This is a genomic window from Nocardia sp. 2TAF39, from assembly GCF_052114905.1.
GTDB lineage: Bacteria > Actinomycetota > Actinomycetes > Mycobacteriales > Mycobacteriaceae > Nocardia.
The window spans coordinates 1-108076 of record NZ_JBFRFQ010000021.1 but is presented as its reverse complement, the minus strand read 5'-3'; the positions used below and the strand labels follow the sequence as shown (position 1 = coordinate 108076).

General features: G+C 66.8%; 101 protein-coding genes, 1 tRNA gene, 1 other RNA gene and 1 pseudogene. 42 read left to right on the top strand and 62 right to left on the bottom strand.

From position 1 onward, the window contains the following. Nucleotides 1-532: 532 nt before the first annotated feature. Nucleotides 533-1180 carry a hypothetical protein gene (locus tag AB4Z47_RS15975; protein WP_441951551.1) on the top strand — a complete coding sequence of 216 codons (648 nt, stop codon included), beginning with the start codon at nucleotides 533-535 and terminating at the stop codon, nucleotides 1178-1180. Nucleotides 1181-1352: 172 nt separating this feature from the next. On the opposite strand, the gene AB4Z47_RS15970 is transcribed toward AB4Z47_RS15975, so the two are convergent. From AB4Z47_RS15970 to AB4Z47_RS15940, 7 genes are all read right to left on the bottom strand, one after another. Beyond that, entirely contained in the window at nucleotides 1353-2297 is a 945-nt protein-coding gene (locus AB4Z47_RS15970) for a recombinase family protein (RefSeq protein ID WP_441951550.1), read from the bottom strand. Between the two features lie 247 nt (nucleotides 2298-2544). Beyond that, nucleotides 2545-3312 (bottom strand): hypothetical protein, encoded by a 768-nt coding sequence (locus tag AB4Z47_RS15965; protein WP_441951548.1) that lies wholly within the window; start codon nucleotides 3310-3312, stop codon nucleotides 2545-2547. After that, nucleotides 3309-3806, bottom strand: a complete 498-nt coding sequence (locus AB4Z47_RS15960; RefSeq protein WP_441951547.1) for a TniQ family protein — start codon at nucleotides 3804-3806, stop codon at nucleotides 3309-3311. The genes AB4Z47_RS15965 and AB4Z47_RS15960 overlap by 4 nt, the downstream gene beginning before the upstream one ends. Next, a complete protein-coding gene (locus tag AB4Z47_RS15955) occupies nucleotides 3803-4357 on the bottom strand; it encodes a TniB family NTP-binding protein (RefSeq protein WP_441951546.1) in 555 nt (184 codons plus the stop codon). The genes AB4Z47_RS15960 and AB4Z47_RS15955 overlap by 4 nt, the downstream gene beginning before the upstream one ends. Continuing rightward, the gene (locus AB4Z47_RS15950; RefSeq protein WP_441951545.1) at nucleotides 4257-4712 is read right to left on the bottom strand and encodes a TniB family NTP-binding protein; all 456 of its coding nucleotides are present in this window, start codon (nucleotides 4710-4712) and stop codon (nucleotides 4257-4259) included. The genes AB4Z47_RS15955 and AB4Z47_RS15950 overlap by 101 nt, the downstream gene beginning before the upstream one ends. Beyond that, nucleotides 4709-6259 carry a Mu transposase C-terminal domain-containing protein gene (locus tag AB4Z47_RS15945; RefSeq protein ID WP_441951543.1) on the bottom strand — a complete coding sequence of 517 codons (1551 nt, stop codon included), beginning with the start codon at nucleotides 6257-6259 and terminating at the stop codon, nucleotides 4709-4711. Before AB4Z47_RS15945 ends, AB4Z47_RS15950 begins: the two co-directional genes overlap by 4 nt. A gap of 319 nt (nucleotides 6260-6578) precedes the next feature. After that, on the bottom strand, nucleotides 6579-7547 hold the full coding sequence (locus AB4Z47_RS15940; RefSeq protein ID WP_441951541.1) for a pentapeptide repeat-containing protein: 969 nt from the start codon (nucleotides 7545-7547) through the stop codon (nucleotides 6579-6581). An 826-nt stretch (nucleotides 7548-8373) separates the two neighbouring features. Between AB4Z47_RS15940 and AB4Z47_RS15935 the strand changes: the two genes are divergently transcribed. Both AB4Z47_RS15935 and AB4Z47_RS15930 read left to right on the top strand, forming a co-directional pair. Then, nucleotides 8374-8697: a hypothetical protein gene (locus AB4Z47_RS15935; protein WP_441951540.1), complete on the top strand. Its 324-nt coding sequence runs from the start codon at nucleotides 8374-8376 to the stop codon at nucleotides 8695-8697. Between the two features lie 486 nt (nucleotides 8698-9183). Beyond that, nucleotides 9184-9633: a DUF4231 domain-containing protein gene (locus AB4Z47_RS15930; RefSeq protein WP_441951539.1), complete on the top strand. Its 450-nt coding sequence runs from the start codon at nucleotides 9184-9186 to the stop codon at nucleotides 9631-9633. 47 nt (nucleotides 9634-9680) lie between these two features. On the opposite strand, the gene AB4Z47_RS15925 is transcribed toward AB4Z47_RS15930, so the two are convergent. The 3 genes from AB4Z47_RS15925 to AB4Z47_RS15915 form a co-directional block, all read right to left on the bottom strand. Next, nucleotides 9681-10091: a hypothetical protein gene (locus tag AB4Z47_RS15925; RefSeq protein ID WP_441951537.1), complete on the bottom strand. Its 411-nt coding sequence runs from the start codon at nucleotides 10089-10091 to the stop codon at nucleotides 9681-9683. A 22-nt stretch (nucleotides 10092-10113) separates the two neighbouring features. Next, nucleotides 10114-10236, bottom strand: a complete 123-nt coding sequence (locus AB4Z47_RS15920) for a hypothetical protein (protein ID WP_441951535.1) — start codon at nucleotides 10234-10236, stop codon at nucleotides 10114-10116. A 254-nt stretch (nucleotides 10237-10490) separates the two neighbouring features. Continuing rightward, nucleotides 10491-11045, bottom strand: a complete 555-nt coding sequence (locus AB4Z47_RS15915) for a TIR domain-containing protein (RefSeq protein ID WP_441951534.1) — start codon at nucleotides 11043-11045, stop codon at nucleotides 10491-10493. 403 nt (nucleotides 11046-11448) lie between these two features. Between AB4Z47_RS15915 and AB4Z47_RS15910 the strand changes: the two genes are divergently transcribed. After that, a complete protein-coding gene (locus tag AB4Z47_RS15910) occupies nucleotides 11449-11787 on the top strand; it encodes a DUF6247 family protein (RefSeq protein ID WP_441951532.1) in 339 nt (112 codons plus the stop codon). 568 nt (nucleotides 11788-12355) lie between these two features. Further along, entirely contained in the window at nucleotides 12356-13162 is an 807-nt protein-coding gene (locus AB4Z47_RS15905) for a VOC family protein (protein ID WP_441951531.1), read from the top strand. Nucleotides 13163-13580: 418 nt separating this feature from the next. Here AB4Z47_RS15905 and AB4Z47_RS15900 read toward each other — a convergent pair whose 3' ends face one another. Then, on the bottom strand, nucleotides 13581-14387 hold the full coding sequence (locus AB4Z47_RS15900) for a nuclear transport factor 2 family protein (protein WP_441951529.1): 807 nt from the start codon (nucleotides 14385-14387) through the stop codon (nucleotides 13581-13583). A gap of 149 nt (nucleotides 14388-14536) precedes the next feature. Here AB4Z47_RS15900 and AB4Z47_RS15895 point away from each other — a divergent pair, with 149 nt between their 5' ends. Next, complete coding sequence (locus AB4Z47_RS15895) at nucleotides 14537-15886, top strand: TIGR01777 family oxidoreductase (protein WP_441951528.1); 1350 nt, start codon at nucleotides 14537-14539, stop codon at nucleotides 15884-15886. Nucleotides 15887-16087: 201 nt separating this feature from the next. Here AB4Z47_RS15895 and AB4Z47_RS15890 read toward each other — a convergent pair whose 3' ends face one another. The 3 genes and pseudogenes from AB4Z47_RS15890 to AB4Z47_RS15880 form a co-directional block, all read right to left on the bottom strand. Beyond that, complete coding sequence (locus tag AB4Z47_RS15890; protein ID WP_441951562.1) at nucleotides 16088-16933, bottom strand: MerR family transcriptional regulator; 846 nt, start codon at nucleotides 16931-16933, stop codon at nucleotides 16088-16090. Nucleotides 16934-17672: 739 nt separating this feature from the next. Next, complete coding sequence (gene galE / locus AB4Z47_RS15885) at nucleotides 17673-18650, bottom strand: UDP-glucose 4-epimerase GalE (RefSeq protein WP_441951527.1); 978 nt, start codon at nucleotides 18648-18650, stop codon at nucleotides 17673-17675. Between the two features lie 69 nt (nucleotides 18651-18719). After that, nucleotides 18720-19556: pseudogene (locus tag AB4Z47_RS15880) on the bottom strand (dolichyl-phosphate beta-glucosyltransferase); the annotation flags it as partial. 256 nt (nucleotides 19557-19812) lie between these two features. Here AB4Z47_RS15880 and AB4Z47_RS15875 point away from each other — a divergent pair. After that, a complete protein-coding gene (locus tag AB4Z47_RS15875) occupies nucleotides 19813-20631 on the top strand; it encodes a PIG-L deacetylase family protein (protein WP_441951525.1) in 819 nt (272 codons plus the stop codon). An 86-nt stretch (nucleotides 20632-20717) separates the two neighbouring features. Here AB4Z47_RS15875 and AB4Z47_RS15870 read toward each other — a convergent pair whose 3' ends face one another. The 3 genes from AB4Z47_RS15870 to AB4Z47_RS15860 form a co-directional block, all read right to left on the bottom strand. Next, the gene (locus AB4Z47_RS15870; RefSeq protein ID WP_441951524.1) at nucleotides 20718-22301 is read right to left on the bottom strand and encodes a sensor histidine kinase; all 1584 of its coding nucleotides are present in this window, start codon (nucleotides 22299-22301) and stop codon (nucleotides 20718-20720) included. Then, nucleotides 22298-23014, bottom strand: coding sequence for a response regulator transcription factor (locus tag AB4Z47_RS15865; protein ID WP_441951523.1), 717 nt, complete (start codon nucleotides 23012-23014; stop codon nucleotides 22298-22300). The genes AB4Z47_RS15870 and AB4Z47_RS15865 overlap by 4 nt, the downstream gene beginning before the upstream one ends. A gap of 129 nt (nucleotides 23015-23143) precedes the next feature. Next, complete coding sequence (locus AB4Z47_RS15860) at nucleotides 23144-25381, bottom strand: ArnT family glycosyltransferase (protein WP_441951522.1); 2238 nt, start codon at nucleotides 25379-25381, stop codon at nucleotides 23144-23146. A 396-nt stretch (nucleotides 25382-25777) separates the two neighbouring features. Here AB4Z47_RS15860 and AB4Z47_RS15855 point away from each other — a divergent pair, with 396 nt between their 5' ends. Beyond that, nucleotides 25778-26230 (top strand): cupin domain-containing protein, encoded by a 453-nt coding sequence (locus AB4Z47_RS15855; RefSeq protein ID WP_441951521.1) that lies wholly within the window; start codon nucleotides 25778-25780, stop codon nucleotides 26228-26230. A 73-nt stretch (nucleotides 26231-26303) separates the two neighbouring features. After that, a complete protein-coding gene (locus tag AB4Z47_RS15850) occupies nucleotides 26304-27485 on the top strand; it encodes an aminotransferase-like domain-containing protein (RefSeq protein WP_441951519.1) in 1182 nt (393 codons plus the stop codon). A gap of 76 nt (nucleotides 27486-27561) precedes the next feature. Here the strand turns inward: AB4Z47_RS15850 and AB4Z47_RS15845 are convergent, their stop codons facing one another. Both AB4Z47_RS15845 and AB4Z47_RS15840 read right to left on the bottom strand, forming a co-directional pair. Next, the gene (locus AB4Z47_RS15845; protein ID WP_441951517.1) at nucleotides 27562-28230 is read right to left on the bottom strand and encodes a class I SAM-dependent methyltransferase; all 669 of its coding nucleotides are present in this window, start codon (nucleotides 28228-28230) and stop codon (nucleotides 27562-27564) included. Nucleotides 28231-28378: 148 nt separating this feature from the next. Continuing rightward, nucleotides 28379-28606, bottom strand: a complete 228-nt coding sequence (locus AB4Z47_RS15840) for a hypothetical protein (protein ID WP_441951516.1) — start codon at nucleotides 28604-28606, stop codon at nucleotides 28379-28381. 437 nt (nucleotides 28607-29043) lie between these two features. Between AB4Z47_RS15840 and AB4Z47_RS15835 the strand changes: the two genes are divergently transcribed. Then, nucleotides 29044-29874, top strand: coding sequence for a mycofactocin-coupled SDR family oxidoreductase (locus tag AB4Z47_RS15835; protein WP_441951515.1), 831 nt, complete (start codon nucleotides 29044-29046; stop codon nucleotides 29872-29874). A gap of 32 nt (nucleotides 29875-29906) precedes the next feature. Here AB4Z47_RS15835 and AB4Z47_RS15830 read toward each other — a convergent pair whose 3' ends face one another. Continuing rightward, nucleotides 29907-30929: a DoxX family protein gene (locus AB4Z47_RS15830; protein WP_441951513.1), complete on the bottom strand. Its 1023-nt coding sequence runs from the start codon at nucleotides 30927-30929 to the stop codon at nucleotides 29907-29909. 368 nt (nucleotides 30930-31297) lie between these two features. Continuing rightward, the gene (locus tag AB4Z47_RS15825; protein ID WP_441951512.1) at nucleotides 31298-32947 is read right to left on the bottom strand and encodes a class I adenylate-forming enzyme family protein; all 1650 of its coding nucleotides are present in this window, start codon (nucleotides 32945-32947) and stop codon (nucleotides 31298-31300) included. Between the two features lie 288 nt (nucleotides 32948-33235). Here AB4Z47_RS15825 and AB4Z47_RS15820 point away from each other — a divergent pair, with 288 nt between their 5' ends. Beyond that, complete coding sequence (locus AB4Z47_RS15820) at nucleotides 33236-33856, top strand: TetR/AcrR family transcriptional regulator (protein ID WP_441951510.1); 621 nt, start codon at nucleotides 33236-33238, stop codon at nucleotides 33854-33856. Between the two features lie 217 nt (nucleotides 33857-34073). Further along, nucleotides 34074-34847, top strand: coding sequence for a DUF6319 family protein (locus tag AB4Z47_RS15815; protein ID WP_441951509.1), 774 nt, complete (start codon nucleotides 34074-34076; stop codon nucleotides 34845-34847). Between the two features lie 2 nt (nucleotides 34848-34849). Here AB4Z47_RS15815 and AB4Z47_RS15810 read toward each other — a convergent pair whose 3' ends face one another. The 3 genes from AB4Z47_RS15810 to AB4Z47_RS15800 form a co-directional block, all read right to left on the bottom strand. Beyond that, on the bottom strand, nucleotides 34850-36292 hold the full coding sequence (locus AB4Z47_RS15810; protein ID WP_441951508.1) for a diguanylate cyclase domain-containing protein: 1443 nt from the start codon (nucleotides 36290-36292) through the stop codon (nucleotides 34850-34852). An 86-nt stretch (nucleotides 36293-36378) separates the two neighbouring features. Then, the gene (locus AB4Z47_RS15805; RefSeq protein ID WP_441951506.1) at nucleotides 36379-36948 is read right to left on the bottom strand and encodes a hypothetical protein; all 570 of its coding nucleotides are present in this window, start codon (nucleotides 36946-36948) and stop codon (nucleotides 36379-36381) included. Then, entirely contained in the window at nucleotides 36945-37439 is a 495-nt protein-coding gene (locus AB4Z47_RS15800) for a pyruvoyl-dependent arginine decarboxylase (RefSeq protein WP_441951504.1), read from the bottom strand. Before AB4Z47_RS15800 ends, AB4Z47_RS15805 begins: the two co-directional genes overlap by 4 nt. Before the next feature lie 252 nt (nucleotides 37440-37691). Here AB4Z47_RS15800 and galK point away from each other — a divergent pair, with 252 nt between their 5' ends. The 3 genes from galK (at nucleotide 37692) to AB4Z47_RS15785 (ending at nucleotide 41030) form a co-directional block, all read left to right on the top strand. Further along, complete coding sequence (galK, locus tag AB4Z47_RS15795) at nucleotides 37692-38810, top strand: galactokinase (RefSeq protein ID WP_441951502.1); 1119 nt, start codon at nucleotides 37692-37694, stop codon at nucleotides 38808-38810. 252 nt (nucleotides 38811-39062) lie between these two features. Next, nucleotides 39063-40760: a sodium:solute symporter family protein gene (locus AB4Z47_RS15790; protein ID WP_441951561.1), complete on the top strand. Its 1698-nt coding sequence runs from the start codon at nucleotides 39063-39065 to the stop codon at nucleotides 40758-40760. A 12-nt stretch (nucleotides 40761-40772) separates the two neighbouring features. Beyond that, nucleotides 40773-41030, top strand: a complete 258-nt coding sequence (locus AB4Z47_RS15785) for a hypothetical protein (RefSeq protein ID WP_441951500.1) — start codon at nucleotides 40773-40775, stop codon at nucleotides 41028-41030. A gap of 52 nt (nucleotides 41031-41082) precedes the next feature. Here AB4Z47_RS15785 and AB4Z47_RS15780 read toward each other — a convergent pair whose 3' ends face one another. The 15 genes from AB4Z47_RS15780 to AB4Z47_RS15710 all read right to left on the bottom strand — a co-directional run bounded on the left by AB4Z47_RS15780 (nucleotide 41083) and on the right by AB4Z47_RS15710 (nucleotide 57963). Continuing rightward, the gene (locus tag AB4Z47_RS15780; protein ID WP_441951499.1) at nucleotides 41083-41544 is read right to left on the bottom strand and encodes an SRPBCC family protein; all 462 of its coding nucleotides are present in this window, start codon (nucleotides 41542-41544) and stop codon (nucleotides 41083-41085) included. Between the two features lie 209 nt (nucleotides 41545-41753). Next, complete coding sequence (locus AB4Z47_RS15775) at nucleotides 41754-41984, bottom strand: hypothetical protein (RefSeq protein ID WP_441951498.1); 231 nt, start codon at nucleotides 41982-41984, stop codon at nucleotides 41754-41756. A gap of 398 nt (nucleotides 41985-42382) precedes the next feature. Beyond that, nucleotides 42383-43000 (bottom strand): IPT/TIG domain-containing protein, encoded by a 618-nt coding sequence (locus AB4Z47_RS15770; RefSeq protein WP_441951496.1) that lies wholly within the window; start codon nucleotides 42998-43000, stop codon nucleotides 42383-42385. Between the two features lie 413 nt (nucleotides 43001-43413). Next, the gene (locus tag AB4Z47_RS15765) at nucleotides 43414-44871 is read right to left on the bottom strand and encodes a PepSY-associated TM helix domain-containing protein (RefSeq protein ID WP_441951495.1); all 1458 of its coding nucleotides are present in this window, start codon (nucleotides 44869-44871) and stop codon (nucleotides 43414-43416) included. A 398-nt stretch (nucleotides 44872-45269) separates the two neighbouring features. Beyond that, nucleotides 45270-45833: a hypothetical protein gene (locus tag AB4Z47_RS15760; protein ID WP_441951494.1), complete on the bottom strand. Its 564-nt coding sequence runs from the start codon at nucleotides 45831-45833 to the stop codon at nucleotides 45270-45272. 153 nt (nucleotides 45834-45986) lie between these two features. Continuing rightward, nucleotides 45987-47645: an acyl-CoA synthetase gene (locus AB4Z47_RS15755; protein WP_441951492.1), complete on the bottom strand. Its 1659-nt coding sequence runs from the start codon at nucleotides 47643-47645 to the stop codon at nucleotides 45987-45989. 176 nt (nucleotides 47646-47821) lie between these two features. Continuing rightward, nucleotides 47822-49447, bottom strand: coding sequence for an acyl-CoA synthetase (locus AB4Z47_RS15750; protein ID WP_441951490.1), 1626 nt, complete (start codon nucleotides 49445-49447; stop codon nucleotides 47822-47824). A gap of 519 nt (nucleotides 49448-49966) precedes the next feature. Beyond that, nucleotides 49967-51196 carry an acyl-CoA dehydrogenase family protein gene (locus tag AB4Z47_RS15745; RefSeq protein WP_441951488.1) on the bottom strand — a complete coding sequence of 410 codons (1230 nt, stop codon included), beginning with the start codon at nucleotides 51194-51196 and terminating at the stop codon, nucleotides 49967-49969. A 32-nt stretch (nucleotides 51197-51228) separates the two neighbouring features. Further along, a complete protein-coding gene (locus AB4Z47_RS15740; protein WP_441951559.1) occupies nucleotides 51229-52623 on the bottom strand; it encodes an acyl-CoA dehydrogenase family protein in 1395 nt (464 codons plus the stop codon). 277 nt (nucleotides 52624-52900) lie between these two features. Then, nucleotides 52901-53806: a permease-like cell division protein FtsX gene (gene ftsX, locus AB4Z47_RS15735; protein ID WP_441951487.1), complete on the bottom strand. Its 906-nt coding sequence runs from the start codon at nucleotides 53804-53806 to the stop codon at nucleotides 52901-52903. Then, a complete protein-coding gene (gene ftsE, locus AB4Z47_RS15730) occupies nucleotides 53806-54495 on the bottom strand; it encodes a cell division ATP-binding protein FtsE (RefSeq protein ID WP_441951486.1) in 690 nt (229 codons plus the stop codon). The genes ftsX and ftsE overlap by 1 nt, the downstream gene beginning before the upstream one ends. A gap of 84 nt (nucleotides 54496-54579) precedes the next feature. Next, entirely contained in the window at nucleotides 54580-54702 is a 123-nt protein-coding gene (locus AB4Z47_RS15725; protein ID WP_441951484.1) for a hypothetical protein, read from the bottom strand. A 16-nt stretch (nucleotides 54703-54718) separates the two neighbouring features. Continuing rightward, nucleotides 54719-55579 carry a mechanosensitive ion channel family protein gene (locus AB4Z47_RS15720; RefSeq protein WP_441951483.1) on the bottom strand — a complete coding sequence of 287 codons (861 nt, stop codon included), beginning with the start codon at nucleotides 55577-55579 and terminating at the stop codon, nucleotides 54719-54721. Next, nucleotides 55580-56695, bottom strand: coding sequence for a peptide chain release factor 2 (prfB, locus tag AB4Z47_RS15715; RefSeq protein WP_441951558.1), 1116 nt, complete (start codon nucleotides 56693-56695; stop codon nucleotides 55580-55582). It lies immediately after the preceding gene. Nucleotides 56696-57102: 407 nt separating this feature from the next. Then, nucleotides 57103-57963 (bottom strand): helix-turn-helix transcriptional regulator, encoded by an 861-nt coding sequence (locus AB4Z47_RS15710; RefSeq protein WP_441951482.1) that lies wholly within the window; start codon nucleotides 57961-57963, stop codon nucleotides 57103-57105. A gap of 143 nt (nucleotides 57964-58106) precedes the next feature. On the opposite strand from AB4Z47_RS15710, the gene AB4Z47_RS15705 reads away from it, so the two are divergent. Both AB4Z47_RS15705 and hisN read left to right on the top strand, forming a co-directional pair. After that, nucleotides 58107-58703, top strand: coding sequence for an NADPH-dependent FMN reductase (locus AB4Z47_RS15705; protein WP_441951480.1), 597 nt, complete (start codon nucleotides 58107-58109; stop codon nucleotides 58701-58703). Nucleotides 58704-59247: 544 nt separating this feature from the next. Then, the gene (hisN, locus tag AB4Z47_RS15700; protein WP_441951478.1) at nucleotides 59248-60033 is read left to right on the top strand and encodes a histidinol-phosphatase; all 786 of its coding nucleotides are present in this window, start codon (nucleotides 59248-59250) and stop codon (nucleotides 60031-60033) included. Between the two features lie 188 nt (nucleotides 60034-60221). On the opposite strand, the gene AB4Z47_RS15695 is transcribed toward hisN, so the two are convergent. Next, nucleotides 60222-61193: an SMP-30/gluconolactonase/LRE family protein gene (locus tag AB4Z47_RS15695; protein WP_441951476.1), complete on the bottom strand. Its 972-nt coding sequence runs from the start codon at nucleotides 61191-61193 to the stop codon at nucleotides 60222-60224. 186 nt (nucleotides 61194-61379) lie between these two features. Between AB4Z47_RS15695 and recQ the strand changes: the two genes are divergently transcribed. The 4 genes from recQ to AB4Z47_RS15675 all read left to right on the top strand — a co-directional run bounded on the left by recQ (nucleotide 61380) and on the right by AB4Z47_RS15675 (nucleotide 64385). After that, nucleotides 61380-63263 (top strand): DNA helicase RecQ, encoded by a 1884-nt coding sequence (gene recQ, locus AB4Z47_RS15690; RefSeq protein ID WP_441951556.1) that lies wholly within the window; start codon nucleotides 61380-61382, stop codon nucleotides 63261-63263. Between the two features lie 177 nt (nucleotides 63264-63440). Further along, nucleotides 63441-63689, top strand: coding sequence for a hypothetical protein (locus tag AB4Z47_RS15685; RefSeq protein ID WP_441951475.1), 249 nt, complete (start codon nucleotides 63441-63443; stop codon nucleotides 63687-63689). A gap of 55 nt (nucleotides 63690-63744) precedes the next feature. Continuing rightward, on the top strand, nucleotides 63745-64218 hold the full coding sequence (gene smpB / locus AB4Z47_RS15680; protein ID WP_327109688.1) for an SsrA-binding protein SmpB: 474 nt from the start codon (nucleotides 63745-63747) through the stop codon (nucleotides 64216-64218). Further along, the gene (locus tag AB4Z47_RS15675; RefSeq protein ID WP_441951473.1) at nucleotides 64215-64385 is read left to right on the top strand and encodes a hypothetical protein; all 171 of its coding nucleotides are present in this window, start codon (nucleotides 64215-64217) and stop codon (nucleotides 64383-64385) included. Before smpB ends, AB4Z47_RS15675 begins: the two co-directional genes overlap by 4 nt. 169 nt (nucleotides 64386-64554) lie before the next feature. Here AB4Z47_RS15675 and AB4Z47_RS15670 read toward each other — a convergent pair whose 3' ends face one another. Then, on the bottom strand, nucleotides 64555-65853 hold the full coding sequence (locus AB4Z47_RS15670) for an ABC transporter substrate-binding protein (protein ID WP_441951471.1): 1299 nt from the start codon (nucleotides 65851-65853) through the stop codon (nucleotides 64555-64557). A gap of 11 nt (nucleotides 65854-65864) precedes the next feature. Beyond that, nucleotides 65865-67178 (bottom strand): ABC transporter substrate-binding protein, encoded by a 1314-nt coding sequence (locus AB4Z47_RS15665; RefSeq protein ID WP_441951469.1) that lies wholly within the window; start codon nucleotides 67176-67178, stop codon nucleotides 65865-65867. Between the two features lie 329 nt (nucleotides 67179-67507). On the opposite strand from AB4Z47_RS15665, the gene ssrA reads away from it, so the two are divergent. The 3 genes from ssrA (at nucleotide 67508) to AB4Z47_RS15650 (ending at nucleotide 70542) form a co-directional block, all read left to right on the top strand. Further along, nucleotides 67508-67878: a transfer-messenger RNA gene (ssrA, locus tag AB4Z47_RS15660) on the top strand. A gap of 431 nt (nucleotides 67879-68309) precedes the next feature. After that, nucleotides 68310-69005 (top strand): SGNH/GDSL hydrolase family protein, encoded by a 696-nt coding sequence (locus AB4Z47_RS15655; RefSeq protein ID WP_441951467.1) that lies wholly within the window; start codon nucleotides 68310-68312, stop codon nucleotides 69003-69005. Nucleotides 69006-69051: 46 nt separating this feature from the next. After that, nucleotides 69052-70542, top strand: coding sequence for an MFS transporter (locus tag AB4Z47_RS15650; RefSeq protein WP_441951465.1), 1491 nt, complete (start codon nucleotides 69052-69054; stop codon nucleotides 70540-70542). 398 nt (nucleotides 70543-70940) lie between these two features. Here the strand turns inward: AB4Z47_RS15650 and AB4Z47_RS15645 are convergent, their stop codons facing one another. After that, the gene (locus AB4Z47_RS15645) at nucleotides 70941-72101 is read right to left on the bottom strand and encodes a phage tail tip lysozyme (protein WP_441951463.1); all 1161 of its coding nucleotides are present in this window, start codon (nucleotides 72099-72101) and stop codon (nucleotides 70941-70943) included. A 240-nt stretch (nucleotides 72102-72341) separates the two neighbouring features. On the opposite strand from AB4Z47_RS15645, the gene AB4Z47_RS15640 reads away from it, so the two are divergent. Then, nucleotides 72342-73589, top strand: a complete 1248-nt coding sequence (locus tag AB4Z47_RS15640; protein WP_441951462.1) for a cytochrome P450 — start codon at nucleotides 72342-72344, stop codon at nucleotides 73587-73589. 202 nt (nucleotides 73590-73791) lie between these two features. Here the strand turns inward: AB4Z47_RS15640 and AB4Z47_RS15635 are convergent, their stop codons facing one another. Beyond that, nucleotides 73792-74541, bottom strand: a complete 750-nt coding sequence (locus AB4Z47_RS15635; RefSeq protein ID WP_441951461.1) for an SDR family oxidoreductase — start codon at nucleotides 74539-74541, stop codon at nucleotides 73792-73794. Nucleotides 74542-74642: 101 nt separating this feature from the next. On the opposite strand from AB4Z47_RS15635, the gene AB4Z47_RS15630 reads away from it, so the two are divergent. Together AB4Z47_RS15630 and AB4Z47_RS15625 are read left to right on the top strand one after the other, a co-directional pair. After that, nucleotides 74643-74900 (top strand): helix-turn-helix domain-containing protein, encoded by a 258-nt coding sequence (locus tag AB4Z47_RS15630; protein ID WP_441951459.1) that lies wholly within the window; start codon nucleotides 74643-74645, stop codon nucleotides 74898-74900. A 3-nt stretch (nucleotides 74901-74903) separates the two neighbouring features. Then, on the top strand, nucleotides 74904-75524 hold the full coding sequence (locus AB4Z47_RS15625) for an MmyB family transcriptional regulator (protein ID WP_441951555.1): 621 nt from the start codon (nucleotides 74904-74906) through the stop codon (nucleotides 75522-75524). Between the two features lie 59 nt (nucleotides 75525-75583). Here the strand turns inward: AB4Z47_RS15625 and AB4Z47_RS15620 are convergent, their stop codons facing one another. Both AB4Z47_RS15620 and AB4Z47_RS15615 read right to left on the bottom strand, forming a co-directional pair. Next, entirely contained in the window at nucleotides 75584-76303 is a 720-nt protein-coding gene (locus AB4Z47_RS15620; protein ID WP_441951458.1) for a hypothetical protein, read from the bottom strand. Further along, nucleotides 76294-77661 (bottom strand): BTAD domain-containing putative transcriptional regulator, encoded by a 1368-nt coding sequence (locus AB4Z47_RS15615; RefSeq protein WP_441951457.1) that lies wholly within the window; start codon nucleotides 77659-77661, stop codon nucleotides 76294-76296. The genes AB4Z47_RS15620 and AB4Z47_RS15615 overlap by 10 nt, the downstream gene beginning before the upstream one ends. 216 nt (nucleotides 77662-77877) lie before the next feature. Here AB4Z47_RS15615 and AB4Z47_RS15610 point away from each other — a divergent pair, with 216 nt between their 5' ends. Continuing rightward, nucleotides 77878-78267, top strand: coding sequence for a hypothetical protein (locus AB4Z47_RS15610; RefSeq protein ID WP_441951456.1), 390 nt, complete (start codon nucleotides 77878-77880; stop codon nucleotides 78265-78267). A 178-nt stretch (nucleotides 78268-78445) separates the two neighbouring features. Next, nucleotides 78446-79330: a universal stress protein gene (locus AB4Z47_RS15605; RefSeq protein ID WP_441951454.1), complete on the top strand. Its 885-nt coding sequence runs from the start codon at nucleotides 78446-78448 to the stop codon at nucleotides 79328-79330. Between the two features lie 44 nt (nucleotides 79331-79374). On the opposite strand, the gene AB4Z47_RS15600 is transcribed toward AB4Z47_RS15605, so the two are convergent. Beyond that, nucleotides 79375-79830, bottom strand: a complete 456-nt coding sequence (locus AB4Z47_RS15600; protein ID WP_441951453.1) for a hypothetical protein — start codon at nucleotides 79828-79830, stop codon at nucleotides 79375-79377. Between the two features lie 154 nt (nucleotides 79831-79984). Here AB4Z47_RS15600 and AB4Z47_RS15595 point away from each other — a divergent pair, with 154 nt between their 5' ends. Both AB4Z47_RS15595 and AB4Z47_RS15590 read left to right on the top strand, forming a co-directional pair. Continuing rightward, complete coding sequence (locus tag AB4Z47_RS15595; protein ID WP_441951451.1) at nucleotides 79985-80938, top strand: GlxA family transcriptional regulator; 954 nt, start codon at nucleotides 79985-79987, stop codon at nucleotides 80936-80938. A 111-nt stretch (nucleotides 80939-81049) separates the two neighbouring features. Beyond that, nucleotides 81050-81766, top strand: a complete 717-nt coding sequence (locus AB4Z47_RS15590) for a class I SAM-dependent methyltransferase (protein ID WP_441951449.1) — start codon at nucleotides 81050-81052, stop codon at nucleotides 81764-81766. Between the two features lie 194 nt (nucleotides 81767-81960). On the opposite strand, the gene AB4Z47_RS15585 is transcribed toward AB4Z47_RS15590, so the two are convergent. Continuing rightward, complete coding sequence (locus AB4Z47_RS15585) at nucleotides 81961-82398, bottom strand: MarR family winged helix-turn-helix transcriptional regulator (RefSeq protein ID WP_441951448.1); 438 nt, start codon at nucleotides 82396-82398, stop codon at nucleotides 81961-81963. An 82-nt stretch (nucleotides 82399-82480) separates the two neighbouring features. Between AB4Z47_RS15585 and AB4Z47_RS15580 the strand changes: the two genes are divergently transcribed. Then, on the top strand, nucleotides 82481-83644 hold the full coding sequence (locus AB4Z47_RS15580) for an MFS transporter (RefSeq protein ID WP_441951447.1): 1164 nt from the start codon (nucleotides 82481-82483) through the stop codon (nucleotides 83642-83644). A 172-nt stretch (nucleotides 83645-83816) separates the two neighbouring features. Here the strand turns inward: AB4Z47_RS15580 and AB4Z47_RS15575 are convergent, their stop codons facing one another. The 4 genes from AB4Z47_RS15575 to AB4Z47_RS15560 all read right to left on the bottom strand — a co-directional run bounded on the left by AB4Z47_RS15575 (nucleotide 83817) and on the right by AB4Z47_RS15560 (nucleotide 87811). Continuing rightward, on the bottom strand, nucleotides 83817-84365 hold the full coding sequence (locus tag AB4Z47_RS15575) for a thioredoxin family protein (RefSeq protein ID WP_441951446.1): 549 nt from the start codon (nucleotides 84363-84365) through the stop codon (nucleotides 83817-83819). Between the two features lie 119 nt (nucleotides 84366-84484). Beyond that, nucleotides 84485-85423 (bottom strand): threonine/serine dehydratase, encoded by a 939-nt coding sequence (locus AB4Z47_RS15570; RefSeq protein WP_441951444.1) that lies wholly within the window; start codon nucleotides 85421-85423, stop codon nucleotides 84485-84487. A 33-nt stretch (nucleotides 85424-85456) separates the two neighbouring features. Then, complete coding sequence (locus AB4Z47_RS15565) at nucleotides 85457-86851, bottom strand: bifunctional lysylphosphatidylglycerol flippase/synthetase MprF (protein WP_441951442.1); 1395 nt, start codon at nucleotides 86849-86851, stop codon at nucleotides 85457-85459. Nucleotides 86852-87043: 192 nt separating this feature from the next. Then, a complete protein-coding gene (locus AB4Z47_RS15560) occupies nucleotides 87044-87811 on the bottom strand; it encodes a dienelactone hydrolase family protein (protein ID WP_441951440.1) in 768 nt (255 codons plus the stop codon). A 440-nt stretch (nucleotides 87812-88251) separates the two neighbouring features. Here AB4Z47_RS15560 and AB4Z47_RS15555 point away from each other — a divergent pair, with 440 nt between their 5' ends. Further along, nucleotides 88252-88644 carry a hypothetical protein gene (locus AB4Z47_RS15555; RefSeq protein ID WP_441951438.1) on the top strand — a complete coding sequence of 131 codons (393 nt, stop codon included), beginning with the start codon at nucleotides 88252-88254 and terminating at the stop codon, nucleotides 88642-88644. 228 nt (nucleotides 88645-88872) lie between these two features. Beyond that, entirely contained in the window at nucleotides 88873-89589 is a 717-nt protein-coding gene (locus AB4Z47_RS15550; RefSeq protein ID WP_441951436.1) for a helix-turn-helix domain-containing protein, read from the top strand. Between the two features lie 111 nt (nucleotides 89590-89700). On the opposite strand, the gene AB4Z47_RS15545 is transcribed toward AB4Z47_RS15550, so the two are convergent. The 5 genes from AB4Z47_RS15545 to AB4Z47_RS15525 form a co-directional block, all read right to left on the bottom strand. Continuing rightward, the gene (locus tag AB4Z47_RS15545) at nucleotides 89701-90105 is read right to left on the bottom strand and encodes a VOC family protein (protein ID WP_441951435.1); all 405 of its coding nucleotides are present in this window, start codon (nucleotides 90103-90105) and stop codon (nucleotides 89701-89703) included. Nucleotides 90106-90160: 55 nt separating this feature from the next. Further along, nucleotides 90161-90574, bottom strand: coding sequence for an arsenate reductase ArsC (locus tag AB4Z47_RS15540; protein WP_441951434.1), 414 nt, complete (start codon nucleotides 90572-90574; stop codon nucleotides 90161-90163). 435 nt (nucleotides 90575-91009) lie between these two features. Further along, on the bottom strand, nucleotides 91010-91921 hold the full coding sequence (locus AB4Z47_RS15535; RefSeq protein WP_441951433.1) for an oxygenase MpaB family protein: 912 nt from the start codon (nucleotides 91919-91921) through the stop codon (nucleotides 91010-91012). Between the two features lie 276 nt (nucleotides 91922-92197). Further along, nucleotides 92198-93496, bottom strand: a complete 1299-nt coding sequence (locus AB4Z47_RS15530; RefSeq protein ID WP_441951432.1) for a D-arabinono-1,4-lactone oxidase — start codon at nucleotides 93494-93496, stop codon at nucleotides 92198-92200. A gap of 52 nt (nucleotides 93497-93548) precedes the next feature. After that, nucleotides 93549-94226 (bottom strand): TetR/AcrR family transcriptional regulator, encoded by a 678-nt coding sequence (locus AB4Z47_RS15525; protein ID WP_441951430.1) that lies wholly within the window; start codon nucleotides 94224-94226, stop codon nucleotides 93549-93551. Nucleotides 94227-94346: 120 nt separating this feature from the next. Between AB4Z47_RS15525 and AB4Z47_RS15520 the strand changes: the two genes are divergently transcribed. The 6 genes from AB4Z47_RS15520 (at nucleotide 94347) to AB4Z47_RS15495 (ending at nucleotide 101144) form a co-directional block, all read left to right on the top strand. Next, the gene (locus AB4Z47_RS15520) at nucleotides 94347-95846 is read left to right on the top strand and encodes an MFS transporter (RefSeq protein ID WP_441951428.1); all 1500 of its coding nucleotides are present in this window, start codon (nucleotides 94347-94349) and stop codon (nucleotides 95844-95846) included. 777 nt (nucleotides 95847-96623) lie between these two features. Further along, nucleotides 96624-96986, top strand: coding sequence for a DUF190 domain-containing protein (locus AB4Z47_RS15515; RefSeq protein ID WP_441951426.1), 363 nt, complete (start codon nucleotides 96624-96626; stop codon nucleotides 96984-96986). Next, a complete protein-coding gene (locus AB4Z47_RS15510) occupies nucleotides 96983-97321 on the top strand; it encodes a fluoride efflux transporter CrcB (protein WP_441951425.1) in 339 nt (112 codons plus the stop codon). The genes AB4Z47_RS15515 and AB4Z47_RS15510 overlap by 4 nt, the downstream gene beginning before the upstream one ends. 47 nt (nucleotides 97322-97368) lie before the next feature. Next, entirely contained in the window at nucleotides 97369-99012 is a 1644-nt protein-coding gene (gene pgm, locus AB4Z47_RS15505; RefSeq protein ID WP_441951423.1) for a phosphoglucomutase (alpha-D-glucose-1,6-bisphosphate-dependent), read from the top strand. Further along, nucleotides 99002-100348, top strand: coding sequence for an MFS transporter (locus AB4Z47_RS15500; RefSeq protein ID WP_441951422.1), 1347 nt, complete (start codon nucleotides 99002-99004; stop codon nucleotides 100346-100348). The genes pgm and AB4Z47_RS15500 overlap by 11 nt, the downstream gene beginning before the upstream one ends. A 58-nt stretch (nucleotides 100349-100406) precedes the next feature. After that, the gene (locus tag AB4Z47_RS15495; protein WP_441951420.1) at nucleotides 100407-101144 is read left to right on the top strand and encodes a DsbA family protein; all 738 of its coding nucleotides are present in this window, start codon (nucleotides 100407-100409) and stop codon (nucleotides 101142-101144) included. A gap of 660 nt (nucleotides 101145-101804) precedes the next feature. On the opposite strand, the gene AB4Z47_RS15490 is transcribed toward AB4Z47_RS15495, so the two are convergent. The 4 genes from AB4Z47_RS15490 to AB4Z47_RS15475 all read right to left on the bottom strand — a co-directional run bounded on the left by AB4Z47_RS15490 (nucleotide 101805) and on the right by AB4Z47_RS15475 (nucleotide 104936). Then, on the bottom strand, nucleotides 101805-102791 hold the full coding sequence (locus tag AB4Z47_RS15490; protein ID WP_441951419.1) for a hypothetical protein: 987 nt from the start codon (nucleotides 102789-102791) through the stop codon (nucleotides 101805-101807). 65 nt (nucleotides 102792-102856) lie between these two features. Further along, nucleotides 102857-103261, bottom strand: coding sequence for an integrase core domain-containing protein (locus AB4Z47_RS15485; protein ID WP_441951553.1), 405 nt, complete (start codon nucleotides 103259-103261; stop codon nucleotides 102857-102859). Nucleotides 103262-103949: 688 nt separating this feature from the next. Continuing rightward, a complete protein-coding gene (locus AB4Z47_RS15480; protein ID WP_441951417.1) occupies nucleotides 103950-104387 on the bottom strand; it encodes a VOC family protein in 438 nt (145 codons plus the stop codon). Between the two features lie 51 nt (nucleotides 104388-104438). Beyond that, nucleotides 104439-104936 (bottom strand): pyridoxamine 5'-phosphate oxidase family protein, encoded by a 498-nt coding sequence (locus AB4Z47_RS15475; RefSeq protein WP_441951415.1) that lies wholly within the window; start codon nucleotides 104934-104936, stop codon nucleotides 104439-104441. A gap of 563 nt (nucleotides 104937-105499) precedes the next feature. On the opposite strand from AB4Z47_RS15475, the gene AB4Z47_RS15470 reads away from it, so the two are divergent. Both AB4Z47_RS15470 and AB4Z47_RS15465 read left to right on the top strand, forming a co-directional pair. Further along, on the top strand, nucleotides 105500-105769 hold the full coding sequence (locus AB4Z47_RS15470; RefSeq protein WP_441951413.1) for a hypothetical protein: 270 nt from the start codon (nucleotides 105500-105502) through the stop codon (nucleotides 105767-105769). A 519-nt stretch (nucleotides 105770-106288) separates the two neighbouring features. Continuing rightward, nucleotides 106289-106361: transfer RNA gene (locus AB4Z47_RS15465), tRNA-Ala, on the top strand. A gap of 87 nt (nucleotides 106362-106448) precedes the next feature. On the opposite strand, the gene AB4Z47_RS15460 is transcribed toward AB4Z47_RS15465, so the two are convergent. Next, nucleotides 106449-107642 (bottom strand): tyrosine-type recombinase/integrase, encoded by a 1194-nt coding sequence (locus AB4Z47_RS15460; RefSeq protein ID WP_441951411.1) that lies wholly within the window; start codon nucleotides 107640-107642, stop codon nucleotides 106449-106451. Nucleotides 107643-108076 lie beyond the last annotated feature (434 nt).

Here is a 108076-nt window from a genome sequence, read left to right as displayed (position 1 = left end):
CTACTGGCACACGTAATCACCCACACCTTCGACCGCGCCACCATCTGGCGATGGTCACAGTGGCGCCGCCGCCACCAATACCGGGCAAAACAAGCCCACTACCAGCGAAGACACTCCATATATAACGAAGTGCGGCTGGAGTACTAAGCATATTACCGCACATAGTGTCCTACTATGTGCGGTAATCTCGTGCTCGTCCTGGCGCGATGCGCCCTTCGCGCGAGGACGAGTCGGGAAACTATCTGCGGTAGTGGTGGGAGGCCGGTGCGATGGGTCAGGTTCGGAAATGTCAATGTCCGTAGTCGGCTGCACGGATGTCCGAACTCTGTGCACTCATGCCAGCCGGCCGTCTGGAGGCTGGTGCAGTCCCAGTCGGTGCCGCGCGTAGGCAGGGATGGCGGCGGCCAGCCAGGCGGATAGGTCTGGGTCCACCTGTTCGGCCATCCATCGCTGTTGACGACGCGGTGCCAGCTTTTCACCGGCGGCGACACGCCGACACCCACGATCTCAGGCTGGAGTCTAGGCTCCCGGCATGAGCACGGCCCACACCGAGAAAAGCCGACCGGGGAACCGACGATTGCTGTCACGGCTTCGCAGGTATCTTCTGCTCGTCTGCACCATCGTGGCCTGCCTTGGGATACTCGTCCCGGCGAGCAAGCCGGCCAACGCCGAGCTGATGTCGTTGTCCCCGTTGCAGATCCTCGGGGGGACATTCGTGGCGGTTGTGGTGTGGACCGTGGTCATCGTCTACCCGATCCTGGCAGTCCGATCCCGGCGGCTTCGGGTACCTGAGCTCGGCCCCCTGGCTGCTTCCGCACTGATAGTCGCGCTCACGGCCATTCTATGGAGCGCAGACCTGCCAATGGCTGCGCGCTGGCACCTCTCGGCGCACGCCTTCGACGATGCGGCACAGCAGGTGAGTGCCGGGATCGATCCACGGACGTTCGAAGGTGACCGCCTCGGCCTTTATCGCATTCGCGGTGTGGAACGCCTCAACGACGGCATCTACTTCAGGACTGGCCCTATGGCGGCCCATTGCTCGGAGGGAAGTGGCTTTGCCAATCTTTCTGGCCACCGGCCCGCGACAGGCGCATCCCATCACCTCAGCGGCGACTGGTATTGGTTCTGTTTCACCAGCGCTGTTGTATATCCCGACCACCCCATCGGCGGAGCGTCCTAGCCGGTGACGAAACCGCTAGCCTGAAGCGACGAAGGCCAACAGGCCTGAGACGGTCGGCAGTTGCGCACGAAGGTGATTCGATGCGCTGACCTGCCTCCCCAGACCAACACGCCAATCTGACCCGAGCAGGTCCGCATCACCACCTGGTTCCAGGTGTAGAGATAATTCGGCGTCATTCTGGGGTACACCCCAACACCCGCTCGTGATCATCATGTAGTCGCGTTGTGCAGTCGATCCCGATAGATCCGGTATGCCTTGCGGTCGGCGGCCGACGTGCTATCACCGACTGTTTCGGCCGCGGCCAGCAGCGCCTGGTGGACGTGCGGCGGCGCGGGACGTGCAGGCTGTAGCCTTGGCCGCGTCGTACTTCCAGGCCGTGTTGCAGGGCGTGACGCTCGGATTCACCGAGGTCGGCGGTGTGGCCGGTGAGATGGCGGGCGATCTTGCCCGGCATCTCAATTCGGATCGGGCGCGGTTCGTCGACGCCAGCGGGTGCGGGTTGTTCGGGGCGGCCGGGCAGAAGGTCGGCGACGGCGGTGCGGATCGCGACCCGGCTCACCCGGTGCCGGCGGGCCAGAGCAGCGATGCTCGACCCTTCATGGTATTCCTGGCGCACCTGGTCCACTGCCCCGATCGTGGCGACCTGCGGGCGGCGTCCGGATCTGGCGCCTTGTGCCCAGGCGGCGGCAAGGCCCTCGCGGGTGAGTTCGTTCTGCAGGTCGCGCTGGAATTGGCCGACCGAGATCAGCACGTTGACCAGCCTGGTGGTAGTCGCGTCGGTCGCGGCCAGGTCGGTGATGCCCGACAACGCTCCGGACAGCACCCGCAGTTTCACCGAGTGCTGTTGGCACCAGCCGCGGACGGCCAGGATGTCGGCGAGGTCGCGGCACAACCGGTACAGCTCGGACACGGTGAGCCGATCACCGGGCCGCGCGTATCCGGCCAGCTCGCGAAAGCCCTCGCGTTCGAGTGCGGGGATCTTGGACGAGGTCGCCGGGTCGGCGAACATCCGCACGCCGTCGGCACCGTCGACCAAGCCGGCCTCCGCGAGCAGGTGGGTCTGGCGGTCGGTGCTCTGCTCGTCGGTGGATACCCGGGTGTAGACGAGTTCGGCCATCGCAGAGTCCCTTCCGTTGCCCGGTGTGGCGTCCGTTCGCAGTTCTATCTGTCGTAAAACCCTGTCGTCAATCGGAATTGGATCGCATTGGATCGGGTGGGACGTTTTCGCACGATCCGAGTGTGCGGAAGCGCGCCCCTGGGGTATGTCGTCAAAGGGTCATTTGACGACATCAACGGATCCCGTTTCGGCGGTCGGGTCCGCGCTCGCGAGCCTGGACCGACAGGCCATGTCGGTCGCCGATCCACTAGGGGAGGTCGAGGCGCATGCCCATCTTGCGGATCACTGCGAAGACGTCGTCGTCGCACATCGGGCACAGCCGTGTGGCGTACTCGGTCGTCGTGGGCAGGAAGTCGGTGGGGATGCCGAGGGCGACGAGAAAGTCGCATTCGCGCTCGAAGTGCTCCAGCGTCCGGACCGACAGGGTCGCCAGCGCGAGCAGCTGCTGCGCGGTCGCCGGATCTACGCGGGCGCGGTCGATCGCTGCGGTCACCTCGGTGATCGCGGTCCTCCAGGCGGTCACCAGCGGTGTCGGTCTGTCTCCCTCGTACACCGGGGTGTGCGGCGGGGTCACCAGCGCCGAGGCGAACTCGCCGTCGGCGGTGATCCGCCGCGCCGCGACGAGGTCGAGCGCGACCGCCGCCGCGTGGCGCATCGCTTCCTGCATCGGCGGTTCCATCAGTTCGTAGGGTTTCCAGGCGCTCAGCCCGCCGCGCGGCCCGCGGCCGGGGGTCTGCCAGATCAGTTCGAGGCGCGTCGTGGTGCACTGGCGGCGGTCGAGCAGGCTGACCTCGTCGAGCAGGCTCCGTAGCAGGCGCAGCCACACGGCCACGTGGACCGGGCGGCCAGGCAGGCGAACCTGGCCGGTGGCCAGACCCGCATAAGTGAGGCGGTCTAGCCTGGCCAGTGGTTCGGGAACCGGGATCGCTTGGGGGCGTTCGGGTTCGGGGAGAAGCATCTTCCAGGTATCGCGGTCGTCGATGAGCCGGCATCCGTGCTCGGCGCACCTGGTCACCAGCGGCAGTTTCCATGCCAGCGCGCGGGGCCGGGCCGGGTCGGTGAAGCAGACCGGGCAGTGCCGCTGCCGGTAGGTGGGGCCCGGCATCCAGGTCCGCGCCAGTGTCTAGACGCGGTCACGTGGTTGCGGCCGGCCTCGCCGGGGCGCAGCAGCACAGAGTTCTGCCGCACGTAGGTATCGAACACTTCCTGCGCTTCGAAATCGCGCACGCTGGATTTGTCGAGCAACCACGGCGTCCACCCGCCCAACGTCATTGTCTTCAGGTGTCCGGGATCGACCCCGGCCCGCTCGACCAGCGCTTTCGCCAACGGTTCGGGAACCTCCCACCAGTCTCGCTCGATGAGATGGCTTGGGTGGTCGGGAACGAGAGCGGCGAGAAGCTGTTTGACCGGCATCCGGTAGAGCCCGGCCAGTCGCCCCAGCCAGGACGACAGCGATTCCAAGGGCTCCGGCTGCGGATGCAGCGGCCATCGTGTGGATGGCGCGGTCACGCCAGTTCGCGTTCGAACATCCGACGGCGTTCGGTCGGCCCGACATAGGACGCCATCGCCAGCGCGCGCTGGTTGATCGCTTCCTGCCCGGACTCGATGGCCGCGATCGCGGCATCGGTCAGCAGCGTGGTCAGCTCGCCGATGGTGCCCTCGCTGCGAGTCAGCAGATAGGTGGCCATTTCCGCGGTCCCGATGGGCGAGGGCCGGCGCAGCGGGAACGCGGCGGCGAAGCTGGCCAGCAACGCACACCCCTGAGCGTCGGGCTGCCACCGCGGAAGCAGGAACGGGGCGAACCGGTTCTCCAGTTGCGGGTCCGATCGGATCGCCAGATAGGCGTCGTTGGTTCCGACCCCGACCAGCGGTATCCGCAGCTCGTTGCCGAGGAACCGCAACAGATTCAGAAACTCCCGCCGGACAGCGCCGTTGCGGCCGCCGAGGATGTTGTGCAGTTCATCGATCACCAGCACACGGACACCAGTAGCCCGCAACAGACTCAGTACCAACTGCTCGAGATCGGCCAGCCCGTGGCGCGCGGACCCGCATCGGCGCACCCAGGGCGGCCAGTAGCGCGGTGTAGAACCGGGTCACCGACGGCTCGGACGGCATCTGCACCGTCAGCACCGGGATCTGTTCACGATCTGGATGCGACAGCGGCGGATGACTCCGGCAGAACTTCTCGATGATCATCGACTTGCCGTTGTTCGTCGGGCCGACGATCAGCAGGTTCGGCATCCGCTGCTTGCTGGGCGTGTCCAGCAGCGTTTCCAGCCTGGTCAAGGCGTCGGTGGCACGGGTGTAGCCGATCCACCGGTCCCCACGCACGTACCGCAACCGGTCCGGGCCCGGCAGCATCGCGATCTCCCGCGCCGACGGATGCAGATGCGACAGATCCGGATCACCGCTCACCACTGCTCGATCACCTCGAACGGGGCCACCGGCCCGGCCACCGAACCCTCGGGCGGCGGCGGCACAACCGGATCCGCGCCCCGCCGCGGTGGGGTGTTGTCCCGGCGACGCTGCCCGTCGCGACGGGCCTTGCGGCTGGCCGCGGTCGCGGTGTCGGTGATGTGGCGCATCTGCTCAACCATCGAGAACAGCGCGTCCTCGTCGACCTCGGTCCGGCCCTGCTCCCGAAGCCGCGCCACCGCGGCGGTCTGCTCCCACACGCTGATCGCCGGACGTGACCACGTCCGGTACGGCACCTCGAGGTATTCACCGGTGTCCGGATGCAAAGCCCAGATACGGGAGATATCGCGCGGGTCGCGGCGCAACACGAGCTTGCCGAGAGGTTCACGGCGCGCGATCAGCGGTTTCAGTGCGTCGCAATAGTATTGGACGTGGTCGAGCCGAAATCCGCTGCGGGTCAGCGACCGCCGGATAACCGGCAGGAAGTCGACCAGGAACGCGGTCTCGTTGGTCACCGTCGGTGGGGTTCCCTGCTCGGCGGCCTTGTCCGCCCATACCCCCGCCGGCGTGCGCCCACCCAGGCCGTCGTGCGGTTCACCGTGATAGCAGGCCACCGCCAGCGCCATCCACCGCTGCAGTTCAGTCAGCGTGAGAGCAGCTTTCGCGTCGCTGTCGTAGTCGCCGCGCTCACGCGGGTTGGAGAACGTGGTGCCCGGCAGCTCATGGGTCAGCCGCATCATGGTGCCCACCAGGCGTTCGATGATGCCGCCATAGTGCGGAGCGCCCGGCGGCCGATAGCCGACGACGATGCCGTGCTGCTCGCAGCCGCGACGCAATGCCTCGCTCTTGAACTCACCGGCGTTATCGACATACAACTGGACCGGTTTACCGCTCATCTGCCACACCGCATCCACGCCCAGGCGTTCGAGCCAGGCCCGCTTGTCGATCGCCATCTGCGCCAGGCACAAACCCACCGACGTCGCCGACGGCGCCTCCAAGGTGATCACCAGTCCCGGAACACATTTCGATGCCTCATCGATCGCCGCGGTCACATACGGCCGGCCGATCGGCATCCGGTGGAGCTCATCGACCACGATCACATCCGCCGGGGTGTGATCGATCTGCACCCGTTCCAGCAGCCCCTGCACCGGTGGCGTGGAACCACCCGCCGCCCGCCGAGTGCGGGCTGCGTCGGCTCCTTCCCGCACCGTGACCGCCTTCACCCGGTCCAACCGGCCGATCCGCCGCACTACCGCCGACCGTGACGGCGGGCGCAGGCCCTTGGCCCGGCACTCGTGGGCGATCTCGCGGCAGATCACCGCCACCGAACGACGCTGCCGCGTCAGATACCTCGTCCGCAGCACCTTCCGCACGACCGCTTCCACCTCATCGGCCAGCCGCTCACCACCACGACCGCCACTCGACCTACCCGGCAGCAGATCCGAGGCCAGACCATCCCCAGCCCGCCACCGCTTCACCAACGCATACACCTGCCGGCGCTTCAACCCCAGCTCCGAGCAGGCTTCGGAGGCGGCCTCCGCACTCACCCGATCGTGGCGCGCGAGGCGACCGATCACCTCCGCCCGACGCACCGCCAATGGGCCTCGCCTGCGGTGACCACACCACGGTCCGCCACCGTATCCTCGGCCATAACCACAACCCCCAGTGCACTCGAGTTCGAACGAAAAGCACGGTAGTGCAAGCGAGTTCGCGACACGTCGATGTTCGAAGTCCGCTGCATACAGAGCCGAACCCCCATGACAACAGTGCAGAGGAGTTCGAACATTGACAGTTCCCGTGTCGGAGCCGGTTTCGGCTCGAGTGTTCAAGAAGCGAACGATTCTCGACACTCTCCCGGTTGCGGTACTACGAGGCTGCCACGACCGAGGGCGGCCAGTTCTGCGGTTCGATATTGGCGGGCTTTTGGCTGATGTCCTGGTCCCAGTCGAACCTCGGCGCTGGAGGCCCCCACTGCTTTGGGTCTACGAACACGGTGGTGCCGGAGAAGGTCGCAACCTCGAACGAGGCGCTGCCTGAGAAGGTCACGCCGCTGAACGAGGCGCTGCTGGCGAAGGTCACGTGTATGAACAAGGTGGTGCCGGAGAAGGTCGCGCTGTCGAACGAGGCGGTGTTGGAGAAGGTCGCGTCTGTGAAGAAGACGCCGTTGGAGAAAGTCGCGCTGTCGAACGAGGCGCTGCTGGCGAAGGTTGCGTGGCTGAACACGGCGATGCCGGAGAAGATCGCGCCGTCGAACTTACCTGTAGAGAAGGTCGCGTGGAGAAACGAAACGTCGCTGGAGAAGGTCGCGCGGTAGAACAAGGCGGTGCCGGAGAAGATCACGAACACAAACGAGGCGCTGTCGGAGAAGGTCGCGTCTGCGAACGAGGCGGTGTTGGAGAAGGTCGCGCTGTCGAACGAGGCGGTGCCGGAGAAGATCGCGTCTGCGAACGAGGTGACGGCGCCGCTGAACGTGGCCTCGCCGAACCGGACAGAACCCAGGAACTTCGCACGGCTGAAATCAACGTTCTCGAGGTATGCCGTGCGGAAGTCGAAGTCGCTTGTTGACCAGCTGTATTCGGCCGTTGGTCGGAGGTGGTCAGCGATGACACGGACGATGGTCGCTCGGACTTCTCGGTCATTGTGCCGGTATTCGAGATGGCGCTCCTGGTCGTCGGCGCGCGTGCCATCAGCTGTCGCGCGGTGGTGCTTGAGGACCAGTTTGCTCTGGTGGTTGGCACCAAGGTCGGGGCTGTAGGGCAATCGGAGGTATCCGCAGAGGACATCGATGCATTGCTGGCGGCGTAGTCCGTCGGATTCGTCGGCGACGCCGGCCATGGCGTATACCCCGGCGATGCGGACCGCGACGTCGGTCGCGCCGAGTTGTGCGGCTGCGGCACCGAAGCGTTCGACGAACCGGGACTGTTCAAGGTCGCGTTGTCGCCGGTAGGCGATCACCAGGGCGACGACACCGCCAACTCCGGCGACGACAGTCAACGCGACTCGGGTGACGTCGATCTCGGCGGCGGCCTTGGCCGTGTCGACGGGGGTGATCCAGCGTAGGAATCCGTAGGCGACGAACGCGACCCCCAGCCCAGCAAGCAGTGCGAGCGCGACCGCAGGGAACAGCCGTATTCGGCCCGCCCGGCGGCTCAGCGCCGATCGTGAGTCTTTGCTCAATCGCGCGCGCAGCGCAGTCGTTGTCGTACGTGTCTGTGCGCCAAGGGCGCTCACCCTCCCGAACATCGCTCGATTCTGCTCGACACCACGCCCCGCCACCGAGTACTCGGCACAAGCCGATGTCGATTCGCCGCGTTCGAGTGTCGGAGAATCGATCGGTTGATGGACACAGCTGCGACGACCTGGTCGTCCTTCGGGCGATGCTATTGAGATCCGGTTGGGCAACCCATCCAACTGGGCGTTTCCCGCCAGCGCCGAAGGTTCGAGACAACGATCGTTTAAGAGACCCTTCGTGGCGGCTGGTCACCGCGGCGGCAGCCTCTCCGCCTTGCGGCGGGCTGGTCACCGCGATGGCACTGAGGACTGGACCGCGTCAGGAATCGGCGCCAAAACCAGTGCAACACCATGCATTTCGCTGTGAGCGGAGGAATTGTGGGGCAGACTGCTCTGGAAGGAATCGCCAGCACACCGATAGGAGATGCGAATGACTCAGCAGAGCAGCGAGATCACTGAAGTCGAGCGTGCAGCACAGGATGAAGCGAAAGCGATCCTCACGCACATTCTGTCGGCCGTGTCCTCACTGTCGGTGCCGGAGGGGGCAGAGGGTCCGGAGGGGGCAGAGGGTGAGGACATCGGTCCGTTTATCAACAACCCCGCAGTGAAAGGTCACCCGGAGGTCCAAGCGGCCCTGAGGGACCTGATCCGCAAGCACATGTTGGGCGCACTCGTCGGTCCCTGCTGGGGCCATGCCAACGAGTGGGATGGTGGCCTGCTGAACGCTCTGCGACAATTGGGCTACAAGGTCTGACCAGCGGGACCCACACTGGTCCTGGATCGCTCGGCACTACCGCAGCGTCCATGACTACTCAAGGGGTCCGTGTAGCATTCGCCGAATTTCGGGCGGATATGACGTAGTTACAGGTACGAGGTCACCACACACAGCACAGCCCCGGGCGCGCACCCGGGGCTGTGCTGTGTCGGTAGTAGTTTCCCGATCGTGCGGGGATTAGGGGCCCCTTCCCGGGACTGTTCAGTATCTCGGGCGGGCGTGGTCGCTACCGGCCCATGCCGGGCTGCCGGCCGTGGAGCGGAGGCGTCTCAAATCCTTGGTTTCAAGATGGGGACTCGTCGACTACCCGGTGGGGTGTGAACCCTCAGACCGATACGTGGAGAGCCCGGCTGGGTCATGACGAACGCCGAACTCGCCCAATCGGCGAGTTGGATTCAGTGGCGGTACCTCGACGACGAGCAGGCCTGAGAGGTCTACCCCGCTCGGCGTGCTATTCCTGGCACCGTGGACGAACTGCAGCGGGACCTGTCAATCGACGATCTGGTGTGGAAGCGGCTGGAGGACCAGCTGAACTACTACCGATTCCGGAGCAGTCAGGCGAAATCGGCCTATCTCCGAGTGAAGTTGGCACAGATCGTTGTCGGCGCAGCCATCCCGGTCCTCGCCGCCTCGGGCGTAACCGGCTGGGTGACGCCGGCGACAGCGGCGATCCCTGTGGTTGCGGAAGGTATCCAGCAGTTGTTTCAGTGGCACAGCACCTGGCACCGCTGCCGCTCTACAGCCGAGGCACTAAAGGTCGAGAGCTTTCTATACGAAGCCCAGGTCGGTCCCTACACCAGCAGCGACCGACGAGCCCTACTTGCCGAGCGGCTCGCAGCAATCACGGATAGAGAGACGTCCGAGTGGGCCTCGTCCAGCAAGGGCGAGATCGACAAGCAGAAAAAGCCTCGATAGGTCTGTGGTGCTCCCCGAAAACGGATGCAACGCAGGCCCGCCAGTCACTACACCGCGTACTCACCACCGCAGATCAGACAGCAGAACGGGCCGTCGTCAACGTTGGGAACCTTGACCGGTTCGTAGTCGTGACAGGGCGGCACGATAGTCTGCATGTCGTTCGGTTCTGTCAGCGCGGGCGGTGCGCCAGCTGAGTCGGTGACGGTCAGTCCGGGGATTTCGGCCTCGATCTGTCCAAGAGCCTCAGGCATCGCGGAGGCTTGCAGATATTCCACCTGTTCCGTAGTCCACCACTGGTCTGCTGGAGCTGGGGTGCCGCACAAGGGGCAGAAGTAGGACTGAACTGCCGGCTCGGTTGCGGCTGCATCGTCGATCGGGCCGTAGTGCCACTTGAATTGCCTGCTGCAAGCGGGACATTCACGGCGAAGAAACCCTTCCCGGTCGGTCGGGATCTGCACGGAGAACTCCATATCTGTCCTCTCAAAGGCTGATGAAAATCTCCTGCTCGAAGGGCTTGCCATCTGCGGTCTTACCCGCCGCATTGATGGTCAGCGTCGACGTGTTCTCGCCGAACACCTGGCCACCGAGGTAGTCCAGCACCACGGCTGACTTGCCCTCCGGAAGCTTCCGCAGCGGGAGATTCCCGTTGTTGCGCAGGAAACCCCGACCCGCGTCGGGGAGATCTACTACATCGAGATCGAGAACATCACCGGGGCCAAGGTTGACAATCTCGATCGCTCCGATCTTCTTGCCGCCGCGGACCCGGTGGCGGCCATCGAGTTTAGGGTGTTTCGGCTCGTCGGACTTTGGCAGTTTCTTGCCCAGCGGTCGGCCCCGCCCAGGGCCCGTAGGAGGAGTCAGATCGCCTGCTGAATACCAGTCCGCCCCGTCCAGGTTGACCGCACAGCCCCATCTCGCAGCCGAGTTGCGAGAGTCTGTCGCTTCTCCGGAGTGTTGTCGAGCCGCACCAGGTGTCGGCCGCTGATGTCGCTGAACTTCTTCACCCGACCGAACTCGACGATCACAGTTCGAGCTGGGCTGACCGCCATCGCCATCCCGGCCTCGTAGAAGACATTCTGCCGCGGCTGCCCCTGCGCCTGACTCTCACCATCCGGATCATCTGGATCGCAGAGGTCGCCATCCAGATAAACCACATCATCCGGAGTCTGCAGGACTACGACGGCCTGTGCCGCTTTGAAACCCTCGGTCAACACTTCCCCGACATACGGGGACGCTTGGCCGGTCATTCGGACTGCCGTCTCCCATTCGATCGGCTCCAGTCCGAGCGCGCGCAGAAAGGTGAACACCTCGGCACGGGCGGCCCGGTTACGGCCATAGATGACAAATACTTTGCGAGGGTCAGCGCTATCGCCAGCGCCAGCTTCTACCAGTTCATTCACGCGGTCGCTCATTTGCTCCCTGTCTCGGCCCGTAGCTGTTCAAGCCTCAGCGCTGTGAAGCGAACCGAGCACAATCACACAGAACGAGAGCTGAACCTCATACCGCTATGGCCTACCATCAGGAAGTCTCTCGCCAAAGACACTCCCGAGGTCCTGCTGGAGTTCGCTTCGGCAGGGCCTCGGCGGTTCCTAGTCGGATAACCAACAGCATTTTAATCGGGATGCCGGATGCGCTCGGACATCTCGCGCGGCATGACTGCCGGTGTCGGCGCCGGGGTTCCGCCGTGATCGCCGTGTAGAGCGGTGGTGTACTTCTGTCCCTCGCGAGCAGCGGAGCGGGCCCGTTTGGCGGCAGTGGACTGGTTCTTGGGTCGACGACCCCGATGCGGTCGTTCGGCGGGGCTATGGTGTTGGCATGGCATCACCCGAGTCGTCCCGGTCGTCGGCGCTTCCCGCGTTATTGGCGCCATCCACGCCGCGCGCGATTCGTGACGGCCTGGTCGGTTCTGAACGCGTGGAGTTCGAGCGCCAGTACGCCGAGGCGATGGCGGTCGCGGCCCAGTCTCTGGATCTGACGGGTGTGCTGGCGGTGTTGGACACTTTCCGTAAGGTCGCCGAGATCACCCAACGCCACGGCGGCGAGGCTCACACCCGGATGCTCGCCCAGGTCGCCGACCTTCAGCAGGGCCGGACTGTCACCACGATCGGCGCGGGCGCGCATCGAGCGGAGATCAACGCCAAACTCGGCTTGTAGGCCGATGTATTCCTACGAGATCGTTCCCGAGGCCCGGGAACAGGTCTAGGAATCATCGATCGCGCCGCAACGATTCGCGCCGCCGTCGCGGTCGGCTGCCCCGGCGGATTGAAGGATTGCGCCGGATTTCCGTGATCACGCGCGTGCAGCCGCAGCAGATCATGCAGCGCCGGCGGCGCGGGATGCAGCACCGTACGAGATGCGTCGCGACCGGCGGAGTCGGCGTGATCTCGTTGCCGCCGGGCATATGTAGGCGGGGAGGCAGGTCGGCCGGGCCCAGTGAACCCGGTTACCGCCGCGGTGCGCGGTGGTGCCCATGACCGAGACGCGGCGTGTCTCGCTGTGATTGCTGTGGGCGTTGGAGCGGCCATCCGCGCGATCGTCGGCCTGTGCACCGCCGCATCGGCGCCGACCTGCCTGCGGGCCGTCGAACTGGTGGTTCGTCCAGATGTCTCGGTCGAGAACGCCTCGATCGATTCGGCCACCCGGCGGGGATGCGGGTGGTTGACTAGCCGTGTGCCGGCTGTCCCGGCCGCACCTCAGCAATCCATTGTCAGGAGGCACCGGAATGCCCACTCATGACGGAAGCTGGCCGCAGGGAACGCCGTGTTGGGTCGACTGCCAGGTCGACGACACCACACGTGCTCGCGAATTCTATGGCGAACTCTTCGGCTGGGAGATCGAAGACAGCCCGCCCGAGTCGGGCGGATATCTGATGGCCATGCGCGGCGGCCGTCCGGCCGCGGGCATCGGGCCCAAACCCGAGGGCATGCCGATGCCCTCGGTCTGGACCACCTACATCGCCGCCGACAGTGCCGACGCGGTTGCCGAAAAGGTCACCGCCGCGAGCGGTTCCCTGATGATGCCGGCGTTCGACGTGCTCGACGTCGGCCGGATGTTCGTCGCCGCGGACCCCGCCGGTGCGGTCTTCGGAGTGTGGGAAGCCAAAGCCCACAGTGGGTCGGGCGTCTACAACGAGCCCGGCGCCTACTGCTGGAACGAGCTGCATACCGGCGACTACAAGCAGGCCCAGGAGTTCTACGCCGAGGTCTTCGGCTGGCACTACACCGAGATCGGCGACGGGCAGAATTTCGTCTACTCGACCTTCAGTCTGGCCGCGGATGGCGATCCCGTCGGCGGCATCAACGATTCGACCAAGACGCCAGGCGACAACCCGGCCTACTGGCTGGCGTGGTTCCAGGTCGACAACACGGATGGCGCGCTGGCCAAGGCGGGCGAGCTGGGCGCCACCGTCATGATGGGGCCCGACGACAGCCCGTTCGGTCGCATGGGTGTCGTGCAGGGCCCGCAAGGCGAGGTGTTCGGCGTCATCGATCCGACGACCACCGTCGGCGAACCGCCGACCGGCTCCTAACTGACCGCGGCGGGGTGGTGAGTGCCGCCACCCCGCCGTTGGAAGCGCGGCCGGCGCCGACTGTCGATCCGAACGCGGCGGCCCGGGGACCGAACCGTACTGGTGCGCGTAGACGACCGCATGGATGCGGTCACGAACGCCGAGTTCGCCAGGATCCGCGAGACATGGCACCGACAATCCGCTGAAGCTCAACCACCACGAGCCAGCCGGTCTGGTCCGTCACGTGCGACGGGCCGGCGCCCGGCGCGGGCGGCTCGGATACGTGTTCGGTCCGCCCGGATGGACCGAACAACCTGGGCCTGCGCCCGATCCGGTCGAGAAGCACGCCCCGGATCCGTGCAGCTGACATCCTGATGGCTCGGGGATCCGGCGTGAGTGCCTCAGCGCATCGGTGCATTCGACTACCGGACCGGCACCTTCACGCCGCGTCGAGGTAGAAGCGGAGGGTGGTGATGTGGGCTACCCCGGTGGCGAACTCGGCGACCGCGACCGCGTGCTTGTCGCCGAGCCGGACGCTCGCCGTGACGGTGCGGCCGGCGGCGATCACCTTGCTCCAGCGCATGTTCCGCACCTGGCTGGTGAATTCCTCCAGCGAAACCGGTGTGCCCGCGGGCAATTCGACCTCGGCCCGGTGGCCGAGCAGGTCACGCACCCGGAGCAGGTTCGTGCTCGCGGCGGCGGCGAAGACCCTTGTCGTCATGCGCTTCCCGGTGCGGCCGACGCCGCGGAGCGCCCACATCATCCCGATCAACCCGCCGAACCCCTGGTTGGCGATCAGCTGCGGTCCGAGTTTCAGCGCGGCGCCGAGTCCGGGCGCTCCGGTGCGCAGCAGCTGCCGGATCATCGCGGCCAGCTCCCAATACGCGGCGAGGTCGGCGATCTTCCAGACTCCGTCTTCCTCGACGAGGCGGTAGCGCAGATGCATCGGAACGTACACGGTCGCGCCGGTCGACATGGTGGTCACTACGGTGAGGTCGCGCAGCACCGTCGGTGGGTGCACCAGGTCGTGTTCGACCCGGAACGCGATGGTGTTCGGACCGATGAAGGTGTCGTAGAAGCGTTCGATGGCACTGCGGCCGATATGTGGGCCAGCGCCGACCGGGTCGTTGACCTCGGCGTCTGCGGCGAACAGGTCGACCCATGCGGATTTGTCGTGCGCGGCGACCGCGCGCGGCGAAGCCTCGACGGCAGTCAGCAGCGCTGCGGCCGAGGGGTCCAGCGGCATGGCAGTACCTCCGTTGTCGCGGGTCGTGACTCGCCACATGGTAGAACATGTTCTATTTCGATGTCGCATTCCGGCGGCTTTCGGCACGGTGGCGCCACTAAGTGATGCATGAACGCTGCAATGGCCGCATCCCGGACTACAGTCGATCCATGGGCATCGAGTATTCGAGCGTCATCGATCTTCCTCGGTCCGAGGTGTTCGCCTGGCACGCCCGCCCCGGGGCGCTCACCAGGCTCGCCCCGCCCTGGCAGCCGGTATTGCCACGGGCCGAAGCGGACTCGCTGTCCGACGGACAGGCCGTGCTCGGGCTGCCGGGCGGGCTGCGTTGGGTGGCCCGGCACGATCCCCACGAGTACGACCCGCCGCACCGGTTCGTCGACGCGGTCACCGTGGACGGCCTCGGCTCGCTGCCCGCCGGCCTGGTGCCCTGGCGTCATACCCACGATTTCGAGGTCGTCGACGAGACGCACACGCGGGTCGTGGATCGGGTCGACGCGCCGGCGCCCGCCGCGGTGCTGCGGCCCATGCTCGCCTACCGTCATCGTCAGCTCGCCGACGACTTGGCGGCGCACGCGCGGGCGGTGCGGTCCGGCTTCGAGGCCGAGACCATCGCAGTGACCGGGGCGTCCGGCCTGGTCGGCTCGGCGCTGACGGCGTTCCTGACCACCGGAGGGCACAGCGTACTCAGGCTGGTCCGTCACCCGCCGCGCGCCGCGGACGAAAGGCAGTGGGACACCGAGAATCCCGCGCCGGATTTGCTGGACGGCGTGGACGCGGTCGTGCACCTGGCGGGCGCGTCGATCGCGGGCCGGTTCACCGAGAAGCACAAACGCATTGTCGCCGACAGCCGGATCGGGCCGACTCGCAGGCTCGCCGAGGTCGCGGCGCGGGCAGCAGTGTCGGTCTTCGCCAGCGCGTCCGCGATCGGCTACTACGGCTACGACCGCGGCGACGAGACGCTGACGGAGAACGCTGCCCGCGGCGACGGTTTCCTTGCAGACCTGGTCGACGACTGGGAAGCCGCATCGCGCCCCGCCGCCGAGTCCGGCGTCCGGGTGGTGCGGGTGCGCACCGGGATCGTGCAGTCCCCGCGCGGTGGCAGCCTGCACCTGCTGCGCCCGCTGTTCGCGGCTGGACTGGGCGGACGCATCGGCGATGGTCGTCAATGGCTGTCCTGGATCGGGCTCGACGACCTGATCGACGTCTACCACCGTGCGCTGTGGGACGGGAGCATGTCCGGCCCGGTCAATGCGGTTGCCCCGCATCCTGTCCGCAATGCGGAGTACACGAAGGTCCTGGCGGGGGTGCTGCACCGGCCCGCGCTGCTCCCGGTGCCGGGATTCGGCCCGGCCCTGCTTCTCGGTCGCGAAGGCAACCGGGAACTGGCTTCCGCCAGTCAGCGCGCGGTTCCCGCACGGCTGGAGCAGGCCGGTCACGAATTCCGCGCGCCCGGGTTGGAGCCGGCGCTGCGGCACCTGCTCGGCAAGTCCGCGGGCTGAGCCGAGTTGGTCTGCGCCGCGGCTGCTGCCGTCCCGCTGCTGCCGTCCAGCGTCGAAGTTGCGATTCATCAGATGCATCAACTGAGCATCGTTATGCGTCGGATCGCTACCTGACCGGCAACCGGAGGGCATAGCCAGGGCACGCGAGAATCGCACGGATGTCGCCCAGCGAGAAATCGCCGACCGAGATCGCGGCAGCGGTCATGCGAGCCGGTCGGCGGCGTCGACCACGCTCTGGATTCGCTCAACGCCTTCGGGCAGGAAGACCTCCTCCCATCCCGGCCCGCCGACGAGGACCCGGGCGCCCGCGTCGACGCAGGCACGCACCGCGGAGGTCAATGCCGTGGATTCCTGCTGCGACCACAACAGCACCGCGGCGGGACGGTCGAACCGGGCCAGGGTGTCGGCGAGCGCGCCCGCGGGCACGTCGGCGCCGAGCATGCGCGCGCCGATGCCGCGTTCGGCCAGGGCCGCGCGCAGGATCTCCAGCGGAAGCGAATGCGTCTCACCGCTGGTGCAGGCCAATACCACCGGCGTGGAGCTCGGCAACTCCGGCGGCGGATTCGTGCGATGCAGCACCGAGATGACGCACCAGGACAGCAGATGCTCGACATCAATGCACCCCTCGCCGTCGAGCTGGCGGCCGACCAGGTCGGCAAGGGCCGGGCGGCACAGCAGATTCCAGGTATCCGCCACGCCGAACGCACGAACGTGGGCCTCGAGCTGATTCGACACCGACCGGGTGTCCAGTGCGAAGGCCGCGGCCAGTAGCGGCGCGTGCTCTCCGAGCCTCGGCGCCGGTCCACGCACCGCTGTCGCGGCGCCTGCGGGAGTCGCGCCCGCACGGATCAGGGTGAGCATGCGCTCTAGCAGGGCGATGTCGGCCTCGGTATACAGACGATGTTTGCCCGGCCGGTGTTGTGGTGGTCCGATGTCGTAGCGACGGTTCCAGCTGCGCAGGGTGGCCGTGGGGATGCCGAGCCGTTCGGCTACGGCCCGCACCGTGTATCCGGCCGCGTCGGAGACGGAAGCGGAACCGGAGGGCATCGCATCGTTGCGCCCACTCCGTTCGATCGGATCTTGCCTGGTCATCGATCCTCCCCGCGGCCCCACTATGTGCATCAATTATGCATCGTTACGATCCCGGTATCACGAGGAATTCGGCTCGTGCTCGATGATCACCTCGGCGGCGAGCGTCTCGAAAAGCCAAGACGACGTTCTCCAGTTCGCTGCCCACCGCGCGCAGTACAGCCACGGCCCTGGGGTCATGGGTATCGACGTACCACCTGGCGAACAGTCGACGGAATGCGTCGTCGGCGGATGGATCTCGGCACGGCGCCCGGATTGTTTCGTCGGATCACGGTGCTTCACAAGCTATTCGCCGCGAACCGCCCGAACTCTTTTGCTATGCCGATGATCTCAGCCAATTGATGGCACGGCACCCACCTTGAACTATGTACCGAATCGGGACATGGCGCGCGCTTCCGAATCCTGTTCGTCCGAGCTTGAATCGATGTGTCGAGGATTTGCCATGCCCGAGGAAAGGGGCCTGTCATGGGCACCGTCGAAATCGCGATCACCATCGGCCGCATACTGGATACCCTGCAGAAAGCGCTGATCTTGATCATTCTGTAGGGGCTGACCGGACGGGATCCGTCGGGCGTGCGGATGAGAACCGTCCGCGAACGCGAGGCCGCGTCACCGGCGCGGTCCGAGTAGACGCTTGGTTGATCATCGCCCGCCGGGCGGCTCCTCTTCCTGTACCGCACGGGAATTCGGCGGCCGGTCAGTCGCCGTATACCGCGCGATGGAAATCCCAGGCGTCGCCGATGATGTCGGCCAGATCCGGGCGCTGCGGCTTCCAGCCGAGCCGATCGCCTGCCTTCTCGCTCGCCGCGACGCAGACGGCCGGGTCACCCGGCCTGCGGTCGGCGTACGAGACCGGGAAGTCGCGTCCGGTGACTTCGCGCACAGTGTCGAGCACCTGCCGGTTGGAGTAGCCGCTGCCGTTGCCGAGGTTGTACACCTCGTACTCGCCGGGCCGGATGGCCTGGAGCGCGAGCAGGTGGGCTGTGGCCAGATCGGCGACGTGGATGTAGTCGCGGATGCAGCTGCCATCCGGAGTGGGATGGTCGGTGCCGAACAGTGTGAACGAATCCCGTTGTCCGGCAGCTGCTTGCAGCAGAATCGGAATCAGGTGGGATTCCGGCTCGTGGCGCTCACCCAGTCGCACGCCATGCGACACGACGGCGCCCGAAGCGTTGAAGTAGCGCAGCGATGCGGCGCCGAGTTCGCTCGCGCCGCACTCGCCCGCGATCATCATGTCCACCGTTGCCTTGGTGGCGGCATACGGGTTCTTCGGCCGCACCTCGGCGTGCTCGTCGAAGGGGCTGCTGCCGTCACCGGTGTACATCGATCCGGTGCTGGAGAAGATCAGTCGCGGCGTCCGGGCGGCTCGCACGGCTCGCAACAGGGCGAGCGAGCCCTCGATGTTGTGGTGCCAATACTTCTCCGGATCCGCGACCGACTCGGCGACCTCGATCTTGGCAGCGAAGTGCAGCACACCGTCGAATCCGGCCGCCGGGGTGAGAACCTCGGCGACCCGGTGGATCGAGAGGTGGTGGAAGACCGCCCGCTCCGGCAGATTCGACGCGAAGCCGGTGGACAGGTCGTCGAGAATCGCCACATCGTGGCCTGCGTCGATGAGTTGGTGTGCGACGACGCTGCCGATGTAGTCGGCGCCGCCGGTGACGAGAAGCTTCACGTGTGACTTTCCTCCTGCGCTGTGGCTGTATCGCGGAAGACCCAGGGGAGGCCGACGCGGTGGGCATCAGCCCGCCGCCCGGCCGGCCACGGCGGATCCCAACGGCACGCGGCCGATCGCGCGGCGCAGGTCGGCCAGCGGTAGCGCGCCGGTCGCCATGGTGCGGCGAAGCCGCCAGATGCCGAGCAGGTCCTTGCGTGCGGTGTCCACGATGTCGACCCGACTGTCGGGATCGTCGATCCAGTCGACGGGAACCTCGTGGATACGAAGGCCCGTGCGTTCGGCGAGGACGAGCAGTTCGGTGTCGAAGAACCATTCGCCGTCGCGGACCAACGGAAGCAGCCGGCGCGCGATATCGGTGCGGATCGCCTTGAATCCACACTGGGCGTCCGAGAACCGCGCTTGCAGCGCGGTTTTCAGCAGACGGTTGTAGCAGCGGGAGATGAACTCCCGCTTGGGCCCGCGCACCACACGCGCGCGACGGCTCAGCCGGGTGCCGATTGCCAGGTCGGAGTGCCCGGTCATCAGCGGGGCCGCCAGCGGAAGCAGCGCGTTCAGATCGGTGGACAGGTCGACGTCCATATACGCGACCACTTGCGCGTCGGAGGCCAGCCACGCGGTGCGCAGCGCGCGTCCGCGTCCCTTGGCGTCCAAGTGCACCACCCGCACGGTGTCGAATTCCGCCGCGAGTAGCTCGGCGACCTGCATGGTGCAGTCGGTACTCGCGTTGTCGGCGATGGTGATGCGAGCCGAGAACGGGAAGCCGTCGGACAGATGCGCGTGCAGCCTGCGCACGCACACGCCCAGATCGCGCTCCTCGTTGTAGACGGGGATCACGATGTCCAGGACCGGCGTGACCGCCGTGGTGTAGTCCGCCACGAGCGGGGCGGTCGCTGTCTGTGTCATGCCAACGACATTCGCTGCTGAACCTCGCCCACACCTTCCGCGTGGCTGGGAACTTCCTGCCAGCACGGATTCTGGTTCTTCAACCAGTGGATTCCCTTGCCCTGAATCCCTCCCCGAACCGCGATCRGGTCGATTATCGCGCAGGTAATCGACCTGATCGGCGTTTTCGGGGTCACCGTGACCGGTGGCTACCTGCTGGTCGGGGCGGCGAGGCCGGCGGGGAACCTGCGGTGCGGGTCCCTGGCAGACTGGGGCGATGGCGACCGTTGTGGCATTCCACGCGCACCCGGACGACGAGACGCTGCTGACCGGAGGAACGCTGGCCAAACTATCGGCCGCCGGGCATCGGACGGTGATCGTGGTGGCCGCCGACGGTCACATGGCCGATCTGAACGGACAAAATGCGTTGCGACTGTCGGAATTGGAGGACAGCGCTGCCGCTCTGGGTGTTTCGCGGGTGGAGCATCTCGGCTACGCGGACAGCGGCCATGGAGCCGTGCTCTACGCCGATCCGCCAGATCGAATGCGGTTCGTGCGCGCCGGGATCGAGGAAGCGGCGCAGCGTCTGGCGGCAATCCTGCGCGACGAGAACGCCGAACTCCTGTTGAGTTACGACCGCAACGGCGGTTACGGACATCGCGACCACGTCCGCGTGCACGAGGTCGGCGCCCGTGCGGCCGAACTGGCCGGCGTGCCGCGCGTCCTCGACGCCACCATGCCCCGCGAAAACCTCACGCGCCTCCTGCATGTGCTCGAGCGGTTGCGGGTTCCGCTGGGCAACGACCTGTCGGCATTCGACTCGCTGTACAGTCCGCGCGCGGAGATCACCCACCGTGTCGACGTCAGCGGATTCGCGGGCCCGCGCAAAGCCGCTCTGGCCGCGCATCGTTCGATCATCGAGGGTTCCAGCCGCTTCGCCACCATCGCAGCCGTGCTGCTGCGCCTGCCCACGCCGATCCTGGGACGCGTGATGCGCTGGGAATGGTTCGTCGAGGAAGGCGCCGCCCCGACTTCCGCCGACCCACTCGACGACATCTTCCAGCCCGCGCACCGCCCTCATAGGAAAACGTCCTGATCAGAGGCGCACGGCTACGGCGTTCGCAAGGAGGGGTCGCCACCATGTGCCGTTGATCTCGACGCGAGCTGGAGTTGTCTTTCGGACTAAGTCACCCCACCTGCCGTGCCGTGACTGCCTTGTGAACGTTGCCGGCCGGCGGGCTGAGCGCGATCGCCGATCGCCGCCTCGGGTTCGCGGGGCAGGACGACCGTGAAGGTCGCGCCGCGGCCCGGTTCGGTGTCCACCGACACCCGGCCACCGTGGGCGGCGACCAGCGCCTGCACGATCGACAAGCCGAGTCCGCTGCCGCCGCTGGCACGGGTACGCGACGTGTCGGTGCGGTAGAAGCGTTCGAAGACTCGTGCGGCTGCTTCGGGGGACAGGCCTGGACCGGAGTCGATCACGTCGATGCGGACGCGGTCGGGAAGCGGACTGAGCCGCACAATGATCGGTGCCTCCGGCGGAGTGTGGGTGAGTGCGTTGCCGAGCAGGTTGGCCACTACCTGGCGGAGGCGGGCCTCGTCGCCGATCACGTCCATGGTTCCTTCGCCCTCGCCGATCATCAGCGTGATCGGACGATCCGGTGCCGTGGGCGTCGTCTTCTGGCGGGCCGCGATGGCCTGCGCACTGTGCACGGCGTCTCCGGCGAGGGCGAGCAGATCGACGGGTTCGCGCGCCAGCGGGCGCTTCTCGTCCAGTCGCGCCAGCAGCAGCAGATCCTCGACGAGCAGGCCCATCCGCTCGGCCTCCGCCTCGATTCGGCCGACCACCATCCGCGCGTCGGTGCTGGCGCCCTGCCGATACAGCTCGGCGAAACCGCGAATCGTGGTGAGCGGTGTGCGTAATTCGTGACTGGCGTCGGCGACGAAGCGGCGCATCCGTGCCTCCGAGCGTCTGGCGGCCTCCTCGGAGGCCTCGGTCGCTGCCACACCATGCTGGATCTGCGCGAGCATCTCATTCAACGACCTGGCCAGATGATCGACCTCGGTGTCGACTCCGCGCACCGGAACGCGCCGGTGCAGGTCGCCACCCGCGATCGCCGCCGCGGTCTCCTCCACCTCGCGTAACGGCCGCAGGCTGCGCCGGATGACGAGGTATCCGATGGCACCCAGCGCGACCAGAGCCGTTGCGCCGGTACCGATCTCGATATAGATCAACCGCGAAACCGTCTCCTGGTTGTCGGTCAGCGGCAGGCCGATGGTGGTCGAACCGTACTTGTTGGTGGTGGTGAGCACCCGCCAGCGCACCGACGAGTCGCCCGTGGACCCGACTGTCACCGGGGTGTCGGCCCGCTGGTCGCCGAGATCCGGTGTGCCGGCGGAACCGTTGCTGCCGGGCACTTCGAGGTACACCTGTCCGTCGGTGCCCTTGCGTAGTTCGAAGAACCGGCGCGGCTGTTCGCCCGGCGAGCGGGGCTGCACCGGCGCGGCGGGCAGGTCGGCCGGAACCCATTGCACGCGACCGTCTTGGGTGGTCACCTGCTTCATCGGGCGTGGTTCCGCCCACGACCGGGCCGAGTCGTAGAGCTGCTCGTCGGTGCGTTGGGTCAGCGACCGGCTCAGTGCCGAGGTCACCGCGCCGCCCGACGCGAACAACGCCGCGGCCGTCAGCAGCAACAGGACGATGACCAGCCCCACCCGCAGCGGGACCGCCGACACCCGCCGCGACAGCCTCGCTCGCGCGTTCACGCCCGGCTCGATTGTGGTTCGCGCAGCACGTATCCCACGCCACGCAGCGTGTGCAGCAGCTTCGGCTCGCTGGTGTCGATCTTGCGCCGCAGATACGAGACATACGACTCGACCACGCCCGCATCGCCGCCGAAGTCGTAGCGCCACACGTGGTCCAGGATCTTCGGCTTGCTCAGCACTTTGCCCGCGTTGACCATGAAGTATCGCAGCAGGGTGAACTCGGTGGGCGACAACGCCACCGGCACACCCGCCTTCCACACTTCGTGACTGTCCTCGTCGAGCACCAGATCGCTCACCGCGATCCGATGGGTGCCCTCGTCCGCGGAGCGTTTTCCGCTGCGGCGCAGGATCACGCGCAGTCGTGCGATGACCTCCTCCAGGCTGAACGGTTTGGTCACGTAGTCGTCGGCGCCGAGCGTCAGTCCGGTGAGCTTGTCGTCGACGTCGTCGCGCGCGGTCAGGAACAGCACGGGCGCGGCCACACCGTCGGCGCGCAATCGTCGCAGCAGCCCGAACCCATCCATCCCTGGCATCATCACGTCGACGATGAGGGCGTCCGGACGGAACCCGCGCACCTTGTCCAGGCCCTCGGCGCCGCTGATCGCGGTCGCCACGTCGAAGCCCTGGAAACGCAGGCTCGCCGCGAGCAACTCGACGATCATCGGTTCGTCGTCGATGACGAGGACGCGGGCTTCGGTTTCGGTACTGGTCATGAGTCCATGATCGCGCTGAAGGCAGCGCGCAACCTCTGAGGAAGCTGGGTGTTTTCTGTGAGCCCGGCGCTCCGAAAAGGGAATGGCCGCGTCGCCTGATCGCGACGCGGCCATCTCGGTTCGACCGGCTCAGCTGCCGGTCGGCGCGGTCAGGTCGTATACCGTGGCGTTGCCCACTGTCGTGGCCGTGTAATGGGCCTTCACCCACTCGGTAACCTGGTCGGCCGCCGACTTCGCGCCGTTGTTGCCTGGCCGCGGGCCGCCCTGTCCCTGTGCGATGAAGTAGTGCACTTCGCCGTTGACGACATATTGCTGGAACTGTGCCAGCGTCGGCGAGTTATCGCCACCGCTGAACCCGCCGATCGCGATCACCGACGTGCCTGTGCGCAGCTCGAGGCTCGACGCGGTAAAGGAGCCGATGCTCGCTGCCGACCACCGGTTGTCGGTGTTCGCCAGGAGGGCGTTCAGTTCCGCGTTGTTCGCGCTGCCGCCGCCGGGGCCGCCGGGCCCGCCGTCGCCGGGGGCGGCAGCGTCGTTGGCTGGGGGAGCCTCCACGCTGGTGGGAGCCCCGCCTCTGGGGGAAACGCCGTCTCCGGTCGGCGAACCGCTGCTGGTGGTCGTCCCGCTGCCGGTCGGCGCGCCGCTGCCGGTGGTCATTCCGTTGTTGGTGGTCGTCCCGTCAGCAGTGGTCGTCCCCTCTGACGTCCCCGGCTCGTTCGTCCCGTCGCCGGTGGTCGTGGCCGTTGCGCCGTCCGCCCCCGCGTCGTCCCGCCCGTTCGGCCGCGGTCCGCCCATCGCGTTCGCCTGCGCCGGTCCGGAGGAGGGCACGCCGCCGCTGTGCGCGTGCGTGGCCGTTTCGACCGCGTATGCCGTCGACCCGGCGAACCCGGCGATCAGCCCCGCCGCAGCGAGAGCGACCGCGACTTTGCGAGATCGATGCGCTCCGAGCACCAGGGCCACCGCCACGACCAGCGCGGCGACGAGCACCGTCCAGCGCAGCCAGGGCAGCCAGTCCGGTGTGCGGTCCAGCAGCGCGAACGCCCAGGCCCCGGTAACGGCGGACAACACCGCGAGGGTGATCCTGGCCGCCACGTGCCCGCGACGCCGCCACAGCTGCGCGACGGAGATACCGGCGACACCGGCGATGCCGGGCGCCAGTGCCACGGTGTAGTACGGGTGGATGATTCCGCTCATGTAACTGAACACCAGGCCGGTGCCCAGCAGCCAGCCGCCCCACAGGATCATGCCTGCTCGCAGCGGATCGGTGCGTGGGGCACGGCGGCTGAGCCACAGCCCGGCGAGCAGCCCGATCAGCGCGGCTGGAAGCAGCCAGGAGGCCTCGGTGGCCATGGTGCCGCTGAACAGCCGGGTGAGTCCGGTGTCGCCGCCGAACGCGCCGCCCATGCCTCCGCCGCCGGGGCCGCCCGAGTTTCCGCTCGGGTTGCCGCTGCCGCCGAGTAGTCGGCCCATCCCGTTGTAGCCGAGTGCCAGTTCCCACAGGCTGTTGTCGGTAGACCCGCCGATGTAGGGACGGGAATCCGCGGGCCACAGCTCGACCAACAGCACATACCAGCCGCCTGTGACAATCATGGCCGCGCACGCGGTCACCAATTTGCCGACCCGAGACCAGAATCCACCTGTCGCGGCGACCAAGAACACCAGCCCCAGCGCGGGCAGGACGAGGAACGCCTGCATCATCTTCGTCAGGAACCCGAACCCGACAGCGACCCCGGCCAGCGCCAGCCAGCCGGTGCTCGCGGAACGCCAGCGCGCATCGCGTGCGTCGATGGCCCGCACGGTGCAGTAGGCCGCCGCAACCAACACCAGCGTCAGCAGCGCATCTGGGTTGTCGAAGCGGAACATCAACGCCGCCACCGGGGTTGCGGCCAACGCCGCGCCGGCCAGTAGGCCCGCGCCTGGGCCACTCCATCGGCGCACTGCCGCCGACAGCAGCGCCACTGACCCCACGCCCATCAGCGCCTGTGGCAGCAGCAGCGACCACGAGCCGAACCCGAGCAGCCGCCCCGACAAGCCCATCACCCACAGCGACGCGGGCGGTTTGTCCACCGTGATCGCGTTCCCCGCGTCGTGCGAGCCGAACAGCAGCGCCTTCCAGCTTTGGGTGCCCGCCTGCGCCGCCGCGGCGTAATACTCGTTGCCCCAACCGGACACGGTCAGATTCCACAGATACAACACCGCGGTCGCCGCGAGCAGCGCGAACAGCGCGGGCCGCGCCCAGCGTGGTTGCGTGACCGGACCGAAGAACACTCGATCCGTCCACGATCGTCCGGTCACCGGGGCGCGGTGGGCGCCGACGGGGCTCGTGGCGGCCTCCACGCCCTCCGGGACGCTCGTAATCGACGCCATGACCTGCCTTCCCTCTCCTCGCCGAACTCTTCGACTATCCGAAGGCTAGGAAGGCAGCCTGCCCGCGGCCTCGGGCGAACCTGGGAGTGCGCTGTGAGTCGAACCGCCACCCTGGACCGTGCTGACCAGCACGTCGAAGTCCAATCGCGGGCGAACCGGAAACCGTCGGTGGAACTGCCCAGCGTCGATGGATCGACGTGACAAATGCGGCCCGGTGCCCACGGCGAAACCGGATGGGGAAGCTGGAGAACGCCGCCGAGACCTGTCGCAATGGTTTGCTGTCGGCGTTGCCGGAAGGCCCAGAAAGAACAGGTGAATTCGGTGTCTGGACGGTTGTGCCAGCAGTGGGAATGACTGATCTTCAACCGAAACGCGACCGGCCAGTAGGTTGAGCGTGTGAAAGACGTTGCGAAGATGGTGCGAGTAATTGCCGCGGCCGAGCGCGCAGAGACCATCGGCCCGCACGGCCAGCACCTGGTGCCGTGCATAACGAAGGAAACCTGTGGGGCCGAGGGCATTTCGGCGGCGATGGTGAACATGGCGCCGGGTAAGGTAGCGAAAGCGCACTACCACGCGCACAGCGAGACCATAGTGGTGTGCCTGCGCGGACGGGCCGCGACACTGATCGGGCCGGAATTGACGCCGCACGTGCATGGGCCGGGCGAATTCCTCTACGTCCCGGAGGGCGTAGTGCATGTGGCCGTGAATCTCAGTGACACCGAGGATTTGGTGGCAGTGGACATACGCACCGATCCGCTGTTCAGCGACGATCTGGTGTTGGTGCCCGAATATGATTCCGCGGCTGCGGATATCGCCGTGCGTTTGCGGCGTGAGCTCGCCGTGACATGAGCCAGCGCAGCGAGGCATCAACGGGTCAGCGCTCCTCGGGCAGGACGGAACCGGGCGTCGGCGAGGTGGAGTCATGAGTGTCGATATCGCATTCAGTCGCGGTGCGGCGGTGAGCAGCGGGCCGATCGATGACATCTACGCGACGCTGCAGCGCCGTCCCGCGGCAATCTCGTTCGCGGTCGGCGCACCGGATCCGGCGTTGCTACCAGGCGATCTGGTCGCATCACTGGCCGCTGGTGCGATCGCGAAACATGGGAACGCCGCATTGCAGTACGGCCTCACTCGCGGGTTTCCGCCGCTGCTGGAACAGGCGCGAATCCTGTTGTCCAACCGGGGAATCGGATGTCCGCCACACCGGCTGCACATTGCGACGGGAGGATCCGGCGCATTGCACAACGTGTGCATGGCGCTGCTCGACCCAGGCGACGTGGTGCTGGTGGAAACCCCGACCTACGGCCCCGCAGTGAAGGTATTCCGCAGTCACGGCGCGACGGTGATCGATGTCGAGTCCGACGAACACGGCATCGTGCCGGAGGCGCTGGATGCCGCGTTGGCACGACACGACACGGCGTTCGTCTATCTGTTGCCGACCTTCCACAACCCGACCGGGCGGACGATGCCCGCAGCGCGGCGCCTACGCATAGCGGAGGTGGTCACGAGGCACGGTGAACTGGTGGTAGAGGATGACGTGTATACCGACCTGCGGTATCGAGGCGAGTCACTGCCGGCTTTCTGGTCCTTTGCGCCGGACAACACCGTCTACATCACGTCGCTGTCGAAAACCGTTGCACCGGCGCTGCGAATCGGCATCACGGCGCTGCCCGAGTATCTGTTGGAGCCTGTGCTCGCGCTGAAACAGGGAATCGACATGCAGACCTCGGTACTCAACCAAGCCATCGCCAGCGAATTCCTGGGCAGCGCAGTAGCGTCCACGCACCTGGCTCGTATCGTGGAAACCTATGCGGCCAAGTTGGACACGGTGGTGGAAGCGCTGGGAAAGCACTTCCCAGCCGGATTCTCCTGGACCGAGCCCGATGGCGGCATGTTCGTGTGGGTCGAAGGCCCGGTCGAGTTCGACGCTGATGCGCTGATGCTGCCTGCGCTGGATGCGGGGGTGGCGTTTATGCCCGGGAGCGTGTTCTTCGCCGACCCCGACGCGTCGCACAACGCGATGCGGTTGAGCTTTGCCAGCGTGCCCGGAGCCGAGATCGACCGCGGCATCGAACTGTTGGCCGCACTGTGCGAGACATCGTGAGCGAGCCTTCGCTGCAGTAGACATGCGGTACGGAATCGCCGCCAATGGTGGCAAGTCATCGCCTGCTGGAAGGTCTTCAGCGCCCGCGGGAGCCGCGACGAATTCGTAGGATGTTGTCTTTGCGGGTTCCCGGTTGCCCCTCCGGTCCTCGGTGCTCGCGATCGACGACTTCCTCGAGTTCCACCGTCCATTCGTCCGGGGCGAGATCCAGTCTTTCGCGTACCTCGGCGGTGGTCGGGAAGTGTACGTCCGTCGGTGGCTCCACCACCCAGGTCGGCCATTCCGCGTGGCCGACGATCAGCAGCAGCCCACCGGGCGCTACCGCCTCCGCTGCTCTGCGCAGGATCCGCGTCCGCTCATCGGCCTGGGCGGGCGGCGAGTGCAGGTAGTGCGCCGAGACGAGGTCGAAGCGTCCCGAAGGGAAGGTGGCGGCGAGATCATGCTGCTGCCAGTCGATTACGTCGGTCAGCCCCTGTCCCGCCGCCTGCGCTCTGGCACGGGCGAGAGCGGTCTCCGACACGTCGGTCGCGGTGACCCGCCAGCCGCGCTCGGCCAGCCAGATCGCGTCGGCGCCCTCGGCGCAGCCCAGATCCAGCGCGGAACCCGCTGCAACCGAGTCGATTTCACGAACGAGAAGGAAGTTCGGCCGTCCCGACCAGACCTGCTCGCGCTCCTGATAAAAGGCCTCCCAGTACTCGACCGTCGTCCGTGTGGTCCCATCGTCGTGCTGATGTGTGGCGCTCATGAACCACACAATCCGCCACCACGGACAAATCGGCAAACATCGTTGCCGGTTCGGCAACTATGCTCTGCTGGGCCTCGGACTCGGGTCGGACGCCGGATCGGGCGGCGAAGGCGCTGTTCGTCGTGTGCCCGAGCGTTCGGCGGACCTGTCAGTAGTCGTCGAGCGGGTCGCGCAAGATCATGCCCTCGGCGGCGCGCAGGCGGCCGCTCATCGTTGTCAGCAAGTCGACGGAGTCGTCGGAAAGACCTATCGCCGTATGGATCAGCCTGCGTAACGGCGAGCTGGTGATCAGGTCGGCCACGGCGACATCGTGGTCGCTCGGCGTGGTGCGGAACTGTCGGTCGAGATCCACGGCTAGGTACTCACAATCGGTCATCGGGCCCCCCAGGAACCAGTGCGGGTGCGCCGGACCGCGCACCGGAAGGATGTGGAGACACAGGCGGGATTCCTCCGGCGCGCAGCGTACATCGCGCTCACTTCGTCGCTGTACGGGTCGCAACGGTTCGTGCGGTGTTCGTTGCCACGATCGGGTCGGCTCGTCCGTGCCGCGGACGTGTCCGATCCGGCGCTGAGCCGGTGCGGACGCTGCCCATTGTGCCACTGTCCCAGCAGATTTCGACAAGCCGCGCCGTCGGCGTTGTCCACCGCCGCGGACTAGGCGCTGCCCGGAAGGCGCAGCGTGCGGGTCGCCGGGCGCCGGTTCCCATGGGCGGGAAATCGCATCGGCACTCGTTCGGAAACCCGGAATCCGGTGCACCTGCGCGTGACACGATGGGTACGGCCGATGCACATGCCTAGCTGGAGGAGCCCGACGTGGGGAATCTCGACGACAAGGTAGCCGTGATCACCGGTGGTGCCCGGGGACAGGGCCGGGCGCACGCACTGGCTCTGGCGGGAGCCGGTGCCGACATCGTGGTGTGCGATATCGCCGAACCACTGGCCCGATTGCCATATGAGCTGAGCACCGAGGACGACCTGGCCGAGACCGTCGAGCTCGTCGAGGAAACCGGCCGCCGATGCGTTCCGATGAAGGCGGACGTGCGCAGTCAAGAGCAGATGTACTCGGTCGCCGAGCGCGCGATCGAGGAGTTCGGCCGCATCGACATCCTGATCGCCAATGCGGGCATCGCGTCCAACTCGCCCATCGCCGAGATGGACGAGCAGCTGTGGCGGGACATGATCGATATCAACCTGACCGGTGTCTTCCACAGCTTCCGTGCGGTGGTGCCGCACATGGTCGAGCGCCGGTGGGGGCGCGTCGTCGCCACCTCGTCCATCGCGGCCAAGATGGGCGTACGCAACGCCGGGCACTACGCCGCGGCGAAGTGGGGCGTGCTCGGTCTGGTGAAATCGCTATCGCTGGAGGTGGCGGACTACGGCATCACGGTCAACGCCGTGCTGCCCTCCGGTGTGGACACCGACATGATCCAAAACCCGGCTACCTGGCGACTCATGGTGCCGGACAAGGAAAACCCCACCCGGGAGGACTGGATGGCGATCATCGAATCCGGACCGCCGAACGGTGATCTGATCCAGCCTGCCGAGGTGGCGGACGCCGTGCTGCTGCTGGTCTCCGAGCACGGCCGCCACTTCAACGGCGAGGCCGTGACGATCTCCGGTGGGCTCAGCGCGAATACGGCTTGACGGTCAGCGGCGCAGGTCTCAGCCGAGATCGGCTAGCGGAAGAGGTGGCGCCCATTCAGCGGCGTCCGCGCTTCGACCTTGTCGCGTGCGGCGTGCGCGGTTTTCGCCCCGCGTTCCCGTGCGATGTCCGCTATTTCGGGTCCGCGTCGCTTGGCGCGCTCGGCCAGCTCCGCGCTGCGTTCCTTGGCGATTTCCGTCCATTCCGCACCGCGATGCCTGGCCAGGTCGGCGAGCAGCGCGCTGCGCTCCTTGGCGATCTCGGCCCACTCCGCGCTGCGCTCTTTGGCGATTTCGGCCCAGTCGGCGCCGTGTTCTTTGGCGGTTTCGGCCCAGTCGGCGCCGTGTTCTTTGGCGGTTTCGGCCCAGTCGGCGCCGTGTTCTTTGGCGGTTTCGGCCCAGTCGGCGCCGTGTTCTTTTGCCGCCTCGGTCCAGTCCGGGCCGTGCCGCTGGGCAGTCTCGGCCAGCTCGGCACCCTTGCTCGCGGCGACAGCACCCAGCGTGCGCGCCCGCTCGGCCGCGTCGTGTGCGTGCTTGCGCAGCGCGACACCGGTCGCACCGTTCGGGGTCGCGCCGAACGGTAGCGACGCCGATACCGCGGCGGCGGCGTCGCGCGCGGCCCGGCGTCCACGCCAGCCCAGCGAGGGCTTGCCCTCGGTATCGGCGGCGGCGATTATCAGGCCGCCGAGCAGCCCGAGGTCCTTCAGGAACGCGGTCCGCTTCGCCGATTTGCGCGCCGGGTCCTGCTCGTTCCAGAAATCCTGCTCGGTGACGGTCGCGGGCACGACGGTTGCCGCGAGCACCAGGGCCGCCAGGCGCGGCGCCTTCCCCAGCGCGAGTAGCACACCGCCGCCGACCTGGGCGGCCGCGTTGATTCGCACCACGGTCGCCGGATCGGCGGGCAGCTTTGCGGCAACCTCATCGGGGAGCTGCCGCTGTCCCCGCTGCACCAGTTCGGTCGCCACCTTGACCCGCTCCTCCGGGCGCCGCAGCGTATCTACCCCATCCACGACGAATGCGGTGGCCAGCAGCGGCCGGGCGAGTCGGCGCAACAACATGTCATAACCCCTTCCCTAGATGTCCGTACGGACCGGATTCCCGGAAGCCTCCCGGTCAAACACGCTCACCTGAGCGTTGGGAAGCGACAGTCTTATCGAGAAACAGCTAATTGATAGCCAACTATCAAGGGGTGGTTCAGGCTTCGTCGAGCTGTGCTCACACGCGCTCCGCGGTTGTGAGCGCGCCACTCAGGAGTCGTCGGCTCCCTTCGGGACGGATGCGGCGGTGGTCGCCCGGTGACCCGGTCCGGGTCCTCCACCATCGGGTGATCGCCGCAGTCGGGCAGCTCCACGGCGGTGCCCCGCCGATGAACACGTCGTTGCGGTTCAGCAACCGAGACGGTTGTCGAAGGGGGCGTTCTCGGGTTTCACACCTCGATGGCGGTACGTACGACCTTACCGGTCGCGTTTCGCGGGAGGGCGGTGGTGGTGAGCCGCCAGCGGGCGGGGACCTTGTAGTAGGCCAGCCGGTCGGCGGTGAACGCGCGCAGTTCGTCCTCCGTTGTCGCCGTGGCGCTTTCGACGACGACGAGGGCGGCGACCCGCTGTCCGAGGTCGGCGTCCGGCACGCCGACCACCGCGCATTCGCGCACTGCGGGATGTTCCTCCAGGCACTGCTCGATCTCGGTGGGGTAGACGTTCTCCCCGCCGCGCAGGATGAGATCCGAACGCCGCCCGGACAATCGCAGCCTGCCGTCATCCAGGACGCCGATGTCGCCGGTGCGCAGCCAGCGGTCGGTGGTGATCGCCGCAGCGGTGGCCGCCTCGTCCTGCCAGTAGCCGAGCATCACGTACGGGCTGCGCACGCAGATCTCGCCTTCGGTGCCGTCGGGGACGGTGTTGCCCGCGCTGTCGCGGATCTCCAGTGTGACGCCGACGACCGGTCGCCCTACGGTGTCCGGGAACGCAGCGAGTTCGGCCGGACCGGCCAGTGTCGCCGCGGTGCTGCATTCGGTGAGCCCGTAGCTGGTCACCAGGGCGTTCCGTGCGACAGGGAGGCGATCGCGCAGCTGCTGTTGCAGGGCGGCCGACGAGGGCGCCGAGTTCAGCGAAAACGCGGTCAGCGCGGACAGGTCGTAGTGCGACAGGTCGAGTTCGAGCATCCTGGTGGCCATAGTCGGCATGGCGCCCCAATTGCTGATTCGTTCCCGCTCGATCAGCCGCAACACCCGGTCGGCGTCGAAGGAACCCTGGTGGATGACGGCCGCGTCGCCGGTGACCAGGCGGGGCACCACCAGATTGTGCAGGCTGGCGATGTGGAACAGCGGCGAGGTGAGCAGATAGCGTCGCCCGCTGGGCGGCTCGGTCGCACCGGTGAACGCGGCGGCAAGCGCGTCGTTGAACACGTGATAGTCGGTGACCGCCACCAGGTTTCGGTGCGAGTGCACCGCGCCCTTGGGGCGCCCGCTGGTGCCGCTGGTGTAGAGGATCACCGCGGGGTCGTCCTCGTCGATCTCGGTGCGCGGCAGCGTGGCGGTCGGGAAGTCGGCCAGCAGCGCGGGCAGGTCGTGCTCCATCGTGAGCACCGGGACCCGGATGTCCGGCTGGGCCAGCAGTGCGGCGCGTTTCGCGTCGACGACGAGCACGGTCGGGCTCGTGTGCTCGACGCCGTAGGCGATCTCGCGCGGGGTCCACCACGCGTTGTAGCCGACCGCGATCGCGCCGAGCGCTTGCGCCGCCCAAAACGTCAGGACCCACTCGGGCGTGTTCGCCGCGAGAATGCCGACGCGGTCGCCCTTTCCCACGCCGTAGCGCTCACGCAGGGCCGTGGCCAGCGCCGCGACGGCGGACGCATGCTCGGTGAAGGACATCCGTCGGTCTTCGGTAACCAGATAGTCCCGGTCGCCGTGCGCGGTCGACGCGGCGAGCACCTCGCCCAGGGAGGTGCTGCGGTGGCGCATCACCGGCATCGGCGCGCCGAGCACGTCTTCGACCACCAGCTCGAACCGTCCGCCGGGGCCGGTGAGTCGGGCCGCTGCCTCGGCCGCGAATGCCTGCGGATCGAAAGGCTTGTTCATATCTTCCTCATCGCTCCGCAGGCGCGGGGGAGTCCGGTCGCCGTCATTCATGTCCTTGTGCTGGGAGGGCCGCCACTTGCCCGCAGTGACGCGCGATATGGCGTCGAACCCGTCCGACGCGCAGTGCTCCGGAGTGACGTAGGCAACAAGTTAACATTCACTAGACGGCATGTCTAGTGAATGACGTATTGTCTAGCGAAAGCTCTCGCTCCGCTGCGCGTTATGACTCTCTTCTCGAAAGTCGGACGTCAGCACCCCTTTTCGACGCACACAAGGGACCCGTTCACCATGCGCACGAACGCGAACACCAGCCTGCGTGAGGAGCAGAAGCAGCAGACCAGGGCCCGGCTCATGGCGGGTGCCAAGGAGCTGTTCAGCACCCGCGGTTACGCGGCGGTCCGGGTGGACGACATCGCGGCGGCGGTCGGCTGCAGCCGCGCGACCTTCTATCTGCACTTCGCGGGCAAGGTGGAGATTCTGAGCGCCATCGCCGCGCAGAGCACGGTGCCCAGCACGCTGCGCTTCTACGAGGACCTCGATCGCGTGCTGGAGGCCGGGTCGCGCGCCGAATTCGTCGGCTGGGTCACTCGCGCGATCGAGTGGTTCCACGAGTACAAGGACCTGCTGCCCGCCTGGGACGAGGCGACGGCGCTGGAGCCGAAGTTCCGCGCACTCGCGCGCGACGGCATTCGCGCTCTGCCGAACGCGATGACCTCCTACCTCGCGGGCTGGCCCGCCGACCGGCAGGACGAGGGGCGGTTGCGCGTGGAGCTGCTTGTGGCGCAACTGGAACGGTTCTTCACCCGGTGGGCCATGCAGGGCACCGTCGACGTCTCCGCGGAGCAGGCCGTCGAGGTGCTCGCCGACATCTGGTTTCCGGCGCTGCGGGCGCCCACCAGCGCGAGTTGAACGATTGCGCCGCTGGTGGCCCCGGAAGTCGGTGGCGCAGTCGCGAGGGCCCGAAATGGGGCCGGGCGCACGCTCGCCTTGAATGTAGCTCGGCATTCGCTGGGTGCGCGAACCTGCGTGTGCTCGAACTCGATTCGGCAGTGGTTTGGGTATCTGTCGGAGCCGTGCGGCATCATCTGTGCACGCAGCCATCCACGAACACCGCTCGGAGTGCACCATGCCGTCGCCAAGAACCAAGCCACAGCCCTTGTCGGACAGTGAGATTCAGCAGATCGCCACGGACATCGCCGGTGGCCGCCCGCCCATGGTGTGGTTCACCGCGGCCGCGGTCGGTGTGCCGGAGGGACGGTCGGGAAAGGTGGTCGCGCTCGGTGACCCGACCGACGGAGACTTCCTGCAGGTCCGGCCGACCGGCTCGAAAGATGTCCTGTCCTTCTCTCCGACAGAAGTGACATTGACCAAACCGCCGCGAGGGGCCGCCGTTTCCGCTGCCCATCCGAAGTCGACAACAAGAAAGGAATCCGCTGTGACCCAGACGTCGACCGTTACGAGCACCGCGACACCGTCCGCGCAGGGGAGCGCCCCCACGCCGCCGGTCACCCCGAAACCGCCGGGGGGCACACCGGAATCAAGCGAACAGGACGGTGCGGCCAAGAGCTCTGCCAGGCAGACACCGGCGGCGAATACCGCCAAGCCCGCGAAGGCGTCCGCCGCGCGCAAGACGAAGGCGCCCGAGGTCACGGTGACGCTCACCGGCACTGCCGACGGCGAGTGGTCGGTCGATGTGGTCAGCGGTAAGAAGCGGACGGTGCGCGGCCTTCCGGTGAACAGTTCGGCGGTGGCGCAGGCGGCCAAGGTCCTGCATCCGGAGGTTGCCGATGTGGTGGCCGGGATTCTGGAGGCGGCGCGCGGCGTGCAGGAAGCCAAGGTTCAGCAGTTGCAGGCCGAGCTCGAGGAGGCCAAGCGCCTGCTGGAGGACCTGCGCGACTGATTTCACACCGCGTTGCTGGTGGAGCGGTCGGCTGGGCGGCAGATCCGGCGCATGGGGTTTGTGAGCGCGTGCCGAGCGTCGTCGTGGAACGTGTAGCCGAGCGAGTTCTCCTTCGCGTGGTACATGGCCGCATCCGCGTCGCGGATCAGGTTGTGGACGCTGGTGTCCGAGCTGCGCGGACCGACGCACGCGATGCCGATGCTTGCGGTGATCGGAATCTCGCCCGCGCTCAGCTCGAACGGCCGGACGAAAGCGCCGATCAGTCGTTCGGCCAGCACCGCGGCCTCCTGCCTGGCCAGCGGGGACAGCACGACGAACTCGTCGCCGCCGTACCGGGACACCACGTCCTCGCGGCGCACCACCCGCCGGATCCGCGCGGCCGCGGTCGCGATCAGCTCGTCGCCGACCGCGTGCCCGTAACTGTCGTTGACGTTCTTGAAACCGTCCAGGTCGATGAACAGCAGGCAGATCGGTTGCTCGCCCCACTGCTCGCGATTGCCGTCGAGCGCGCGCAGTAGCGCGGCCCGGTTCAGCAGGCCGGTGAGCATATCGTGGTCGGCCTGGTACTGGGCGTGTCGCTCGCTGCGTGCACTGCGCACGATGGCGCGCTCGCTCCGCACCAGCACTCCGACCAGCAGCAACGCGAACAGTGACGACACCACCACGCGGTCGAGGGTGCCCAAGCTGGACCCGACCACCGGGACCAGCGAGGCCACGATCAGTGCGACCGCGATGACGCTGGCCCGCTGCCTGGAGTGGTGCGGATGGATCCGGCGTGGTGTCCCGAGCGCGGCCATGGTCGGGTGGAGCGCCGCGACACCCACGGTGGTGTAGGCAGCCAGCAGTGGAGCGAGCAGGACGTCGCGCCCGATGGGGGTGCCCACCATCTCCAGGCTGTAGCCCAGATCGCCGAGCAGCAGCGCGATCAGCCCGGCGTGCAGCAGCCATAACGAGGTCTCCGAGCGCGTCGCGGTGGCCACCGAGTGCGCGACCAGGGTGAGCAGCAGCGCATCGAGCACCGGATAGATCGCCGCCAGCAGCGTGTCCAGCGTGGTGGCATGTAACTGCAGGATCGGCGAGATGAGAAACGCCCAGGAGGCCAGCAGGGCGCCCAGGCCGATGAGGCCGGAGTCCAGCAGCAGGTCGTGGTTGTCGCGCACCTGGCGCGGATACAACCAGATCAGCCCGGCGAGGCCGACCCCGACGTAGCCGAGCAGGGTGAACGCGTCCTCGACCGGATGGATCGAGTGGTGGGTCGCCTCCCGCAGCACGGTCCCCGTCGCGAACAACACGGCGGAGGCGGACAGCAGATACCAGGGCAGCGGATGGATGGGCCGGTGAATGTGCAGCCCGATGCCCATCATCGCGAGCGTTCCGGCGAGGATGACCGCCATCGTCACCAACGACACCGCATGCGAGTCGATCGCGACATTCGTCGCGATCATGGCCGCGCCTCCCCCTAAAAGTACTGCATACCAGCGAAATCCGAGCCGACGCCGCAGGCCGCTCGAGTGCTCTGCGCTGGGTGTCATCAGTCCCCCTTGGTCGCTCCATCCCCTGTGAACTGGGCCACGTAGTAGATCTGAGAATCCTCAACCGCGACTTCGACGTTCGCCTGTTCGTCGAGCATCGCCCGAATACTGTCGGCGAACGAGAACCGAGTGTTGTTGTACGAGCAGATGTCCCAACCGACCGCCGCGCGTTCGGCAACCAAAACCTGGACAATGGAGTTGATCATGGCATGGAAAGCGGCCCCTTGTCGTGCACTTGGCGCAACAAGGGTCAAACCGGCGTAGTAGATCGCGTCCCGCGCCGCGTGTTCGGGGTAGCGTGCCGCGAAGTAGTCCGGACTGATCCATGGGACGGTGTCGAGATGCCTGGTCAGCGTTGTCACGCCGATGGGCTCGCCCGAGCCGAGTCGCGCGACGTGCTTGTGTACGCGAGGATCGACCATCTCGGCGCGGAACTCCTCGCGCCGCAGCACCTGCCGTGCGATGGCCTTGGCCCGCAGCGGGCCGAACGCCTCCTCGTAGAGGCGGTGGAACAGGTCGATCCGGTCGTCCGGAATCGTCGTCTCGACGGTGACGTAGAGGCCGCTCATCGTGGATTCCATGGGGCGGTGTGGTAGGCGGCGAGAACGAGCGCGCAGGCCGGATCGCCGTCGGAGGTGGTCTCGGTCGTGCACAGGTGGACGGGGCCGAAGCGCTCCGGCCGGTTCCGCGTCATGTCGGTCAGGCTGGACCGGATCAGGTCGGACACCTCCTCGGCGGTCTCGGCTTCGTGTTCCACGAAAAGCCCTGCGCCGGAATGGTCGTCGCGCAGCACCCAGCCGATACCCGCGGCGGCGCGCGCACCGGGTTCGTTCGCGTGCTGGACCGCATACACGCAGTAGAGGCGATCGCCCCAGGAGATCGGTTTGCGCACCCGGCCGGTGCGTTCCAAGGTCGCGCGCGGTGGAATGACCGACGACAGCCGGATCAAGTTGGCCTCGCCGACTCCCAGACCGCGTAGCGCCGCGTCGAAAGCTGCCATCGCGGTCGGCCCCACTCCGGTTGCGGCTCCTATCTCGATCGTCAGCGATCGACCTGGCATCGGCCCACCCATCGGCTGGCGTAAGCGATCGATCCACTGCCATCCTCTCAGGTCGCCACCTGGGGTGTTATGCATCATCATGCCCTCCGGAAACAGTTCGACCCCAATTTGCAGGCTTTAATTGCGTCAAAATCGACTGTGCGTCAGGAATGCGCATCGCGCATCTCGAGAGCCGAAGGCAGTGCTCGTGCGGCGTGTCTCCTAGTCTGAGAAGAGAGTCGACGACAGTGAGGGACCAGGTTGCGGACATGGGTGGCACCGGGGCGGGTCAACATCATCGGTGAGCACACCGATTACAACGAGGGCTTCGTTCTGCCGATCGCCCTGCCGCTGGTGGTGCGGTGCGGGGCCGCGGTGCGCGCCGACGGGCAGGTGCGGGTCGTCTCGCGGCAGCGGCCCGGCGAGCCGGTGCTCGTCGCGGTGTCCGAGCTCGCCGCTCAGCGGGAGCGGGTGCCGGGATGGTCGCGTTACCCGCTCGGGGTCGTCGCCGGATTCGAGCGGCGCGGACACCGGGTCCCGGGCGTGGACCTGGACCTGGACGGCGCGGTGCCGATCGGCGCCGGGCTGTCGTCCTCGGCGGCGCTGTCGTGCGCGGTGGCCCTCGCGCTGCGGGATCTCTTCGCGCCCAGTCTGACCGACCGGGCGCTGATCGACCTGGCGAGCGCCGCCGAGAACGACTACGTCGGTGCACCGACCGGGTTGCTCGACCAGTCGGCCGCGATCCTGTGCACGGCCGGGCACGCGCTGTTCCTGGACGTTCGCGGTTTCGTCGCCGACACCGGGACGTCGCCGCGCGGCGTCGGGCACGAGCAGATCCCTTTCGACCTGGACAGGTTCGGCCTCGAGCTGCTGGTTATCGATACCGGGCAGCCGCACGACCTGGTCGAGGGCGGCTACGCCGAGCGGCGCGCCCAATGCGTGGCCGCGGCCGGGGAACTCGGCGTCGCCGCCTTGCGTGATGTCGCGTCCGCGGCGTCCGTCGAGCGGATCACCGATGACGTGCTGCGTCGCCGGGCCCGGCATGTAGTGACCGAGAACGCCAGAGTGCTCGCGATTGCTGAAAGATTGCGGGGTGGCGCCGATCCACGCGGGATCGGCCCGATCCTGACCGAGGGGCACGCCTCGCTGCGCGATGATTTCGAGATCTCCACGCCGGCTCTGGACACGGCCGTGCGTGCCGCGTTTGCGGCGGGCGCGCATGGCGCGCGCATGGTCGGCGGCGGGTTCGGCGGGAGTGTGATCGCCCTCGTCGATCGCGGGCGGACCGAGGCAGTGGCGGAGACGGCGCGGAAACGCTTCGCCGACGCGAGTCTTGCCGATCCGCGCACGTTCGTGGTTGTTCCCGCGGGGGGCGCGCACCGCATCGACTGAGCGATCGTCCAGGATTTGTGCGTGATTGTGCCCCGCGAGTGCGGCACAATCACGCACAGTAGGTGTCAGCCGACACCCAATCGGTGGGCGACGAGGAAGTCGCGCGCGCCTGGCAGCACCAGCACCAGCACCACGCACGATCTCGCCCCGACGTCCGGTTTCACCGCCAGGAGGGACGCTGTGCCGCTTGCTGATCCACCCGTTCTCGCTTCCGCGCTGACCGCCGCCGACGTGCGCCGGGCAGCTGCGACCATGCATCTCGACGCCGCCACCACGCTTCGGCTGGACGCCGGCGCCGTCGACTACGCACTGGTCGCCTTGTATTTCGTGTTCGTACTCGGCATCGGCCTTCTGGCCAGGCGGCGCATCTCCTCCAGCATCGACTTCTTCCTGTCCGGGCGCTCGCTGCCCGCCTGGGTGACCGGCCTGGCATTCATCTCCGCGAACCTGGGCGCGGTGGAGATCATGGGCATGTCCGCCAACGGCGCCCAATACGGTTTCCCGACCTTCCACTACTTCTGGATCGGCGCGGTGCCCGCCATGCTGTTCCTCGGCGTGGTGATGATGCCGTTCTACTACGGCTCCAAAGTGCGCAGCGTGCCGGAGTTCATGCGCAGGCGTTTCGGCACCGGCGCGCACCTGGTGAACGCGCTGAGCTTCGCGATTGCGCAGATCCTCATCGCGGGTGTCAACCTGTACCTGCTCGGCTCCATCGTGAACGTACTGCTGGGTTGGCCGCTGTGGGTGTCGGTGATCGTGGCCGCCGCGATCGTGCTCTCCTATATCACCCTCGGCGGTCTGTCCGCCGCGATCTACAACGAGGTGCTGCAGTTTTTCGTCATCGTGGCCGCGCTGCTGCCGCTCACCCTGGTCGGCCTGCACAAGGTCGGCGGCTGGAGCGGACTGAAGGAGAAGATCACCGCCTCGCCGGGCGGGCCGCAACAGCTGGATTCCTGGCCGGGCAACGCGCTGAGCGGGTTCAGTGACAACTTGCTGTCGGTGGTCGGCATCGTGTTCGGGCTCGGGTTCGTCCTTTCCTTCGGATACTGGACCACGAACTTCGTCGAGGTGCAGCGCGCGATGGCGACGCACTCCATCTCGGCGGCGCGGCGTACCCCGATCATCGGCGCCTACCCGAAGATGTTCATCCCGCTGATCGTGGTGATCCCGGGCATGATCAGCGCCGTGCTGGTGCCGCAGATGGCCGAGTACAAGACGGCGGTGACGGCGAATCCGGATTTCGAGAGCGACACCACCTACAATCAGGCGCTGCTGTACCTGATGAAGGACGTGCTGCCCAACGGTTTGCTCGGCGTCGGCCTCGCCGGTCTGCTCGCGGCGTTCATGGCGGGCATGGCGGCCAACATCTCCGCGTTCAACACCGTGTTCAGCTACGACCTGTGGCAGCAGTACGTGCGGCGCGAGCGGGCGGACGGCTACTACCTGGGTGTGGGCCGGCTGGCCACGGTCGGCGCGACGGTGGCCGCGATCTTCACCGCGTTCATCGCGTCCGGCTTCAGCAATATGATGGATTACCTGCAGACCCTGTTCAGCTTCTTCAACGCGCCGCTGTTCGCCACATTCATCCTCGGCATGTTCTGGAAACGGATGACGCCGACCGCAGGTTGGATGGGCCTGGTCTGCGGAACCGGTTCGGCGATCCTCGTATTCATCCTGCACGAAACGAAGGTGTTCGAATTGTCCGGTCAGGGCGCGAGTTTCGTCGCGGCCGGGGTCGCGTTCGTGGTCGACATCGGGGTGAGCGTCGCGGTCACCCAGGTGACCCAGCCCAAACCCGCGGCAGACCTGATCGGGTTGGTGTATTCGGAGACGCCGAAGGACGTGCGCACCGACCCAGAGGCCGACGCGCTGCCCTGGTATCAGCGTCCGGTCCTGCTGGCGGGCATCGCCCTCGTGCTCGTCATCGCCCTCAATATCGTCGTCGGATAAGGAGCTGACTCGATGCTTTTCGACATCCGCACCATCGTCGGGGGGTTGCTCGGCTGCTACGCGGTCATCCTCGTCATCACCGGTCTGGTGCACGACACCGCGGCCGACGAGGCCAAAACCGGTGGTATCAACGTCAATCTCTGGTCAGGGGCCGGCATGGGAGTGGTAGCGCTGGCCTTCCTGGCCTGGGTGCTGCTTCGTCCGGTCCAAGTGCCGCCTGAACCGCAGGCACCTGCGGGCGAAACCGCAGAGGGGCCTGACTCCGTCTGAACAGCGGCGGCGCCCCCTGGATGCGAGGGGACGCCGCCGGTTGTGGCGTGGATCAGAGGCCCGGGCGGGGAATGTCGCCGCGCCAGGCACCGGTTTCGTGGCCCTGGCCCTCGATGAAGTGCTTGAAGCGCTCCATGTCGCCGTTCACCCGGTGCTTCAGGACGCCGAGCTTGTCGGCGACGTTCTCCACAAAGCCTTCGGGATCGACCTCCATCTGCGCGGTCACCCTGGTGTGGGTGTCGTCCAGGCGATGAAAAGTGATCACGCCCGCGTGATTGGGTCCGCTGTCGGACCTCCATGCAACCCGTTCGTCCGGATGCTGCTCGGTGATGGTGGCGTCGAACTCCCGCGTCGAAGGGCCGACGTGGATACGCCAGTGGGTGTGCCTGTCGTCCAGCTGCCGCACCGTTTCCACACCCTCCATGAACTGCGGAAACGACTCGAACTGCGTCCACTGGTTGTAGGCGGTGCGAACCGGGACCTCGACGTCTACCGTGGCGGCCAATGTGCTCACTTGCTACCCCTTTCCTCACCCGACCCGCGGCCGGGCATCGAGCGGTCGACAATCGCTCCCGTGGGGGCGAATCGGGTCATAGGGCGCTTACCCGGGCAGGTTGGAGACAAACAAGCGAGGGGCGCGGTGACACCCAGGCTTGTGGGATGGTCATCCGGCCCATCGCTTGCCTTGTGACAGGCCGGACGACCTGCTGGAGGGCTGTGTGCTCAGAGGAAGCAGCCCGCAGCCCTCAGGCGGGTGTACACGTCGTCGGAGACAGTGACCGTGCCGTTAGGGCCGACAATTGCCAGCACACCCAAGTCCACCCGGGATCGGACGGAGCAGTCCAGCAGTTTTGCGGTGACCTCGATTTTTTGGTCGGCGTGTGCTGCACCAGCACCGATGATGGTTGAACAGGCAAGCGCCAGAGCGATAGCACCTGTTTTGACGAGTCGCACGGGTGTCCTCCTTGGAATCGCAGTCGTGTACAGCTTGCGGATCTCTCGTCCGGGTGATCGTGCGGAGGGCGTTTTGTCGTCCCGGGCCGACATACCGCCGGCTCAATGTGCAGGCCCCAACGATAAGGGCTGTCGCGCGAGCAAACGTGTCGGCAGCACCGGCGATTCGTCACATCGTGCTCGCGCCCGGTTCCGAATGTTTGCCACCGGGATGCGATCGATCGACGCTTCGATGGTGTCCATCGCCGCACGCCTCTCGCCTGCCATTCCAGGCATTTGCCGGCCAGCAGGCAGGTCAGCCATTCACTCGTGTGGTTTGGCCCGCATCACACGAGGGTCCCCGGCCGACCAGAGGCCGGCCGGGGACAACACGCGAATAGTTCAGCGGTCCCCTTGGCTTAAACCGTGATTCCGAAAACGCCGGTCGGGACGCCGGCGACCAAGGTGGGGCTACCGCCGCCGATCGGCGCCGACACCACCCTCAGGTTTCCACTATCGGTAATGAAGAGGGTGCTACCGGAAACGGTGACATCGACAGGGCCCGACAGACCGGTCGTGACCAGTGGGGTCACCGCGCCGCCGGTCGCCGGCACCGACACCACCCTGTTGGCCCCGAATTCGGCAATGTAAAGGGTGTTTCCGACGCGGGCCAGACCCATGGGCTGATTCAAGCCCGTCACCACGGGGGTTGCCGTGCCGCCGGCTGCCGGCATCGAATACACCGTGCCGACGACGGCACCGTCGCTGGCATAGACAACGCCGGGGCCATAGATGTAGGGCAGCGGGTTGCTCGTGCCGTCCAGATTTGCGCTGACGGTGACGTTCACCGTGCCCGTACCGGGCGGGGCGACGGCCGTGATCTGGGTATTGGAGTCGATGGTGAATGTGGTTGCCGTCGTGCCGAACCGCACGGTCAACGGACCGACACCGCTGAACCCGGAGCCGGCGATCACCACAGAGTTCAAGCCCGCTTCAGGGCCGAAACTGGGAGTAAGGGAAGTGAGAACGGGTGGCATTGGTATCCCTCCGAACGGAGAAAGTGAAAAGGGTTGTACTGCAACGGTGTTGATGTCGTAGTGACACCGCTATGTCCAGTAACCCTCCAGCGGAGGCACTTTGGCAATGAATTCCGGATCCGTTTTCGTCCGTTTTCTTCCGGTTTTGTCCGGTTTCAACTGGACCTGCCGGCCCAGCTGTCGGCCAGTGACCCGGTCGCAGCCCGACGCATGTGGACCGTCTCCGAGGAACTGACCCGCCCCGACCAGCTGCGGTAGCCGGGCCCTGACAGCGCGGCCTGGCGCCTGACCTCTGTTGCCTGGGTCCCGCGGATCCGAAGTGCACTCCGAGGCCACCGCACCCGCATCATTCCGGCATTCGTCGGTAGGTCGTGGTGATCCGCCGGGCCTTCGCCCGGCGGATCATGCGAGGTCTAGGAGACGGTGCGCACCCGCCCGGCTAGGCCGATCAGGACGTCGACGGCGAGGAAGGCGAGCAGGCTCAGCCCGACCAGCGGGACGAACGAGCCGACCACCAGCGCGGCGGCCAGCAGCGGAACGACCAGCCACGGTGAGTTCTTGCGCAACGCGCCGCGCCGCGGCGCGCGGCCGAGCGCCAACCCACCCTCACCGCGGGTAGGGCGCCGACGCCACCACAGGAGGTAGCCGCGGACGATCACAGTGATCAGGCCGAGCATCGCCGCGAGCAGTAACAGCTGGTTGAGCAGCCCGAACATGAGACCCATGTGGAACTGGATGCCCCAGTTGGTGAGCTTGGCCATCAGCGGCCAGTCGGCGTAGGCCAGGCGGTCGGTGACCGCGCCGGTGGCTCCGTCTACGGCGACCGCGTCGACGGTGTAGATGCCGGGTATCCGTCGTTCCTTCACCGCGAACGCCTCCCCCGGCGCGTCCGGGACCGCGATCTCCGCGGCCTGGGTGACCCCGTTGGCGCGGGCGGTCTCATACACCCGATCCAGCTGACTGATCCGGTCGGCCGGGTCGCTGGACGCGGGCGCTCCATGGTCGCCGCCGTGGTGATCGCTACCCGAATCATGAACGGGCGCAATGGTTCCTGGCGACATGGTGCTGACCGCGGGCGTGGTCCAGCTGAGCTGCTGACGCAACTCGGTGACGTTCGCGCCCGTGTACGTCGACCAGGTCAAGCCGGTCGCCGACAGTAGAAGCAGCAGCGGAAGCACCCACATGCCGACCGCGCCGTGCCAATTCAGCGTGCGGCCGCGCCCGTTCTGCGACCGGTCGGGCGCAAACAGCCAGCCTGCGGAATTGCGGATGCGTCGGCCCCGTACGCGGCGCACCCAGATGACCAGACCGTCCAGCGCCACGATCCACAGCCAGGACGCGGCAAGCTCGCTGTAGATCCGGCCCGGCTCGCCCAGGTGCAGATCCCGGTGCAGGCGGTCGATCCAGGTGCGCAGCGGCAACGCACCCGAGCTGCCGTAAACGACGGAATCGCCGACGGGCCGCGCGGTGTATGGGTCGACGAACACAGCCCGCCGCTCGGACTCACCCAGTGAGGGATCGTCGAAGAGCACGCGGGTGGTGTCCTCGGCGTCCGCCGCCGGGGCGACGGCCACAAGCCTCAGGTTCGGCTGGGTGGCGACCGCCGCGGTGACCTGATCGGACAGCGGTTTCGGCGTTCCGGCCGCCGTGACCGTCAGCAGGTCGCGCGACGTGATCGACTCGAGTGTCGGTGAGATTGCGTAGAGCGCGCCCGTGACGGTGGCGACGAGGAGGAAGGGCCCAACGAATACGCCTGCGTAGAAGTGCAGCCGCATGGCCAGTGCATACCAGCCGTTGCGTGACGCGGGCCGGGATTTGCTCGACAGCTCGGGTATTTCGGCGTCGGGCGTGGTGATTTCTGTTGTACTCACAGTCGTTTCGATTCTGAGGGGCGGGAACCCGGGCAGGTCGCAGGCCGTTGCTCACGATGTACCGCGGCCGTGGGGCCCGGTGAGGCGCGAAACTTCCGCCGCGCGTATTTGGCCGACCGCCGCCTGGACGACGTGAACGTGTCGCGGCAGACGTTCCGGCGGATGCGAAGGCACAGCAGCGGCCGCAGTCACCTCCGTGCGGCGCGACGCCGCGGTGCAGCATGACGCCGCTGCGCTGAAGTACGCGGACGCGATGGCGTGCTGCCCCGCGGCGCGTCATGTCCACGCGATCGCGAAATGCTGACGAGCGTGCGCCGCAACGCTGTGCCGCACGGTGAAAAGCGGCGGAGTGGGCGGCGCTCACACACGAATGCTCCCGTGCACCGGGTCGGGAAAGATCAGATGCCGACCGGAAGCGGCGGACCACGGGTGCGCAGGGATTGGGCGGCGAGAACGCGCAGGATGACGCGATCACGATGGGCCGTGCGCAGTGGCGCCGGACCCGCGACGATGGGCGCCCTTTGGCGCACCGGAATTACGCGGGCCAGCACCGCCGTCCCCACCCGGTACGCTGCTTCCGCACCGCGGATCACGATGGCGGCCGCGACCGCCGCGAAGAGGTGTGCGGTGAGCATGATCGGAGTCAGCTGCGCATCACCGTGATGCAGGTGCCCCGAACTGAATCCCATGGTGAGGTGACCGAGCACCTGCCCAGTCACCAGCGCAGCGGCCAGCCCGGTCGAGGTGTCCCGCAACAGAGCGAGCCCGGCCACCATGGCGCCGATCACGGTGGAACCGGCGGTGAGCAGCACCAGCGCCGTGGCAGTCGGAGGCATGCCGTCCGACACCCAACCATGTGCGGCGATGGAAATGACCCCCGATATCGCACCAGCCGAACCACCGCGCACCTGCGCGACGGCGCCGCGTAGATCCGCGGCGGGACGGCCGAACTCGATACTCACCCGCTGATGATAGCCGACAGATTGCACGCGACCGTTCGTACCGATCCGATCCGGAAAATGGCCGAGAGCTGCAGTTTCCATCCGGAAATAAAACTGTATTCGGGGCCGGTTCGAGCGCCCGCTGCGACCCTGGTGCGGCTTCCGACGGGCCGGTCAGCTCGCGTCGACGTCCATCTCGATCAGCGGCTTGCGCAATAGTTTGCCGGTCGCATTACGGGGGAGTTCGTCGAGGAAGATCACCTCGCGCGGCACCTTGTAGCGCGCCAGATTCGCCTTGACGTAGTCCTTGATCTCCTGCGGATCCCGCGCCGAGTCCGGGCCGGGAACGACGAAGGCGCGCAGCCGTTTTCCGAATGCGCGGTCGTCCACGCCGACCACCGCGGCCTCGAAGATGTCGTCGCGGCCCGCGATGAGATTCTCCACCTCGAGCGGGAAGACGTTCTCGCCGCCGGAGACGATCATGTCGTCGTCGCGGCCGTCGATGAAGAGCAGGCCATCGGCGTCGAAATGCCCGACGTCGCCACTGGACATCATGCCGTCGACGATCTCCTTGGTACGGCCGTCGGTGTAGCCGGTGAACGCGAAGCCGTTGTCCACGAAGACGGTTCCGACGACGTTCGGCGCGGTGATCGGCTTTCGGTTCTCGTCCAGCAGCACGATCCGGATGCCGACCGGTGCGCGGCCCGCGGTAGTCGGCGCCTTGCGCAGGTCCTCGGGGGTAGCGACGGTGATGACGGCGCACTCGGTGGAGCCGTACAGGTTGTAGAGGCTGTCGTTGAAGTAGTCCAGTGTGCGGGTCACGACATCGGGCGCGATGGCCGAGCCCGCCGCGAAGATCACCTTGATGGTGCTCGAGTCGTACTTCGCCAGCACCTCGTCGCCCAAGTCCAGGATGCGCTGCAGCATGGTCGGCACCAAGACCAGCGAGTCCGCGCGGTAGGTGGTGATGTTCACGAGCGTCTGCTCCGGGTCGAAGCGGCGCTGCTGGAAGACCACCCGGTTGCCGAGCGCGAGACCGAGAGTGAACTGGGATAGGCCGGTGCCGTGGAAGATCGGCGCCGCCATGAGCATGGTGCCGTTGTTGGGTAGCGGCACCCGGTCGAGGAACTGGGCCGAAGCGAACGGGCTCACCCGGTCGCGTGGCGCGCCTTTCGGGGTGCCGGTGGTGCCGCTGGTGAGGACGACCACGCCGCCCGGTTTCGCCGGTGCGGGCAGCGGCGCGGTGGAGCGTCTCGCGACCAGCGACTCGAGGGTGGGAATCGACGGGTCGGCGTCGTCCTTCTCGTCCACCCAGGTGAGCACCCGTGGGATGTCGGCGGGAATCGCGCTCATCAGGTCGAGGAACTCGCTGTCGTGCAGCACGGCCTTCACGTGCTCGCGCTCGGCCACATCGGCGAGCTGCGGCTTGGCGAAGCTGGTGTTCATCAGCACGGTGCGCACGCCGAGTTTGCCGGTCGCCAGCAGGCTCAGCACCATGCCGCGGTGGTCACGTGCCAATACGGCGACCACGTCACCGGGCTCCAGGCCCTGGTCCGCGAGGCCGCGGGCCAGGGCATTGGACTGCTCGTCGAGCTGGCCGAAGGTCAGCTCCCCGCGTTCGTCGACGATGGCGCCCGCGCTGGGCCTGGTCTGCGCGGCGTGCATGACCACACCGGCGAACGGGCCGAACCTGAGCACGTTGAACGCCGACCGCACGACGTGATCCGGGCGCAGCGGATTGAACAGCCGCCGCCTGACCATGACATTCACGCTGAGGGCGAGATCGCTCGCCTTGCGCACGGTGCCGCTGAGCGCGGGGAAGGACAGAGACATCGGTGACAACCTTCCGGCGATCCTACCCAATAGCCCCAGGTGGTGCGGACCGCAACTTCGAGATCCAGTGCTACCGCCAACAATAACAAGCGACTGTAACCGCTTGTGTCAGGTATCTCGGCGAGCTGTACCCGCGAGTAACCGAACGGGCCGGGCGTGACCCGGCCCGCCCACCCTCAGGCCTGAACCTCGTAATCCACCAGCACGCGGCGCAGCAGCTTGCCGGTCGGGTTGCGGGGGAGGTCGTCGAGGAAGACCACTTCGCGGGGCACCTTGTAGCGGGCCAGATTGTTCTTGATGTAGGCCTTGATCTCCTCGCCATCCGGCGTGTGGCCCGGCTCGGGAACGACGAAGGCGCGCAACCGCTTGCCGAACTCCGCGTCGTCCACGCCGACCACCGCGGCGTCGAAGATGTCGGGGCGCTCCAGTAGCAGGTTCTCCACCTCCTGCGGGAAGACGTTCTCGCCGCCGGAGACGATCATGTCGTCGTCGCGACCGTCCACCATGAGCAGTCCGTGCTCATCGAAGTGGCCGACGTCGCCACTGGCCATGTAGCCGTCGATGACCTGCTTCTTCCTGCCGTCGGTGTAGCCCTCGAACGGCGCGCCGCTGCGGATGAAGATGCGCGCGGTCGTGTTGATCGCGGTGACCCGTTTGTCGTTGTCGTCGTAGAGCCGCACCTCGCAGGTGATGGGCGCGCGGCCGGCGGTTCCGGGCGCGAGGGCCAGGTCCTCCGGTGTGGCCACGGTCGCGACCGCGCATTCGGTCGAACCATAGAGGTTGTGGAGGACGGGCCCGAACACCTCGGTGGCCTTGATCGTCAGCTCGGGGGACAGTGCTGAACCGGACAGCACGATCGCCTTCAGCGAAGAAAGGTCGTACTTCGCGCGGATCGCAGGGTCGAGCTCGACCATCCGGTGCAGCATGGTCGGCACCGCCACCAGCATGTCCGCCTTGTGGTCGGCGACCATCTTCAGTGTCGCCTCGGCGTCGAAGCGGCGGCGTACCACCACGCTGTTGCCCAGGGCCGCGCCGACTATCCAGGTGGCCAGGCCGGTGCTGTGGAAGATCGGCGACACGATCACCTGGGTGCCGCCCTGTGGAAACGGGATGCGGTCGACCAGCTGCGCGGTGGACAGCGGGGAGACCTTGCCGCGCGGAGCGCCCTTCGGCAGGCCGGTGGTGCCGCTGGTCAGGATGACGAAGCCACCGGTTTTTCCCGGCGCGGGCAGCGGTTCGGTCGAGTTGGCCGCGACCAGGTCGTCGAGGGTTCGCACGCCTTCCGGCAGTTGGGCGCCCTCGTCGACCCAGGTGATGTAGCGCGGCAGGTCGGCGGGTAGCGCGTCGAGCAGGCCGAGGAACTCACTGTCGTGGAGCACCGCCTTCACCTTCTCGCGCTCGCACACCTCGGCGAACTGCGGTTTGGCGAACCCGGTGTTCATCAGCGCCGCCCGCACACCGAGCTTGCCCGCTGCGGCCATGGACAGGATCAGGCCGCGGTGGTCGCGGGCCAGCAGGCCGATCACCGTGCCCTCGGTGATGCCCCCCGCTTGGAGACCGCGCGCGATCGCGTTCGACTGTTCGTCCAGCTCGCGGTAGGTCAGCGTGCCTGCCTCGTCGACGATGGCCGGCGCGTCCGGCTTGATCCGCGCGGAGTGCCGGATCACCGTGGCCTGCGCGCCGAGAATCCGAGATTCCCGAATCGTCCGCAGCGTCTCCAGCGGTCTGCGGGGATCGCTGATGCCACGGGAACGCAGCACTCCCAGCGCTTGCACAGCCTCGAGCGCGTGCGCCACCTTCATGTCGAAACCTCCACAAAACCTCGCGCCGGTACTCGACCCAGCGAACCGGTATGGCCTGTCGAATTGTCACCGTAGCAGCGCGGCGTGTGGCAGGTCACAAATAAATCAGACAATTCAGACGTAATCGGATTCGTCCGAACGTGGTGACAGCTGCCGCTCCGGCTCGACAACTCGCTCTTGCGGACTCGACAGGCCGAGCACTCCGGCCCCGAATCCGTTGGGGCCGGAGTTGCTGCGACCGTGCGAACAAGACGCCTCAGTCCCCAGGAAGTCCCCGGGCGAATCCGGCAGCGATCAACAAGCAACTGATAACGGCGACGACGACAATGCTCCACATGTGTGCGAGGCTACGGAGTCCGCGTTTCATGGTCCACAATTCCGGTATCGCCAAAACTGGTGGTGCTCTTCGAATTCGGGCGCGGTACGGAAGAAACACGCGCAATTGGACACCGAGCCGGAAAACAGGAGACCGGTGCGAGTTGTGCAGCCGACCCGCACTGGTTTTCCCTGTGCGCCTTACTACTTCAGCTCGGCGCTGGTCTTCCCGAGCACCCTGCGGGCCACGATCAGCTGCTGGATCTGCTGGGTTCCTTCGAAGATGTCCAGGATCTTGGAATCCCGGCCCCACTTCTCCAACAGGGTGCGCTGCGAGTAGCCGATGGCGCCGGCCAATTCGACTGCCTCAAGGGTGATGTCGGTACCGGTGCGACCTGCCTTCGCCTTGGACATGGAGGCCTCGAGTGAGTTGGGCTTCTTGTTGTCGGCCATCCACGCCGCGCGCAGGGCGAGTAGGTAGGCGGCCTCGTAATCGGCTTCCATCCGCAGGAATTCGGCGGCGGCGGCGTGCTGATTGTTGGCCGGGATGTCGTAGGAGATCTCGACACCCGCGTCGGTCAGGATGACACGCAGCTCCTCGAGCGCGGCGCGGGCGACACCGACCGCCATCGCGGCGACGAGGGGGCGGGTGTTGTCAAAGGTCTGCATGACCCCGGCAAAGCCCTTCTCCACATTGACTTCCGGGCTGCCGAGGATATTGTCCTTCGGAATCCGGCAGTCCTGCAGCAGCAGCACCGCGGTGTCGGAGGCTTTGATGCCGAGCTTGTGCTCGAGCCGCGCCACCGACAGACCCGGGGAGTCCCGGGGTACGACGAACGACTTGATCGCCGCGCGGCCGAGGCTCTTGTCGACTGTCGCCCACACCACGATGTGGGTGGAGCGCTGGCCCGCGGTCACGAAGATCTTCTCGCCGTTGAGCACCCATTCGTCGCCGTCGAGCACGGCGGTGGTGGACACGGCCGCGGAGTCGGAGCCGAAGGACGGCTCCGTGATGGCCATGGAGGCCCACACCTTGCCGAAGCGCTTCAGCTGCTCGTCGGTGGCGACGGCGGCGATCGCCGCGTTGCCCAGCCCCTGGTAAGGGATCGACAGCATCAGACCGACGTCGCCCCAGGAGGTCTCCAGCGCGTTCAGCAGCGCGGACATATTGCCGCCGTTGCTGTTTCCGAGTAGCTCGGTGGCGTGACTGTTCGTCTCGCTGTCATCCGCACGGCCTCCGGCGGCGCCGCCGATCTTCTGGGTGCCGGAATCGGCGAGGCCTTCCACCATGGCGGCCATGGTGTCCAGCTCGACCGGGTAGTCGTGCTCGGCGAGGTCGTACTTGCGTGAGATCGGGCGGAAGATCTCCTGCGCGACCTGGTGGGCCTGGTTGGCGCTGGCCCGCAGCTTCTTGGGGAGTTCGAGGTTGATCATGGTGAAGTCTCCTGGAATAACGAACAGACCGATCAGATGAGCACGATGCCTTCGGCGACACCGATGGCCCGCAGGTCGCGGTACCAGCGCTCGACCGGGTGTTCCTTGGTGAAGCCGTGACCACCGAGCAGCTGAACGCCGTCGAGGCCGATTCGCATGCCTTTGTCGGTGGCCAGCTTCCTCGCCAGCGCTGCTTCCCGCGCGAAGGACAGGCCCTGCTCCGCGCGAGAGGCGCCACGCAAGGTCACCAAGCGCAGGCCGTCGAGCTCGATCGCGATATCGGCGACCATGAAGGCGACCGCCTGGCGGTGCGAGATCGGCTCGCCGAACGCCTCCCGCTCGTTCACGTACGGAATCACGTAGTCCAGCACCGCCTGGCTGGTGCCGACGGCGAGCGAGGCCCAGCCGAGACGCGCCAGGCGAACGGCGTCGGCGTAGTCCTCGGCGCGGGTCTTGGCGTCACCGTCGCCGAGAATCGCGCCGGTACCGACTGCGACGTTGTCCAGGATCAGGCGACCGAGGCCCGCGGCTCGCAGCCCCATGCTCGGGTCGGCCTCCACGACCAGGCCGGGGGTGTCCGACTCGATGATGAACAGCGCGGGACGGCCGTCGAGTTCGGCGGCGACGAGGAACAGCTCCGCGTCGGCAGCGGCAGGTACCAGGCTCTTGACGCCCGAGATACGGTAGCCGCTCGGCGAGCGCACCGCCTTGGTCTGCAGCGTGAACGGGTCGAAAAGGGCGCGGGGCTCGCTGATCACGACCGCGGCCTGTGGCACGTTCGCGCCGGTGAAGGCCGGCAGATAGGTCTTCTGCTGCGCGTCGGTGCCCCACTGTGACAGCGCGACCGCGACACCGCTCGGCGCCAGGATGGGCAGGGCCAGACCCATGTCTCCGTGCGCCAGCGCCTCGGCGACCAGCGAGTTGGTGACCGCGCCGCGCTCGGAGGCGACGCCGTCGAGTTCCTCGGGAACGTTGATCAGGGCGATGGCGAGCTCGGCGGCCCGCTCGAGCAGGTCGCGCGGCGCCTCGGCGGCATGGTCGGCGTCGTAGGCCGCCGGGCGCAGGATCTCGGCGGCGAACTCGCGGACGGTCGCCACGATCATCTGCTGGTCGTCGCTCGGTGTCAGGTCGAAGAAGCCCTTGCTCCTCGACTCGTTGTCCGCGAGGCGCTTGGGCGCGCCGTTGCCCGCGACCTTGGCGAACGCGCGGGTGGCGGCACCCAGGGTGCGGAAGCCGGTCTTGGTGCCCTCGTAGGTGACTCGCTCGATCGGCTTACGCAGGTTGTACTTGTGGGCGAGTTCCGACCCGGTCAGTGTCGTCATGACTCGCATCGCCGTGCCCATCCAATCCCGCTTGGGCTGGTTCAGGCCGACCGCGGAGGTGTCCGGACCCCGCGTCGTTGCGCTGTCTCGAGTGCTCATCATCACCATGTTTTCTCGGATGGGTGGGGTGAGGTCTGTCCCAGCTATCTTACTCCTGAGTAAGGCCACCTTACTTCAGAGTAAGAAGGGCGTCGAGGTGTAGTCGACGCCGACTCCGCTGCTGACCACAGTGATGTTGGGATTCGATAGGCCGGCTCGCCGCACTCGATGCGAGGATCAGCGAACCGCGACGGCAACGCAGGCTGCTCGGCCGCAGCGCGGCGCCGTCCGCGCGTGGCTGGCGGCGCCGTAATGCGGCCGACGAGACGTTCGGCTCGGACGCTTACTCGCGGACGTAATACCGCAGCGTCGCGTATGCCGTCAGTGCGGCGAACACCACGCCGACGGGCGCGATGACCAGCGCGGTCATCACGATGTCGTCGCCGGTGATGCGCGGGAACACCTTGCTGGAAAACAGGTCGCCCAAGGCGCGGTCGATCACCAGCGGCCGTGCCGCGAGCAGGCCGAGCATCGCGAACAGCGATCCGGCCAGCGCGGCGACCACCGCCTCCAGGAGGAACGGCAGCTGGGTGTACCACCGCGTCGCGCCGACCAAACGCATGATGCCCACCTCGGTGCGCCTGGTGAATGCGGCGATCTGCACCATGTTCGCGATCAGCAGCAGCGCTGCCAGCGCCTGCAGCACGGCCAGACCGAAGGCCGCGTTGCGCAACCCGTCGAACAGGCTGACCAGCCGGTCCACAATGTCCTTGTCATTGCGCACCATCCCGACGCCCGGCCGGTCGTAGAAGTTCTCGTAGATCGTCGGGTACAGCTCCGCGTTCTCCATCTTCACACGCAGCGACGCGGGCAACGGCGTCTCGCTGACGTACTTGGCCAGCTCGGGCTGGTCTTTGAACGTTTTATCCTTGGCCTCGCGCACGGCGTCGTCGCGGTTGAGGAACTGAACCGACTGCACGCCGCTGGTTGCCTTCAGATCGGCCATGAGCGATCGGCACGGATCCTGCGAACAGTCCGGGTCATTGGCCGAGACGTCCTCGGTGAGATACAGCCGTACCTCGAGCCGGTCGAGGAAGTACTGCTCGGTCTTGTCCGCGATGCGTACCGCGAGTAGACCGCCACCGAGCATGGTGAGCGAGACCGCGGTGGTCAGGATCATCGCGATGGTCATCGTGACATTGCGGCGCAGGCCTGCGAAGACCTCGCTGAACAGGAAGCTCGCGCGCATTATCGGCCCACCCCGTAGACGCCGGTCGCCTCGTCGCGCACCAGACGCCCGTGATCGAGCTCGACCACCCGTCTGCGCATCGCGTCGACGATGTGGTTGTCGTGCGTCGCCATCAGCACCGTGGTGCCGATGCGGTTGATCCGCTCCAGCAGCATCATGATGTCGCCGCTGGTGTCGGGGTCGAGGTTGCCGGTCGGTTCGTCGGCCAGCAGCACCAGCGGCCGGTTCACGAACGCCCGCGCGATTGCCACACGCTGTTGTTCACCACCGGACAGCTCCGTCGGTAGGCGATCGGCTTTGCCGCCGAGTCCCACCATGTCCAGCACCTCTGGGACGGTGCGGTCGATGAACTGGCGTCGCTTGCCGATCACCTCCAGCGCGAACGCGACGTTCTGGTACACCGTCTTCTGCTGCAGCAGCCGGAAGTCCTGGAACACGCACCCGATGCGCTGGCGCAGCTTGGGCACCCTGCGGTTGGGCAGCCGGTCGACCCGGAAGTCGGCGACCTGGATCTCGCCCGCTGTGGGCGATTCCTCTTTGAGCAGCAGCCGCATGAAGGTCGACTTACCCGAGCCGGACGGTCCGATGATGAAGACGAACTCGCCCTTGCCCACATCGACGGTGATGTTGTCCAGCGCGGGTCGCGTCGAGGTCTTGTACGACTTGGTGACGTTCCGCATGGTGATCACGGGGAGCCAGTGTAACCAGCACCTGCGCGTGTCCTGCGTTGTCAACCACAGGTGACGAGCTGGTGACGGCACATCCCGCGCGGCTCAGCGGATCGGCGGCTCCGTAATCACCGCTGCGGGAATGGTGTTGACCGTCGTCGGCGTGGAGACGGTCTCGTCCGGTTTGACTATGACGTACAGCACAAAGGTGGCGACCCAGGTTGCCATCAGGATCGCCGTGGATCTACGTGGTCTCACTGATTCCCTCCCGGCGCAATGCCGCGGCTACCCGCACCCGCAGTTCGCGTCCGACTTCGAATTGTTTGCCTGGCAACGTGCGGGCAACCATTCGGATGTTCATCTGGTCGACGGTCAGGTCTTCCACACCCATGACGGTGGGCTCGTCGAGCAGCAATGGCTTGAGGCGAGCATCGTCGTACGCCTTCGTACCGACCTCGTGCAGGATCTCGTTGACCCTGGTGATGTCAGCGCTCGCGGCCACTGGCACGTCGATCGCGGCACGCGCCCAATCCTTCGACAGGTTCGTGACTTTCACGATCTGGCCATTAGGCACGGTGATCACCTCGCCATCCGCGTTGCGCAAGGTGGTGATCCGCAACGTGACATCCTCGACCGTACCCTCGGCATGCTCCGCGGATCCAGTAACCGCGATGCGCACCACATCGCCGAATCCGTACTGCCGCTCGGTGATCAGGAAGAACCCGGCGAGAATGTCCTGCACGATGCGCTGCGCGCCGAAACCGAGCGCGGCGCCGAGCACGGCGGCCGGCGCGACCAATCCCGTCACGGCAAAACCGAGCCGCCGCAGCACCTCCATGGTGATCAGCACATAGACGATGGTCAGCACCACCCACGTGATCACCTGGGCCAGCGCATGCCGGTGCTTGGCCGCCTCGGTCCGCACCAGCGCGTCGCTGCTGCGGAATCCGGCATCGATCTTGCGAGTGACCCGGTCTCGCACGAACGTAGCGAACCGGCTGAACAGCACCGCCCCGAGAATGAGCAGCACGATCTCCAGGCCCGCACCGCGCAGCCAGGTGGTGAAACCGGTGGAGCCGACCGCCTGGATTTCCGCGATATTCATCTAGCTCGCCTGCTCTCGCATTCGCCAGCGGATACCGGACTCGATGAACCCGTCGATGTCACCGTCGAGTACCGACGACGGATTGTTGACTTCGAAGTTCGTCCGTAGGTCCTTGACCATCTGATACGGATGCAGCACGTAGGAGCGCATCTGGTTGCCCCAGGACGCGCCCTCGTTGGTCTTCAGAGCGTCCATTTCGGCGCGCTCCTCCTGCCGCTTGCGCTCGAGCAGCTTGGCCTGCAGCACCCGCATGGCGGAAATCTTGTTCTGTAGCTGAGATTTCTCGTTTTGGCAGGTCACCACGATGCCGGTGGGCAGGTGGGTGATGCGGACCGCGGAGTCGGTGGTGTTGACGCTCTGACCACCGGGGCCCGACGAGCGGTACACGTCGACGCGGATCTCGGTCTCAGGAATCTCGATGTGGTCGGTGGTCTCGACCACGGGCAGCACCTCTACCTCGGCAAAGGAGGTCTGGCGCCGGCCCTGGTTGTCGAACGGGCTGATCCGCACCAGCCGGTGCGTGCCCATCTCGACCGACAAGGTTCCGTAGGCGTACGGGGTCTTCACCGCGAAGGTGGCGCTCTTGATGCCCGCCTCTTCGGCGTAGGAGGTGTCGTACACCTCGACCGAGTACTTGTGCCGGTCGGCCCAGCGGATGTACATGCGCATCAGCATCTCGGCCCAGTCGGCGGCATCCACGCCACCGGCGCCGGAGCGGATGTTGACCAGCGCGTCGCGCTTGTCGTACTCACCCGACAGCAGGGTGCGGACCTCCATCGCCTCCACGTCACCGTGCAGCGCGGCCCGCTCGGCGTCGGCCTCGGCCAGCGCGGTGACCTTGCCCTCGCCGTCTTCCTCCTCGGCGAGCTCGTAGAGGACGGGCAGGTCCTCGAGCCGCTGGCGCAACTCCTCGACCCGGCGCAGCTCACCCTGCGCGTGCGAGAGCTCGCTGGTCACCTGCTGGGCGTGGTCCTGGTCGTTCCACAGGTCGGGGTCCGCGGCCTGGTGCTCGAGCTCGTCGATACGACGGCGCAGCTCCTCGACGTCGAGGACCGATTCGACTGTCTTCAGGGTGGCGTCGAGTTCGGCGAGATCAGCGGAAACGTCAGGATGCACGATCGTCAAGCCTAGCTGCCTCTCGGAGGCCGCAGCACACTAGTGCGCGCGGCAGGATTCGGCACGGCATCGGTGCGTGTGCGCAGCGGGGCGGAGGGCTCAGACGGGCGGGGGCCATGGCGGTCCGCGCTCGGTGACCGCCCGATGCCGGGAGGGTGCGGTGCGGAGGGCGCCTCATGGTTTCTACCCTAAACGGCCACCGTGGTTGGTGCAGTTGATGTTTGGCGGTCACTGGGGTGCGCGGCGGGATCCGTATCGGAAGGTACCGATCTCGCCGGTGGAATGCGGGCGGCCGTAGGTCGGTGGATCGCCTGGATGGGCGTTGTGCGAAGGCGAGCCGAGCGCGTTGGGATCACGGGAATCGTGCCGCGGAGCGGCGACTGTGATTGTCGAGTGACCAGGCGAACTCAGCCGGAGACCGCGCGCAACGCGCCGGGGCGGCGGCCCGTGAGTCTGTCGAGGGCGGTGGCGGTCGCTTCGTCGGCCGGGAGGTGGACGATCAGATGCTGGTCGTCGTCGGCGGAGAGGTCGAGGATCTCGTAGGCGAGGCGGAGAGAACCTGCCTCGGGGTGGGCTAACCGGGTGATGCCCGTGGCGGCGGCCAGGCTGGGGACGGTGTCTACGCGGTCGGCGAACGCGGGGCCTGCGGTGAGGGTGAGCTCGTCGGCGAGGGCGGCGATGTGCGGGTCCGCGCGGAAAGGGCCTTGCTTCAGAGTGGCGACCATCTCGTCGGCGGCGTGTTCCCAATCCGGGTAGAGGGCGCGAGCGCCGGGGCTGGTGAAAATGAAACGGGACAGGTTCGCCGGGGTGTCGGGTCCGGTGAACAGACCGGTCGGCGCCATCAGCCGGTGGTAGCCGTCGGTGTGGGCGAGAACCTCGGTGAGGCGGTTCACCACCACGGCAGGTGCAGGTTCGAGGCGGTCCAGGATCGCCAGGACGGTGGGGCGAACGTCGCGCTGCGGCTGCGCGCCACCCATACAGCTGAACCCGGTGTCCACGGCCTTGCTCAGGCGGTGCAGGTGGATGCGCTCGGCCGGACTCAGGCGTAGCGCGTCGGCCAGCGCGGACAACACCTGCGGCGAGGGGCGACGGTCACGGCCCTGTTCGAGGCGGGTCACGTACTCGACGCTCACTCCGGCCAGCGTCGCCAGCTCCGCGCGGCGCAGCCCGGGGGTGCGGCGACGCGGTCCGGTGGGCAGGCCGACCTGCGCGGGCGTCACCGCTTCTCGGCGGGTGCGCAGGAACAGACCTAGCTCGTTGTCGCTCACCCCTCGAACGGTAACAAGGAGAAACCGTCGCAGGGTGTCCCTGCCACTACCACTCTTGCTGCGGTCTTCCTGGCCCGCCTGCCGGGCAGCAGATTGGGACCTGCCGCCCGACCGGGCCGTTCTGTGATCCGAGGAGGAACAGCATGTCCAACGCCCCACTGAAGCTCGCGGTGATCATCGGCAGCGTCCGCGACGGCCGCTTCGGACCCGCCGTAGCCTCCTGGTTCACCGAGCAGGCTCGACGACACGATGCCTTCGACGTGGATGTCATCGATCTGGCCGAGGCGCACCTGCCACTCGAACTGCCCGCCGTTCCCCCGGCGCTCGAGCCGAATCCGCAGCGCCCAGAAGGCATGATCGAGCTCACCCGTCGGCTCACGGAAGCCGACGCGTTCGTCATCGTCACGCCCGACTACAACCGCAGCATCCCGGCCGCGCTGAAGGCCGCCATCGACTGGCACTACAGCCAGTGGGACGCCAAGGCGATCGGGTTCGTCGGATACAGCGGGGCCAGCGGCGGCTTGCTCGCCATCGAGCACTTGCGCCAGATCTTCAATGAACTCAACGCGCACACTGTCCGCAATTACGTCTCGTTCCCGCGCTACTATCTGCTCTTCGACGCCGAGGGCCGGCTGCGGGAGCCCGATGAGCCCGCCGCGGCCGCGGCGGCGATGCTCGACCAATTGTTGTGGTGGGCGGGCGCACTGAACGCCGCTCGCGCAGTTCAGACGGCGGCGTGAGTGCCGGGGCGGATGGGTTGCTGTCCCCACGTGGCGCCGGAGCTTCGCGGAACTGCGAGGGGCCCGGCGACGAACCGTGCCCCTTGATGAAGTACGAACCTGGGTGGATGCGACGTTGATGCGGGTGGCGCAGCGAGGATCCAGCCCGAAGCGTCGAAAGCCCACGTCCGCCGCTGCCGCGACGACGCTTTCGTCCGCCTCATCGAGCGCATCCGCGGCCGGAGCCGAAGTCAGGTGTTGGACCGGATCGATCCGTACGAGAGTCTGGTCTTGACGTCGACCGGGATGCGGCAGTTCCTCGACAAGCTGAGTCGGCTCCGCTCTTTTGTCAGGACTCCGGAGGAGCGTCAGGTCCAAGAGCTCGAGGATTTGGCCGGCAATCGCCGCTGATTCGTGGTGCAACTCCCTCAACAGAGACCGACCAGCCCGTGGCCGGTGCCGTTCAGCGCATTGTCGTGCCGTATCGGTGCGGCACGGGTGGCTACCTCGCACTCGGACACCGGCGGGCGCTGTCGGACTGCACTGGGCCGATAGGGTGCGGGGCGTGGCTGTGTACTCCTCCGATCTGGACCTCGCCCTGCGACTGGCCGATTCGGCCGACTCCATCACCCGGGCTCGCTTCGGCGCGCTGGATTTGAAAGTCGACGCGAAGCCGGATCTGACGCCGGTCTCGGATGCCGACCTGGCCGTGGAAAAGGCGATCCGGCAGGTGCTGTCCGAGACGCGGCCGGACGACGCGGTGCTCGGTGAGGAGTTCGGCGGCGCCGCCGAGTTCAGCGGAAGGCAGTGGGTGGTCGATCCGATCGACGGCACGAAGAACTTCGTGCGGCGGGTGCCGATCTGGGCGACGCTGATCGCGCTGCTGGAGGACGGCGAGCCGGTCGTCGGCGTGGTGAGCGCGCCCGCGCTGGCCCGGCGGTGGTGGGCCGCCGCGGGTTCGGGAGCGTGGTCGAGCTTCGAATCGGGGGCGGCCAACGCGATTTCGGTCTCCGCCGTCGGTGAGTTGAGCTCGGCGAGCCTGGCGTTTTCCAGCCTGTCCGGCTGGCGCGAGCGCGGTCTGCGCGACGACTTCATCGCACTGACCGACGACGTCTGGCGGGTGCGCGGCTACGGCGATTTCCTCAGTTACTGCCTGGTCGCCGAGGGGGCCGTCGACATCGCCACCGAACCCGAAGTGTCCCTGTGGGATCTGGCCGCTCTGGACATCCTCGTCCGGGAAGCGGGCGGCCGCTTCACCTCCCTCGACGGCAAACCGGGCCCGCACGGTGGCGACGCCATCGCCACCAACGGGCTCCTCCATGACGAGGTCCGCAACCGTTTCCGGGGCTGAGCGACTCGGCCACGGGCGGCAGTTGTCCACCGACGTCGATCCATACGACATCCCGAACAGGTCCCGCCGCACGGATCTTCGCCGGAAGGCGTAGCAGTCGGATTCGCGGCTCGACTGGTTGGAGGCAGCCCGGCCAGGCCGTGGGTGCCACAGTGGCTTGTGGCCGAAATGCAGAGCCGTGCCCGGCGCTATCGGGTCTTGCCCGGTGTCGCAGGGGTGACGTCGAGCCCGGCCGGTGGGCGCAGGCGGCGAAGGGTGCCGTCCATGCTGGTGACGAACAGCGCCCACGAATCTCCGTCGCGGGCGATGCGGACGGAGGTGGCGCCGTCCGGCGGGTTGCGCACGGGGCCGGGCTTGATCAGGCCGGTGATGATCGCGCAGGTCGCGCCGGTGGCCGTGTCCACCTGGTAGACGGCGCCGAGAATGTGGTCGGCGACGAACAGGGCTCCGGCGCGGGTGGCCTCCATATCGTCGGGTAGCGCGATCAAATCGGGGATGCCCGAGACGAGGGTGGGGCGGCTGGGGTCGTGTAGTGGGACGCGGTAGATCTGCAATGTCATCGTGTCGACGTAGACCGACTCGCCGTCGGCGGCGAGCGCGATGCCGTTGGAAGGCGGCAGGCTCGCCCAATCCCGCTCGTACTCGTTTGTCGCGGGCCAGTAGCGGGAGATCCCGTTCGGACCGCCGAGGCCGATAGTGGTGAACAGCAGGCCGCCGTCCGGCAGCAACAGCAGTCCGTTCGGACCGTTCAGCCCGGTGAGCAGGATTTCCACCGCGCCTGTCGCGGTGTCGTAGCGCTGTAGCGTGCCCGGCGGTTCGCTGAGTCCGTCACCGGTCAGGAAGTAGACGTACGGTCCCGCGACGCGCACTCCGGCCGGACGCCACAACCCCGTTACCAGCTTCTCCATCCGCCCGGCGCTGTCGACGTGCGCGAGGTACCCGTCCATGATCCCGGTGACGTAGAAGCCACCACGCCCGTCGGAGTCGAGGTTCTCCAGATTGCCGACACCCTCTACCACCGTGGTGGCTACCCACCCCTCCGAGCATATGGTGGGGAGTGTCCCCGCCTGCGACGTCGGCGTGGCCGCCGCGATCCCCGCGAGCACGGCTGCGGTGAGCACCGCGCCCCGAACTCGAGTGCTCCCCATTCCTGTTGCCATGAGAGTGAACGTAACAGCGTCGAACGATGCGGCTATCTCGTCGAATTGCCACGGATGGATGAATCCGCACGTCAGTGGTTCGGGATCGGGCAAACGACGTTCCGTTATGCACATGTGGAGAACCGAGCCGCCGAGCACGGTGAACGACGAGACGTACCCGTACTGCAGCGGGCGAGCGCTCGTAGGATGGGCCGGGTGACTTCCCCCGATGACTTCGCGGCTGTGGCGACCGACGACGAGCCCGGTGTACACACCGGATCCGGTGCGGCGCAACAGGTTCTACGCCGAGTCTTCGGCTACGACAGCTTCCGCGGCGACCAGCACGAGATCGTCGAGCACGTGGTCGCGGGCGGCGACGCGCTGGTCCTCATGCCGACCGGCGGCGGTAAGTCACTTTGCTACCAGGTGCCCGCCCTGGTGCGGCTCGGCGTCGGGGTGGTGGTCTCGCCGCTGATTGCGCTGATGCAGGATCAGGTGGACGCGCTCAGTGCTCTCGGCGTGCGCGCGGGCTTCCTGAACTCCACCCAGTACCCCGACGAGCGCCGGATGGTGGAAGCGCAATTCGTGGCGGGGGAACTCGACCTGCTGTACCTGGCGCCGGAGCGGCTGCGCTTGGAATCGACGGCAAAGCTGCTCGATCGGGGCAAGGTCGCGCTGTTCGCCATCGATGAGGCGCACTGCGTCTCCCAGTGGGGCCACGACTTCCGCCCCGATTACCTGGGCCTTTCCGTGCTGCACGAGCGGTGGCCGGACGTGCCGCGGATCGCGCTGACCGCGACCGCCACCGAGAAGACACGCGACGAGATCATCCAGCGCCTCGACCTCGGCTCGGCCCGCCGCTTCGTCGCCAGCTTCGACCGACCCAATATTCAGTACCGGATCGAGCCGAAAAACCGGCCCGAGCGCCAGCTACTGGAATTCATCCGCACCGAGCACCCGGGGGACGCGGGCATCGTCTACTGCCTTTCGCGCAATTCGGTGGAGAAGACCGCCGCTTTCCTCACTGAAAACGGCATCACCGCCGTGCCGTATCACGCTGGCCTCGACAATCGCACTCGTGCCGTGAATCAGTCGCGGTTCCTGCGCGAAGATGGTCTGGTCGTCGTGGCGACTATTGCCTTCGGGATGGGCATCGACAAGCCCGACGTGCGCTTCGTCGCACATCTCGACCTGCCGAAGTCTGTCGAGGGCTACTACCAGGAGACCGGTCGCGCGGGCCGAGATGGGCTGCCCTCAACCGCGTGGATGGTCTATGGCCTCAGCGACGTGGTGCAGCAACGCAAACTGATCGAGGCCTCCGAAGGTGATGCCGCCCACCGCCGCCAACTCCAACTGCACCTGGAGGCGATGCTCGCGTTGTGCGAGACGGTGAGCTGCCGCCGTACCCAGCTGCTTGCGTACTTCGGCCAGCCCGGCCTGCCATGCGGCAACTGCGACACCTGCCTGTTACCACCGCAATCGTGGGATGGCACCGTGGCCGCGCAGAAGCTGTTGTCCACGGTACTGCGGCTCGAGCGGGAACGGGGCCAGCGCTTCGGCGCGGGCCATATCGTCGATATTCTGCTCGGCAAGAAGAACCCGAAAGTGCTGCAATACGACCATCACGAGCTGAAGGTTTTCGGCATCGGCACCGACCTGCGCGATACGGAATGGCGCGGTGTGGTCCGGCAGCTGCTCGCCTGCGGCCTGCTCGCCGTGCACGGTGACTACGGTGTCCTGACGCTCACCGAGGCCAGCAGCGAGGTGCTTTTCGACGGGCGCCAGGTACTGCTGCGCCGGGAACCCGAACGAGCTGCCAAACCCGCGCGCGCCGCGAAAGCGGGTAAATCCGCAGCCGCCGAGCTGCCGTCCGCCGACGTGCCGCTGTTCGAGAAGCTGCGTGAATGGCGCGCGGCCACCGCCAAGGAACAGGGCGTCCCGGCATACATCGTCTTCCACGACGCCACCCTGCGTGAGATCGCGGCCCGCAAACCCGCTAGTCTCGCCGATCTCGGCGGAGTCGGCGGAGTCGGCGAGAACAAGCTGGCGAAGTACGGGGAGCAGGTTCTCGAGGTGCTCGCCGCAGGGTGAGCCGTCCACGGGGCACCGCACGGTCCGGTCACCGATGGGCCAGGATTGGCGCGGGGCGGGTCCGCGAACGACTGTGGCGGACAGCGTGCGTGACCGCGACAGGCGCCTGAGTTCCAACTGTGTTGCGGCGCGCGGGAATTGCAGCGTGTCGCTGTCGGTGCGGCTACCGTTCTGGCTATGGCACCGGGTGATGATCCCAGCGACGACGGGGCCGATATTTCTACCGGCTCTCCGGGGGGCGAGCCCCCGGACGCGCCGCCGCACGTTCGCGGTAGGACGGATCCGTCCGTGGAGGGCGCGTGGCTGCGACACCAGACTTCGCCGCTGCCGCACCGTCGCGGCGCGCCGCGGTTGTCCACGGTGGTCCTGGTCGGCGCATTCGTCACGGTCCTTGTGCTCTACATCGTGCTGCGTCAGGGTGGTTAGCAGTGTGCGACCTGCGGGAATAATCCGGTTGCCGCGTCACTTAGAGTTGACCGTTATGAAGGAGAAGGGGCGTAAGGTCATCGCGACCAACCGCCGGGCGCGGCACAACTACACGATCCTGGATATTTACGAGGCCGGGATCGCGCTGGTCGGCACCGAGGTGAAGAGCCTGCGCGAGGGCAAGGCCTCGCTCGTTGACGCCTTCGCGACGGTGGACAACGGCGAGGTGTGGCTGCGCGGGCTGCACATTCCCGAGTTCAGCCACGGCACCTGGACCAACCACTCGCCGCGCCGGGTACGCAAATTGCTCCTGCACAAGCGCGAGATCGAGCGGCTGGTTGGTAAGTCGCGCGAGGGCAACCAGACCTTGGTGCCGCTGTCGATGTACTTCTCCGACGGCAAAGTGAAGGTCGAACTGGCCCTCGCCAAGGGTAAGCAGGACTACGACAAGCGCCAGGACCTGGCCCGGCGCACGGCGGAGCGCGAGGTCACCCGCGAGCTGGGACGGCGGATCAAAGGCATGAGGTGACCGCCGGAATCCGGCAGTGGCCGCTGCTCATGCAGCGGGCCGCAGCCGGAGTCGTATGGCTGATCGCGCCGGCCGTGCAGGAGTTCCGGCGGCTGCCCGGTGAACCGCTTCGGTGGGCCGGGTACATCGGCGTGCTGGACACGGTCGGCAACGCGGCGCTGCTGTAGGAGTTCCACGGCTCGCTGTCGCTGGTGAGCGGGATCGGCCGTGGTATCCGGCAGCGACCGTGCTGCTGGCGCTGATGCCGCTCGGCGAGCGGTTCCATCGTCAGCAGCAGATCGGGCCGGCCCTCGCGCTGGCAGGGTCGCACTCATCGCCGCGGCCTGCGGAGGCGGATCACCGAGTACACGGCTCGTGGATGGCGATCCGCTTCAGCGTCGGACCTTGGTAGTCGGCGACTACCGTGCGTGAACCGAGCGACGTATTCGGATCGGGCACGTTGACCACCGCACGTTGCGTCGCGACGTCTGGTTCGTCGCGCCCGTAGATCTGGGTCGCCGCCATGCCTTCGGAATCCACGGTGAGCCCGTCGAGCGTCTTGCGCAGGGTCGGCCGGTCGAGTTCGCCCGACTCGGCGGCCTTGGTCAGCAGCGCCTTCATCGGATAGGAGATGGCCCAGCCGATGTTGTAGCCGAAGTTGGTCGGTTCGGTAGGTGCGGCGTTCCTGGCGCGTTGGGCCCCGGTGCTGTTCCCGTCCCAGCCGTCGAACGGCGAGGTGTAGTTGTACAGCGTGGTGAGTGCCTGTGCGGCAGGTGTTTTGAGCAACGCGCTGTTCCATGTCGGTGTGGATCCGAGAAAGCGGCCGGTGTAGCCTTCCTTCGCGAGTTTGCTGACGATTTCGGCGGTTTCGGCCGGCCCGGTGGCCAGCAGGACGAGATCGGGTGGGTTGGCCATGATCTCGGCAACCGGGAAATCCTGGTTACCGACCTCGCTGTTGGGACCGGTGTCGATCCGCGAGGCGATCGTCGCGCCGTTGTCCAACGCCCACTCGAGCGCCCCGCTGGCGTAGTCGCCGCCGTAGTTGCCGCGATAGGCGATCACACCGAGTGTGCGCGGTTGATAGTGGTTCTGCGCGAACCAGTCCAACCCGAGAACGGCTTCTGTGCAGTACGAAAAGCCGTTGTCCAGCACGAGATCATGGTCGGTCGAGCGATATTGCCAGCCCGACCAGAGTGTGCCCGCCCCGGTCACCAGGTTCGCCTCGTCCATGTCGTGGAGAACCGCGAGCGTCTGCGCGGTACCGAAACTCATCGCGAGGGCGAGCACATGCGGTGCTACGTTCTCGAATTCCGTGACGTGTTTGCGTGGGTCGTAGGAGGTGTCGCGGGTGTAGGTCGCGATGTCGATTTCGTAGCCGCCGATTCCGCCCTCCTTGTTCACCTCGTTCCAGAACGCGAGCTGCCCGTCCTGCATGGACCTGCCGAGCGGTGCGAAGGGGCCGTTGTTCAGATCGGACAGAACGCCGAGGTAGATGCAGCCTTTGTCCTTGTGGACAGCTTGCGGGCACGGCGCGCGAGTAATGCCGGGCGTCGCGGCGGGCGCCGACGTCGAACAGGCGCCCGTCAACATGAGCCCGAACGCGAGGGGCGCGGCTACGCTACGAAATAGTCGGCGACGGTTGCTGGTTGATCCCATGTCTGGCTCTCTTACGGCTGCACGCAGGGCTCGGTGAGGGAGATGCGGTCCTGAGTCGGGCCGTGGTAGTCGGCCGCCAGGGTCTTTGCGCCCAGCGGTGCGGTCTGGTCGGGCATCTCGATGATCGCTCGCTGCCGGGAAAGGTCGGGTTTGGCTGCGCCATAGGTATATTCGGGAATCGCTCCCTCATAGTCGACGCGCAGGCCGGGTACCGACTCGCGGACACCCTTGCGGCTGAGCTTGCCTTCGACCACGGCCCTCGTCAGCAGTGCCTTCATCGGGTAGGAGAACATCCAGCCGGCGCTGTAACCCCAGGTCGAGGGCTCCAACGTCGCCGAGGCGCGCGCCTTCTTGGCGCCCGCGCTGGTGCCGTCCCAGCCGTCCAGCGGCGAGGTCATGTTGTACCGCGCCGTGATCGCTGTCGCCGCAGGGCTTTTCAACAGGCCGCCGTTCCAGGTCGGACCGGAGCCGAGGAATCTGCCGCGGTAGCCCGCCAGTGCAGCCTTGCCCATGATCTCGCCCGCCTCGGCTGGACCCGTGGCCAGCAGCACGAGATCCGCTCCCGCGGCGAGGATCTTGGCGACCGCGGCGTCCTGGTTGCCGATCTGCGTGTTCGGTTCGGTATCAATCTGCGCCACCATGTCGACGCGGTTGGCGGAGGCCCACTTCTTCGCGCCGGTCGAGTAGTCACCTCCGTAGTCGCCCTGGTAGCTGACGGTAGCGATCGAGTTCGGCTTCGCCCTTTGCTCCGCGACCCAGTCCAGGGCGATGATCGCCTCGGAGCAGTAGGAGTAGCCGGATTCCAGCAGCAGCCCCTTGTCGCTGTTCTCGAACTGCCATCCCGACCATAGGGTTCCGCCGATGGCGACCATATCCGCCGCGTCCATTCGGTCGAGCACCTGCTGCGTCTGCACGGTGCCGAAACTCATCGAGAGCGCTAGCACATGCGGTTCGATCCGCTGATACGCCTCGGCATGCTTCCGCAGATCATAGGAGGTGTCCTCGGTGTAGGTGGCGATGTCGACCTCGTACTTGCCGCCGATCCCACCCGCCGCGTTCACCGACCTCCAGAACGCCAACTGACCGTTGTCGATGTCCTTGCCCAGCGCGGCGAACGGTCCACTCGTCAGGTCGGACAGCACGCCGAGATAAATGCATCCTTTGCTGGTGTCGACGGCGTTCGGACAGGGATCGGAGGTGACACCCGGTTCGACGGCTCGCGCCGAGTTGCCGCGCAGAGAGGAGCAACCGGAGAGGACGAGCCCGGCGATGACGGTGAGGGCGGACAGGCGCAGCAACCTGTCCCGAATTGTCGGTACTGCCAAAGTGTTTCCTTAGTCTGGAATCGAGACCCGCTGCCCAGGGCCGAGCGGACGGCTCGTGCAGTGTAAGTCGCTTCGGCATCGGGCCGGGGCAATCGTGTGCCAGCATCCGGGAAGACCGGGCGTATCCGCGTCCGGCGGGGCACTGACCGCGCCTGCTGCCTCGGTGGACGCCGACGACACCAGACGGCGGTAGAGACGAGCCTTACGACTGGCAGGGCGGCCGCGATGCGCGACAGCGGGAGTGTGGCGCCTGCCACTGCCGAATAATGGGATGATCCGTGATCTGGGCGGTGTTAATATGAACAGCCCGGCAAGGAGCCGGGGCGTACGGGGCTGAACGGTTTCGACTGCGTACGTAGATTCAGGGGAAGCGTGTCGGTGCAGGCAAGAGACCACCGTAAGCGTCGCTGCAACCAATTAAGCGCCGATTCTCATCAGCGCGAGTACGCTCTCGCTGCCTAATCAGCAGAGCGTCTCTGTCGGCCCGGGGCATGCCCTCGGCTCCGGTGCCGGCATCAGCTAGAGGGCTCACCGTCCTACTCGGTCGCGGAGTAGGACGGGACAACAAACAGCGACTGGGATCGTCATCCGAGCTTGTTCGCGAGACCCGGAGATCCGAGTAGAGACCTAGCGGACTGCACACGGAGAAGCCCTGAAGACGCGGCGGAGGACCCGGGTTCGATTCCCGGCAGCTCCACCTCGAGGCCCCTCACTTGCACCGCAGGTGGGGGGCTTTTTCATGCCCTCATGGCCTGCAACGAGTGTGTCGTGCCCACATCGGACAACGGCAGCGCGCAACCTCTCACCCATCCGATCGGCCACGTCGTCGAGAGTCGTCGAACAGGTGTCTGTCGAAGACGCCCGCTATGGCGTTGCCGTCGAGACGTTCCGCGACCTTCATGCTGTGGCCGATCTCCGCGGTCTGTGCGATTGAGACGTGTTCATCATCGCAAGGGGTGTCTGACGTGGGCGCTGACACCCAGCGTTGCCGGATGGCAGGGGATTTGGAAATGCTCGGTGAGCGCAAGAGTGCAGGACGGGACCGAAAGGCGTCGCTCGCGACCATCAGGCCGCGCGCCAATTCGGCGAAGGCACTTGAGAAAACATACGTACGACCGTATGTTCTTCTGTATGGAACAACCCACTTTCACCGAGGCGACCGACCCGTTCTGCCTAGATCAGGCGGATGCCGTGGCATTGCTCACGGGGGCGCCGTGGGGCAGGTATGCCGTTATCGGAGACAGCCTTTCGGCGGGGACCGGTGATCCCACCCCGGGCTACCGGGATTGGGGCTGGTCAGACCGGGTTGCTGGTGTCTTGCGGTCTGTCCGGCCGGATTTGGATTACCTCAATGTCTCCGAGATCGGGGCAACAACCGCCCAGACGCTCGAGAACCAGGCAGCCCGCATGGTTGAGTTCTCCCCGGACCTGCTCCACGTGCCATGCGGGGCCAACGACATCGTGCGGCGCAGGCCGGACTTCGGCGAGATAGAGCGAACGCTTCGGCAGATGTACGACCTGGCGAAGGGGACCGGCGCCTTGCTGACCACTTTCACGCTCGGCAAAGCGTATGCCGTCCCGGTCTTCCCTGACTGGCCGGAGCGGATTGCCGCGGTCAACGAGATCGTGCGCGGGCTGGCTTCCGAATACGACGCCATCGTGGTGGACATGTGGGATCACCCGGTCAATGTCCGCGACAACCTGCTCAGCGAGGATCGCATCCACTTCTCGACCTCGGGTCAGGCCGTTATGGCCGCCGAGGTGGTCAAGAAGCTGGCTAGTTCCCTAGGACGCACCACATCGACGCAATCCTCGCCCCGGGCCTGACCGCCGCCGAGCGAAACGCGCCAGCCGAGCTTCCCGAGTTCATGCATTGCCGGACCCCGACGAAATAAAGAGGTTTCTCATCGTGGCAAGTAGTCAGCAATCAGCTAGCAAGCAGACAGTGGGCGCCGAAGCTGACGCTATTCCGTGGATGACGATATCGATTGGCATGGCCGCCCTGTTCATGGCGGTCCTCGACTCGTTCATCGTCGTGGTCGCCGACCCCTCGATCGTGGCGGACCTGCATGCCTCCGCCAGCGATGTCCAATGGGTCCTGGCGGGTTATCAACTGAGTTATGCAGTCTTCATCATTACCGCTACTCGCCTGGCAGACCGGTACGGCCGCAAGCGGATTTTCCTTCTCGGGGTGGCCCTCTTCACCCTGTCATCAGTCGCTTGCGCGTTGTCACCGAACGCAGGCAGCCTTATCGCGGCGCGTGTCATCCAGGGCCTAGGAGCCGCCCTGATGGTTCCCCAGGTGTTCGCATACGTCACGGTGCTGGTGCCGGCGGCGAGGCGACACAGCGTATACGGTGTTCTCGGCATCGTCATGGGAATGGCCACCATCGGCGGACAGGTCATCGGCGGACTGCTGATCGGCGCCAATCTGTTCGATTGCGGCTGGCGCCTCGTGTTCTGGGTGAACGTGCCGATCGGAATTGTCATGTTCCTGCTCGCCGTGCGATACGTGCCGGAGACAGGTTCAGCCGCCACCCGCAAGCTGGACATGCCTGGCGTCCTGGTGCTCAGCGCGGCACTCTTCCTCCTGGTGCTCCCGCTGATCCAGGGACAGCAGGCAGGCTGGCCGAGGTGGGTTTGGGCTTGCTTCGCGGGCAGCGCGGTCGCGTTCGGCTTCTTCGTCGCGATCGAGCGAGGCCTGGAACGGCGGGGCGGGGATCCGCTGGTACCGCTGACGCTGTTCGGACAGCGCTCGTTCTCGCTCGGGATCATTCTCGTCCTCGCCCTGTACGCGCTGATCTACTCGTATTACCTGGCCTTGTCGGTAACGATGCAGCAGGGCCTCGATATGTCGGCGCTCGGCGCGGGCCTGGTCTATACGCCCGCAGCTACCGCATTCTTCGTGTTCAGCATGGTAGCGAGCCGGATCGTCCCGAAATATGGACGACGTGTCCTCGAGGTCGGGGCGATCATATTGGCGAGCGGTTACCTGGCGACCGGCGTCTTGCTGGTATCCGGCCCGCGGATCACTCCGCTGCTCGTGATCCCCACCCTCATTCTGCAAAGCGTCGGTGGCGGACTGGTCATCACGCAGGCGCTCAACACGGTGCTGAGCCGCGTAAGGCCGGAGTCGGCCGGTGTCGCGTCAGGGGTCTTGTCCACGGCCCAGCAGTGTGGCGGAGCGCTAGGCGTTGCCGTTATCGGAGCGGTCTTCTTCAGCTCGTTCCATCCCGCGGCAGTCGACAGGGTTGCCGCCGCCGGCCACGCCTTTGCCGTCGCGTCCTTCGGGACGTTCGTCATCGCTGTCATAGCGGGCGTTGTCGTCTTCCTTCTGCCGAAGCAGCCAGCGGTCCAGGCGTGAGTGCGAGGATCACCAGTCATGGCCAGGGCTGCGACGAAGCGGGCCCAGCGGTGGCGACGTCCGGGCAGGTTCGTGCCTGATACGTCCGGCTCGAACCCCGCCTGCTGGTAGGTCGCCTCTGCGGTGGAGTCACGATTGAGCCGGAGATCGATCGCCTCGACTCCACCGGTGGCCGAGGTGGGATCGCCGATCTCCTGCATCTCCTCGCCCGACTGCTTTCCGAAGGGGACAAATCGCAATATCTACTCACGGGAATCTGCGGGCCGTCGAGAACGAACTCAACAACCTGCCATGGCAGGGGTACCTGAATTCGAGTGCTCCTTTGGCTTGCCGCAGCCCACACCATACGTGAGCGCGCCGGTGAGCTATAGCTGAATGCGCGCTCACATACCCCGGCCTCAGACGGCGGCACGCGAGTGGGCCTCGTTCCAATCCTTCAGGAGCTCAGCTGCGTATTCGCGCCGATCGTCGGTCGTTAATCCCTTGCTTTTCTCGTAGTACCGGTCGAATGCCTCCGCCACCGCGCGGGGGTCGTTTCTGTTCGAGTCGATAAGGGTTTTGGCTTGCTGATAGTCTTTCTCGCCCAACTCCTGAACCATGTAATCGATATGGGTCTTCCAGTTGCCGATATCCTCGCCCGGCTTGCTCGCGAAATTCCTGAGCGCCGTCTGTCGCCCGAAACGCCACTGAAACAGGCCGCTGGCCGTTCCCTTGTCACCCGTGGCCCCGACGTTGAAACCTGACTCGAACTTCGCGTTGGCGACGATTCCCGCGGCCTGCGCCGGGGTGAAGTGGTATGTGTCGATGAGGTATTGCATCATTGCTGTCGCATCAGGCTTGTCTTCGGTGGGAATTATCGCGGTGCCCATCGAACCCGAGTTGGGGGTCCACGGGGTGGTTCCGCCGCCCCCCGAGGTGGGGTACGACACCGGCTGAGTGCCGCCGCCGTTGTTGCTGGACGTGGGGACGACGCCTGGCTCGTCGCCTCTGATTTTGAGCGCTTCGGCCGCTGCTCGATCCGAGACCCCGTTGACCTGGGTGTACGTCGTATTCAACGTATCCCAGACGCCCTTGAACAGGCCGTTGATTATTTCTTTCGGCAGTTCTTTCTTGGCGTTGCCGTGCTCATCGGTCACCGTTTTGCCGGTCTTGTCGGTCACGGTCCGCACCGCGTTGTGGGAGGCATCGATCTTCGCGTTGAGTTCCCCGACCGAGGTGTCGATGGCACTATAGGCATTCGTCACAACCTCGCCGATCCCAGCGGTTTTCACGACAATGCCGTCGTCCGTCCGGTGGACGCCCGACTTGACGTTGTCCAACTCCTTCTTGTGATCGCTATAGTCGTCGATCATCGTCGACTGGTCCTCGGGTTTGGCGATTCCCTGGTCGCGCAACAGCTTACGTAGATCGGGAGCCTTGGACGGTGTGCCCGACCCCAACTGCTGGACCTGGGTTTGAATAACCCCCTCGGCCACAGTGAACAGCGCTTTCAATCCCGCGGGTGCGCAGGCCGGAAGCTCGTGTAAATCGCCAAGCCGCTTGGTGCCGTTGGGGCTCATCGGCGCCTCGCTCTCACCTGGGCAGACAACACACGTCGATTATCGGATGTTCTCGGACCTGGGAACGCACGTAGTGGCCGTGGACCGAAAGCCCGCGTTGACCACGTCGACACCGCGGCAGGCACACTGACGACGATGCCGACTCTCGGCCTGCTCGGTTGAGCAGTTCAGGGTGCGGAAAGTTCGCTGGCTGCATAGGCTCACGGGGCTTGCTGTTCTAACGCTTGGAGTTTCTCGCCTATGTCGATCCCCTCCTCACCGGTGCACAGTCGCGCGCCGCTCGATTCGCCGATCGACACCGATGGCCCACGGATATCGCTGCATTCGCCGGAGTTCGCGGCGGATCCACACCGCGCCTATCGGGAGATGCGGGAACAGTACGGGTCGTTGGTGCCGGTGGAATTGGCGCCGGGCGTGCCCGCCACCTTGGTGATCGGGTATTACACCGCGGTGCGGATCCTCAACGACCCGGACCACTTCCCGGCGGATCCGCGCACCTGGCAGAAGCACGTACCCACCGACTGCCCCGTGCTGCCGATGATGCAGTGGCGGCCGAACGCCTTGCGCAGCGCGGGTGTCGAGCATGCCCGCTATCGGAAATCCAATATCGCGGGCCTCGACAAGGTCGATCAGTACAGCCTGCACGACACCGTGGCGCAGATCGCGATCCCGCTGATCAATTCGTTCTGCGCGGACGGGTCCGCGGATCTGGTCCGCCAGTACGCGTTTCCGCTCGCCTTCGCGGTGCTGAACGCCATGCTCGGTTGTCCCGCCGAGATCGCACAGCAGGCCGCGAAAGGTATGGCCGCGATCTTCGAGGGCGTCGATGCGGAAACGGGGAACAAGACGCTCGCCGACGCGATGCTGCAGTTGACTCTGCTCAAACGAGCCGAACCCGGCGACGATGTAGCCACGCGGATGCTGCTGCACCAAGCCGGGCTGAGCGATATGGAGATGGTGCATCAACTGGGCACGCTGTACGGCGCGGGCATCGAACCGCAGCTGAATCTGATCGTCAACACCCTGCTGCTGATCCTCACCGACGAGCGGTTGGGCGACAGTGTGCTGGGTGGGAGCCAGTCGACCAGAGACGCCCTCGACGAGGTGTTGTTCGACAATCCGCCGATGGCGAACTTCTGCTTCAGCTTTCCGAGACAGCCGATCCTGATCGACGAGGTCTGGCTACCCGCCCACCAACCGGTCGTCATCGGCATCGCCGGCTGCAACAGCGATCCCGCGATCGGTGCCGACCAGTACGCGGGAAATCGCTCACATCTGGCTTGGGGTGCCGGGCCGCACGTCTGCCCCGCCAGGTCGATTGCTTACCTGGTCGCCCAAGACGCCATCGACCAACTACTCGACGCCCTGCCGGAGATACGCCTCGCGGTATCGCCTGGTGACCTGACCTGGCGGCCGGGCCCGTTCCACCGATCATTGACCGCGTTGCCGGTCATCTTCCCGAAATCCCCGCCGGTGCCTGAGGCGTAGCAGGCGGAATCACGGAGCTGCGTGGGTGCGCTGCGGTGCGGCGGGCCGGACGGGTGCGCGAGGCATCGGGGACGTAGCCCAGGTGCGTGTCACGCCAGCCGCGGTGCCAGCCCTCGGCGATCGCCGAGGGATCCTCGGGCCGGGAGTGGCGCAGAACCGGGGCAACGCCCGCCATCCGCCGGATCGACCACACGAACCGTGATCAGCCCTGCTGGGTCGGCACCACGATCAGCTCGGCGATGTTGACGTGCTTCGGCGCCGCGACGGCGTACGCGATGGCGTCGGCGATGTCGCCGGGTTCGAGTATCTCGATCTCCGTACGCCACTGATCCAGCCCGGCACGCTGCTGCTCGTCCTGCATGCTCGAACCGAGTTCGGTGCCGACGAAGCCGGGTTCGATGTTCTTCACCCGGACGCCGCGCGGGCCGAATTCGGCACGCAGGTTCCTGGTCAGATGCGCGACGGCGGCCTTCGTGGCGGTGTACACGGCGTAGTTGGGGAACACCATGTGCCCGCCGACCGATCCGACCAGCACCAGATCGGCCTGCCTGCCCTCGGTCGCCGCCGCGAGCAGGTCATCGATGAAAGCCTTTCCGGTGTAGAGCAATCCGTTGATGTTGGTGCCGACCATCTGGTCCCACTCGTCGGCGAGCGCGGACTCGAACGGCGCGGCGAGCATTACGCCGGCGTTCGCGACGACGAGGTCGACAGGGCCGAATGCAGCACGCACTGCGGCGGCGGCGGCCTGTACGGACTGCTGGTCGGCGACGTCGGTGGCGACGGCGAGTGCGTCACCACCGAGCTCGGCGGCGAGTTCCTCGATACGGTCCTTGCGCCTGCCGAGCAGGGCGACTTTGGCGCCGCTGTGCGCGAGCCGCCGTGCTGTGGCGGCGCCGATGCCACTCGATGCTCCGGTGACGACCGCGACGCGGCCTGCGATGTTGTTTGTCATGACCACTACGTTCGCCTCCGGCGCCGCCGCCTGCCAGGTCGCGGACTTCCTGGTAGTCGCGGGGCCACCCACGAACGGCGCGGCTCACCTAGGCTCGGGACATGGACTCCGACAATCAACTGGGTGCTTTCTTGCGGGCGCGCCGCGAGCTGGCCCGACCGGAGGACTTCGGGATGTTCGGTGGCGGTCAGCGGCGCGTCGCGGGCCTGCGTCGCGAAGAGGTCGCCCTGCTCGCGGGCGTGAGCGCCGACTATTACGTGCGCTTGGAGCAGGGCCGCGACAAGCACCCCTCCGAGCAGGTCGTCACGGCGTTGGCGCGGGTGTTCGCGCTCGACGAGGACGGTACGGCGCACCTGTGAGAGCTGGCGCGACCGGCGGTCAAGCGGCCGAGGGCGCCGCGACGACCGGAACGCGTCGCGCCCGGACTGCTGCGGCTGATGAACGCGTGGCCGAACACGCCCGCGCTGATACTCGGCAGATACCTCGACGTGCTCGCGGCGAACCCGCTGGCCGTGGCGGTCAACGCGTGTTCGATCCCCGGCGTCAACCAGGTGCGCATGATCTTCCTCGATCCTGAGGCATGCAACGTCTACTCGGATTGGCCGGCCATCGCGGCCGATACGGTGGCGAGCCTGCGCGCGACCGCGGGCACCGACCTGGACGACCCTCGATTCACCGAACTGGTCGGGGAGCTGTCGCTGAAGAGCGAGGAGTTCCGTCGGCTGTGGGCGCGCCACGACGTCCGGGTGAAGACGGCCGGGGTCAAACGTTTCCGCAACCCGATGGTCGGTGAGCTGACCCTGTCCTACGAGACGTTCAGTGTGAACGGCGCGCCGGGCCAGCTGCTCATCGCCTACCATGCCGAGCCTGGGTCGGCGTCCGAGCGGTCGCTCGCCTTGCTCGGCAGCCTGATCGCGGCGGACAAGACTCCGGACGACCGACCTGACGTAGGGCAGTCGAGCGCGGAGCAGCGGATCAGCTGAGCCACAGAGCGACCGTGTCGGGAGAGGGAGCGCACCGTTCGGTTGCTCGAGTATCCGCGTCACCTCGGCCGTGTGGCGTGCGAGCGCAGGTAGGCGACCGCGGCCTCCGGCGGTAGTGACGCGGTGCACTCGTACTCCGCGGTGAAGGCGGCCCCGAGTGCCGCGCGGGCGTGGTCGGCCGGGGCGAGCAGGTTGTCGTAGCCGCGCTGATCCTCGGTGCCGAACAGGCCGGCGGCAATGCCGATCAGGTTGGCCGCGGCGGTGTGGTCGCCCTCGTGCACCGCCAACGCTGCGCGCGAGTGGGCGAGCATGGCCAGGTCTGCGGTATGCGCCCCGTCCAGGTCGGCGGCAGCCAGAGTATGACGGGCGGTTTCCGCGTCGTCGTCCAACAGCGCGATCATGGCCCGAAAGGCCGTGCACAGCAGGCGGATTCGCGACGCGAATGCGCTGTGGCCGAGACCGGTCATGGTGCGGTCGAGTTCGCGCAGCGCCGCCTGCCGATCGCCGCGACGTAACAGTAGTTCGGCGTGGGCGACTCGGACATAGACGACGGTTCTCGTTTCGCCCGCCGCCTCCGCGTGTGCTCGGGCACGCACGGAGGCCGCCTCTGCCCGGTCGAGTTCGCCGAGACGGGCGAGAACCGTTGTCAGCTCGGCGCCGACCGCGGCAGCGTCACCCGCGCTGCGGAGTTCCTCGATCGCCGCGGCGGCGCGGATGAGCGCGGCCACTGCCGCGGTCAACTCGCCACGGCGCAGGCTGCGCTCGGCGATCAGCCGCAACGTGGCGGAGAGGCCAACGGGAGGCCGTCGAGCCTGCGGCAGATCTCGACGACGTGGGCGGTGTTGTCGGGGCCGAGCACGAAATCGGGGCGGACGGCAATCGTTCGTTCAGCGAAAAGCCGGACGGCGGGGAAGGTTTCGGCTGCGGGGGACTCGTCGGGCCATGGGAGCGGGCCGATCTGGTGAATGTGCTCGCCCGCGGTCGCGAGTGATTCCCGGCTGGTGGCGAGGATCCGCAGCCGTGGGCAGCTGCCGAGCAGTCGGTCCACCAGGTCCGCGACCGGTTCCACCAGGTGTTCGCAGTTGTCCAGGACCAGTAGCGTGCTCTGATCGGCGAGGAACTCCGCCAGCCGGTCCGCCGGATCGCCGCTCGGCTGTTCCAGCAGGCCGACTTCCCGGACTCCGATAGTGGTCGGTACCGCCGAGGCGACCTGGGGTGGGTCGGTCACCGCGGCCAACTCGACCAGCCACACCGCGTCGTCCATCCGCTCGGCCACTTCGACCGCGAGACGTGTTTTGCCCGCGCCGCCGGGACCGACGAGGGTGATCAGGCGGGCGGTCGCCAGCCGTGCGGTCAGCTCGGCCACGTCGGCCTCGCGGCCGACGAAGCTGGTGACCTGGGCGCGCAGGTTGGTTCTGCGCCGCGGCGCCGATGCGTTCTGACGCAGGACGGCCAGGTGCAGATCGGCGAGCTCGGGGGACGGGTCGACGCCGAGCTCGTCGGCGAGCCGCCCTCTGGTTCGTTCGTAGGCCGCCAGCGCGTCGGCCTGTCTACCGGCGGTATACAGCGCGCGGATGAGCAGCCCCTGCACCGGCTCCGCGAGCGGGTGCGCCTCGGCCAGCGTGCGCAGTTCGTCGAGGACGTCCTGGCCGGCGGCCAGTTCGAGCCCGAGTCGGTGCTCGGTGGCCTCGCGCCGCAGTTCGTCCAACCGGACCGCGGCCTCCGCCGCGAAGCGCAGCTCCAACAGGTCGTTCAGCGCGGGCCCGCGCCACAGCGATTCGGCTTCTCGCAGCGCGGCCAGGTCGCTGGACGCACGTCCGGACGCGGCCAGCCATTCGAAGCGGATCAGGTCGACGTCGACGGGATCGACCCGCAGCCGGTAGCCGGGCGCCACGCCCGCCACACGCTCGGTGCCGATCGCCCTGCGGACGCGGGAGACGAGTGCCTGGAGGGCGTTGGCCCCGCTCGCCGGCGGGTGGTCCGCCCAGATCGCGTCGATCAATGCGTCCGCGGAGACGACGCGGTCCGCGGCCATGGCCAGCCGTGCCAGCAGGGCCCGCACGCGGGTTCCGGCGATCTCGATCGGCCGATCATCGTCCCCCCGCACCTCGAACGGGCCGAGCATCAACACGCGCACGTCACTAAGCCTGCCGTATGGTGCTTCGCGCTCGGCGGGGCGGTGTCCGCGAATTCGCCGCCGCCCGCGACGGACCGATGCGCGTTCGACCGGAACGGTCGCCTTCCTTTGGGCGTTCAGCGGTTTGCATCCCGTCGAGACTCTGGTGGAGTGAGGATCTAGGTATCTCGCCGGTGCGCGTGCCCCGGCGCCGTAATCAGGACAGACAGGACCAACATGACGATGCGAGCGGGTGCGGTAGCGGCGGTCTTCGGGGCCGCGGCGATATGTACCGTGCCGTCGGCCGGAGCCACGGTGACGCAGGTCGGGATGTATCCCGGCCTCGATTTCGGGTCGGCGACGAACTACGGGACGGGTTGCACCTACACCGCGCGTGCCACGGTCACCGACGTCGTCGCACCGGTTGCCTTCTACGACAACGGAGTTCCCTTCGGCGTGGTGCGCCCCTCCGGCGGCGTCGCACTGATCGACTGGGTGCCCGCCACCCCCGGCATACACACCGTCAGCGCTGTTCAGGAGCCGGACGCGCCGTTCATCGCGAGCATTGATATCCGGGTCGGCAACGGGGTGCATCTGGGATACGCCTGCACCGTTTTCGGCGGCTGACGGCGCCGCAGGGCTAACGTTCGGCAACAACCTGCGGCCGGGTGGGCGGCATGGCACCGGTCATGCCGCAGCGGTCGATGACCATCGGCGCTCCGACCACGGTTCATCGTCCTACTGCCGGTACTGTCGGTTGCGGCGGAATGCTGAGCTCGACCTTTCATCCTGGGAGGAAGTGATCATGCGACGCGACGGACCGATCGTGGTCGGCGTGGATGGGTCCGCCGGATCGGCGGCGGCCGTCGCGTGGGGCGCGCAGACGGCGGCACTGCACAACGCATCACTGCATCTCGTTCACGTCATCGATCCGACCGCCGACTACGGACCTGGGATCACCGAGCCGCTCACCAGCACCGACTATGCCCGGCTGGAGGGGCATGGGCGCTGGGTGCTCGACACCGCCAACCAGGAGGCACTCCTCGCAGTCCGTGCTCTGCGCGACATCGACATCACCGCCGAGCTGGTGCACCAGGTCGTCGGTCCAACGCTGCTGGACCGTACCGTTGAGGCGCGCACGATAGTGGTCGGCACCCGGGAGCGGGGCACAGTGCGGCGAGCGCTGCTCGGTTCGGTCAGCGCTGCGCTGGCGCGGCGGGCGCACTGCCCGGTGGTCGTAGTCCGGGAGGGTGCGCCGCTCACGGCGAAAGCCAGGAAGCAGCCGGTCGTGGTCGGCGTGGACGGCACGCGAATCAGCGAACCCGCGATCGAGGCGGCGCTGATCGAGGCGTCGGCGCGGAAGGTGCCGCTTCTCGCGCTGCACGCGTGGACCGGCGTCGGGTTGCCTGCCGCGCCGGATGCCGACATCGCCACCGACCCCGAAAAGCAGATCGTGCTCGCGGAGAGCCTGGCCGGATGGCAGGAGCGCTTCCCCGATGTCGAGATCCACCGCGAGATCGTGACGGATCGGCCTGAGCGTTATCTGCTCGAACGATCCGACTGCGCGCAGCTGCTCGTAGTCGGCAGCCGGGGCCGCGGCGGGTTCGCGAGCATGCTCTTCGGCTCGACCAGCCAGGCGCTGCTGCTGTCGGTGGAGTGTCCGATCATGATCGTCCGCGACCCTCAGTGACCAAGTCCGTGCCCAGGGTGGCGAGCCGATTCGTCAGCTGAGCCTCACGCCCCTGTCGTCGACCCGGGCCGGACGATCATCAGGACGGTGACCACCGCCCACAGGAGGTTGAACACCCCGGTGTCCATGGCGAGGCGCCGGATCGGCGCCGGTGTTGTTCCGGTGAGGTCGGCGAGAATCTTCTGCTGGCCGGGCAGGACGAGCAGTGCCAGCACGCCCGCCGCGGCGGCGGTGACACCGATCGACGCCACCAGCCAGGCGTCGCCGAGCACGCCGAGGCTGAGCGCGGTGAGCAGGCCGAAAGCCGGAACGATGAGGCCGAGGAGGGCGTAGACCCGGCAGATGCGGTGCAACGTGCCGAGGACGGCCGGGCCGTGGTCGGTCGCCGGTGCGGTGCGGGCACGGCGCGTGGTCGCGGGAAACATGCTCGCCGCCACCGTCACGGGGCCGACGGCGATGATCACGGCCAGCACATGGACCGAGAGCAAGAACTTTGTCACAGCGCTCGACGCTAGCCAGCTCCGCGAGCCAGAGGAATAGGCAGAATTGCCATATCTCGGTCGATTCTCGCCATCCGGCTGACACTGGTGGTTCGATTCGAATTCGCAGCTCGGTGATATTGGCTGGATTTGGCTGCTGAACTATTATTTTGCCATGCAAACGGTGGCCGTACTCGCCTTGGATCAGGTCATCGCGTTCGATTTGGCCACGCCCGCCGAGGTATTCGGCCGCGCTCGGCTGCCCGACGGCCGTCCCGCGTATCGGGTATGGGTCTGCGGGGCTGCACCGACGGTCGACGCCGGAATGTTCACCCTGCGACCGCCCTGGGGGCTCGAAGCGCTGGCCGACGCCACGATCGTCGTGCCCGGCTGCTCTGATCCGGGCGTGCGGGTACCGGACGAGGCGATCGCCGCGCTGCGCCGGGCCGCCGCGGCGGGCACCCGCATCGCGTCCATCTGTTCCGGCGCGTTCATCCTCGCCGCCACCGGATTGCTGGATGGATACCGCGCGACCACGCACTGGCTCGCCGCGGCGGAACTCGCCGCACGCTATCCCGCCGTCGAGGTGGACCCGGACGTGCTGTACGTAGACAACGGGCAACTGCTCACCTCGGCGGGTGCGGCGGCCGGAATCGATCTGTGCCTGCACATGATTCGCCGTGACTACGGCTCGGCCGTCGCCGCCGACGCGGCCAGGCTGTCGGTCGTCCCGCTTGAAAGGGAAGGAGGACAGGCGCAATTCATCGTGCATGACCAGCCGCCCACCCCGCGCGGCTCGACGCTGGAACCTGTCCTGCTGTGGATGCAGGACAATGCCGCGAAGGATCTGACCCTGGACGACATAGCCGCGCATGCCGGGATGAGCGCCCGCACGCTCAACCGTCGCTTTCGCGAGCACACCGGGACCACGCCGTTGCAGTGGCTGCTCCGTGCGCGTATCCGGCAGGCGCAACACCTGCTCGAGTCGACGGGGCATCCGGTCGACCGGATCGCGGGTCAGGTGGGATTCGGCTCGCCCACCGCCTTCCGCGACCGGTTCAAGCGGGTGGTCGGCACCAGTCCGCGCAGCTACCGGGCGGCTTTCCACGGCTCTGGCGGAACGGTCTGACAACCGAGGCGGGTGAGACAGAAAAACCGGAGTTGCACTCTCCGGTTTTCGGTAGGATGCGGTCGTCGAAATCCCCTGCGATCCACCATCGAAACGAGGGACAGCTCCGATATGACCGAGAGTGACGCAACACCCCAGCTCGACCCCGCCGCCATCGACTTCGAACAGGCGTATCGCAGCGGCGCGGTCGCCGAAGGCCTCGTCATGGATCGTCTGCCATGGGAAATCGGCAAACCGCAGCCCCTGCTCGTCGAGTTCGAACGCGTGGGCCGAATCGGCGGCGACGTGCTCGACGTCGGCTGCGGCCCAGGCGATTCGTCGATCTATCTGGCCGGACTCGGCTATCGGGTGACCGGGCTGGACCTCGCTCCCACTGCCGTCGAGCGCGCCCGCGCCCGCGCCGCCGAGTGTGAGGTAGCGGTGTCGTTCGCTGTAGCCGACGCCACCGAGCTCGCCGGCTACGACGACCGATTCGACACCGTGGTCAGCAGCGCCCTGCTGCACTGCCTGGACCGGGAGCAGCGGGTGGCGCACGTAGCGGCGCTGCGGCGGGTGATGCGGCCGGGCGCCCGGCTGATCCAGTTCTGCTTCGCCCGGACCGAATACAGCGATGCCTACGCGCCGTACTCGATCGAGGAAGCCGAGGTGGCGAGCGCGTTCGACATGCCGAACTGGCGGCGGACGGCGCTGCGGCCCGACGTGCTGACGGCGATCACGCCGCCCCCGCCCATGCAGGAGATGCTTGCCGGGCGCGGGGTTCCGCTGGAGTTCGACGAGGAGGGCGCGCTGTTGCTGCCGGTCTGGGTGCTCGAAGCCGAGCGGATCTGATTGCTTCCGGCAACCGATGAGTTTCCGCTCGCCGCACCGTCGGGTCAGATAACACACGCCACTCGTGTAGCCGGCTGCCTCTCCGTCGGTACCGGTGGAGAGGATGTCGCCGATCGCCGTGAACCGGGTTCAAGGGCATCGTGCACGAGCGTCGTGCATCGCGACTGTCGATCCGGTCGCGGGTCGGCGCCGGGTCACTGGGGGGCGGACGTCATCGTGCGCAGCAGATCGCGTAGCGCCTGCTGCTGGGGTGCGGTGAGCGATGTCAGTGGTGAGTTCGCACCGAGCAGTTCGAGCGCGTCGTAGCGTCGGCGCTGACCCGCCGATGTCAGCACGATCTGCTTGGCCCGCCGGTCCGTGGGGTGTGGCTCGCGCCGGATCAGATCCTGCTGCTCGAGTCGATCCAGCACGAACGTCGCGTTGGACGGTTCGCACGACATCCGCGCTGCCAGCTCCCGTGCGGTGATCGGCTCCGACAGCTCGCGCAGGGCGATGACCTGCGAGGGGGTGAGTTCGAGCTGTTCGGCGACGTGGCGAACATGCACGTCGAGGCGGTGGGTGAACCGGTGCACCAGTTTGCACACGTCGCGGTCGAGTTCGGTGTCCACCGTGGGGTTAGGCTCCCGCGTCATTGCTCCGAGTCTAGTGCGTTCGATTCGAACTGTGATAGTTCTAGTTCGTATCATTCGAGTTGTAACTAGTTGGAGGTGCGGGATGCGGACTGCGGTATTTGCCCTGATGTTGGTGGTGTTCAGTCTCACGACCGGTGAGTTCGTGATCGCGGGCATCCTGCCCGAGGTGGCGGGCGGGCTGGAGGTGTCGGTGGCGGCGGCGGGAACGTTGGTGACCGCGTACGCGATCGGCATGATCGTCGGCGGTCCGGTGGTCACGGTGCTGACCGCGCGGGTGGCGCGCAAGCCCTTGGTCGTCGGTCTGGTGCTGGTATCGATAGTGGCGAACCTCGGATCGGCCCTCGCGCCGAACTACGTTGCGCTGCTGCTGATGCGGGGCGCGGCAGGGTCGGTGGTCGCTACCTTCTTCGCGGTCGCGATCGCCACCGCGGTGTCTACCGCTCAGCCGGGCAGGGAAGCCGCGGCGGTGGCGCGCGTGGCGCTCGGCATGAACCTGGGCATCGTGCTCGGCACTCCGCTCGGCGCGGGTATCAGCCAAAGTCTGAGCTGGCGGGCAACATTCGTGGCCGTGGCCCTCTGCGCTGCCGCCGCGCTGCCGCTGGTCCTTCGCTTCGTGCCCAGTCGGCCAGGGGTCACCGCCGGCGCGGTCCGGGGTGAACTCCGGGTGTTCACCGATCGCGATGTGCTGTGGGCGATCGCCCTCACCGCTGTCGGCAACATCGGCGTCGTCATGGTCTTCACCTACATCACGCCGTTGCTGACCGAGGTCGCCGGGTTTACGGCAAGCGCGGCGCCGATTCTGCTACTCGTCTACGGCATCGGCGCGGTGGTCGGCAACCAGCTCGGCGGCCGACTCGCCGACCGAGCCCTGCTGCCTTCGGTAACCGCGCTGCTCGCCGCGCTCGCCGGGGTGCTGATGCTGTTCTGGGCGGCCGGCGGCGTTCCGCTACTGGTGGTCGCACTGACGTTCGTGCTCGGCGGGCTGGCGTTCGCGATCATCCCCGGGATGCAGACCCGTGTGGTCGCGGCGGCCACCGCGGCCCCGACACTGGCTGTTGCGGTGAACGCGTCCGGGTTCCAGCTGGCCGCGGCGTGCGCGGGACGGCTGGGTGGCTGGGTGATCGGCGACGGCTCAGGTTTGCGGTCGCTGTATCCGGTCGGTGCAGCGTTCACTCTGCTCGGCGTGGCGGTCGCGGGGTATCTGCTCTGGCGTGACCGCAGGCTTGTGTCGGCGACCTGTCCGTAAGACGACGGCCGCGCGGCCTTCGTCGGATAGTGGGCGGAGCACGGCTGCCCGCTGTGGCCGTCATGGCGCGCGGTGGCGATGGAAGAATCTCGGCGAGTTCGCCTGTCGGTCGGTCGCCGTGCCACAAACTCCCGCGGTGCGATTCGACGCGTGTGGCAGCACGGGAAGGTTTTCAGGCGTCTCGCCATTTGATCGAGCAGCCCATGCTGGGCCGCTGTGGTTCCGGCGCGGGTCTGCCCGCCAGCACGGCCTCGACGGCGTCGCGCAAGTCGCTGCCGGTCACGGGTTTTCCGTTGCCCGGCGTCGATTCATCGAAGGCGCCGCGGTAGGCGAGTTCGAAGTTCGCGTCGTAGAGGAAGAAATCCGGGGTGCACGCGGCGCGGAACGCCCGTCCGACTTGCTGGGTCTCGTCGACGAGATAGGGAAAGGTCCAGCCCGCCCGGATCGCCTGGTCGCGCAGCCGCAGCGGTGCGTCCTCCGGGTAGGCGGCCGCGTCGTTGGTGCAGATCGCCACCGTCGGCAGGGACGGTAGCGAGTCGACCAGTTCGCCGAGCGCGGCTTCGATGTGTTTGACATAGGGGCAGTGGTTGCAGGCGAAGACGACCAGCAGTCCCGGTCCGGCCTCGAAATCGGTGCGGGAGTATATCCGCTGGTCGAGGTCAGGAAGGGAGAACTCGGGCAACGGGGTACCGAGGGTAACCATGAGGGATTCGAACGCCATGGTGTGCCTTCCGTCGGGATCGAAGACGACACCCGAGCCTAACCCCGTACCGCCCGGTTTGTCGGTAATGAGCCGACTCGCCGTCCATCGGCGTGGCGTGGCGTGGCGTGGCGCCCGGTTTACCCGGCCAGATCCGAGGGATCGGTGTTCGCGCCGCACAGCACCACGCACACCTTCTCGCCGGACGTAGGCCGGAACCCCGGGGTGTCGCCGAGCATCGCCGCAAGGGCGGTCGCCGCAGCGTGTTCGACGGCCACCCGGCGGTCCGCCCATATCGCGCGGCGCGCCGCGACGATGTCGGCGTCGTCGACCAGCACCGAGTCCACGTCGTAGCGTTGTGCGGCCGCCAGCGCCATCTCCGAGGTCCGGCGCGCCCCGAGCGAGTCGGCGGCGATCGAGTCGACCTCCACGTCGACGACTCGCCCCGCCGTGATCGCGGCGTTGAGCGCACGGCAGCGAGCGGGCTCGACGGCGACCACCCGGATGCCGTAGTGGTCGGCGGCGGTGACGATTCCGGAGAACAGTCCACCACCGCCGACCGCGACCACGACGGTGTCGAGGTCCGGGATCTGCCGGTGAATCTCCTCCATCAGCGTGCCCGCACCGGCCGCGATGAGCGGGTTGTCATAGGCATGGGAGGGCAGGGCGCCGGTCGCGTCGGCGAATTCGTGGCCGGCCGCGAGCGCGTCGGCGTATTGCGTTCCGACCGGCCGCACGTCGGCACCGTAGGAGACGAGCCGGTCCACCTTGACCTTCGGCGCGGTGGTCGGCACGAACACCGTCGCCCGAACCCGCTGACTGCGCGCTGCCCACGCGCAGGCCAGCCCGGCGTTGCCACCCGAGGCGATCGTTACGCCCGCCGCTGGCAGCGTGCCGTTCTCCAGGTGGGTGAGCAGAAAATTCTGCGCGCCGCGGGCCTTGAAGCTTCCGGTGTGCTGCATGAACTCCAGTGCGAACCACAGCTCCCCGGTGGTATCCGCCTGCGCGACGGTGACCGGACGCACCAGACCGGCCACTCTTTCCACCGCGGCCTTCACGTCGCTGTGGGTCAGTTCCATGGTGCTCCTCGGGGCATGGTCGGGTGGCACCGCTCAGTGCTCGTGGCGGTGCGGGGCGAACTCCAGGGTAAGGAGGGCCGCGGCGGCCACGACCACCTCGCGCCAGCGGATCAACACGTAGCGCTGATCGGCCAGCGCGTGGAACTTGCGCAGGAAACGGTAGAGCGATTCCAGCCGGATCAGCGGATCGCCCAGGTGCACCAGCAGGGCGATCAGCCGGGCTGTTCGTGACTTGTGCTTGTCGGCGAACAATTCGGGAAACGGCGCGAAGGCAAGCGAGATCCGTTGGATGTCATGGGTTTTCGCATAATCGACTAAATCGATGATCATGCGTTCGTCCAAGCCGTTGGGTGCGTCACCGCGCCGCCACGGGACATCGAGGCTGAGTTCGCGACCGCGCCCGGACATGCCGTAGCGCTGGAAGCCGGCCGGACTGCCGTTCGCGTCGTTGGCGATGACGACCAGCATGTTCGGGTTACGTGCGTCCAGCAGGTGGTCCAGGATCATCGAGAAGCCGCGGGTCTGCCTGCCACGGCCCCATTCGTCGACGATGGCGAGCAGTTCCGCGCGCTGCGCCTCGGGCAGCGCCGACTCGTACAGCACCTCGGTGGTGACACCGAAGTTCCTGGTGCGGCTCACGGCTTGGCGCAGGTTGCGGAACTTGCGCCCGACCAGGTCGAACTCGTTCACATCGATCACTACGTCGCGGCCGATCGGCACCGCGTGCAGCCCACGGTGTTCCAGCGCGCGCAGCCGCCACAGATCGGCCAGCTCCGGGCTCGCGCCGAGCACAGCGATGCGCCAGCCGTGATCGACCGCGAATTCGGAGAACTGGGTGAGTAGTCCGGGGAAAGCGGCACGGTCGCCGAGCGGATCGCCCGCCACGACGGCGATTCCGAAGCGGGTGCGGTAGCCGATCGCCGCGGTCGAGTGCTCGTTGAAGAAGTAGGTCTTGGACGAATGCAATGCGAACGGCGCCAATGGGTCGCCATGGGTGCGGCCGACCAGTTCGGCCACCCGGTACAGCTGGTCGGGCTGCGGTCTGCTGGACTGCGGTAGGACCAGGATGACGCCTGTGGCGGTGAGCAGGACGAAGCCGACGCCGGGGTGCTGGGCGCGGTAGGCGAGGTGGGCGATGGCCAGCACCAGCACGGCGGCCGCGAAATGCGGGAGAGTGATCGGACGGCGCAGGTGCAGCCCGCGGGCCACGAAGAGTCCGGCCAGCGCGAGGGCCACGAACCAGCCGTGGTCGACGCCGTCATGCGAGGTGGCGTCGGCTTCGTAGGTCAGTATCGCGGCGATTACGACTGCTGCCGTGATCAGCGCCGTGCGCGTCGCGGGCGTGGTGGTGAAGGAGGCTTCCCGGTAGCCGGTAAGCGTGGTGGCGCGTAGCGTGCGCGATCCTGCGGATTCCCGTTCGTCAGACATCCCCGTACCCCGCACCGTTGTCGCGTATCCCCAGCCACAACAGTCTCGCCATGGTGGTCCTCCCGATGATCGCCTACCAACACACTATGCGGAACCGGCGGTTCCATGGGCAATGTCGTATCGGAGCTGGGCCGTACGGCCGACACCTGGCTCCGGGGCCGACCCCAGGCGAAACATCGGATGAATCCGAGTCTATTCCGCCGTGGTGGGGAAGGCGCGATCGAGCAGTGCGAACAGGTCCCGCAGGTGCCGTTGGTAGGCGTCTTCCCGGCCGTGTTCACGCATGGTGAAGCCGTGCCGGGCGTCCGGGTAGACCGCCGAGGTGTAGCGCACGTTCGCAGTGTCCAGCGCCGCTTCCAGCCGCTCGATCTGGTCGGGCGGCATCGCACCGTCCTGGTCGGCGTGGGCGATGAACAGTTCCGCGGTGATGCTCGCCGCGTCGTGGTGCGGACTGTCGGGGCGGTCGTCGTCGGCCAGGTAGCCGCCGTGGAAGCTCGCCGCGGCGGCCACCTGGGCGCCGAAGGCCGCCGCGGTACGCAACGCCAGCCTGCCGCCCATGCAGTAGCCGGTCGCGCGCGCGCCCGGGGTGACGAACTCGGAGGCGGCGAGCCAGTCGAGATAGGCGTTCGTGTCCTCGATCGCCTTCTCCGGGGTCAGCGCCGCGCGCATGGGACCGAGCGCGGCGAAAAACGCCGCGTGGGCGTCTGGGTCGCTCCGATCGGGCATGGGCAGGACTGGGGCGCGGCCGGAGCGGTAGAAGACGTTGGGTGCGAGCACGGTGTAGCCGTGCGCGGCGATCGTCTCCACCATTTCCCGCAACCACGGGCGCAGGCCGTAGGCGTCCATGAAGAACAGCACACCGGGATGGCGAGCGCTGTCGTCGGGACGGGCCGAATAGGAATCGGCGGTGCCGTCGGGCAGCGATAGATCGATCTGTTCGAACATGACAGGCGAAGTCATCAGGCCTCCGTGCGAATGCGAACGACCAGCGCGATCCTATCCACCGCACCGTGCCGCACTCCGGTTGCCCGACGACAGCAGGGCGAGAACCCTTCGGCGGCAAACCGATTACCCGAAGTCGGTATCGAATATCGCCGAAGGGCCTACGATTCAGCGAGGAGTTTCGGTGACATCGGGCAGATTCTTCCCATTGCCGTCGAATTGCCGATTTTCTACGGCGTGTAGCCGACATTTTTCACTTCGACGTTGTCATGCTCAGTTGTATCGCTGATCTGTACCGATCGCCTTGGGACGGGGCGCGACGAGAGGTCTGAACTGTGAAACTGATCTGGATGGCGGTTCCCGCGCTGGTCGTCGCCACCGTGTCGGGGTGTTCCGATGATACGTCGGCGAGCGGGGAATCGACATCGGCGAGTGTCGCGGCCGTGGCACCGAGTTCGGTGCTCGCGACGCCGGACGCACGCGACGACGACGAAGCAGGCAGTGTTGTCCGGATTTTGCTGGGTGAGATGAAGACCGTCTCGGTGCCCGCAGACGCGGTGCTGGATATCAGGGTGCCGGTCGCATGGGGAGAGGCGGCCGACGCTATTCGTTGTACGGTGACCGAAAGTTCAGGACGGAACGAAGATCTGCGGTCTTCGGACGTGAAGAAGATTGAGACCGTGGGCGGCATGGAGTGGATGACGCTGTGGACGTTTTCTTCCGCGCCGACCGGCGATGTAACCGTCGGCTGCAAAGATCCGGAATCGAAAATCGCCGCAGCGCACCCCGATCCGTACATTCGCGTCGCCCCGCGCGGCGTAGTTCCGGTCGCGCCGCCCAGTCCCCGCTGACCGCAGCGGAGACGATCGCGGAGATCGAAACGCACCGCTCGGTCGACCTGAGGTGCTCAGGCCACCGGCACCGGAGTGGGGCGCCGGACGTGAGTGCCTGCAGCATCATCCTGGGGTCAGCTGGTTGCGCAACCAGAAGTGGCTCCCGGTGGCCGGAATCGGTATGGCACTGCTCGCGGTTGCGAACGGAAAGGGTTTCGGTCGGTCGTCGGGAGTAGCGTCGGCGAGGTGGACGAGGTCGGAGGTACGGGGCAGTACCGCGAGCGACCGTCGCGGTTCGATGGAGCCGTGCTGTGGACCAAGACCGTCGACGGCATGGGCCCGATACTGCCCGTGCTGCCCGACGGCTGCATGGATCTGATCTGGAGGGCCGGGCGACTGGTGGTCGCCGGGCCGGACACTCGCGCCCACCATCCGCCGGCGTCGGACGGCGGCCGGTACGTCGGCGTCCGGTTCTCGCCAGGCACGGCGCCCGCGCTGCTCGGCGTCCCTGCGCATGAGGTGCGCGATCGGCGTGTCGATCTCGCGGATCTATGGCCCTCGTCAGCGGTCCGGTCGCTCGTCGGACAGCTCGAGGCTGCCGACGACCCGGCCGCGGCGCTGGAAACGGTCGTACTGCGCCGCGCGGCCGTGGCCGATCAGGCCGATCCGCTCGTGGGGCGGATGGCCGCTGCGTTGGACGCCGGTCGGTCGGTGGCGGCGATCGCCGCCAGCGCCGGTATGGGCGAGCGGACCCTGCATCGCCGGTCCTTGGCCGCGTTCGGCTACGGCCCCAAAACCCTTGCCAGGGTGCTGCGCCTGCAACGCGCCCTGGCGGCGGCGCGCCGCGGCGTGCCGCTCGCCGAGACTGCGGCGCTGGCGGGGTTTGCCGACCAGGCGCACCTGTCCCGTGATGTGCGCGCACTGGCAGGGATTTCGTTGACGGAGTTGCTCGCCAGGTCGTAGCGCGCCCCGTCGTTCGTATGGCCTCGTAGTGACCTCGGTCGAATTCGGTGCATGGTCGAGCCTCGTGCGACGTGTAGGTCCGCGGTCGCGATCGGTGCGTCGGCAGCCTGGCTATCCGGTGGTGGTCGGAAGGGCGGCGTAGAGGTCGATCCCGTTGCCGTCGGGGTCGTGGACCACCGCGTAGCGCTGGCCCCAGAAGGCGTCCCATGGTTTCAGCTCGCCGTGGTAACCGGCGTCCACCAGGTCGGCATAGACGGCGTCGACCTCGGCGGGGTCGGCGCAGCGGAAGGCGATGCCGACGCGGCCGCCGCCGTGCGGGGGCGTCCAGTCGGGGTGGAACGACCGGATGACGGACTCGGTGTCCAGCGTGAGCCGCAGTCCGTTGGGCACGGCCGCCTCGGCGTGCGCTTCCTGCTCGGAACCCGCGGGAAAGTCGAGGCCGAGACGGCGATAGAAGGCGACCGCTGCAGCCATGTCGGTGACAATGATGCCGATGACGTCGAGTTGTGGAGTCATATCGGCAGCGTAGGCAGCGTCGGGCTGCTGGGTCTTGAACGAATCGGACAACCGGTCAGCGCGCGGGTGCGGGGACGAGCTCCGCGATCAGGTTCTCCACCAGGATGCGGATGCGGTCGCGGATGGTGCGGACCACGTCGAGGGTCTGCTCGGAGGGATCCGGGAGCACCCAGTCGCGATAGCTGATGCCGGGGAAGTACGGGCACGCGTCGCCGCAGCCCATCGTGACCACGACATCGGAGATGCCGATGGCATCCATCGTCAGTGGCTTCGGGGTGTGGCCGGAGATGTCGATGCCTATCTCGGCCATGGCTTCGACGACGGTCGGGTTGAGCGCCTCGGCGGGCGCGCTGCCCGCCGACCGCACGTCGATCCGGTCATCGGCGAGCGCGGTGAGTAACCCGGTGGCCATCTGCGATCTGCCCGCGTTGTGCACGCAGACGAACAGCACACTGGGTTTGTGGGCCATGAGAACGCCTTTCGGTGAGCAGAGCAGGGAGTGTGCTGGCCGCTGGGCCGGCTGCCCGGCGTGGTTGGAGCCGAAACGCTTTCGTAGCGTATGAGATACGTATACCAGCGAGCCGCGAATCGTTACCGCGCAGCGTTCGTTCGCACGCGGATGAGTGCACACGCCTCGGACCGATCCCAGGTCACAGACTAGAAGCGGTTGCCACACGGCGTTTGCCGAGAGCTGGCCCGTTGCCTGGGTAGACAGGACTGGACGGTAAGTCGGATGCTCGTGCCGAGGTCGATCCGTGGCGTCAGGCCATCGGGTCGGGTGTCGTCGGTCGGTACTTGTCCGAGTTCCTCTCGAAGTGATTGCCGCACAGGAAGTTCAACACCCTGGACCAGGCCGTTCAGGGCCCCGTTTTCTCATGCTCGCGCAGCAGCGCCAAGCGATCGCTCAGAGCGGACGCATATCGATCATCTTGCGCAGTCGCTGGCGGTCACGTTCGAGGCGGCGGGCTTCGTAGGCGATCGGAAAGTAGCGCAACCGTTCCGGCAGCAGTGGGACGGTCCGTGCGATCAGCCAACCGAGGACGCGGAGTTTACGTTCATCGGACGAGGTCCACGCCAGGCCCAACTTCTGCCTGGCGACCTCGGGTGTGGTGCCGACCGTCACGAAGTATTGGAGCCGGCCGATCGGCGTGACTGCCCACTTCCAAGCCGGTCGCAGCGCACGCGACAACTGCTTCGGCGGGGCGACGGAGCGGATCACCCGCAGGTAGTCGCGCGCCGTGTCGGTGGCCACCAAGTGGTTGGCCACGGTGTCTGCGAAGAAAGTCTCGAACTCGGCGTAGCTCGCCGGGATCTCGTTGGGCGGCACGGAGAAATTGCGCATCAACTGCAACGTCTCCTGGAAATAGGCCTCTTTCTCCGCCGTAGTGAGCGGGCGGCGGGAGAAATACTCGGCGCTCTCGGTGAGTGCGAAGGTTCCGGTGTGCAGCACCCAGGCCCACGGGCCGCTGGACAGCGCGGTGTGCCGCACACCGTCGGCGTCGGTGGTATTCAGCGATACGTGCAGGTCACGAAGTCGGTCGGCCTCGGCAAGCGCTTCGTCTCCGCCGTAGATCCACATCATCACCGAGGCGAGGCTGCGCACCGCGCGGCCCGTCGGGTCGGTGCGGAAGGTGGAGTGTCGGTCCACCACCGCGGAGATGGTCGGCTCCATGGTCTGCAGTAGGAAGGCGGAGCCGGCGGTCAGCGAAAAGGTGATCAGGCCGGTCTCGTCCCACATCCGGGTGCCCGGTGCGATCGGACGCCGGGGCGGAAGCGTTCGTGCGCCGGTGGATCGGGGTGCGACGGACGCGGTCATCGTGATCTCCTTCGATCGGCCGAGCTCAATATAATGAGATGATAGCTATAACAATCTCTCATCGTCTATACATCGTTGTCGGCTCGCCGCTGCCCCTGGGCTTTACCGGTATGGCGAGACAGTGGCGTGCGCTGGTCATCGTCGATGCCGAACCCCCGCCCTGAATGGCGACCGAGGCCGTCCGCGAATCCATCGGCACGGCCGTGCCCGCCTGGTCGCGGAGATCCTCGCTGCTGACCGGTCGACTGTGCCGCATCGTCTTTCGGATGGGGGAGTTCAGCCGACCGGGCCGAGCACCCGGTCGAGGTAGGCGTTGGCGAAGCGCCCCTTCGGGTCGAGGCGTCGACGCACCTCGGCGAAACGGTCCCAGTCGGGATAGCGGTCGCGCAGGGTTTCGGAGGTCTGGAAGTGGCGCTTGCCCCAGTGCGGGCGTCCGTCGAAGCGGTCGAACACCGCTTCGCAGGCACGGAAGTACGGCTCGAACTCCATGCCGCGGTATTGGTGCACCGCGATGTAGCAGGTCTCGCGGCCACCCGCAGGGGAGAGGAAGGCGTCGTCGGGCGCGACCCACCGCACCTCGATGGGCATCGGTGTATCGAATTTCGTGGTCACTTCTTTGATCTCGCGGATAGCGTCGACGGAGTGCTCGCGCGGTACGGCGTACTCCATCTCGATGAAGCGGATCAGGCGCGGCGAGGCGAACACTCGATAGGAACGGTCCACCTGGCGCCGGTAACTGCCCGCATAGGCGGCGCCACGCTGGATCAACGGCACCAGGCGCGGCTGCCGTCGGCTCAGCTTGCACATCCCGTCGAACAGGTAGTTGGACATCAGGATGTCCGCGAACCAGTCCATGGCCTTGCCGCGCGGCTGCTCCGGCAGTGCCACGCGGTTGTTTCGTTTGGTCATGGCCAGCGGGCTGTGCGCGAACATGTAGAACTCGAAGTGCTCGTTGCCGTCGACGAACGAATCCAGGTCGGCGAGCACGTCGTCCACCTGCACCGGTCGCTCGATCCCTTCCAGTACGAACGAGGGCACCATCCGCACCGTCACGGCGGTGACGACGCCGAGGGCGCCGACGCTGACCCGCGCCGCGCGCCAGCCGTCGGGGTCGGTCCGCGCGTTCAACTCGACCCGGCTGCCGTCGGCGAGCATCAGCTCGACCGAATCCAGTGCGGCGGAAAGGTTCTGCAACGTGGCGCCGGTGCCGTGGGTGCCGGTGGCGGTCGCGCCCGCCACGGTCTGCACATCGACGTCGCCAAGGTTCGGGAAGGCGAGGCCGTGCTCGTGCAGTGCGTTGCTCGCGGCGTTCAGGGTGATGCCCGCCTCCAGTCGGACGAGCCCGGTGGCGCGGTCGACATCGAGGACGCGGTTCAGGTTCGCCAGGTTCAGCAGGATGCCGTCGGTGAGAACGGTGTCGGTGAAGGAATGACCCGCGCCCGCGACGCGCACGGTCTGCCCGTTGGCCTCGGCGCTGGCGAGTAGATCGGCCACTGCATCGGGGGAGCGCGGAGTGGCGAAGGTAGCCGGCGCGCACTGCTGATCACCAGCCCAGTTCGCCCACAAATTGGTCATGTGACCAATTTACGGGAGCGATTGTGATGTGCGCTACCTACGCGGGAACGTGCTACCTCCTGCGATTCGTGCAGGTGAGGTGCTTGGCCTTCTCGACTTCCTCCTCGACCAGCGGCGGGACTTCGAGATGCTGGCGCGGGATGCCGTCTGCGCGCACGCCGTTGAGTGCGATGGCCATATAACGCTGCCAGACGTCGGGATTGACCGGCTTCGCGAACTCGGCGATGCCGTCGACCATGTGCACGAGCGCGAAGAAGTCCGAAGGCTCGATCCCCTCGGCGAGTGCTCCCGCGGTGCGTGCACGTTCACAGATGGCGGTCACGGTGGGCTTGATCCGATCGCGGACGACGATGAATCGGTCCGTCTGGTCTTCCTCGAGCTCGAGCATGACCTCGCTGAAACCGCGGTTGGTGGCCATGTGCCTGCACGCGTATTCGAAGAATTCGACGAGTCCGAACCATGGATCCGGGTGCCGGTAGGCGGCGTCCGCCGCGTCGGCGAAATCGCTCAGGTTCTGGTCGAAGACTTCAACGATCAGTTCCTTCTTGTTCGCGAAGCGGCGGTAGACCGTGCCGACGCCGACGCCCGCGCGTTCGGCCACGTCGTCGAGGGTGATCTCGAGTCCGTGGTCGGCGAACAGTTCGCGCGCCGCGGCGATGATCCGTTGCTGATTTCGCGCGGCATCGGCCCGTAGGCGCCGGGGCGGGGAGGCGACCGTGGCGTGATTCACAAGTTCATTCTATCAACTACCCGGGATTAAGCGGAGGCAGTTCCTCCGTTACCATGGTACCGTCTTTCGATAAGCGGAGGTGACATCTCCGCATCAATGCTCGAGACAAAGGGTACACACATGACTACCACGATCGAGCGCGGGGCTTCCGCCACCGACAAAACAGGAACCGCGGGCCGCGGATCACACGCGCTGCGCTGGTGGGTGCTCGCCGTGCTCGGCGTCGCACAGCTCATGGTGGTCCTCGACGCAACTGTAGTGAACATCGCGCTGCCTGCGGCCCAGCAGGACCTCGGCTTCAGCGACGGCGACCGCTCCTGGGTGGTCACAGGTTACGCGCTGGCATTCGGCAGCCTGCTGTTGCTGGGCGGACGCCTCAGTGACCTGTTCGGCAGGCGCAACACCTTCATCATCGGCCTGATCGGCTTCGCGGGCGCCTCGGCCGTCGGTGGCGCGGCCACCAGTTTCGAGATGCTCGTGGCGGCGCGCGTCGGACAGGGCGTCTTCGGTGCATTGCTCGCGCCGGCCGCGCTGTCCCTGCTCACGGTGACCTTCACCGAGCCGTCCGAGCGGGCGAAGGCGTTCGGCATTTTCGGTGCGGTCGCCGGTACCGGCGGCGCGATCGGCCTGTTGCTCGGCGGCGCGCTCACCGAATGGGCGTCCTGGCGCTGGGTGATGTTCGTGAACCTGGCCTTCGCGGCGGTCGCTCTGGTCGGCGCGGTCCTGCTGCTGGCCAAGCACGCAGCCACCGATCGACCCAAGCTCGACATACCCGGCACCGTTGTGGTCACCGCGGCCCTGTTCGGCATCGTCTACGGGTTTTCGCACGCGGAGTCGCACGGCTGGACCGACAGTGTCACTCTCGCCTTCCTGATCGGCGGCGCGGTGCTGCTCGGGGCGTTCGCCTGGCTGGAGACCCGGGTCGCGCACCCACTGCTCCCCGTGCGGATCGTGCTCGATCGCATGCGTGGCACCTCGTACCTGACGGTGTTCGTGATGGGCATCGGAATGTTTGCGATCTTCCTGTTCCTCACCTACTACATGCAGCTGACGCTGGGGTACTCGCCGATCATGACCGGCGTGGCGTTCCTGCCGATGGTCGCCGCGATGGTGGTCTCCTCGATCACCGCGCCCTCGTTCCTGCTGCCGAAGGTCGGACCGAAGATCGTGGTCAGCGGTGGCTTCCTGGTCGCGGCGGTCGGAATGGCCTGGCTGACCAGGATCGGCCTGGACACCGGCTACGCCACGCACATCCTGCCCGCCCTGATCCTGCTGGGTCTCGGCCTCGGCGCCGCGATGTCGACCGCTTTCCAGGGCGCGACCTCGGGTGTGCAGCACGAGGACGCGGGCGTGGCCTCGGCCATGATCAACACCAGCCAGCAGGTCGGTGGCTCGATCGGCACGGCGCTGCTCAGCACCATCGCGGCCTCGGCGGCCGGCGACTACCTGTCCACCCGCAAGCCGGACCCGCTGACCGTCGCCCAGTCCGCGATCGAGAGCTACACCACCAGCTTCTGGTGGGCCACCGCGATCTTCGTGGCAGGCGCGGCGCTCACCGCGGTGCTGATGCCGAGCACGGCGCCCGCACCGGCCGAAGGGGAGCCGGTGCTCGCGCACTGAGAGGTGGGGGAGCGCCCGTGTCGCATTCCCGGGCCTGACGGCACACGGCCGAGCGGCCGCCGCACATGCGACATAGTCGTGAGCGGCGGCCGCTCGGCCGTGAGCGGTGTATACAGACGGGCCGTACGGTGAACAATGGTTTGTGCGACTCGTATTCGGCTGGGTGGGCTGGGGTCCGAAAACAAGCGGCGGGAGGAGGACTTGCTGGCGTTCGGTTCGGAGCGGACTGCCCGGCCGGCAGTGGCCGGATGCGGGCTGCGTGGCATGTCGATGAGGACCATTGTTCGTGGCGTCCCCGCTGAACGGACCGAACAGTACTGCCGATAGCATCGCGCTGGTGGCATGCGGCTCGGGTGGTCGGCAGATGCAGGGTATCCCGCTCGTTCTGCCAGGTACGCCACGTGTCGGGAAACGGCGCGACGGTGCCTTTCCGCGCCTGGTGCGGTGCGAAGCGAGGCTCCCCTGGCTGATCGGCGCCGCAATTGTCATGGGATGCTTTGCGATCGGAATTCTGATGATTCCGCTGACCGTGGCATGGGTAGCCAACAGTCTGCTACCTCCCCTCTCGGTATCGGCGGGCACCACCTTCTCCACCCGCATGCTCGAGGTTCGTAGACTCCTCGGATCGGGCGCGGCGGTCCACGCGCTCGGCTGCCTCAGGGGAGCGGCGGTGGCATCGCCGGGACGGCTGTGCCCGGCGTGTGGGCATGGCACGGTGGATAACTGGTACGGCTCGGCGATCAACCGGAATGGGACGCGACGGAAGGGGGTCAGGCAATGAGTGGTTCAACGGCGGGTTCGACGCCGGCCGGACAGTGGCGGCCCGCGGCACGGCTCACCGTGGTGCTCGACGAGGACGACAAGTGGCGGCACACACCCCTCTACCATGAGATCGTGCGGCGTGCCAGGGACACCGGCCTGGCGGGGGCCAGCGTATGGCGCGGCATCGAAGGCTACGGCTCGTCCTCGCGGATCCACACCACCCGGATCCTGGACATCGCCGACCATCTGCCGCTGGTGCTGATGCTTGTCGACGAGCTCGACCGGCTGCGCGCCTTCGTCGAGCAGAACGCCGAACTGTTCACCTCGACCAACACCACGCTCGCGCCGCTCGAGCTGTGGCAGGGAGCCGCCCGATGACAGTGCTGCCCGTCGTGCCCCGCGGAAAGCTCGGTGCATCCACCCGATATCCGGCAGAGCCTGTGGTGCCAGCGCATTTCGATTCTCCCCTGCCGCCACGCACGCCGACCGTTACCATTGTCGGTTCGGCGTGGCTCGACGGTCTGGGCGGCGCGGGGGCGGGCCACCGGCTGCTCGCCACCGCGGCAACGGACTTCCGCGGTGCGCCGACCACGTTCCGCACGTTCGGCTCCGAAAAGATCCGGCTGGTGGCCGTCGGCGCTCGCGCCTGCGCCGCGGGCACCACCACGGTCAACGTAGCCGCGGTCGCCATGACCGGGCGGTCGTGGCCATGATCCTGATGACGAGCCGGGCGCAGCCGATAAGGAAGGGAGACCCGAGCATGGCCCATGATCGAGCCGGGCGTCCCGCGCGTCCAACCGATCTGGAAGACATCGCACATCTGGTGACGGCGTACTACAGCCGTGTCCCCGATCCGGAGAATCCGGCCCAGCGTGTAGCGTTCGGCACTTCGGGACATCGCGGCTCCAGCTTGGACAGCGCGTTCAACGAGGCGCACATCCTCGCGATTACCCAGTCGATCGTGGAGTATCGCGCCACCCGCGGCATCACTGGACCGGTCTATCTGGCCAGGGACACGCACGCCCTCTCCGAGCCGGCCTGGACCACCGCACTGGAGGTGCTCGCCGCCAACGACGTGACCGCTGTGATCGACGCGCGCGACCGCTACACCCCGACACCAGCGCTGAGTCACGCAGTGCTGCGCCACAATCGGGGCGGCGCCAAGCACCAAGCCGACGGAATCGTGGTCACCCCGTCGCACAACCCGCCGCGCGACGGCGGCTTCAAATACAACCCACCGCACGGTGGCCCGGCCGACAACACGGCGACCGACGCCATCGCCGCCCGCGCCAACGAACTGCTGCGCGGCGGCCTCGCCGAGGTCAAGCGCACCACGCTGCGGCAGGCGCTGGAAACCGGCGTCGAACGCTACGACTACCTCGACCACTACATCGCCGATCTGCCGAACGTGCTGAATTTGGACGCGATTCGCGGCGCGGGCATCCGGCTCGGCGCCGACCCGATGGGGGGCGCCAGCGTCGACTACTGGGAGGAAATCGGCCAGCGCTACGACCTCGAGCTCGAGGTGGTCAACCCGTTTGTCGACCCGACCTGGCGGTTCATGACGCTCGACGGCGACGGCAAGATCCGGATGGACCCGTCCTCGCGCTACGCGATGGCTTCGTTGATCGCGATCAAGGACGACTACGACATCTCCACCGGCAACGACGCCGACGCCGACCGGCACGGCATCGTCACCCCCGACGGCGGACTGATGAACCCGAACCATTTCCTCGCGGTGGCCATCGAATACCTCGTTGCCAACCGGATGGGCTGGGACGCGTTGACCAAGATCGGCAAGACCGTGGTGACCTCGTCCATGATCGACCGGGTGGTCTCGGTGCTCGGCCGTGACGTGCACGAGGTCCCTGTCGGGTTCAAGTTCTTCGTGCCGGGATTGTTCAGCGGCAGTCTCGCTTTCGGCGGCGAGGAGAGCGCGGGCGCATCCTTCCTGCGGATGGACGGCACCGTGTGGACCACCGACAAGGACGGCATCCTGCTCGCGCTGCTGGCCGCCGAGATCGCCGCGGTCACCGGGCAAAGCCCCTCGGCGCGCTACGTCGAACTCGAACGCCGCTACGGAAGCCCTGCCTACGCCCGGATCGACGCACCCGCGACGGCGGAACAGAAAGACCTGCTCGCGAAGTTGACTCCGGACATGATCACCACCAAGGAGATCGCCGGAGAACCGGTCACCTCCGTGCTCACCAGAGCGCGGGGCAACGGCGCTCCGCTGGGCGGGCTCAAGGTGACCACCGAGAACGCGTGGTTCGCCGCCCGCCCCTCCGGCACCGAGGACAAGTACAAGATCTATGCGGAGTCGTTCCACGGCGCCGAGCATCTGACCGAGGTGCAGGCGGCCGCGGAGGAATTGGTGGGGCAGGCGTTATCCGGTGAGCAGTAGATCCAAGCCCCTGCCCACCGAGATCTGGGTGCTGGTCGGGGGCGCGTTCGTCATCGCCATCGGGTTCGGCCTGGTCGCTCCGGTACTGCCGCAGTTCGCGCGCGGGTTCGGCGTGGGCGTGGCCGCGGCCTCGGCGATCGTCTCCGCTTTCGCGTTGATGCGATTGCTGTTCGCGCCATTGAGCGGGCGGCTGGTACAGCGGCTGGGAGAGCGGTCGGTATACCTCGGCGGGCTGTTGATCGTCGCGCTGTCCACCGGCGCCAGCGCGCTGGCCCAGAGTTATTGGCAGCTGATGGTGTTGCGCTCGCTCGGCGGTATCGGGTCCACCATGTTCACCGTGTCGTCGCTGGCGCTGATCATCCGGATATCGCCGCCCGAACAGCGCGGACGGGTGTCCGGCCTGTGGTCGACCAGCTTCCTGGTCGGCTCGGTGAGCGGTCCGCTGGTGGGCGGCGCGCTGTCCGGGCTCGGGCTGCGGTGGCCGTTCGTGATCTACGCGGTTGCGCTGCTCGGCGTCAGTATCGTCGTGCACCTGAGCCTGCGGAACTCGGAGCTGGCCGCGCCCGAGCCGGTCGGCGGGGTCCGCATGATGTCGTTCCGGGAGGGGTTGACGCGGCCGGAATACCGGGCGGTGCTGGTATCCAACTTCGCCAACGGTGCGGCCGTTTTCGGTGTGCGGATGGCGCTGGTGCCGCTGCTCGTCGTGGAGGTGCTACACCAGGCGCCGGGCATGGCAGGCGTCGCGCTGACCGTGTTCGCGGCAGGCAATGTCGCGGTCCTGTTCGCCTCCGGACGATTGTCCGACCGGTGGGGTCGCAAACCATTCGTGATCGTCGGCTCCCTCGTGTGCGCGGCGGGCACCGCGGGGCTCGGCATGGCGACGAGCGTGCCGTGGCTGCTGGCGACTTCCTTCCTCGCCGGGCTCGGCTCCGGCCTGTTCACCCCGACCCAGCAGGCCGCGGTCGCCGACATCATCGGCCCGAAGGCTCGCGGCGGCCCTGTCCTGGCCGGCTTCCAGATGGCCGCCGACCTCGGCACGGTCATCGGCCCCGTCGCCGTCGGCGTCCTCGCTCAACAGCTGTCTTACGGCCTGGCCCTCGGCGTGACCGGCGGCCTCCTCGCCCTCGCCGCGGCCGTCTGGGCCGTCGTCCCCGAACCTCTGCGCCGGGGTACCACCCATCCGGAATGCCCTCCTGATCACCTTTGCGGCGCGGATGGCGAACATCAGGTGACTCAGGTCGACCGCGTGGTCAGCGATGTGGTTGCCCCGCCGGTGGCGGACAGCCCGGTGGTAGTCGAGACGGAAGTCATTTCCGGTATGGGTGACCGCCACTGACCGGTGGAGGCATGGCCCGGAGGGGGTGCGCGGTGGTTGGTTGGGGCAAAGTGTCGGTGTGAGCGAATCGCGTTCGAACTACACTCCGCGGCCGATGTCCAGCGTGACCACCTATGCGCTGGGCGGAGTCGCTCTCGCGTTGATCGTGTTGGTCGTCATCGCGGCGATCCGGTGGGGGCGGGATGAAGCGACCATACGCAACGACGGTTACGGTCCGGTGCGTGATCCCGCGGTCGGCGCGGTGCTGGAACAGGACGGCTCCGTTCTTCTCGGTCGCCCCGATACGAAGAAAACCATCGATATTTTCGAGGACCCGCTGTGCCCGGGCTGCGGAAACCTGGAGCACATCTATGGCCAGGAGATCGCGCAGAAGATCGATGAGGGCAAGCTCGCGGTGCGCTACCGCCTCGTGAACTTCCTCGACGCGCGTTCCCGCAGCAAGGACTACTCCACCCGTGCGGTGGCCGCGAATCAATGTGTTGCCGAGGACCGTTCCGGTCCGGTCTATTCCAAGTTTCACACGGAGTTGTTCACCACCAAGCGGCCGAGCGAGGGCGGCGCCGACCTGACCAACGAAGAGCTGGCGGCGATCGCGAGGGGGGCCGGAGCGTCGGAATCGGTTCTGCAGTGCGTCTCCACCGGCGCCAAGGTCGACTCCGCACGCGCAACCGCCAAGGCGCAGACCGACGCCCTAGGCGCGGCGCTCGGCGGCTCCGCGGCCACGCCAGCGGTCTTCGACGGCACGACCAAGGTCGATGTCAACACCGAGGACTGGGTGGTCTCGCTCACCAACTGATCACAGGCACCGTAGAGCCATTCGCCGGACTTCTCCTGGACTGTCGCACCGCAAGCTCGGCTGCTCGGGACCATCGACTGGCCTCGCACCACGAAGACCGCCATGATCACTCCGGCTGCCTTGGCCACAGCGCCGCCGAACTGCTCGCCGGCATGAAAGCCGAACCGGTTGATGGCCAGCGCATCGGCGCCGCGAGCCGTCGGTGTCACGGTGACCGCCAGGCAATCTTTCGTCGCGTAGTCGATCACCGCGCAGATCCGCCAGGTCCCACCGCCTGCGGTTTCGAACTCCGAAAAGTTGGTCTGCCACACTCGGTTGTGTTGCGTCGGTGGATCGCGGAAAACTTTGCGCCGCAACATTGCCCACGACCTACGGTCCGCACGATATCCCTGCGGTAGCAGGCCGCGGCGGCGCAGGGCTCGCTCCACAGTGGACGTTGATACCTCGTAGCCGTCGGTGCGTATCAGCGCTGCGATTGTCCTGCGTCAAGATTTTGGCAGAATCTAGTAGCTCGCAACAGGGCTGCCACAGGGTGTAATCGTCCAATTCGGGCCGAGTCGCCGGATCGATCCTGGGTATAGCCGACCGACTACAGTGATCAGTAATGCCGATGGCAGGTTTCGCGGTGACCGTGGAACCGAACGCTCGGGGCACAATCGGTTATTGCATCATCTGGATGTGCGGGTGCTCATGCGATGTCGGGCAGACTCGGATGATCAGGTTGTTGACATCGGAGATACAGATCTGGGCCGGTTCCCGCAAGTTGTCGGCGGCCTGGTCCTCGTACGGGACCCAGTGGCGCTCGTAGTACTCGCGGCTGGCGATCGTCAACAGTGGCTCGGTTGCGGTGCCGCAGGTGGGGCAGGGATTCGGGTAAGGGTCTTGCATACCCCACTTGATAAAGCCGCCGATCTTCGTTCCAGGCGCGATACAGAACGCACTGTACGGACTGTCCCATTCTTCGAGATCGTCTAGGTCGACACCGGGAATCTGGGCCCAGGTCCACTGGTCCACTCGTTGCTCGAGCTCCCCCTCGAGTTCCCACGAGTGTGGGTATTCGATTACCTGTTCCGGATCGATCGTGCACGGTTCGGGCACCAGGTCCTCCTCGTACTCCGCCGGTTCGGGCGGATCGACCAGGACGTCGGTGACCGCCGCTGCGGACCGCCAGAACAGTGCGGTCTGAGGCAGGCCATCGACGTCGTGCTCGTAGGGGCACCACAGCACTTGCAGCAGATCCGTTTCCTCGGGCGGACGCAGACCGGGCACGTCACGGACGTACAACTGCGCGACCGGTAGCATCGCGATCGGACCGTCGGTCGCCGGGCGCCGCTGCATCCGGTCGAGGATTTCCTTCTCCTCTGGTGTGTAATTCCTGCACTCACTGTTTCTGGCCGCGCGCATCCGCCGCTGCAGCCTGACGTCCGCCAAAGAGATCGTCGGGCGCCGTTCGAAGCGGTGGTCCTCAGCGTGGCAGTGCGGCCATGGCTCACTCGCCGGCCACAGCAGTGGCCCGCCGATCGAACTGTCTTGCGCTGATGGTGTTCCCGGACGCGGATGCAGGCGGGTCGCGGTGCGGGCCAGCGCCGCCAGCTCGGGAAATACGGCCACTGGATCGACCGGACGTGGCTGGGTAGTGCGAGTCATACAACAACCTCTGGAGGAATGCGGAGATGTTCGATTTCTATGACGGTGCGACCGGCGCGGTCTCGTCACGACGCTAGGCGCCCAATCCTCGACCAACTTCCCATCACTGGGATTTGCCGAGTAAACGGCCTCGTGGCATGAATCCCACTGGCATGCCGCTTATCGAGTGGTTTTCGCTGGTCAACGCTGATATACGCCGCGCTGGGTGTTCGATCGCCGAGCGCCTGGTGCGGCCTGGTCATGTTGTAGAGGATCCGGAGCCGGTGGACCTCCATGTTCAGAGCGTCACCGTCGCCGATCACGCCGCGGTACAGGTGCTCATACTTCAAAGTGCCGAAGAACCGTTCGACCACACCATTCGTTTGAGGCGACCGCGCACGGGTGCGTACATGCCGCAACAGCAGATCCGACCCGGCGAACGCGGTCTCGAATACCTCGCCACGGAAGCACGGCCCATTATCGGAGACCATCGCGATCGGCGCCGCAGAGATGCCGATCACCTCCCCGCCCGGTCCGACTACCTCGGCCGTACCGCGGTTGGTACGCAGGTCGTCCAATCCAAAGAGCACGTTCGGCCTCGGCGACCGCCAGCATCAGGGCAGGCCAGTGCGTCGGCCCCAAGCCCACGACGAGGTGCCCAGCGATCCGGCCGGGGGCGCAGGGTCCGCCGGAGCAACGGCGGTTGAGGATGGAGAACAAACAGCTGAAGCTGGCGCTGGCCGAAGCAACAGTGCAGCTGCGGTCTGGCACCGACGACACCACCCGCACCCTGTCCTCGACCGGAACCTTCAACCGCCGTGGGCGTGCCGGTTTCGAGGTTCGCTCGACTGACCGGCATCCCCGAACGAACGTATTGGAGACGGCTGTCCCAGTTGCGTGCCGGTGAGCCGTCGCAGGGGCCGTGGCCATCGCCGAAGGTGGAACGGTTCGAGCCGATCGCGGCGAAGTACGCTGACGAGTGGCCGGCGTGGATGCATCGCCACAACAACTCAGGGTAAAACCCGGGGCCGCGCACGTCGCCGCAAACAGGCAAAACCGATCTGTAAGCGGCATGTTCGCGCACTGTGAAAGGCCGACATCATCTCTTCCAGTGGATCTTCGGGGTGGTTCGAGTCACTGTCGGCGCTTGATCGGAAGCCTTGCGGCGAGGAGTGCCGTTCAGTGGAGTTCTTCGACCAGCCCGATGATGATGCCGTCGGGGCCGCGGACGTAGCAGTACCGGTAGATGTCTTCGTATTGGGCTACCGTGCCCACGAGTTCGGCGCCGTGGGCGCGCAGGCGGTCGAGGACGTCCTCGACGTCGTCGACGACGAACGTCAGGCGAGGGATGCCCGGGGTGTTCACCGGCGCTTTCGGCGCAGTGCTGGTGGTCACTGGCGAGTGGAACGTCGAGAGCTCGACCCGGCCATGGCCGTCCGGAGTCCGTACGACGGCGATGTCTGCTCGAACGCCGTCCAGTCCGAGGAGGTCGTCGGCCCATTGGCCCCCGACTGTTGCTTCGCCCTCCAGCTCCAGACCCAGTTCGACGAAGAACGCGATAGCAGCCGCGAGATCCTCGACCACAATGCCAGCGTGATCCATCCGATGGATCGTCATTGAGATTCTCCTCGAGATTCGTTACGGCCCATTCTGGCCGGGTTGATCGGTTCAGGCGCGCTGACGCTCGGCCCGCTGCCGGATCAGCTCCTCGACCGCGGTGGGCAGGGTGGTTTCGAAGTCGATGAGTTCGACCCAGGTCGGGGCGATGACGATCCGGACCATGCCGTCGTAGAGCGAGCGGACCTCGGCCTCCCATTCGACGCGCTGCTCGGGGGTTATTTCGTAGCTGCCGTTCATCTGCAGGTACTCCTCCGGGATACCGTCGACCATGTCCAGGTCGGCGCGCCCGCGGATGAGCAGGATCTTGGGTGGGTGCACCTCGGTGTCGATCGTGAGCGCGACCTCGGGGTTGTGGCGCAGGGAGCGTAGTTTCGGGGCATTGTTCGTGGTGCAGACGACGATCTGTGAGCCGTTCCAGGTGAATGCGATCGGGATGTTGCGGGGTGTGCCGTCCTTGGCGACGTAGGCCATGCGGAGCAGGTCGCGAGCCAGGAGCTCCTGGCTGATCGGGAGGTTCAGGATCGCGGTGATCTCGTTCGGTTGCATGCTGCTTGCTCTTTCGTCGGTGTCGTCGAGGCCCGTTCGGCCGCTTGTACCCCTGAGACGGAGCCGCCCGAGCGTTCTCGACATCCACTGCGCATGAATTTCCAGATCTTTTTCCGGACCCGATTGTCGCGGCGCGCCCGGTAGTCGAGTCGCCGCACACAAGTCCGAATCGTTCGGCGACTCCGAGGCAAATGAGGAGCTGAGCGGCGGTAGTCCGAGCGTCCCCGCGTGTCTGCCCTGCGGGACACCGTCTAGGCTGATGTTGGTTTTACAACAAGAAAGCGTATGTCAAATCCTCTTGAGAGTGGTCGGTTATGAATATTGGACGTGATCCGCGTTCCGAATTCATCGCTCCGGCGGACACACGGACCATCGAGCCGGGACCATAAGCCGTTCGATGTGATCGCCGCCACCCGCCCCGACCGGCGCATCCATGTCGTTGCCGACGGCGCCTACGAATGCAGCACCCGGCGGCACCTGCCCGTCAACATGACCTTGACCGGGCCGCTGCCGCGCAATGCCGCCCTCTACGAGGTGCATCCCGACGTGGACAACCCGCCACCATGCGCGGCAGGCGGGACCGGCCGCGCACTCGCGGCGCCAGGATCGGCACACCGGCCGACCTGGCCGCCGCCACCGTGGGCGAGCCCGTCACGGTGACCCGTTACGGCCGCACCACCACCGTGACCGTGCACGAACGCAGGTGCCTGTGGTACGGCGCGTTCCGCTCCCAGTCCGTGCGTGTCCTGATCGTCCGCGAACCCCGCAAACCCGGTCTGGCGCTGCGAACCACCAACCCCACCACACCCGCAGCCGAGATCATCCAGCGGTAGCGGCTCGGTGGTCCATCGAGGTCGCATTCTTCGAAGCAAAGCACGTCACCGGCGCGGGGCGAGGCACGCAACCGCACTCGCTCGGCGGCCGAGCGCACCGCCCCGTTCGGCATGCTCGCCCAGACTCTGGTCATCCTCTGATACCACCTCACCGGCCATTCACCGGCCGTCGTCGCCGACCACCGCCATGGAGCACGCTGGTACACCACCAAAACCCACCCCAGCTACCTCGACATGCTCACCAAACTCCGCCGCACGCTGATCGCCGCCCAATATCGTGCCCACCTACCCGGCGACCCCACCCCCGAACAAATCCACACCATCCGCCCGGCCTGGGCAAACGGTGCCACGTAACCGCGAAACACGAGACGCGCTAGAAGGACTCGTAATCGAACATATGTTCGATTCTAGATGTTTCGAGCTGGCTCCGCTACCTGGAATCAGGGCGATTTGGTGGCCGACACACCGTTGGTGTAACTTCATTCAGGCGCACGGGGAAACTCGGAGCGCAACCCATCAGGGGCTATGGCGCAGCTGGTAGCGCACCACACTGGCAGTGTGGGGGTCAGGGGTTCGAGTCCCCTTAGCTCCACTCATATGAGCAGGTCAGACCCGGTAACTACGCCGGGTCTTTTCTCTTTTGAAGCTCAGTGTGCCAACGGGTGGGCGGGGCGTTTGGTCAGATGGCTTGGTCGGTGGTGCCGAACATCGCCGCCGCGGCAGCCGTCAGCCCCTCGTCGTATACACGGTTGTAGACGGACGTTGTCATTCGAACATCGTGGCCGTGCCAGGCGGCGACGGTGGATGCGGGGATGCCCGCGTGGAGCATGACTGACACCGAGGTGTGCCGCAGGTTTCGCAAGGTGATCCGGTGTGGCTTGGCCGCGATCCGGATGCGGTGGAACCACCCCGTGTAAGTCCGCGGTAGAACGGCCTTGCCGGTCTTGTCCGAGCACACGTGAGTGGTCTCTTTCCACGATCGGCCGAGCGCGAGACATTCTCGCTTCTGTCGAGTCTTCAACTCCTGCAGCGCGGTTGCCACGTCGTCTGGGAGCGGCAGGGTTCGGCGTGAACGTTCGGTCTTCGGCTCGTCCACCGCGTGGTCTTTGCCCTCCACCTCCACGTGGCTCTGCTCTGCGCTGAGTGTGCCGCGAGACAGATCGATGTCAGCCCACCTCAGTCCACACACCTCTGAGCGGCGCAGTCCATAGCAGGACATCAAGAACACGGCGTGGAGCCGGTCTTCGCTGGCCATGGTCGCGAAGGTCTGGACTTGCTCGCGGGTCCACACGTCCGACGCTGTGACCTTGGTCGGGCGTTGTCGGGGAGCCTCCACGTATTCGGCCGGGTCGCGTGCGATCAGACCTTGCCGTGTGGCGTACTCCGTCACCTGCTGAAGCACCACCAAAGCTAGTCGGACGGTAGCTGGCGCCAGCGGCTTGCTCTTCATCGAGCCGGCCTCGAGCATCGTGGAAACCCATTCGTCCACGTGGGGCTGCCGCAATGCCTGAAGCTTCATCCCACCAAGATCGCGCTTCGCATACTTCAGGGAATCGCGGTAGTTGCGCAACGTGTTCTCCCGGATGTCGCGGCGCGACTTGAGCCATTCGTCGCATACCTGGGACAGAGTGATGTCGGTCCGGCCGACGAAGGTTCCGGCGGCGACGGCTGCGGAGATCCGGCGATACTCGCGCCGCGCTTCCGTCTTGGTGTCGTAGGTGAAGCGCTGCCGGATACGAGTGCCGTCCGGCTTGGTGCCGATATCGATCTGAAACGTGTAGGTGGTAGACCCGTTCTTTGCAATGCGTGTGTCGATCGGTTCAGCGCGGCGAGCGCTGTTCGTTGCGGTGCCGCGTGTGGTCTGACTGGTCATTCGTGTCCTTCCTCCTGGTCGTTGATGTGACGTGCGTTTGGTATTGGTGATTTTCCGAAGCTCGTTGAGCGACGTATCGCCGCATTGAGATCGGTACCGCGACGTCGCCTTGGGGAGGGTGTCGGTCCTTCTGCCTGCTCTCCGATGTGCAGGCTTTGCCGAAGCGGTTCACGAAGGTCGCGTCGTCACGCTTCGCGGCTTCGAGCGGTGTCTTGGGGTGGATTTGTTTACCTTTATTTTTCCAATGTTACTGAAGATGGATAAATTGGCTGTTGGGTCACACCATTAGCCTCAATACCGTTCAGTTAATGGCTGGGGCGGTATTGTGTCGGTGTGCCTCGTGGTGGATGGGTGAAGCCGGAGTCGGATCGTCGGCTGTCGGATTTGGTGTCGGTGGGGTTGTTGACCAGGGTTTTCCCTGCTGATGTGGTGGA

Bases quoted from the DNA above. Each gene is read 5' to 3' on its own strand.
- AB4Z47_RS15485 (WP_441951553.1), bottom strand. From the start codon at position 103,261: ATGGTCTCCGATAATGGGCCGTGCTTCCGTGGCGAGGTATTCGAGACC.
- AB4Z47_RS15875 (WP_441951525.1), top strand. From the start codon at position 19,813: ATGGCGACCGTTGTGGCATTCCACGCGCACCCGGACGACGAGACGCTG.
- AB4Z47_RS15645 (WP_441951463.1), bottom strand. From the start codon at position 72,101: ATGAGCCCCAACGGCACCAAGCGGCTTGGCGATTTACACGAGCTTCCG.
- AB4Z47_RS15940 (WP_441951541.1), bottom strand. From the start codon at position 7,547: ATGGCCGGCGTCGCCGACGAATCCGACGGACTACGCCGCCAGCAATGC.
- AB4Z47_RS15895 (WP_441951528.1), top strand. From the start codon at position 14,537: ATGGGCATCGAGTATTCGAGCGTCATCGATCTTCCTCGGTCCGAGGTG.
- AB4Z47_RS15520 (WP_441951428.1), top strand. From the start codon at position 94,347: ATGACTACCACGATCGAGCGCGGGGCTTCCGCCACCGACAAAACAGGA.
- AB4Z47_RS15910 (WP_441951532.1), top strand. From the start codon at position 11,449: ATGGCATCACCCGAGTCGTCCCGGTCGTCGGCGCTTCCCGCGTTATTG.
- AB4Z47_RS15575 (WP_441951446.1), bottom strand. From the start codon at position 84,365: ATGGCGTTCGAATCCCTCATGGTTACCCTCGGTACCCCGTTGCCCGAG.
- AB4Z47_RS15670 (WP_441951471.1), bottom strand. From the start codon at position 65,853: ATGGGATCAACCAGCAACCGTCGCCGACTATTTCGTAGCGTAGCCGCG.
- AB4Z47_RS15630 (WP_441951459.1), top strand. From the start codon at position 74,643: ATGGACTCCGACAATCAACTGGGTGCTTTCTTGCGGGCGCGCCGCGAG.
- AB4Z47_RS15585 (WP_441951448.1), bottom strand. From the start codon at position 82,398: ATGACGCGGGAGCCTAACCCCACGGTGGACACCGAACTCGACCGCGAC.
- AB4Z47_RS15890 (WP_441951562.1), bottom strand. From the start codon at position 16,933: ATGCCCTCCGGTTCCGCTTCCGTCTCCGACGCGGCCGGATACACGGTG.
- AB4Z47_RS15770 (WP_441951496.1), bottom strand. From the start codon at position 43,000: ATGCCACCCGTTCTCACTTCCCTTACTCCCAGTTTCGGCCCTGAAGCG.
- AB4Z47_RS15570 (WP_441951444.1), bottom strand. From the start codon at position 85,423: ATGGAACTGACCCACAGCGACGTGAAGGCCGCGGTGGAAAGAGTGGCC.
- AB4Z47_RS15755 (WP_441951492.1), bottom strand. From the start codon at position 47,645: ATGTCTCTGTCCTTCCCCGCGCTCAGCGGCACCGTGCGCAAGGCGAGC.
- AB4Z47_RS15605 (WP_441951454.1), top strand. From the start codon at position 78,446: ATGCGACGCGACGGACCGATCGTGGTCGGCGTGGATGGGTCCGCCGGA.
- AB4Z47_RS15515 (WP_441951426.1), top strand. From the start codon at position 96,624: ATGAGTGGTTCAACGGCGGGTTCGACGCCGGCCGGACAGTGGCGGCCC.
- AB4Z47_RS15565 (WP_441951442.1), bottom strand. From the start codon at position 86,851: ATGTCTGACGAACGGGAATCCGCAGGATCGCGCACGCTACGCGCCACC.
- AB4Z47_RS15915 (WP_441951534.1), bottom strand. From the start codon at position 11,045: ATGAGCGACCGCGTGAATGAACTGGTAGAAGCTGGCGCTGGCGATAGC.
- AB4Z47_RS15545 (WP_441951435.1), bottom strand. From the start codon at position 90,105: ATGACTCCACAACTCGACGTCATCGGCATCATTGTCACCGACATGGCT.
- AB4Z47_RS15815 (WP_441951509.1), top strand. From the start codon at position 34,074: ATGCCGTCGCCAAGAACCAAGCCACAGCCCTTGTCGGACAGTGAGATT.
- recQ (WP_441951556.1), top strand. From the start codon at position 61,380: ATGGGCCGGGTGACTTCCCCCGATGACTTCGCGGCTGTGGCGACCGAC.
- AB4Z47_RS15705 (WP_441951480.1), top strand. From the start codon at position 58,107: ATGTCCAACGCCCCACTGAAGCTCGCGGTGATCATCGGCAGCGTCCGC.
- AB4Z47_RS15805 (WP_441951506.1), bottom strand. From the start codon at position 36,948: ATGAGCGGCCTCTACGTCACCGTCGAGACGACGATTCCGGACGACCGG.
- AB4Z47_RS15820 (WP_441951510.1), top strand. From the start codon at position 33,236: ATGCGCACGAACGCGAACACCAGCCTGCGTGAGGAGCAGAAGCAGCAG.
- AB4Z47_RS15850 (WP_441951519.1), top strand. From the start codon at position 26,304: ATGAGTGTCGATATCGCATTCAGTCGCGGTGCGGCGGTGAGCAGCGGG.
- AB4Z47_RS15695 (WP_441951476.1), bottom strand. From the start codon at position 61,193: ATGGCAACAGGAATGGGGAGCACTCGAGTTCGGGGCGCGGTGCTCACC.
- AB4Z47_RS15800 (WP_441951504.1), bottom strand. From the start codon at position 37,439: ATGCCAGGTCGATCGCTGACGATCGAGATAGGAGCCGCAACCGGAGTG.
- AB4Z47_RS15745 (WP_441951488.1), bottom strand. From the start codon at position 51,196: ATGATCAACCTCGAACTCCCCAAGAAGCTGCGGGCCAGCGCCAACCAG.
- AB4Z47_RS15475 (WP_441951415.1), bottom strand. From the start codon at position 104,936: ATGCAACCGAACGAGATCACCGCGATCCTGAACCTCCCGATCAGCCAG.
- AB4Z47_RS15725 (WP_441951484.1), bottom strand. From the start codon at position 54,702: ATGGCAACCTGGGTCGCCACCTTTGTGCTGTACGTCATAGTCAAACCG.
- pgm (WP_441951423.1), top strand. From the start codon at position 97,369: ATGGCCCATGATCGAGCCGGGCGTCCCGCGCGTCCAACCGATCTGGAA.
- AB4Z47_RS15640 (WP_441951462.1), top strand. From the start codon at position 72,342: ATGTCGATCCCCTCCTCACCGGTGCACAGTCGCGCGCCGCTCGATTCG.
- AB4Z47_RS15790 (WP_441951561.1), top strand. From the start codon at position 39,063: ATGCATCTCGACGCCGCCACCACGCTTCGGCTGGACGCCGGCGCCGTC.
- AB4Z47_RS15685 (WP_441951475.1), top strand. From the start codon at position 63,441: ATGGCACCGGGTGATGATCCCAGCGACGACGGGGCCGATATTTCTACC.
- AB4Z47_RS15970 (WP_441951550.1), bottom strand. From the start codon at position 2,297: ATGGCCGAACTCGTCTACACCCGGGTATCCACCGACGAGCAGAGCACC.
- AB4Z47_RS15635 (WP_441951461.1), bottom strand. From the start codon at position 74,541: ATGACAAACAACATCGCAGGCCGCGTCGCGGTCGTCACCGGAGCATCG.
- AB4Z47_RS15785 (WP_441951500.1), top strand. From the start codon at position 40,773: ATGCTTTTCGACATCCGCACCATCGTCGGGGGGTTGCTCGGCTGCTAC.
- ftsX (WP_441951487.1), bottom strand. From the start codon at position 53,806: ATGCGCGCGAGCTTCCTGTTCAGCGAGGTCTTCGCAGGCCTGCGCCGC.
- AB4Z47_RS15590 (WP_441951449.1), top strand. From the start codon at position 81,050: ATGACCGAGAGTGACGCAACACCCCAGCTCGACCCCGCCGCCATCGAC.
- AB4Z47_RS15845 (WP_441951517.1), bottom strand. From the start codon at position 28,230: ATGAGCGCCACACATCAGCACGACGATGGGACCACACGGACGACGGTC.
- AB4Z47_RS15900 (WP_441951529.1), bottom strand. From the start codon at position 14,387: ATGCCGCTGGACCCCTCGGCCGCAGCGCTGCTGACTGCCGTCGAGGCT.
- AB4Z47_RS15830 (WP_441951513.1), bottom strand. From the start codon at position 30,929: ATGTTGTTGCGCCGACTCGCCCGGCCGCTGCTGGCCACCGCATTCGTC.
- AB4Z47_RS15560 (WP_441951440.1), bottom strand. From the start codon at position 87,811: ATGACTTCGCCTGTCATGTTCGAACAGATCGATCTATCGCTGCCCGAC.
- AB4Z47_RS15720 (WP_441951483.1), bottom strand. From the start codon at position 55,579: ATGAATATCGCGGAAATCCAGGCGGTCGGCTCCACCGGTTTCACCACC.
- AB4Z47_RS15935 (WP_441951540.1), top strand. From the start codon at position 8,374: ATGACTCAGCAGAGCAGCGAGATCACTGAAGTCGAGCGTGCAGCACAG.
- AB4Z47_RS15825 (WP_441951512.1), bottom strand. From the start codon at position 32,947: ATGAACAAGCCTTTCGATCCGCAGGCATTCGCGGCCGAGGCAGCGGCC.
- AB4Z47_RS15510 (WP_441951425.1), top strand. From the start codon at position 96,983: ATGACAGTGCTGCCCGTCGTGCCCCGCGGAAAGCTCGGTGCATCCACC.
- AB4Z47_RS15460 (WP_441951411.1), bottom strand. From the start codon at position 107,642: ATGACCAGTCAGACCACACGCGGCACCGCAACGAACAGCGCTCGCCGC.
- AB4Z47_RS15535 (WP_441951433.1), bottom strand. From the start codon at position 91,921: ATGACCGCGTCCGTCGCACCCCGATCCACCGGCGCACGAACGCTTCCG.
- AB4Z47_RS15860 (WP_441951522.1), bottom strand. From the start codon at position 25,381: ATGGCGTCGATTACGAGCGTCCCGGAGGGCGTGGAGGCCGCCACGAGC.
- AB4Z47_RS15975 (WP_441951551.1), top strand. From the start codon at position 533: ATGAGCACGGCCCACACCGAGAAAAGCCGACCGGGGAACCGACGATTG.
- AB4Z47_RS15750 (WP_441951490.1), bottom strand. From the start codon at position 49,447: ATGAAGGTGGCGCACGCGCTCGAGGCTGTGCAAGCGCTGGGAGTGCTG.
- AB4Z47_RS15840 (WP_441951516.1), bottom strand. From the start codon at position 28,606: ATGACCGATTGTGAGTACCTAGCCGTGGATCTCGACCGACAGTTCCGC.
- AB4Z47_RS15865 (WP_441951523.1), bottom strand. From the start codon at position 23,014: ATGACCAGTACCGAAACCGAAGCCCGCGTCCTCGTCATCGACGACGAA.
- AB4Z47_RS15810 (WP_441951508.1), bottom strand. From the start codon at position 36,292: ATGATCGCGACGAATGTCGCGATCGACTCGCATGCGGTGTCGTTGGTG.
- AB4Z47_RS15480 (WP_441951417.1), bottom strand. From the start codon at position 104,387: ATGACGATCCATCGGATGGATCACGCTGGCATTGTGGTCGAGGATCTC.
- AB4Z47_RS15905 (WP_441951531.1), top strand. From the start codon at position 12,356: ATGCCCACTCATGACGGAAGCTGGCCGCAGGGAACGCCGTGTTGGGTC.
- AB4Z47_RS15580 (WP_441951447.1), top strand. From the start codon at position 82,481: ATGCGGACTGCGGTATTTGCCCTGATGTTGGTGGTGTTCAGTCTCACG.
- smpB (WP_327109688.1), top strand. From the start codon at position 63,745: ATGAAGGAGAAGGGGCGTAAGGTCATCGCGACCAACCGCCGGGCGCGG.
- AB4Z47_RS15595 (WP_441951451.1), top strand. From the start codon at position 79,985: ATGCAAACGGTGGCCGTACTCGCCTTGGATCAGGTCATCGCGTTCGAT.
- AB4Z47_RS15540 (WP_441951434.1), bottom strand. From the start codon at position 90,574: ATGGCCCACAAACCCAGTGTGCTGTTCGTCTGCGTGCACAACGCGGGC.
- AB4Z47_RS15470 (WP_441951413.1), top strand. From the start codon at position 105,500: ATGCGCGGCAGGCGGGACCGGCCGCGCACTCGCGGCGCCAGGATCGGC.
- AB4Z47_RS15530 (WP_441951432.1), bottom strand. From the start codon at position 93,496: ATGACCAATTTGTGGGCGAACTGGGCTGGTGATCAGCAGTGCGCGCCG.
- AB4Z47_RS15655 (WP_441951467.1), top strand. From the start codon at position 68,310: ATGGAACAACCCACTTTCACCGAGGCGACCGACCCGTTCTGCCTAGAT.
- AB4Z47_RS15610 (WP_441951456.1), top strand. From the start codon at position 77,878: ATGACGATGCGAGCGGGTGCGGTAGCGGCGGTCTTCGGGGCCGCGGCG.
- AB4Z47_RS15490 (WP_441951419.1), bottom strand. From the start codon at position 102,791: ATGACTCGCACTACCCAGCCACGTCCGGTCGATCCAGTGGCCGTATTT.